This window comes from Ferrovibrio sp., assembly GCF_964218355.1.
Classification (GTDB): Bacteria; Pseudomonadota; Alphaproteobacteria; order Ferrovibrionales; family Ferrovibrionaceae; genus Ferrovibrio.
In genome coordinates, this window is the sequence record NZ_CAXPMC010000029.1 from 54,676 (window position 1) to 163,767 (window position 109,092).

Below are 109,092 nucleotides of genomic sequence, written 5' to 3' on the forward strand. Positions count from 1 at the left end.
CAGGGTCGCCGCGGCCAGGCAGGGGACGACGCAAAACGATGATCGACATAAAGAATCTGGTCAAGCAATTCGGCCCGTTCACAGCCGTCGACAATATCAGTTTCACGGTTGGCAAGGGCGAGGTGCTTGGCTTTCTCGGACCCAACGGAGCCGGCAAGTCCACCACCATGAAGATGGTCTGCGGCTTTCTTGCACCCACTGCGGGCAGCATCGCCGTCTGCGGCCATGATGTGGATGCCGAACCGCTGGCGGCCAAGCGCTGCATCGGCTACCTGCCCGAAGGCGCCCCGGCCTATGCCGACATGACCGGGCGCGGCTTTCTCGATTTCATTGCCGATGTGCGCGGCCTGTCGGGCCGCGACCGGCAGTGGCGGCTCGACAAGGTGGTCGACCAGGTCAACATCAAGGATGTGCTGGACCAGCCGATCGACACCCTGTCCAAGGGCTACAAGCGCCGCGTCGGTCTCGCCCAGGCGATCCTGCATGATCCGCCGGTGCTGGTGCTGGACGAGCCGACCGACGGCCTCGACCCGAACCAGAAGCACGAGGTGCGCGGCCTGATCCAGACCATGGCCCGCGACAAGGCCATCATCATCTCGACCCATATCCTGGAAGAGGTGGAGGCGGTGTGCAGCCGCGCCATCGTGATCGCGCGCGGCCGCATCGTTGCCGAGGGCCGGCCCGACAGCGGGCCGTCCGGCAGCGGCAGCTGGCGTATCGGCGACATCATCGCCGAGCCCGGCCGGCTGGATGCCGCCTTCCGCCAGGTCACCCAAGCCGCCGCGCCCGCCCGCGCCGCCTGATCGGAGTTGCCGTCATGTCTTCGCTGTTTTCGGTCACCCGCCGCGAGCTTTCCGGCTATTTCGCCACGCCGGTCGCCTATGTCTTCATCGTCGTCTTCCTGTTCACGGCCGGCATCTTCACCTTCTATCTCGGCCAGTTCTTCGAACGCGGCCAGGCCGACCTGAAGGCCTTTTTCCTGTTCCATCCCTGGCTCTACCTGTTCTTCCTGCCGGCCATCGCCATGCGGCTGTGGGCGGAGGAACGCAAGTCGGGTACCATCGAGCTGCTGCTGACCCTGCCGATTCCGCTCTGGGCCGCCGTGCTCGGCAAATTCCTCGCCGCCTGGATCTTCGCCGGCATCGCGCTGGCGCTGACCTTCCCGATGTGGCTGACGGTCAACTGGCTGGGCAGCCCCGATAACGGCGTGATCGCGGCCGGCTATATCGGCAGTTTCCTGATGGCCGGCGCCTATCTGGCGGTCGGCTCCTGCCTCAGTGCCACCACCAAGAACCAGGTGATCGCCTTCGTGATCAGCGTGCTGGTCTGTTTCGTCTTCACCGTGGCCGGGGCGCCGATGGTGCTCAGCTTCTTCCAGGGCTGGGCACCGGGGCTGATCGTCGACACCATCGCGTCGTTCAGCTTCCTCAGCCATTTCAACGCCATCACCGAAGGCGTGATCGACCTGCGCGACATCGTCTTCTTCCTCTCCCTGATGGCCGTGGCGCTCTATGCCACCGCCGTCATCGTCGATTTCCGGAAAGCGGGCTGAGCCAGAACCATGAAACCCGGCAGCAAAGCGCTCCTCACCGGCACCGGCCTGATCGCGGCCTTCGCCATCTTCTTCGCCGTCAACATCATCGCCAACCAGGGCCTGCGCTCGGCCCGCGTCGACCTGACCGAGGCGCGGCTCTACACGCTGTCCGACGGCACCCGCAACGTGCTGAAGGCGATCCCCGATCCGATCACGCTGCGCTTCTTCTTCTCCGACAAGCTGGCCGGGGCCGCGCCGCAGGTGAAGCAGTATGGCATGCGGGTGCGCGAACTGCTGGAACGCTATGCGGCCCTGTCGGGCGGCAAGGTCCGCCTCGAAGTGATCGACCCCGAGCCGTTCACGGAATCGGAAGACCGTGCCGTGCAGGCCGGACTGCAGGCGGCGTCGCTGCCCGGCGGCGGCCAGCTCTATTTCGGCCTGGTTGGCAGCAACACGCTGGACCAGCAGCAGACGATTCCCTTCTTCCAGGCCGACAAGGAACAGTTCCTCGAATACGACCTGACCAAGCTGGTCTACGGCCTCAGCAGCCCGAAGAAGCCGACCGTCGGCATCCTCGGCAGCCTGCCGCTGGAATACGGTCCCGGCGGCATGATGGCGGCGATGCGCGGCCAGGCCCAGCCCTACCTGATCCTCGACCAGATCAGGCAGTTCTTCGAGGTGAAGATGCTGGATGCCGGCAAGCCCGAGGAGATCAGCGACAAGCTGTCCGTGCTGGTGCTGGCGCATCCGAAGGACCTGAGCGCGCAGACCAGATATGCCATCGACCAGTATGTGCTGAAGGGCGGCCACCTGATCGTGTTCAGCGATCCCTATTCGGAAACGATGGCGGCGGCGCCCAATCCGATGACCGGCCAGCCGATGCCGCCGGGCATGGACCAGTCCTCGCTGCTGCCCGAGCTGTTCCGGGCCTGGGGCGTCGAGGTGGTGCCCGACAAGTTCGTTGCCGACCTCGCGCTGGCCCAGCGGGTGCAGACCGGCCGCCCCGGCGCCGTCGCGGTGGTCGATTACGTGCCGTGGCTGAATGTCCCGGAAGGACATATGAGCCATGACGACGTGGTCACCGCCGCGCTGACCAACATCAACGGTGCGTCCTTCGGCGCGATCCGGCAGATCGAGGGGGCCACCACCACCCTGGCCCCGCTGCTGACCTCGTCGGACCAGGCGATGCTGATGGATACCGCCGACATCAAGGGCGAGCCGGATCCGCAGGCCCTGGCCGGCAAGTTCAAGCCCGATGGCAAGACCTATGTGCTGGCCGCCCGCATCAGCGGTCCGGCGAAGACGGCCTTCCCGGACGGCCCGCCGCCGGCCGATGCGAAGCAGGACGGGAAGGCGGACGACGGGAAGACGGACGCCGCCGCCGTACCGGCAGCGCCGCAGGTGAAGGACAGCGCCAAGCCGATCAACGTGCTGCTGGTTGCCGATGCCGACATGCTCGACGACCGCTTCTGGGCCCGCGCCCAGCAGATGTTCGGGCAGAGCGTCTATGTGCCGATTGCCGCCAATGCCGACTTCCTCGTCAATGCCATCGACAACATGTCGGGCTCCGGCGACCTGATCAGCCTGCGCAGCCGCGGCCGTTCGCAGCGGCCCTTCGAGGCGATCGAGGCGATGCGCCGCCAGGCCGACCAGCAGTTCCTGGCCCGCCAGACCCAGCTGCAGAAGCAGATGGAGGATACCCAGAAGAAGCTGGCCGACCTGCAGTCGAAGACCCAGGAACAGTCGAATGCGCTGCTGACCGCAGAGCAGCAGGCCGCCATCGACAGCTTCCGCGACCAGCTGCTGCAGACCCGGCGCGAGCTGCGCAATGTGCAGCACGAGCTGAACCGCGGGATCGAGCAGCTGCAGCTGGTGATCAAGTTCATCAATATCGGCCTGATGCCGCTGCTGGCGGCGCTTGTTGCCGTCGGCCTGGGCATCTTCTGGCGCCGCCGGCGGATGCGCCGGGCGCTGGAAGGCTGACGGCCGCCGGAAAAGGGAGAGCGACATGCTGCGCAACAAGAGCTGGGCCATCCTGCTGGGCACCGCCATCGTTCTGGGCGCCGCCGGCTGGTGGGTGGCGGCCTCGCGCGACCAGGCCGCGCAGGCCGATTTCACGCCGAAGCCGCTGTTTCCGGGCCTGCTGGCGAAAGTCAACGACGTCGATTCGCTGGAAATCTCCACGCCGAAGGCACTGTTCCGCATCGAGCAGACGGATGGCCGCTGGGTGATGCCGAGCCGCGGCAATTATCCGGTGCAGCCCGATCTGGTGCGCAAGAACGTGCTGGGCATTGCCGGGCTGGAAACCGTCGAGCCGCGCACCGACAAGCCCGAGCATTACGATCTGCTGCAGGTCAGCGATCCCGAGAAATACCAGCCGGCGAACGATGCCGCGAAATCCGATCCCGGTCCGGTGCTGGTGCGCCTGGTCGACAGGGATGCGAAGCCGATCGCCGCGGTGATCGTCGGCAAGGTGAAATCCTATGCCGCAGGCGGCAAGCCCGGCCAGTATCACGTGCGCAAGCCCGACGAGGCCCGTGCCTGGCTGGCCAGCGGCCTGCTGGATGCGAAGGCCGAGCCGGTCGACTGGCTGGTCAGGGACCTGATCAAGATCGACCGCAACCGGGTGGCCGAAGCCGTGGTGCGCCATCCGGATGGCAGCGAGCTGAAGCTGGTGCGCGCCGCAAAGGCCGACAAGGATGCCGGCTCTGCCGATTTCACGCCCGCCGGCATGCCGGCGGGGATGAAGATCGCCTCGCAGTATGACGCCAATTCCGTGCCGAACGTGCTGGCCTGGATGACCTTCGAGGATGTCGAGAAGGCCGCCGGCCGGGATTTCTCCAAGGCCACCGTCACCGAGCTGACCACGCTGGACGGCCTGCGCGCCACCATCCGCAGCATTCCCGCCGGGGATGGCAAGAAGGGCTGGGTGACCATCGCCGTGGCCTACGAGGCGGCGCTGGTGCGGCCCGATGAATCCAACCAGGACCTGCTGAAGCCGGACGAGGCCGAGAAGCAGGCGCAGGAGGCGGCCGCCCGCCTGGATGGCTGGGCCTACCTGGTTTCGGAATCCACCCTGCGCGACCTGACCCGGCAGATGCAGGACCTGGTCGAGCCGGAAAAGAAGGACGAGAAGAAGGACGCCAAGAAGGCGGGCTGACCGCCGGGATGTGACGCCATGACCGACCAGACCATGCATTTCCAGGCCGAGGTGGCGCGGCTGCTGCATATCGTCACCCATGCGCTCTACAGCCAGAAGGAAATTTTCCTTCGCGAGCTGATTTCCAACGCCTCCGATGCCTGCGACAAGCTGCGCTTCGCCGCCCAGACCGACGAAAGCCTGTGGGCAGGCGAAACCGACCTGAAGGTGACGCTGACGCCCGACAAGGCCGCCGGCACCCTGACGGTGGCCGATAACGGCATCGGCATGAGCCGTGACGAGCTGGTTGCCAATCTCGGCACCATCGCCCGTTCCGGCACCGGCGAATTCGTGGCCGGACTGACCGGCGACGCGGCAAAGGACATGGCGCTGATCGGCCAGTTCGGTGTCGGCTTCTATTCGGCCTTCATGGTGGCGGCGAAGGTCGAGGTGATCTCGCGCAAGGCCGGCGAGCCCCAGGCCTGGCGCTGGGTATCCGATGGTTCCGGCCAGTTCAGCATCGGCGCAGCCGACCGGCCGGATGGCGGGGAATGGGGCCGCGGCACCACCATCGTCCTGCATCTGCGGGACAGCGAGCGCGAATTCCTCGAATCCCAGCGCCTGCGCCATATCGTGCGCACCTATTCCGACCATATCGCCCTGCCGGTGCTGCTGCAGGAAGACGGCAGGACCGACAGCCTGAATGCCGCAAGCGCGCTGTGGGCGCGGCCGAAAGCCGAAATCACCGAACAGCAGTACCGGGATTTCTACCATCACGCCGCCCATGCCTTCGACGAGCCCTGGCTGACCCTGCATGCCCGCGTCGAGGGCAAGCTGGACTACACCCTGCTGCTGTTCGTGCCGGGCATGCGGCCGCATGACCTGTTCGATCCGGCCCGCAAGGCGCAGCTCAAGCTGTATGTCCGCCGCGTCTTCATCACCGACCGCTGCGACGATCTGGTGCCGGCCTGGCTGCGGTTCCTGCGCGGCGTCGTCGATTCCGCCGACCTGCCGCTGAATGTCAGCCGCGAGATGCTGCAGAACAATCCGGTGCTGGCGCGCATCCGGCAGGCGATCACCCGGCGGGTGCTGGGCGAACTGGAAAAGAAGGCGGCCGGCGAGGCTGATGCCTATGCCGCCTTCTGGGAAAATTTCGGCGCCGTGCTCAAGGAGGGCCTGTACGAGGATGCCGAGCATCGCGCGACGCTGCTGAAACTGGCCCGCTTCCGCTCATCCTCCCGCGAGGGCTGGGTATCGCTGGCCGACTACGTCGCGGCGATGAAGCAGGGGCAGGACGCCATCTACGTGATCAACGGCGAACAGGCCGAGCAGCTGAAGCGCAGCCCGCAGCTGGAAGGCTTCCGCGCCAGGGGCGTGGAGGTTCTGCTGCTGACCGATCCGGTCGATGACTTCTGGCTGTCGGTGGTGACCGAATGCGAGGGCAGGCCGATCCGTTCGGCCACCCGTGCCGGCGCCGATCTCGATGCCATCAAGGGCGATGCAGCGGAGCCGCAGCCGGAGGAGAAGGCGGAAGGCGCGGCGCTCGGCACCCTGGTCGCCCTGCTGAAGCAGGTGCTGGGCGAGGCCGTGAAGGATGTGCGCGAATCGAAGCGCCTGACCGACAGTGCCGTCTGCCTTGTTGCCGGCGAAGGCGACATGGACATGCATCTCGAACGCCTGCTGCGGATGCACCAGAAGCTGGATGCCGCCAGCCCGCGTATCCTCGAGATCAACCCGTCGCATCCGCTGATCCGCCGGCTGGCCGACCGCGCCACCCAGGCCGGCGCCGCCGATGCCCTGGCCGATGCGGCGCAGCTGCTGCTCGACCAGGCGCGGATCGTCGAGGGCGAGCAGCCGGCGGACCCGCAGGCCTTCGCCCAGCGGCTGGCGCGGCTGATGGAAAAGGGCGTCTGAGCGGAAGCCGCCCGGTTACATGCCGACGCGGCTGAGCGGCACACCGGTCACGCCATAGCCGGCTTCGGCCGGGATGCGCAGGTGCGGCTCGCCGGGAGCATCGCGGTCCAGCACCGGCATCACGTCGATGATGGGCTCGCGGGCCGCATTGGCCAGCGCTTCGGCGACGCTGCCGGCGCGGGCCAGCTTCACCAGCTGCATGCGGGTGGCAAACACGATGGTGCGCCGCTGCGCTTCCCAGTCATCTAGCGCCGCCTGGGCCCCGACCCATTCGGATTCGACCGCTTCGCCGCCGTCATGGGCGCCGATCTGGCCTTCCGGCGCGGCGGCGACAAAGAACCAGGTATCGAAACGCTTGGGCATCGCCTCCGGGGTGATCCAGTGCGCGAAGGGCACCAGCGTGTCGAGGGCATAATCGAGGCCCTCGGCTTCCGCCATGTCGCGCAGGGTCTTTTCGCCGCGGTTCAGCGGGTCGCGCCATGGCGCCAGCGCGGCGGCCCGCGCGGCCGGCAGCAGGCTGCCCTCGCCCTTGGCGCGGGCCAGCAGCAGGCCGGATTCCTCGAAGGCCTCGCGGATCGCGGCGAAGCCGAAGGCGGTCAGTGCCGGATCGAAGCGGCCGGGCCGGGCATGGCGGCCCATCAGGACCGGATCGCTGTCGCCCTCGGCCAGCTTGCCGCCGGGAAACACCATGGCACCGGAGGCGAAGTCGATGGCGTGATGGCGCTTGACCATGAACACCTCCGGCCCCCCGGCGCCCTCGCGCAGCATCAGCACGGTACTGGACGGCAGCAGCCTGCCGGTTCGGCTCTCGGTCATCGCGGTTTCCCCCGGAATGGTCTGTTATCGTTGGGTCAGGCGGCCGCCCGGCGCAGCAGGGCGCGGTTGCTGGTCTGCCGGGCGCGGGCAAAGCCGTGCCGGAGCAGCCAGGCGATGTCGCCGGTGCGGTCTTCCGCAAGCTGGACCTCGATGGCGGCATGGCCGGCGCCGCGGGCATGCTGGGCGGCGAAATCCAGCAGCCAGCCGCCAAGGCCACGGCCGCGCATCTCGCCGGCCACCGCCAGGCGGTGTACCAGCATGGACTGGTGCAGCGGCAGCAGCACGATGAAGCCGTCGATGGCGATCCGCCATTCGGCGACGAACAGGGCCTGCTCGTCCTGCAATGCGGCAAGATCCAGATTGTCACCCGGCCAGGCCTCGGCGGCAATGTCGCGCAGCCGCGGCAGGTCGTTGCGGTCGGCGGGGCGGATGCGATGCTCAATGCGGTGGGCGGTGCGCAGGCTGGTCATGCTGACAGCTTCCGGCGCTGTCGCCGGCCTGTCAACCGCAGGGCATGCTGCGCTGCCGAAAGATTACAGGCCGCGGCCATTCCGCAGGTCGACGGCGCCGATGATCGGGCCTTTCAGCGACTGCAGCATCACGACAGCTCCCTGCCGGCTCCAGTCGATATCGCCGAGATCGGGCAGCGCATAGGTTTCCGCCTGTCCCTTCCAGCGGCCGAAATCGTTCCAGCTGCGGGCCACGTTCAGATAGGTCATGGTGCGGCCGGCATTCTCGCCGCGGGCGATGGGCACCTGGTGTTCGCGGTCATACAGGCACAGCAGCAGCTTGGCCTCGCCCTGCCAGCCGGCCACCGCCGGCACGCCGATCTGCCAGCCGGTCTTGCCGGGTTTTGCCTGCAGCACGACGCGTTTTTCCCGCTCGGCATCCTTCACCGCCTGCAGCACGGCGGCGCGGTTGGAGCCGACCGCCTGGAACTGACCGTCGATCACCGCCTGTGGCGTATAGACCTGGCGCGACCCCATGCTCTGGGCATAGCCCTGCTGGCGGCTGCTGTGGCCCTTCTTGCCGAACGTGTCGCGCCAGCCGAGATAGTCCCAGTAATCGACATGCAGCGACAGCGGCAGCACGCCGGGCAGTTTTTCCCAGTCCGCCATCATCGCATCGGCGGGCGGGCAGGAGTTGCAGCCCTGGCTGGTGAAGAGTTCCAGGATCACCATCTGCTGCTGCGCCCGCGCGGGCCCCCCGGCCAGCAGCAGGGCCAGGCCGGCTGCCAGCATGACGAGTCCGGTCCGGACGGTCCCTGTAGATTGCTGTGTCATGGTGTCAAAGCTAGGCAAGCCCATACCACACGGCCAGTCACGTTGCAGTGAAAGTCTGTGCGACGCGGTCGAGCAGCCCGGCCGGCAGCGGCATCAGCCGCGGCGCAAAGGTCCACAGCAGGGCGGCGGCAACCGTTTTGCCCGGAAACACCTGCTGCAGCAGGGCGCGATACAGCGCCATCTGCTCCAGATAGGCCGGGCTGACATCTTCCGCGTGCAATGGCGGCGGCCGGTTGGTCTTGAAATCCACCACCAGGACGGTATCGCCGTTCACGATCAGGCGATCCACCTGCCCGGTTACCAGCCGGTTGCCGACCCGTCCGGCCAGCGGTGCTTCGACCAGGGCGCCGGGCCGGAAGACCGGAGCGAAATCCGGTGCTGCCAGAATGGCCCCGGTTTCGGCCAGGATCGCCGCGCGTTCGGCTTCCGGCAGGTCGCGGCCAGCCTGGGCCAGGAAGCGTCGGGCGGCGGCCTCGCGCGCCGGTTCGTCCAGGTCGGGCAGGGTCTGCAGCAGCCGGTGGATCAGCCGCCCGCGGGCCAGGCCGGCCAGGCGCTCGGCGCGGACCGGGCTCAGCGGCGCCGGTTCGGCATGGGCCGGCCGCGACGGGGCCAGCGGGCGCGGCGGCGCCGTTTCCGCCGGGGGCGGGGTCTGTGCCCAGGCGGGCAGCGCGCCGGCGGCTTCCGCCGCGGCGGCATCATCCGCCGCTTCGGCCGGCGGCTGGTCGGCATGGCTCTCGAAACGCAGGCCGGTTTCACCCCAGGGCAGGGCGACCTCCTGCTGCGGCTCCAGGGCCGCGATGCCGCCAGCGACCAGGCTGTACCAGCTTTCCGCCGGCGGGCCCTTCTCGGCGGTTCTGTGATTGAGATAGCCGCAGACATAAAGCCGGTCGCGCGCCCGGGTCAGGGCCACGTAAAGCAGCCGGCGGTATTCGTCCATCCGTTCGCCGCGCCGCCGTTCGCGCAGGTCGCGGCTCAGCGGCGTGTCGTAGTCGCGGCGCAGCGGCCAGACCAGCAGTGGTGCGTCTGCCGCCGCATCCCACAGCAGGCCATCGGGGTCACGCTCCTGCGGCAGGTCGCAGCAATCGGGCAGGATCACCACCGGCGCCTCGAGGCCCTTGGCGCCGTGCACGGTCAGCACGCGCACTTCGTCGCGGCCCTGTTCGAGGTCGCGCTTGACCACGCCGGCGTGGCCGTCGAACCACAGCAGGAAGCCCTGCAGGCTGGCCGGTGCCGTGTGTTCGTAGGCCATGGTGGCGGCGAGGAATTCGTCGATCGGCTCGTTGGCCTGGCTGCCGAGGCGTGCCACCAGCCGGCGCCGCCCGCCGCCGGCGCCGAGCAGTTCGGCGTAGAAACCGAACGGCGTGACGAGATCGGCGTGGTTCATCAGCCCGCGCAGCTCGTCGAAAGCGGCCTGCCAGTGCGGCTGTTCGCCGGCGCGGGCGCGCAAACCGGGCCACAGTCGCCCTTCGCGCTGCCAGCACAGGGCGAACAGGTCGTCGTCGCTGAAATTGAACAACGGGCCTTTCAGCACGGTCGCCAGCGTCAGGTCGTCATCGGGCAGCAGGCAGACCTGGCCCAGCGCCAGCAGGTCGCGCACCGCGATCTGCTCGGCCAGCTGCATGCGGTCGGCGCCGGCAACCGGAACGCCTGCGGCTTTCAGCTCCTGCACCATCGCGTTAAAGAAAACGCTGCGCCGCTGCACCAGAATCATCACGTCACCCGGGCGCAGGCGGCGGCCAAGGCTTGGCAGCATCTCGGTGTACATCCAGCCGCGGATCTGCCGGGCGATCACCTCGGCCAGCCGCTTGCGTGGATCATACTGGCCGACATAGTCGAGCGGGGCTTCCCAGGGTTCGCTGTCACCCTTCGGGTCGGGCTTGAAAGGCGGCCAGATTTCGATGCGGCCGGCCGCATCGCGGCGGCGGGCGCGATGGATCAGCGTCGCGCCGGGCTCGACCACGCCGGGCCGGGCCGCCTCTTTGGCGAAGACCGCGTCAACCAGCTGCAGCACCGCCGGCGCCGAACGGAACGACATTTCCAGCGGCGTTGCCAGCAGGCTCTTATCCGCCGCGAGCGCGGCGCGGCGGAAGCGTTCGCGCATGTCGAGGAAGGCTTGCGGGCGGGCGCCCTGGAAACTGTAGATCGACTGCTTGACGTCGCCGACGGCAAAGACGGTACGCTCGACCTCGCGGGCGCCGAAGCCGGTGAAGAAATCCTCGGCCAGGGCGGCGATCACCGCCCACTGGTCCGGACTGGTATCCTGCGCCTCGTCGACCAGCACATGGTCGATGCCCTGGTCCAGCTTGTACATCACCCAGGGAACACGCGTCGGCTCGACCAGCAGGTCGCGCGCCCGCAGGATCAGGTCGTCATAGTCGAGCAGGGCAAGGTCGCGCTTCCGCGCCGCGTAATGCGCCAGCAGGCTTTCACCCAGCCGCAGCAGATGGCCGGTTGCCTCCAGCACCGTTGCGGCATTCAGCAGCGGCCGCAGCCTTTCCAGCCGCTCCTGTTCGGCGCGCAGGATGTCGCCGCAGCCGGGCATGATCGTCTCGGCGGTCTTGGTGGCGAGTTTGTCGCGTGGTTTATTGGGATCGCCGGCCGTGAAGAAACCGGCCAGCCAGCCTTCCTCGAAGCCTGCCGGCGGGCATCCGGCGGCCAGCCAGCCGGACAGGGCTCCGGCCAGCTTGCGGTCGTTGGTGCCGCCCTGCGCCAGCGCCGCGACGGCACGGCGCAGGTCGGCTAGGGGCATCGCCGCCACATGGCCGGTGATGAGGCTGTCTCGGCTCGCGCCCCCGGGCAGGCCGAAGGTCCGTGCCAGCGCCGCAGTGGCGCCGGCGGCATCACCATGGGCGTCCAGCACGGCCGCAAGATCGCGGCGACGGCCGAGCAAGCCTTTCAGCAGCAGGTTGAAGCGGCTGTCGTCAAGTCTGGCGGCGAAATAGCCGATTAGTGCGGCCAGTTCCGTGTCGCTGCGGCTTTCCTCGAGGATGCGCATCTGCGCTTCCCCGAGCAGGGCGGCGGTGGCGGGTTCGTCGGCAACCTCAAAATGCGGTGGCAGGCCCGCCTCGACCGGGAAGCGCTTCAGCAGCGCCTCGCAGAAGGCATGGACGGTCTGCAGCCGCAGGCCGCCGGGCGATTCCAGCGTGCGGGCGAACAGCCGGCGCGCCGTGGCGAGGTCGGCCGTCTCGATGTGGCGGCCGAGCAGGTCGAACAGCTCGGCCTTCAGTTTTTCGTCGGGCAGGATGGTCCAGGCGCCGATCCGTTCGGTCAGGCGGATCTTCATCTCGGCGGCTGCAGCCTTGGTGAAGGTCAGGCAGAGGATGCCGCCCGGCCGCGTGCCGCCGAGCAGGATGCGGATGACGCGATCGACCAGCACGCGGGTCTTGCCCGATCCGGCATTGGCCGCCACCCAGGCCGACAGGGCCGGATCGGCGGCACTGCGCTGGTTCATCTGGTGTGCCAGCAGCTCGCGGTCGGTTCCGGCGCCGTCGCTCATGAATCCTCACCGCCTTCGGCGCGTTCGGCGACGCGGGCGAGATGGTCATAGTCGCCGGGATACTGCACGAATTGCGGCCGCGGCCGCGACAGATAGGGGGTGGCCGGGTCGTCGAAGCGGGCAACCCAGCCTTCGAGGCGCTGCAGCGCCGCACGGGCCAGTTCGTCGGCCGGCGGGATCGCCGTGCGGTCACGGCGCTTCCCCTCGATGCGGCGCTCGCTGCCCGGTGTCTCGCCGCCGGCCAGCCGGACATAGACGAGTTCGGCGATCTCCCCCGGCGGCAGATGCTCGAAGCCGCCGCCCTGGGCAATGGCGGCTTCGAGTGCCAGCTGTGGCGCCAGGCCGCTGTCGACCTGCAGTGCGCTCGGCGGATTGCCGGTCTTGTAGTCGAGCACGGCCAGCGCACCGTCGCCGGTGCGACGGTCGATGCGGTCGGCGCGCGCCTTGAGTGCGAAGGGCCCGGCCGGGGCGGCGAGGTCGAGCCGGCCTTCCTCCTCCAGCAGGGCCGGCTCGAAGCCGGCCTGGCGGCGCGCGCGTTCGTAGCCCACGAACCAGCGCATGGCGCGTTCGAAGCGCGGCCACCACAGCACGGCGATCTGCGGCTGGTCGAGCCAGATGCCGAAAGCCGCCCGGCCGCGCGCCAGCAGCTCATTCAGCGCCGCCTCGTCATCCGGCAGTGTGTCACGATGGTTTTTGAGGAAAGCATCGAGCACGTCGTGGATGATGGTGCCGCGCAGGCGTGCATCGGGCGGCTGGCCAAGATCGTCGAGCCGGCGCAGCTTCAGTACGTGGCGGGCATAGACGGCATAGGGATCGCGCAGCCAGGTCTCGATGGCGGTCACGAACAGGCCGCGCGGCCGGGCCGCGACGGGTGGCCGCGGTGCCGGCGGCTCGCTGCGCAGGGCGGCTTCCGGCCGGTCGAGCTGTTCCGCCCAGGCAAGATAGCGCGGTGCCAGCGTTGCTTCCCAGCGCGCATCGCCCTTCAGCATCGCCTCCAGCCGCAGCAGCCAGCGGGCCGGCACCGTTGGCGCGCCATCCACCTTGGCGGCGCGGCTGAGGATGATGTCGGCACCGCAGGCGGCCTGCACGAAGTCATGGCTGGTCTGGCCGAGGCGGCGTTCCGGCGCGGCAAGGCCGAGTGTCGCGCGCATCGGCCGGCTGAGCCACGGATCTTCCTCGGCCTGCGGTGGCCAGGTGCCTTCATTGAGGCCGCCGAGGACGATGCGGTCGGCCTGCTGCAGCCGCGCTTCCAGCAGGCCCCAGATGAACAGGCGCGGATGGCTGCCATGGCGCGGCCGTACCACGCGACCCTCGAGCAGGGCATCGAACAGGCGTGGCCATTGTCCGGCCGGCAACGGGCCGAGCGTTTCGCCGGTCTGCAGGATGTCGGTGACGAGATCGTGCAGGGCCCCGCCGGCCTCGTGCTGCCACAGGGGCATTATCTCGTCACCGCCGGGCCCGGGTTCGGCCAGCGCCTCGGCCGCGGTAACCAGCAGGCGCAGCAGCTCGGGCAGCGGCAGGGTGTCGTCCGGGCGCAGGCGGGCGAAGGGCGCCACCGCGTGGCGCAGGGCGGCGAAGAGCGGCAGCAGGCGGTCGTGGCCGGCAAGGCGCCGGCCCAGCGCCTCGATGCCGGTTTCCGGCTGCGGGCCGCGCAGGATGGCGCGCTCGATGCGGCGGGTCCAGCGCAGCAGCTCGCGCCGCGGCCGGCCGAGGCGGCAGAAGGGATGTTTCAGCAGCGCCAGCAGCGGCACGGCAGCGAAATCCCCGGCTGCGGCGGCAACCAGCAGGCGCAGGAATATCGCCGGCGGGGCCTGCGCGAGCGGCCGGCCGGCGGAATCGTCGATGGCGATATCGTAGCGCGCCAGTTCCGCGGCGACGCGGCGGGCCAGCGTGCGGTCCGGGGTGATCAGCGCGGCAGTGCGGCCTGGCGTTTCGAGGGTCTCGCGCAGGGCCAGCGCGATGGCCAGCGCCTCGTCATGCAGCCCGGCGGCCTCAATGCGCTGCAGGCCGGCAAAGGCGGCATCGGCCGCAGCGGGCTGGTCGCGCCAGCGGTGGGTTTCGCCCGGCGGCAGCAGGGCAACGGACAGCAGCGCCGCGCGTGCCGCTGCCGGTGCGGGGTCCGGGCCGGCGGCAGGCCAGACCGCCACCTCCGAACGCAGCACACCCAGGCTGTCGGCCAGCCGGGCCAGCAGATGCTGCGGGTGGGTCGGCTCGCCCTTCGCGGCCTGCCAGGCGGCATCGTCCAGCTGCTGGTCGAGACCGGGCAGGATCACTATGCCCTGCGGCATCCGGGCGATCAGGCGCAGCAGCCGCGCGGTGGCCGGAATGCTGCCGGTCGAGCCGGCGGCGATCACCGGTCCGGCCGGCGGCTCCGCCTGCCAGTGTGCCGCCAGCCGGTCCATGGCGATGCGGCGGTGCTCGGCGGCATCCATGCGGCCGGCTTCCTGCTTCAGGCGCGGCCAGTGTTCGCGGATGATGCCGAGGAAATCCAGCGTCGCCTGCCAGTGACGGGCGAGATCGAGACTGCCGGCCAGGCTGGCGAGGCCGTCGAGGCTGATCTCCTCGGTGGCGGCGGTATCCAGCAGATGGCCGAGCTGGCGGGCCAGCCGCAGGGCACCGGCTGCATCGCCCCCGGCCAGCGGCGAGGCCTGGACAAGCCGGGCCAGCAGCAGGTCGCGTTCCAGCGGTGTGAATGGCAGGGCCTCGCCGGCTGCCGTCTCGTCCCCCGGTCCGCCGGCGTCGCGCAGGTCGAGTTCGTCCTCGTCGACATCGCCGAGCGGCCGGATCGCCGGCAGCAGCAGGGCACGGCCGCCGGTCTGGCGCAGGAAGGCTTCGGCGAGGGCGCGGCAGGCGCGCCGGGTCGGCAGCAGGATGGTGGCGCGGCTCAGCAGCAGCGGATCGCCGCCCCAGCGCTCCAGGCAGCCGGCCGCCAGCAGGTCGAGAAAAGGCCGGCCGGCCGGGATGGTGAAAACCTGGGGGGCGGCTGCCGGGTCAGCCATTGCCGCCATGCCCGGCGCTCAGGATTTTCTCGGCGATGGCGATGCCGTCATGGGTGCCGACATCCATCCAGTCGCCCTGGTGCGGCAGGCCGGACAGCCGGCCGGCGGCGATGGCGCGGTCATACAGCAGGTTCAGCGAGAAGGGGCCCTTCGGGGCACCGGCAAACAGCGACGGCTGCAGCAGCTGCACGCCGGTATAGACATAGGCGGCGGCCGGATTGCGGCCACGGCGGACGAGGCGGCCATCGGCACCGCGGTCGAAATCGCCGGGACCGGCATGGCCGGTGGCCTGGTCGCGCGGCTGCAGCAGCAGCAGCCCGTCCATCGTGGCCGGATCGAAAGCGGCTGCCAGCCGCCGCAGCGCGCTTTCGCCATGGTCGCGCCAGATCAGGTCGGCATTGACGGCGAAGAATGGCGCATCGCCCAGCAGGGGCAGGGCATGAGCGATGCCGCCGCCGGTTTCCAGCAGTTCGGCGCTTTCATCCGAGATCGTCACCGCGATGTCGCGACGCGAGGCGAGATGCTCGCGGATCTGTCCGCCCAGCCAGTGGATGTTGACCACGGCATGTCTCACACCGGCCTCGACCAGCCGGTCGAGGGCGTGGTCGAGCAGGCTGCGGCCGGCAATGGTGATCAGCGGCTTCGGCGTGTGTTCGGTCAGCGGCCGCAGCCGGGTGCCGAGGCCGGCGGCCAGCACCATCGCCGTCTGCGGCAGCGCGATCATGCGGCCAGGCCCGGCAGTGGCCGGCGGCGGAGGTCCGGCGGCGCCACGCGGTCGACCCAGTGGCGCAGGTCTGCCAGTGCCGGATGTGCGAGGTCACGCTCCAGCAGGCGCCACATGCGCGGCATGAAGGCCTGGTAATGCGGCTTGCCGTCGCGCTTCCACAGCCGGGTGAAGACACCGACGATGCGCAGGTTGCGCTGGGCGCCGAGGATGGCATAGGCGGTGCGGAAGGCTGCCGCCTCTTTGCCGCTGCCGGCGATGTAGCGCTGCAGCATCACCTCGGCCAGCGCCGGCGGCACGTCGCGGCGCGCATCTTCCAGCAGCGAGACGAGGTCATAGGCGGCATGGCCGGCCACGGCATCCTGGAAATCCAGCAGGCCGACCCGGGCGACGCCGTCGCGCTGCGGCAGCCAGAGCAGGTTCTCGGCGTGGAAATCGCGCAGCACCAGAACCGGCGGTGCCGCCAGCGCCTGCGGCAGCAGCGGCCGCCACAGGGCGCGGTATTCGGCCTGCAGCGTGGCCTCGGTGGCGCGGCCCGTGGCGGCGGGCAGGTACCAGTCGAGAAACAGTTCGGATTCCGCCACCAGCAGGTCGCCGTCATAGCTGCGCAGACCGGCCGGTGCCGGCCGCCGGTGCAGGTCGAGCAGAAAATCGATGGCGGCGGCATAAAGCGGGGTCTCGTCGGTGCCGCCGGCGATCAGCCGGGCATAGAGGTCGTCGCCGAGATCCTCCAGCAGCAGGAAGCCGTGTTCGGCATCCGCAGCGAAGATGCGCGGCGCGCTGTAGCCGCCGGCCGCCAGCTCGCCGGCAATCTGCAGGAAGGGGCGCACATCCTCCTGCGGCGGCGGTGCATCCATCAGCACGGCCGTCTGCGTGCCCTGCTGCAGCCGTTCGTATCTGCGGAAGGATGCATCACCGGCCAGCGGGCGGCGTATGGCGGCGGCCCAGCCGGCACGGTCGAGAAAGGTCCGGACAAGGGTGGCGCGGTCAGTCATGCGGGAGATCCAGTGCGGCAAGGCGGGCTGCCCAGGCGGTATCGCCGGCGAGCTCGGCCTGCCGTGCCGTGCCGGTGCCGGCCGCCGGTGCCAGCCGCAGGGTCAGTGCATCCGGCGGCGCGGCGGTGCCGAGGCGGTCCGGCCATTCGATCAGGCTGATGCCCTCGGCCAGAGCATCCTCAAGGCCGAGCTCGTCCAGTTCGCGCGGGTCCGCGACGCGGTAGAGGTCGAAATGCCACAGCATGCCGGCCGGAATGTCGTAGGTCAGCACCAGGTTGAAGGTCGGGCTGGGCACCTCAATGGCGGCGCCGGCAAGCTGGCGGATCAGGGCGCGGGCGAAACTGGTCTTGCCGGCGCCGAGCGGGCCGTCCAGCAGCAGGGCGTCGCCGGCGCGCAGATGCGGCGCCAGCGCCGCGGCCAGTGTGGCGGTGGCCGCCTCGTCGGACAGAGTAAGACGGCGAATCACGGGCATGGCCCGAGTCTACTGACGGGCCGGAATCGCCGCAACGGCAGCGGCCGGTCCCCGCCCCGCCGGCAGGCGGATCTCGACCGCCTGGCTTGCCTCGCCGCTGTCGAGGCGCAGTTCGCCGCCATGCAGGTCGAACAGACCGCGCGCGACCACCAGCGACAGGTCGGCATGGGTGCGGCGGCGGTCCGGGGCATCGGCGAGGTCGGCGAAGATGCTGGTCGGCCGCAGCGGTGCGAGGCCGCCGCTGTGGCTTTCGACGCGCAGGCAGATCCGGCCGCCGCCATCGGGGCCGGCGGCGAGGCGGACCAGGCCGCCCTGCGGGGTGCCGTCGATGGCGGTGCTGATCACGCTGTCCAGCGCCTGGCACAGGCGCTGCTCGTCGCCGGTCAGATGGCCGCTGTCGCGGTCGTCGGGCGGCAGGTCGAGCCGGATGCCGCGCTGCTCGGCGAGATCCTGCCACTGGGCCGCAGCGGCCTGCCACAGGGCTGCGGCGGACAGGTCGGCCGGTTCGAGCGCCATCTGGCCGACCTCGATGGTGGCGATGGCGATGATGTCGTCCAGCAGCCGCAGCATGTTGCGGGACGCCGCCATGATGTCGCCGCAGTATTCCTCCTGCCGCGCGTTGACCGGGCCGAGGATGCCCTGGGCCAGCACCTCGGTCATGCTGATCAGGGTGCCGAGCGGCGAGCGCAGCTCGTGGGTGATGTTGCTGATGAAGGCGGCGTTCATGCGGTCGGTGCGTTCCAGCGCCTCGTTGCGCTCGCGCAGGGCCCGTTCGATGCGGATGCTGTCGCTGACATCGAGATAGGTATAGAGCACGGCGCCGTCGGGCAGCGGCACCGAGGCATAGTCGATCACCGTGCCGTCGCCGCGTTCCAGCCGGCCACGGGTTGCCTTGCGGGCGGCGAAGCTGTCGACCAGGCGTTCGCGCAGCTGCGTCCAGTCCGGCCCGCGCTGCATCAGCGGTCGGGCGGCTTCCAGCACCTCGGTCAGATGCGGCTGGCGGTTCAGGATGTCGGGATCGATCTGCCAGAGCTGGGCGAAGGCGCGGTTATACAGCGACAGCCGGCCGTCCGATCCGTAGACGACGACGGCCTCGTACAGGTTGTCCAGGGTGGCGCGCTGTACCGCGATCATGGTGTTGGTGGCCCGTTCCAGGGTCAGCTGGCGCGTCACGTCGTCATAGGCGAACAGCAGGCCGCCGGACGGGTAGGCGCTGATCACCAGCCGCAGGGTCGAGCCGTCGGGCAGGTGCAGCAGCTCCTCCTGCCGCTCGATCACCGTGGTGAACAGGCCGAGCTGGCTGCGCTTGTAGGCCTGCCAGTCGATCTGCTCGGGCAGGCGGCGGTCGGCACGCAGCTGTTCGAGAATCTCGCCGAAGGTCGGACTGCTTTCCAGCCAGCTTTCGTCCAGCTGCCACAGCCGGGCATAGGCACGGTTGAACAGGATCAGCTTGCGGTCGGGGCCGAAGATCGCCGTGGCCGTCGAAATGGTGCGCAGCACTTCCATATGGGCTTCCATATGGCGGCGCAGCTGGCCGCGGGCATCGGCCTCGGTGGTGATGTCCTGGCCGAAGCCGAGTGTGCCGCCGCCGGCGGGCAGTTCGAAGATGCGGTAATTGCGGCGGTCGCCCTCGGCAACGAAGCGGCGTTCCTGCACCTGCAGACCGCCGGCCTGGCGGGCGGTTGCGGCAAGGTCGCGCGGCTGGTTCAGGTCGTGCGAGGAGGCAAGCTCCAGCCCGCGCGCCACGGCATCGGCGGCGGTGGTCTCGGTCATCCGGGCATAGCGGGTATTGACCCAGAGCAGGCGGCCATCCTCGCCACGCCGCCAGATCGGGAAGGGGGCGGCATCCAGCAGGGCCAGGGCCTCGGCTTCGGCCTGGCGCAGGGCGATGGCCTCGGCGCGCTGGCCGGCGGCATCTGCGGCCAGGGCCTCCAGCCGCGCGGCGAGGTCGGCGGCGCGCCGCTGCGCGTCTTCGCGCCCGGCCCGCAGCGCCTCGCGCTCGGCCTCGGCCGCCTGCAGCCGGGCCGCCAGCTGCCGCAGCCGGCGGCTCTGGGCAATGGCGATGCCGGCGGTCGCCGCGCCGGCCAGCATGGCAATGCCGGCCAGAATCCAGCCGCCGTCAGCCATGGCGGCCCGCCCCGTTATCCCTGTGCCCAGACATGGCGGCCACTATCGGCAGAGCGGCGCCGGAAAACAAGGTGCCGGAAACGCGAATGGCCGGGCGGGAAACCCGCCCGGCCATCGGCCGTCGCCATGGCTGGCAGCGGTCAGTAGCGGTAATGGTCCGGCTTGAACGGGCCGGCTTCGCCGATGCCGAGATACTTGGCCTGCTTGTCGCTCAGCTTGGTCAGCTTGGCGCCGACCTTGGCGAGATGCAGCGAGGCCACCTTCTCGTCGAGATGCTTGGGCAGGGTGTAGACCTGCTTCTGGTACTTGCCCGGGTTGGTCCACAGCTCGATCTGCGCCAGCACCTGGTTGGTGAACGAGGCGCTCATCACGAAGCTCGGATGGCCGGTGGCATTGCCGAGATTGACCAGGCGGCCTTCCGACAGCACGATGATGCGCTTCTTGTCGGGGAATTCGACCTCGTCGACCTGCGGCTTGACGTTGTGCCACTTGAGGTTCTTCAGCGCGCCGATCTGGATCTCGCTGTCGAAATGGCCGATGTTGCAGACGATGGCGCGATGCTTCATCGCCCGCATGTGGTCGATGGTGATCACGTCGACATTGCCGGTGGCGGTGACGAAGATGTCGCCCTGCGGCGCGGCATCTTCCATGGTCACCACCTCATAGCCTTCCATCGCCGCCTGCAGGGCGCAGATCGGGTCGATCTCGGTGACCATGACGCGGCAGCCGGCATTGCGGAGCGAAGCGGCTGAGCCCTTGCCGACATCGCCGTAGCCGGCGATCACGGCAACCTTGCCGGCCATCATCACGTCGGTGCCGCGGCGGATGCCGTCGACCAGGCTCTCGCGGCAGCCATACAGGTTGTCGAACTTCGACTTGGTGACGCTGTCATTGACGTTGATCGCCGGGAACAGCAGACGGCCTTCCTTGGCCATCTGGTAGAGGCGATGGACGCCGGTGGTGGTCTCCTCGGTCACGCCCTTGATGGCGGTGCCCATCTTGGTGTACCAGCCCGGCTGCTCCTTCACCCGCTTGGCGATCGCGGCGAAGAGGACTTCCTCCTCCTCGTTGGTCGGCTTGGCGACGACCGACAGATCCTTCTCGGCCTGCATGCCCAGATGCAGCAGCAGGGTGGCGTCGCCGCCATCGTCGAGGATCATGTTCGGGGTGCCGCCATCGGCCCATTCGAAGATCCGGTGGGTGTAGTCCCAGTATTCGACGAGGCTCTCGCCCTTGACGGCGAAGACCGGGATGCCGGCGGCGGCAATGGCGGCGGCGGCATGGTCCTGGGTCGAATAGATGTTGCACGAGGCCCAGCGGATATCGGCGCCCAGCGCCTTCAGGGTCTCGATCAGCACCGCGGTCTGGATCGTCATATGCAGCGAGCCGGCGATGCGGGCGCCCTTGAGCGGCTTCTGCTTGCCGAATTCCTCACGCAGGGCCATCAGGCCCGGCATCTCGGTCTCGGCCATGTCCAGTTCCTTGCGGCCCCAGTCGGCGAGACCGATATCCTTGATCTTGTAATCCGCGCTCATATCCGCTTGCTCCGGCGTTCGGTTCGAAACTGGCCGGGGTATAGCAAGGGCGGGCGGCCCTGTCCAGATATATATAAAGAAATCTTTATATAGGAATGTTTAATCCGGGGGCGGCCTACTCCCCCTCGCCGAACTTGGCCTCGACCAGCTCGGTCAGGGCGGCCATGGCGGCCTCGGCCCGGGGCCCGCTGACGGCAATCTCGATGCTCGACCCCTGGGTGCCGGCCAGCATCATCAGGCCCATGATCGATTCTCCGTTAACGGTCTGGCCGTCCTTGGAAACCTGGATCCGGGTGTCGGGGAAGCGGGCGACCACCTGCACGAACTTGGCCGCGGCACGGGCATGCAGGCCGCGCTGGTTCACGATGGTGACGCTGCGGACCAGCGCCGCGGCCGGATCGGCCGGTTTGCCGGGCGCCGCGTCCACTAGCGCGATTCCCCCGCCAGCAGCCGCGATGCGACATTGATGTATTTGCGGCCCGCTTCCTGGCCGGCCGCCACGGCGGCGGCCAGATCGAGCTTGTCGCGCACCGAGGCCAGCTTGATCAGCATCGGCAGGTTGACGCCGGCAATCACCTCGACCTTGCCGTCCTGCAGCATCGAGATGGCGAGGTTGGAGGGCGTGCCGCCGAACATGTCGGTCAGCACGATCACGCCCTTGCCGGCATCGACGGCGGCAACCGCATCGACGATGTCCTGGCGGCGTTCGTCCTTGTCGGTCGGCGCGATGCAGACGGCGCGGATATTCTTCTGCGGCCCGACCACATGCTCGGTGGCATGGATGAATTCCTCGGCCAGGCGGCCATGCGTGACGATGACAATGCCGATCATGGGGTGCAGCCGATCATGGAAGGATGCCGGTCATGGGGAACCCTTATTTCTTTGCCGCTTCGGCGAGTGCCAGATCGCGGTCGCGGTGGCGGATATCGACATGCCTGCCGGCTTTGTGCAAGGCCTGCGCGAGCTGTTCGGCGACAAACACCGAACGATGCTGGCCGCCGGTGCAGCCGACGGCGATGGTGAGATAGCGTTTGCCCTCTGCGGCATAGCGGGGCAGCAGCGACTGCAGCATCTCGGTCAGCCGCCGGAAAAACGCCGGATAGTCGGGATCGGCGGCGATATAGGCGGCGACGGCAGGGTCCTCGCCGGTGCGCGGGCGCAGCTGCTCATCGTAATGGGGATTGCGCAGGAAGCGGACATCGAACACCAGATCGGCCTCGCGCGGCAGGCCGTGCCGGTAGGAAAACGATACGATCATGATACCGAGGCCGGCCTGGTCGTCCAGCGCGAATTGCCCGGCCAGAGCCTGCCGCAATCCGGGCAGGGCTAGCGTGGTGGTGTCAATCACCAGGTCGGCCTCAGCCTTGAGTGGTGCCATCAGCCGGCGCTCGCTGGCGATGCCGTCGGCAACCGGCCGGTCGGCCGCCAGCGGATGGCGGCGGCGCGTCGCCGTGAAGCGTTTCAGCAGCACGTCGTCGTCGCAGTCGAAAAACACCAGCCGGACATCCAGGTCGCCGCGCTGCTTCAGTTCGCCGATCAGTGCGATCAGCCGGTCGGTCTGGAAGTCGCGGGTGCGGGTGTCGACGCCGACCGCGATGCCGGCACCGTGGCCGGACGGATTGTCGCGGGGCATGGTCAGACGGCCGAGCAGCGAGATCGGCAGGTTGTCGACCGCCTCGTAACCGGCATCCTCAAGCAGCTTCAGGGCCGTGCTCTTGCCGGCACCCGACAGGCCGCTGACGATGGCAAGACGGGTGCTGGCTGGGGCAGGCATCGCGACCGTCCGGTTATTGCGCGGCGCCGCGGCGTCGCAGGCCGCGCGCTTCGGCAGGCTCGAACAGGCGGCCGGCGGCGGCGCGCTCCAGCGCCAGCAAGGCCACGGCCGCGGCACTGGCGGTGAACGCATCGAGGCTGAGGCAGGGTAGTGCGATGCCGAGAAATGTCTCGAAGCGCGGTTCCGGCAGGCGCGGTACGCTGGTGCGCGGCACCAGGTCGATCACCAGCGCCAGCGGCGTCGGTGCCGCCGGCAGCAATTCGACCGGGCCGAGACCGCGGATTTCCAGCAGGCCGCGGATTGTTTCCGGTGCGCCGGCAATCAGGCGGGTATCGTCGCGGGAGAGACGCGTGCAGTCATCGGCGACAAGGCGGGCGCCGGCATCGATCATGCGGAAGGCAAGATCGGATTTCCCGGAGCCGGATGCGCCGCGCAACAGCACGGCCAGCCCGTTGCGGGCCACACAACTTGCATGAAGCGTCAGCATGGCCGGGCAGCCTGCCGCCGGGAAGACGGCACTGTCAATACATGTCCATGTGAAATTCGCCGGTGACAAGGCGTGTCGCCTGTGGCAGGCGGTGCACCTTGCCGGTTAAAGCGGCAGCCGCACCGTGAAGCGGGCGCCGCTATGGCCGTCGTCGCGGTTCTCGGCATGAATCTGGCCGCCCAGCGACTGCACGATCTGGCGGGCGATCGGCAGACCGAGGCCGGAATGCCGGCCGAAGGCCTCGCTGGCCGGGCGTTCGCTGTAGAAGCGGTCGAAGATCGATTCGAGGTTCTCCGGCGGAATCCCGGGGCCATCGTCGGTCACGGTGAAGACCACGTGGCGCGGTTCGCGCCGCACGGCCACCGTGATGGTGCCGTCGGGCGGGCTGAAGGAGATGGCGTTGTCGATCAGGTTGCGGGCGACCTGGCCCAGCCGGCTTTCGAAGGCCGGCGCGCGATAGGGGCCGGGTTCGATGCGCTTCATTTCGATGCGCGGCAGCGGCCGCATGGCGGCGCGCGCCGCATAGGTGTCGACCACGGCCTGCAGCATCTCGGCGATGTCGATCGGTTCCGCCTCGCTGCGCGCCAGTTCGGCATCGAGGCGGGAGGATTCCGAAATATCGGTGATCAGGCGGTTCATGCGGTTCACGTCATCCTGCATCACAACGAGCAGGCGTTCGCGCAGGTCGGGCTTGTTGGTGCGTGCAAAGGTCTCCATCGCGCTGCGCAGGGAGGTCAGGGGATTCTTGATCTCGTGGGCGACGTCGGCGGCGAAGCGTTCGATCGCGTCGATGCGCTGGGCCATGGCGCCGGTCATCGCCCGCAGCACGGCCGACAGGTCGCCGATCTCGTCGCGGCGGTCCGAGAAATCCGGGATATGCAGGTGGGCCACGCGGCCCTTGGCGGCGCGAATGCGCTCGGCGGCCTCGGCCAGGCGGTGGATCGGCCGCACGATGGCGCCGGCAAGATACAGCGAGGCCAGCACGGTGAAGCCGAGCACGGCGGCGAAGACCTTGAGGGCCGCCAGCCGTTCCTCGCGCACCCGGTTGTCGATCTCGGTGCTGTCCACCGTCAGCATCAGGGCGCCGACCACCTTGCGCAGGCCCTGGACCGGCACCGCCACCGACAGCATCAGCCGGCCGCCGGCCAGTTCGCGCAGCTGGCGGGCATCGTCGCCGGCGAGGGCGCGGCGCGCCTCGGAATATTCATTGGCATGGGCGAACGGATACTCGGTGTATTTCGGCAGGTCGAGCCGGGTCATGAACAGCGCATTGATGTGGTCGTACAGGCTGAGCAGCGCGCGTTCCCAGGCGGTGTCGATTTCCGGCGGCGGCAGCTGGCGGGTGATCACGCTGCGGCCGGCGGCGAGCAGCAGGCGGCTGTCGGCCACGAGGTCGCCTTCGGTGTCGAACAGGCGGGCGCGGGCGCTCGACTGCGCGGACAGGCGGCGCAGCAGCAGGCGGGCGGTTTCCGGTTCCAGCGCCGGCGTCAGCTCGTAGGGGCTGATGGCAGCTTCGCCGAGGGCACCGGCAATCAGGCCGGCCTCGTAGCGCAGGGCGGTCAGCCGGGTTTCGATCAGGCCGAGGCGGAACTGGTCGAGATACAGGAAGGCCAGCACCAGCGAGATCGGCGCCGCCAGGTTGATCAGCAGGATGCGGCGGGTCAGCGGCGACATCAGCCGCCGGCGCGGGCGCGTCTCCGTCACTGCCGTTTCCCCGCCGCCATCATCGCTGCCGCACCGTCAGGCCGGCTGCTCCTTGAAGCGGTAGCCGACGCCATACAATGTCTCGATGGCGTCGAAATCGTCGTCGACCGACTTGAACTTCTTGCGCAGCCGCTTGATGTGGCTGTCGATGGTGCGGTCGTCGACATAGACGTTGTCGTCGTAGGCGGCATCCATCAGCTGGTCGCGGTTCTTCACATGGCCCGGCCGCTGTGCCAGCGCCTCCAGCAGCAGGAATTCGGTCACCGTCAGGGTGACATCCTCGCCCTTCCAGGTGCAGCGGTGGCGGGCCGGGTCGAGCGACAGCGGGCCGCGCAGGATCATCTTGTCGGCCGCGGTTTCCTCGGCGCCGGGCCGGCTGGCCTCGGCGCGGCGCAGCACCGCCTTGATGCGCTCGATCAGCAGGCGCTGGCTGAACGGCTTGGTGATGTAGTCGTCGGCGCCCATCTTCAGGCCGAGCGCCTCGTCGATCTCGTCGTCCTTCGAGGTCAGGAAGATCACCGGCACCTGGCTGACGCGGCGCAGCCGGCTCAGCGTTTCCATGCCGTCCAGCCGCGGCATCTTGATGTCGAGGATCACCAGGTCCGGCATCTGCTGGGTCAGGTGGCGCAGGGCCTCGGCGCCGTCATTGTAGGTGCGGACCTTGTAGCCTTCGGCCTCCAGCGCGATGGAAACCGAGGTGAGGATATTCCGGTCGTCGTCGACCAGGGCGATGGTGGCGCTCACGGGAAGTCCTTGATCTGGCTGAACGGGGTCTGGGTGACAGGATCTGGCGAAAGGATGACGGGAATCGGCTGTGACGGGAATCACATAATATATATCAGGACAATGGCGGTTTATCAGGCTTTGCCGCTAGCGTGATAGCGATGAATTATGCCCCAATTGTGGCCGCCGGTCCGGCCGTGCATATCCACCTCGCCGCAACCCTCGCCGCGCTGGCGCTCGGCGCCGTCATGCTGCTGCGGCGCAAGGGCACGCAGTCGCACCGGCGGCTCGGCTGGCTGTGGGTGGCGCTGATGGCGGCGGCGGCGCTGAGCAGTTTCTGGATCACCGGACTGCGCGGAGACGGGTTCAGCCCGGTCCATATCCTCTCGGTGGTCACGCTGGTGGCCCTGCCCTGGGCCATCTATGCCATCCGCCATGGCAACGTGCAGCGTCACCGCCAGACCATGATCGCGCTGTTCGGCGGCGGCCTGCTGATCGCCGGACTTTTCACCCTGATGCCGGGCCGGCTGCTGGGTCAGCTGATCTTCGGCGGCTGATCCCGTCGCGCCGCGGTCATTCGCCCTGGCCGAGCAGCAGGCCGCGCTGGCGTGCCGCCTCGAACCAGGCCAGGAAGGCCGCCATGCCGAGGGCCAGGTAGAGGGCGTTGAGGGCAAAGCCGCGCCACATCAGGTCGCCGCGGATCACCCCGTCGATCAGCAGCGCGCGCATGCCCTCGAACACATAGGCCGGCGGCATCGCCCAGGCCACCATCTGCAGCCAGTCCGGCAGGATCGCCACCGGATAATAGACGGCGGCCACCGGCAGGATCAGGAACATGGTGCCCCAGGCGGCGCTCTCGGCACCCATGCCATAGCGCATGATCAGGCCGCAGACCGCGATCCCGATCGCCCAGCCGAACAGGATCAGGCTGGCGAAGAAGGCGGCCAGCGCCAGGCCCATGGAATAGACCGAGAAACCGAAGAACCACCAGGCCAGCAGGCTGACCGGCACCATGCCCAGCAGGGTGCGGATCGCCCCCATCAGCAGCACCGAGGCGGCGAATTCGCTGGGCCTCAGCGGGCTGACGAACAGGTTGCCGAGATTGCGCGCCCACATTTCCTCGAGGAAGGAAATGGCGACGCCGAGCTGCACGCGGAACAGCGTGTCCCACAGCATGATGCCGGCCAGCAGGATGCCGAAAGCCTGGGCCACGTAGCTGGTCTTGCCGGCAAGGAACTGGGTGAGGAAGCCCCACATGATCATCTGCACGGCCGGCCAGTAGATCAGCTCGAAGATGCGGAACCACGATCCCGACAGCAGATACCAGTGCCGCCGCAGCATGGCGCCGATGCGGCCCCAGCCGATACCCAGGATCTCGCCGCGGGCATTCGCCGGAATCATGCCACCGCCTCCGGCATTGCGGCGCGGCCCTGGCTGCGGGCGATGTCGAGGAAGACCTCCTCGAGATTGCGCCGGCCATAGCGGGCAATCAGCTCGGGGGCGGTGCCGCGGTCGACGATGCGGCCCTGCTTCATCATCAGCACCTGGTCGCACAGCCGCTCGACCTCGCCCATATTGTGCGAGGCCAGCAGGATGGTGGCGCCCTGTTCGCGGCGGTAGCGTTCCAGCAGGCTGCGCACCCAGTCGGCGGTATCGGGGTCGAGCGACGCCGTCGGCTCGTCCAGCAGCAGCAGGGCCGGGCGGTTGACCAGTGCCTTGGCCAGGGCCACCCGGGTCTTCTGGCCCGCCGACAGCGCCCCGGCCGGGCGGTCCAGCAGGCTGGCGAAATTCAGCTCGGCCGCCAGTTCGGCGATGCGCGCATCGGCCTGGGGCACGGCATAGAGCCGGGCGAAAACCCGCAGATTCTGCCGCACGGTCAGGCGGTGCGGCAGGTCGACATAGGGCGAGGAGAAATTCATCCGCGGCAGCACCCGGTGCCGGTCGCGCAGCATGTCGGCGCCCAGCACGGCGACGCTGCCGGCGCTCGGCTTCAGCAGGCCGAGCAGCATGGCGATGGTGGTGGTCTTGCCGGCGCCGTTGCCGCCCAGCAGCGCCGTGACGCTGCCGGCGGGCACGACGAAGTCGATGCCGGCCACGGCGGCCACCGCGCCATAGTTCTTGGCAAGGCCGCGGACGGCGATGGCGGCCTGGTCGGCGGCGCTGGCGGGAAGGTCCTGCATGGCCAGTGAATACAGCTAAGGGCTTTGCGCGACGAGAGAAATTTGTCCTGCCTTGATATGGACAGCCCCGGCGAATTTGTCTATAACCGCGCGCCGTTGCGGTTCTTTGGCGAACCGCTGCGCTTGTGGGCCCAGGTAGCTCAGTTGGTAGAGCAGAGGACTGAAAATCCTCGTGTCGGCGGTTCAAATCCGTCCCTGGGCACCATTCTTTCAATGACTTAGCCCTAAAAATCCGGTGGTTAATTTTGTAAAACAGGCAAATGTTTTACAACTAACCCTTTGTTTCTTTGGCAAGACCAAAGGAACAGGCTGCGCGAATCGCGTTGCCTACAGACGCCTCACTGATGCTGATCGACATTTGCGCGCCGATTTCGTTCACTTGCTCAAGAGCGACTTGAGCTCGCTTATCCGACGCCGTTCGTGCGGTTTGGCCGACTGGCGTAACAGCAATAGGGCGTGTTCAAGTCGGGAGGGATTGAATGGCGCGAGATCCATTTTTCTGGCTTGCATGGGCACTCTATTCGACTCCTTTTATCGCGGTTCTTGATCATCGCCACCCGCAACTCTGGGAGAGGATTGTTGCTCAAGCGGATCGATTTCAGGTGTTGCTGGCGGGATTGTTGGCCATCGCCGCTGCCACGATTGCTTATCGAGGAGCTAGAGCACAGGCGCAGTCAATATTGGAAGTGCAGGTAAGAACTCAGAAGGAGGAGCGGCGTGCGATTGCCGCTGCCCTCCATGCCGAGGTTAACGAAATTCGTCTCTATCTTGAATCGTCGCTTTTCGCGATGCGGAAGCACCCTGAAAGGATTGGGCGTAATCTAGAATACATCCCACCGACGACGGAGATTTTTGAGGCTCTAATCACAAGCATTGGGAAGCTTCCACCAAGAGACAGCCATATGGTCATTATGTCGCGGCGCATGGTGGTTATTGCGAACGTTCTAAGTCAGCACCTGGTCGAATTGGGCGAGCAAGGCGGTGGCGAAGTTGAGCGAACGAAGTTCGCAAATTTTTTGGATTTCCTCGAGTTCATCATCGAATATCTCAAGGTGACGGCCGACGGCTTGGCCGAGATTTCCGGCAATACTCGAAGGAGAGCTGCACAGGGTGACTAATGGATCAACGCGGTCGTGTTCTTGAATTGCAGCGAACGTTGAATCTTCATTGAAGCGAATATGAAATGGTCGTGGAGCAAGGTTTTACAAAATGAAACTAAGCTGCTGATTCTTGGTGCCGCAGAATGCGGCGGTTTTACACGCAACTCATTGAATAATAAGCAACAGAGTCGGACTGAAAATCCTCGTGTCGGCGGTTCAAATCCGTCCCTGGGCACCACTGCCCCATTCCGAAAGCCGCCCATCCCGAAAACCCGCCGGCCGTGCCCGGATGCCCGGCCGCGCCGCATTTCGGCGGCTTTTTGCGGCGCAGCCCAGAAATCGCCCAATTCCGGCAATAGTTTGTCGACTTTCCATCGATTCCGGGGTGGCGCCCGCTGCCCGGCAGCCTACAATCGGGACCCATGACCGACATGCTCTCCTTCTCCCGGCCGTGGCGGCGCCTGCCGCGGCTTGCCGCCCTTCTGTTCCTGCTGTGCGCCGCCCTCGCGGCCGGCCCGGTGCTGGCACAGGCCGCCGCGCCCGAACCGGCGCCTGCCGCCGCCGGGGTGCCGGACGGCCTGTCTGCCGGCGACCTGAAGGATCTGGCCGCCCGGCTTGAAGACGAAGCCGAGCGCAGGAAGCTGGTCGAGACCCTGCGGGGACTGGCGGCGGCGCGCGGCGGCGCCGATGACGGGGTCAGGGGTGGGGCTGACGGCGGGGCCGGGGCGGCGCCATCGGATGCGGAGGCCGATCCCGGCAGCGCCATCGTCGATTCGGTGATGGCGCAGATGCGCCGTGCCGGCAGTGCGCTGGCCGCGGCCAGCGCGTTGTTTTCCGATCTGCCGGCCCTGGCCGACTGGGCACAGCAGCAGGCCGCGGATCCGCGCCGCCGCGCCATCTGGGCCGATGTGCTGCTGAAGCTGGGCGCGTCGATCATCGCCGCCTTCGCCCTGCAGGCGGTGGCCTTCGCCGCCCTGCGCCGGCCGATGGCGGCGCTGGCCGGCCAGCCGGCGCAGTCGGTCTGGGTCAACCTGCTGCTGCTGGTGCTGCGGGTGATCGTGGCGCTGGTGCCGATCGCGGTCTTTGCCGGCGCCGCCTATGGCATTCTCGGCCTGCTGGCGCCGGGGCCGCTGACCCGCGACCTCGCCCGGTTCCTCGTGCAGGCCTTCGTTGCCGTGCGCGCGGTGCAGATCGCCGGCCATATCCTGCTGGCGCCGGATTCGGCATCCGGCCAGAATGCCGCCCTGCGGCTGCTGCGGGTCGGAGACGAGACCGCAGTCTATGTCAGCCTGTGGCTCGGCCGGCTGGCGGTGCTCGGCTTCTTCGGCCATGCGCTGGTGCTGATCGCCACCCGCGTCCGCATCCCGCCCGAAGGCGTCGATGCCGTCGCCAAGCTGCTGGCTTTCGCCTTTGCCGCCATGGTCGCCGTGCTGGTGCTGCAGAACCGCAGCGCCGTCGCCGCGCATCTGCGCGGGAATGGCCAGCCGGCAGGCGATGAGGATGCGCCAAGGCCGCAGGGCAATGCCATGCGGCTGCTGCGCCACCGGGCGGCCGATATCTGGCATGTGCTGGCCCTGCTCTATATCGGCGCCACCTATGCGATCTGGGCTTTCGAAATTGACGGCGGCTTCCGCCTGATCCTGCGCGGTACCCTGCTGACGGTGGCGATCCTCGTCGTCACCCGCCTGCTGCTCTACGCCGCCGACCGCGGCATCCACCGGCTGTTCGCGATCAGCGCCGAGACGCGGCTGCGCTTTCCCGGCCTCGAGGCCCGGGCGAACCGCTACCTGCCGGTGCTGCTGGGCGCGGTGCGGGTCCTGCTCTACGTGGTGGCGGCCTTTGCCGTGCTGCAGGCCTGGGGGCTGGACACGCTGGGCTGGCTCGGCAGCGCGGCCGGCCGCGGCGCGGTGGCGCGCCTGACCACCATCGCGCTGGTTCTGCTGGTCACCGTGGCGCTGTGGGAAGCCATCGCCACCGGCATCGAATACTACCTGACCCAGCCCGGCCCCGATGGCACCCCGACGCCGCGTTCGGGCCGGGTGCGCACCCTGCTGCCGCTGCTGCGCCGTACGGTCACGGTGATCCTGGGCCTGATCGCCGGGCTGATCATCCTGTCCGAACTCGGGATCAATATCGCGCCGCTGCTGGCCGGTGCCGGCGTCATCGGCCTGGCCGTCGGCTTCGGTGCGCAGACCCTGGTGAAAGACGTGATCACCGGGGCCTTCATCCTGATGGAGGATACCGTGTCGGTGGGCGATGTGGTCGATCTCGGCGGCAATGCCGGCGTGGTCGAGGACATCTCGATCCGCACCATCCGCCTGCGCGACCTGAACGGCACCGTGCATGTGATCCCGTTCAGCGAGGTGACCCGCGTGCAGAACATGACGCGCGGCTTCTCCTATGCACTGATCGATGCCGGCGTCGCCTATCGCGAGAATGTCGACGACGTGATCGCGGTGCTGCAGGAACTGGGCGAGGCGATGCGGCAGGAACCGGACTGGGCCGCCCGCATCCTCGAGCCGCTGGAGGTGCTGGGCCTCGACCAGCTGGCCGATTCCGCGGTGGTGATCCGTGTCCGCTTCAAGACCGTGGCCGGCGGGCAATGGGCGGTGCGCCGCGAATTCCAGCGCCGCATGAAGGCGCGGTTCGACGAACTGGGCATCGAGATTCCGTTCCCGCACCAGACCATCTATTTCGGCATCGACAAGCAGGGCAAGGCGCCGCCGGTTTTCGTGGCGCAGGATGGCCCGGCGGAGAAACCGGCGGCGGCCGCAGCCGCCCCGGCGCCGCGCAAGCTGCCGCCCAGCGACGTGCATGACAATGACGCGCCGGACGATGCCGACGGCGCCGATGCCTCCCGCGGCTGACCGGCTGCATTGCTGAAGGCCCCGGGCGGCGGGGTCAGCCCGCGTCGCGCAGGGCCTTCAGCCGGGCATGCAGGGCGTTGTCGCGGATCCGCGGCAGCAGGGCATCGAAGGCGGCGGCAAGATCATCCGGCATGGCGGTGGCGGGGGCTGCCGCAGGCGGCAATCCGTCGGCGATGGCGGCAAGGCCGGCCGCCAGCCTCTCCCGGCCTGTCTGCCCGGCCCGCGCCGCCATCGCCCTGACAGCGGCAGCGATTTCGGCCGGCGGCAGATAGCCGCGATAGCCGTCCGGGGCCTCGTCGAGGCTGCAGGCGGGCGAGGCGGGGTGTCGGGAGTCCATGCCGCCAGCGTATCACGGCTGCCGCTAAGCGGCAGCGGGGTCTGGGTTTCCCGGAATTCCGGGCCTTCGCCCATGCTGCCCCCGTGCTGCCCCTGTGCGGCGGCGGCCGGCGGCCTATCTTCCTGCAGGCCGGTGCCGCTGCGAAAACCGACCGATACCCCCTAACCGGCGGCATCCGACGTGCGGCCGGAATCGTGCCGGACGGCTCACCGGACCGTCCGGCATCCTGCCAGACCGGCGCCGCGCGTCACGCGTGTCCTCCCTTGTGTGCGGCCGGCCGTTCCGCCTGGCGTCTTCTGCGGAACGGCCGGCCGGCTTTTTTCACCAGTCGGCCGGCTTGCCCATCGCCCCCTGCGGCAGCGCGCTGCCGAAGGTCAGGCTGCGCGGCCGTTCGATCGCCGGCAGCCGCTGGCGCAGCCAGGTTTCGATCTCGCGGCGCAGGGCGGCGAGATCGGCGCCGAGATCGGCCGGCACCAGGAAGGCCTTCAGCCGCAGGGTCGCCCCGGCCTGGTAGGGCCGTACCGCCACGGCGGCAATCAGCGGATGGCCGCGCAGCACGGCGGCGATATGGTCCGGATGCACGTTGATGCCGCCGATCTGGATGGCGCCGTCGCGCCGGCCGAACACGGCGAAATGGCGATCATCGTTGCCGGCCGGTGCGATGCGGTCGGGCAGGGCGATGCAGAAGCCGCGTGCGGCATGCCGCAGCATCGTGTTGTCGTTTTCCAGCTGCCAGTAGGGAAACAGGGTGAAGGGCTGCGCGGGGTCGTCGCGCCAGCCGATGCCCATGGTCTCGCTGGAGCCGTAGAGTTCGACCAGCCGGGCGAAGCCTGCCATCCGCACCGCCCGCGCGGTTTCCGGCGGGCAGGGTGCGGTCGAAGTGATGCCACGCACCGCCGGGGCGACCGGCCAGCCGCCCTGAACGGCCGTCTGCGCCAGGGCCTTCCAGATCTGCGGAAACCCGATCACCAGGTCGCCGGGCTGCAGGGCCGCAAGAATCGCCGCCGGCCGCCGGTCGCGCAGGTCGGCCACTGGCACGCCCAGCCTGTGCGGCAGCAGCACCGCGAACATGAAGCCGTAGATGTGATGCGCCGGCACCAGGCTGACGATGCGGCGGGCCGGGCCCTGCAGGTCGGCCTGGAAATCCAGTTCCTCGGCCAGGCGGGCCCAGGGCTGGCGCACCGGTTTCGGCGCACCGCTGCTGCCCGAGGTCAGGAAGGCAAGGTCGCCGCCGTCCGCCCGCAGTTCCCCCTGCAGGGCTGCCAGCCAGTCCGGCGTCTGCCAGTTCGTCTGCTGCAGGACGGCGGCCGGGCCCGGGGCATCCTGCAGGCAGAAGAAGGCGGCAATGGCGGCGGCGCCGGCCGGTGTCGCATCGTGCCCTGCCAGGCTGGTCACCAGCCGGCGCAGGGACTCCGCATCCTGCCACCACGTCTCGCGCTGCCCGTGTGTCATCTCGGCCGGTCCCGGTTGGATACGCCCGGCAACCATAGCCAGCCGCCGTGCGGGCTGGCTGTCATTTTCGCGTGATCGTGGCCGCGCAGGCGGGCCCGCGCCACAATCAGCGCGGGTCGAGGCGCAGGGCGATTTCGCGGTCGGGGGCGAGGGTGATCCGCGCCTGCATGCCGACCGGGCGCGGATCGGCCAGCGCCAGGCGGTAGCGCTGCACGATCATCGCCAGCGCGATCATCATTTCGGTGAGGGCGAAGTGATTGCCGATGCAGGTATGCTTGCCGATGATGAAGGGCATGAAGGCATGCCGCGGCCAGTCGCTGCCGAGAAAGCGCTGCGGCCGGAAGTCCTCGGCATCGGTCCACAGGGCCGGATCGCGCTGCATGCCGAAGATCGACAGCAGCAGCAGGCTGCCGCGCGGAATGCGGCGGCCGTCATACATGTCCTCCTCGATGCATTCCCGCGAGATATGATAGACCGACGGATACAGGCGCATGGTCTCGTTCAGTACCGCCGCGGTCAGCGGCAGCCGTTTCAGGCTGTCAAGATCGGGCGCCGCGCCACGCAGCACCGCATGCAGTTCGTCATGCAGTTCCTCGGCGAGGGCCGGCCGTCCCGCCAGGGCATACAGCGTCCAAGCCAGCGCCGTCGCGGTGGTCTCGAAGCCGGCAATGAACAGCGTCTTGGTTTCGTCGCGCAGCGCGCCGTCGTCGAGCGAGATGCTGCCGTCGGGCTCCCGGGCCTGGCGCATGGTCTGCAGGATGTCGTGGCGCACCGGGCAATGCTGCCGTTCGGCGATATGGCGCGTCACGTAGCTGTCGAGGATGGCGCGGGTCATGTGCAGATGCCGGTTGCCGCGGGTCGGCAGCCACAGGGGTGGCGCCATCCACGAGGTGTTGCGCCGGCGCAGCAGATGCAGGCTGTCGCGCACGGCGGCCCCGAACCGCTCGGAATCGCCGCGGCCGACATCGGTCGACAGCAGGGCGCGGCCGATCACCGACAGCGACAGATGTTGGGTCTCGGCAATCGCCGGCACCGGCTCGCCGCGCTGCCGGTAGCCTTCCCAGCTGGCCAGCATCGCCTCGGTCGCCTCGCTGGTCGACGGGGCCAGCCGCTGCAGCGCGTCGGGGCGGAAGGCCGGCAGGATTTGGCGCCGCCGTTTCAGCCAGAAGGGTCCGTCCGTCGACAGCAGGCCGCGGCCATTGATCACCTGGCTGTTGCGGTACTGGAAGCTGCGTTCGTATTTTTCATGCTTGGTGACCAGCACCTGCCGGATATAGCTGGCATCGGTGACGGCGAGGAAGCGCTTGTGCAGGATGCGGAACCAGGCGATGCCGCCATGACCGGCGCCGACTTCTGCCGGCAGCAGATGCGCGCGCGCGGCAAACTGTGCGGCATGGCCGAACAGCCAGTGGCCGCGGGCCTGCGGGAAGTCACCGGCAACGGAGTCTGCGACGGTCATCGGGCGCTCTCTTCGTCTGCGGCGATCAGGCGCCGGGTTTCGGCAAGGAAGCTGTCGTCGAGGCCGGCCGCCGATTCCAGCAGGCCGTTCAGCGTGGCGGCAAACCGCGACAGCGGCAGGCCGTCGACGATGGCATGGTCGGCGCCGCCGGACAGGCAGAGAATCTTGCGGCCGTCGCGCTCGGTCAGGCCGCAGATGGCCATCGTATAGGTGAAGATGTTGGGCGGCAGCGCCTGGAAGCTCTGCGGCAGGCCCGGGCTCTGCAGGTTGGTCAGGCCGACGGTGCCGTGAAAGCGCTTCAGCAGATGCGGGTTGCGGCGGATGCGCCAGGCGATGATGTCGCGCAGGATCGCCGGCATGCGGGCGATGCGCCGGCGCAGCTTCACCAGGTCGTGCAGTGCGAGATCGACATTGGTGGCCTTGCGCAGTTCCCAGTTCAGGGCGGCCAGGGATTTCGTCTGCGCCGCGCGCAGGGTATAGCCCACCGCCATCTGCATGCCGTTGGGCATCCGGCGGTCGATGGCGGTCGAGACATCGATGTCGTCGAAGCGGATCAGCTGCCGGCCATGCCGGAAGGTGTGCATGATCGGGTGCTTCTGCAGGGCCCGGGTCAGGCAGTGGGCGACGAAGGCATGGAAGGAAACGGCGATGCGCAGGTCGCGGCGATACTGCGCGATCAGGTCCAGGGCGCGGGTGACATCGACCTCGCCGAAGCCGTAGACGGTATGCCGGCGATGCAGGTTCAGTGTGCCGATGACGGCATTGCGGACCACCGGCCAGGGCCGGGCCTGGAAACTTGCCTGCGGGCTCACTGTCATGCGCCACCGCGCCGGCGGCCTTTCCGGCCTGCCGGCGGCCCCCTGTCTGGTTTGGGCCTGTGCTGGTTTGAAGCCTGTCCGGTTTCGGCCCGTCCGGCCCGCCGCAAAACGACGTCCCCGGAGCTTCTAGCAATCCCAGCGGGCAAATACCAGATGATAAAACGGCCCGCCCGCGGATGCGGCGCCGCATGGCCCCGGCTTGCCGGGGGACTCGCCGCCCCGTAGATTGCCCGCTGATCAAGGCCGGACCCGATTCGCCGCCTCGCGCGGCGGCCGCGGCCGGCCCCAGACCCTGAAAAGCTTCCGATCATGCTCAATCCCCGGCTCGACCTGCTGTCCGATTACCCTTTTGCCCGCCTGCGCGCCCTGCTCGATCACGAGCCGACCCCGGCCGGCCTCAATGTCGTCAACCTGTCGATCGGTGAACCGCAGCATGCCATGCCGGCCTTTGTCGGCGAGCATCTCAGCCGCGACCTTGATGGCCTGAGCCGCTATCCGACGCCGAATGGCAGTCCGGATTACCGCGCCGCCTGTGCCGACTGGCTGACCCGCCGCTACACCCTGCCCGAAGGCCTGATCGAGCCGGACAAGCAGATCGTCGCGCTCAGCGGCACCCGCGAGGGCCTGTACATGATCTCGCAGGTGGTGGTGCCCGAGAAGAAAGGTCTGAAGGGCGAGCGGCCGCTGGTGCTGATGCCCAATCCCTTCTACCAGACCTATGTGGGCGCGGCAGTCACCGCCGGCGCCGACCCCTATTTCGTGGCGGCGACGCCGGAGAACGGCTTCCTGCCCGATTTCGCCGGTCTGCCGCGCGACGTGCTGGCACGCACGGCGCTGGTCTATCTGTGCTCGCCGGCCAATCCGCAGGGCACGGTGGCCGGCATCGACTACATGACGCGGCTGATCGAGCTGGCGCGCGAGCATGATTTCGTCATCGCCTTCGACGAATGCTATGCCGAAATCTACACCGATGCGCCGCCGCCGGGCGGGCTGGAAGCGGCCATGCATCTCAGTGGCGGCCGCGCCACGCCGGGCTGCCTGAAGAACGTCGTCGTCTTCCACTCGCTCTCCAAGCGCTCCAGCGTGCCGGGCCTGCGCTCGGGCTTCTGCTCGGGCGATCCGGAGATCACCCAGGCCTTCATCAAGCTGCGCAATTACGGCTGTGCCGGCGTCCCCATGCCGGTGGTGGCCGCGTCGGCGGCCCTGTGGCGCGAGGAAAGCCATGTCGAGGCGAACCGGGCGCTCTACCGCGAGAAATTCGACATCGCCCGGAACATCCTCGGCAACCGCTTCGGGTTTTTCCGGCCCGAGGGCGGCTTCTATCTCTGGCTGGATGTCGGCGATCCGGAGGCCGCGGCGCTGAAACTGTGGCGCGAGGCCGGCATCCGCAGCCTGCCGGGCAATTACCTGACCCGGCCGGAAAATGGCGGGGAACGGGCCGGAAAGACCTTCCTGCGGCTTGCCTTGGTGGCCGATCTGCCCACCACCCGGGATGCTCTTCAACGATTCAGTAACGTTCTCGGGGGTTAACTGACGAGGCTGGGGCGGATTCGCCCGTCCCGGCCCGGTTTTTGTGTCCAGTTCTTATGGTTAACGGGATTATGGCAAAGACGGCGAGGAAGAAGGGCATGGCTTCCAGGTCGAAGAAAAAGGCGCAGTTCTTCCCGGAAGGGTTCGACGATTTCCTGCGTCAGCGCGCGGCCGAGGGCGGCGGCATCCTGCTGCTGGGGCTGGGCTTCCTGCTGGCCCTGGCGCTGGCCACCTTCGATCCGGCCGACCCCAACTTCAACCATGCCACCCCGCTGAAACCGCAGAACTGGCTCGGCCTGCCCGGCGCCTATCTGTCGGACGTGCTGCTGCAGACTCTGGGCCTGGCGGCCTGGCTGCTGGTGCTGCTGCTGGCCAGTTGGGGCTTCCGTGTCGTCTCCCATCGCGGTCTGCCGCGCTGGTGGCTGAATGTGGCGCTGGTGCCGGTTGCCCTGCTGCTGTTCGCCAGCTTCGCCGCCGCCCTGCCGTTGCCCGGCAGCTGGAGCCTGCGCACCGGGCTCGGCGGCATCCTCGGCGATTTCTTCCTCTACCAGCAGATGCTGCCCGCCGCGGTCGGCATCGGCCTGCCGCTGTCGGCGGTGCTGCCCGGCGCGTTCTGCCTGATCCTGGCGCTGGTCGCCTTCTATTTCGCCTCCGGCCTGTCGGTGCATGAGGTGCGCCGCATGGGTGCCGGTCTCGGCTTCGGCGCCGCGGCGGCCACCGGACTGGCCGCCCAGGGGCTTTACCATGGCAGCCGTGCGGTCGCCCGTACCGGCGCCGAGGCGCCCGATGCCGCCGCCGGCTTCTTCGGTCGCATCCGCAGTTTCTTCACCCGCGACCGCGATGACGGGGACGGCCCGGTGCTGCATGACCGCGAGCCGTCGCTGCGCCGCAAGTCGGCCGCGGCAATGGATGATGACTATGTCGATCCCGCCGACCTCGCTGACGGGATCGGGGACGAGGATGAAGACGACGGCGACGCGGACATGCCGCGCCTGCCGGCCGCCATCAAGGCGGATGAAGGCCGCGTCGCCCGCCGCGTCGAGAAGCCGAAGGCCGGCGGCCGTGCCGCCCGCGAGGCCCAGACCTCGCTGCGGCTTGGCGATGGCGGCGATTTCGCGCTGCCGGAACTGTCGCTGCTGAAGCCGCCGCCGGCGGATTCCGCGCGCGAGAAGATCAACGAGGATGCGCTGGAGCAGAATGCCCGCATGCTCGAATCGGTGCTCAGCGAATTCGGCGTGCAGGGCGAGATCACCAAGGTCCGCCCGGGCCCGGTGGTTACGCTGTATGAGCTGGAACCCGCGCCCGGCACCAAGTCGAGCCGCGTGATCGGCCTGTCCGACGATATCGCCCGCTCGATGAGCGCGCTGTCGGCCCGCGTCGCCGTCATTCCCGGCCGCAACGCGATCGGCATCGAGCTGCCGAATGCCAGGCGCGAGACGGTTTTCTTACGCGAATTGCTGGCCTCTGCCGAATTCGAGGCGGCGGGCAACAAGCTCGGCCTGGCTTTGGGCAAGGATATCGGCGGCGGCGCCATCATCGCCGACCTCGCCCGCATGCCGCATCTGCTGGTCGCCGGCACCACCGGTTCGGGCAAGTCGGTCGCCATCAACACTATGATCCTGTCGCTGCTCTACCGGCTGACGCCGGACCAGTGCCGCTTCATCATGGTCGACCCGAAGATGCTGGAACTCTCCGTCTATGACGGCATCCCGCATCTGCTGGCCCCCGTGGTCACCGAGCCGGGCAAGGCTGTTGTCGCGCTGAAATGGACCGTGCGCGAGATGGAGGACCGCTATCGCAAGATGTCGGAACTCGGCGTGCGCAACATCGCCAGCTACAACGAGCGGCTCGCCCAGGCAAAAGCCAAGGGCGAGAAGCTCGGCCGCACCGTGCAGACCGGCTTCGACCCCGAAAGCGGCGAGCCGATGTACGAGGAGCGGCCGATCGATCTCAACCCGCTGCCGTTCATCGTCGTCATCGTCGACGAACTGGCCGACCTGATGCTGGTGGCCGGCAAGGATATCGAGGCCGCGATCCAGCGCCTCGCCCAGATGGCCCGTGCCGCCGGCATTCATCTGATCATGGCGACGCAGCGCCCGTCGGTCGACGTCATCACCGGAACGATCAAGGCGAATTTCCCGACCCGCATCTCCTTCCAGGTCACGTCCAAGATCGACAGCCGCACGATCCTCGGCGAGCAGGGTGCGGAACAGCTGCTCGGCATGGGCGACATGCTGTTCATGCCCGGTGCCGGCCGCATCAGCCGCGTGCATGGTCCCTTCGTTTCCGACGAAGAGGTCGAGCGCGTGGTGGCCGAACTGAAGGCGCAGGCCGAGCCGGTCTATGTCGAGGCGGTCACTGCCGATCCGGACGGCAAGTTCGGCATCCCCGGCATGGGCGGCGAAGGCGGCGGCGAGGAAGATACCCTGTACGACCAGGCCGTGGCGCTTGTCTGCCGCGAGCGCAAGGCCAGCACGTCCTTCATCCAGCGCCACCTGCAGATCGGCTACAACCGCGCCGCCCGCATCATGGAGCGCATGGAAAAGGAAGGCGTGGTCGGCGCCGCCAACCATGTCGGCAAGCGCGAGGTGCTCGCGCGGAATATCGACGCGGCGGAGTAACACCTTAACCCCAATTTCTTCCGGAACATATCAATGCCAATGAATCCCTCTTTCAGACTGGAGTGGTGGAGAGAGGGTTATGGCTTCGATATGGGATCTTCTGAGGTGTGTCATCCACCATCAAAAGAAAGTGGATATATTCGAGTTTACCATCTGACGAATGGGAAGGCGGCTCAGGCAATCATTCGTGACCGCCGTTTTAAGTTAAGCAAATTCTCTACCCTTAATGATCCCTTTGAATTGTTGGCGATTAGTATCGAGGAAAAGAATACTCGCGAATTGTCAAAGGGCCTTAAAAAAGATTTGGCGAGGAAAACGGTTTAATATGCTTCAGTGGTAATTGGATTAACCCGGTTCTGTGGAGTCATTACGCGGACGACCATAGGGGTGTGTGCCTTGGTTTTGATCTGCTGGAAAGCAAGGCGCTTCGGGTAAGCTATCAGGAGCGACGAATTCAAGATAGATTTTGGGGGATGGAGGACCTGAAGAATCCATCTCCAGAGCTATGGCGCTTATTGTTGAGTACAAAATTTCTTCATTGGCAGTATGAGCAGGAAATTAGGCTGGTGCTGCCGCTTTCTGAAACAGAATTGATTGATGGTGGGCATTACTATTCTTTTGATGCGGTACTTGTTCTGAAAGAAGTTATTTTGGGTGTTGATAGCGAATTTGATGTGGCGGGTATTGGGGCTGAGACTTCTGGCTTCTATGGCGCGGGGAATGTCAGTGTAATCAAGGCGCGGGTTGCTGATAAATATTTCAGTGTCGTACCAGACGAAAGCACGGTGCAGACGGTTAAGTAGAAGCAGTATCTAATAAGCCAGTTCCAGCGCCGCGTTGCGCGCATTCTTCAGCGCGCGTTTCGATGCCGCCGGGTCTTTCAGCGCCCGGGCCAGCAGCAGGCCGCCGACCAGCACCGACAGGATCGCGTCGGCACGGTCTTCCGCCTGGCGGCGGGTCGGCGCCGGCACCAGATCGGCCAGCAGTCCCCGCAGCAGCACGATGCCCTCACGGTAAGCCGCCTGCACGGCGCCGCCGGCGCGGCCGGCCTCCATGCCGATGGCGGCCATCACGCAGCCCCGGTCCGGCCGGTCGCGATGCGCTTCGGTCAGATAGGTATCGATCACGGCCTCCAGCCCCTTGCCCGGCGGTGCCTGCGCCGCAATGGCCTGCAGGCGGCCGCGCATCTCGGCAAAGCCGGATCCGATGGCGGCGGCGGCGAGATCCTCCCTGGAGGAAAAATGCCGGTAGAAGCCGCCATGGGTCAGGCCGGCGGCGGCCATCACGTCGGCCACCCCGGTTTCGGCGAGGCCGCGGCCGCGCAGCATGCGCCCGGCGGTCTGCACGATCTGGCGGCGGGTTTCCGCCTTGTCTTCTGCCGAACGCCGCATGACAGCCTTTCCGCGCTGCAAAATAGCGCTTGACGTTTAGATGATAACAATCATCTATACTGGCGGCAAGAGAAATCCCCCGGAGCCATGAGGAGAGCGCCGCCATGTCCGCCACCGTCCGGTCCGCCATTGCAGCCCCTGATCCCATTGTCATCGCCGCGGCGATCCGCACGCCGCTCGGCCGCTTCACCGGTGCGCTGGCGGGCATGCCGGCCAGCGATCTCGGTGCCGCCGCCATCCGCGCCGCGCTGGAGAAGGCCGGCGTCGCGGGCGCGGATGTCGACGAGGTGCTGATGGGCTGCGTGCTGCCGGCGGGGCAGGGCCAGGCACCGGCGCGCCAGGCGGCGCGCAAGGCCGGCCTGCCCGACCATGTCGGCGCGGTGACCGTCAACAAGGTCTGCGGCTCGGGCATGCGCGCCACCATGCTGGCCCATGACATGCTGCTGGCCGGCTCGGCACAGATCATGGTCGCCGGCGGCATGGAGAGCATGTCGGGCGCGCCCTTCCTGCTGCCGCAGATGCGTGCGGGCCGCAAGGCCGGCCATGGCCAGGTGCTGGACCACATGATGCTGGACGGCCTGGAGGATGCCTACGAGCGCGACCGCGCCATGGGCACCTTCGGCGAACAATGTGCCGAACATTACGGCTTCACCCGCGCCGAGCAGGATGCCTATGCCATCGAAACCCTGACCCGTGCGCAGAAGGCCGTCACCAATGGCTGGTTCGATGCCGAGATCGTGCCGGTCACGCCGGACGCGAAGACCGGCGAGGTCGCCCGCGACGAGAATCCGCTGAAGGTGAACCCGGAAAAGATCCCGACCCTGAAGGCTGCCTTCAAGGCCAACGGCACCGTGACGCCGGCTTCTTCCAGCGCCAATGCCGACGGCGCCGCCGCCCTGGTGCTGGCCCGTCGCTCGGAAGCCGAGCGCCGCGGCCTGCCGATCATCGCCACCATTCTCGGCCATGCCGTGCATGCGCAGGAGCCGCAATGGTTCACCACCGCGCCGATCCCGGCCATCCGCAAGCTGCTCGACAAGGTTGGCTGGACCACCGGCGATGTCGACCTGTTCGAGATCAACGAGGCCTTTGCGGTGGTGCCGATGGCGGCGATGCGCGACCTCAATATCGGCCATGACCGGATCAACCTGCATGGCGGCGCCTGCGCGCTGGGCCATCCCATCGGTGCCACCGGCGCGCGGATCATCGTCACCCTGCTGAATGCACTGGACCGCGCCGGCGCGAAGCGCGGCGTGGCGTCGCTGTGCATCGGCGGCGGCGAGGCCACCGCCATCGCCGTCGAACGGGCCGCATGAACGGCCCGCCGCCCGGCGTGGCGTCGCCCGGAAAGCCGGCCCTGGCCTATATGCCGCTGATCGTGCTGCTGACCGCGCTGGCCGCGCTGGGCATGCTGTCGACCAACATCTACCTGCCGGCCCTGCCGGTGATCGGCCAGGCGCTGCAGGCGGATGCCGGCCAGGTGCGGCTGACCCTGACGGTGTATCTTGCCGTCTTTGCCGTCTGCCAGCTGGTTGCCGGCCCGCTGTCGGACCGGCATGGCCGCCGGCCGGTGCTGCTGTTCGGCCTGCCGCTGTTCTTCGCCGCCACCCTGGTCTGTGCCATGTCCACCAGCATCGAGATGCTGATCCTCGGCCGTGCCCTGCAGGCGGTGGGTGCCTGTGCCGCCTCGGTGGTCGGCCGCGCCATGGCCCGCGACCTGTTCGACGGGCCGGCGCTCGGCCGGGCCCTGGGCCTGATCATGACGGGCGTGGCGGTGGCCCCCGGATTCGGCCCGCTGCTGGGCGGCCTGCTGCAGGAGGGCTTCGGGTGGCGCGCACCCTTCTATGCGGTTGCGGCTTTCGGCATCCTCACCCTTGCCATCGTGCTGCGCGCCCTCGGCGAGACGCGGCCGCCGGCGGCCGGCCCGGTCCGGCTTGCCGGCGCCTTCGCCAGCTATGGCAGCCTGCTCGGCAGTTCCGCCTTCCTGCTGCCGGCGCTGGCCACGTCCTGTGCGCTGGGTGCGCTGTTCGCCTTCTTCGCCGGGGCACCCGGTCTGTTCATTGCCGCCTATGGCCAGAGCCCGACCGAATTCGGCCTCACCTCCAGTGCCACGGTCTTTGCCGTCTTCGCCGGCGGTTTCTCGGCGCCGCGGCTGATGCGCCGCTTCGGCGCCATGGCGGCGGTGCGCTTCGGCTTCCTGGTGCTGGCCGGCGGCGGCGCGCTGCTGCTGGCGCTGACCGTTTCCGCGCCGGGCCTGTGGCCGGCCATCGGCGCCACCTTCGTCTTCCTGTACGGCATCGGCATCGTCAATCCGCTGACCGTGGCGGCGGCCCTGCAGCCTTTCCCGCAGCGTGCCGGTGCCGCCTCGGCGCTGATCGGTGCCCTGCAGATGGCCGGGGCCACGACCGGCGCCGCGCTCGTCAACCTGCTGCCGCTGCCCGGCCTGCAGCCGATGCCGGCGGCCATGCTGGCGACGGCCCTGCTCGGCCTGCTCTGCATGCTGGTGCGGCCGCGGGTGGCGCAGCTGGCCTGACGTCACCGCCCGGGGGTTCCCATCACCCCGCATCGGCCTTTATGGTCTCCTGCGTCAGCAGAGATCAGCGAGGAGATGCCCCATGGACGTGCGCGCCGCCGTTGCCTTCGAAGCCGGAAAGCCGCTGAGCATCGAGACCGTGCAGCTCGACGGCCCGCGCGCCGGCGAGGTGCTGGTCGAGATCAGGGCCACCGGCGTCTGCCATACCGATGCCTATACGCTGTCGGGCATGGACAGCGAGGGGAAATTCCCCTGCATCCTCGGCCATGAGGGCGCCGGCGTGGTGGTCGATACCGGCCCTGGCGTGACCAGCGTGAAGAAGGGCGACCACGTCATTCCGCTCTACACGCCGGAATGCCGCAACTGCGACTACTGCCTCAGCCGCAGGACGAATCTCTGCCAGGCGATCCGCGTCACCCAGGGTGCGGGCCAGATGCCCGATGGCACCAGCCGCTTCAAATGCCGCGGCGAAACCGTGTGGCATTACATGGGCACCTCGACGTTTGCCAACTACACCGTGCTGCCCGAGATCGCGGTCGCCAAGATCCGCGCGGACGCGCCCTTCGACAAGGTCTGCTATATCGGCTGCGGCGTCACCACGGGCCTGGGTGCCGTGATCTACACGGCCAAGGTCACGCCCGGCGCCAATGTCGTGGTCTTCGGCCTCGGCGGCATCGGGCTCAATGTGATCCAGGGCGCGCGCATGGTCGGCGCGGACCGCATCATCGGCGTCGACATCAACCCGGCACGGAAGCAGATGGCCGAGAAATTCGGCATGACCCATTTCGTCAACCCGAAGGACATGAAGGACGAGGAACTGGTGCCGCATCTGGTCGAACTGACCAAAGGCGGCGCCGATTACAGCTTCGAGTGCATCGGCAACGTCAAGACCATGCGGCAGGCGCTGGAATGCTGCCACAAGGGCTGGGGTGAAAGCATCATCATCGGCGTTGCCCCCTCGGGCGCGGAAATCTCGACGCGGCCGTTCCAGCTGGTCACCGGCCGGGTCTGGAAGGGCTCGGCCTTCGGCGGTGCGCGCGGCCGCAGCGACGTGCCGCAGATCGTCGACTGGTACATGGACGGCAGGATCAACATCGACGACCTGATCACCCATGTGATGCCGCTGGACAAGATCAACGATGCCTTCGATCTGATGCATGAAGGCAAGTCGATCCGCTCGGTCGTCACGTTCTGACCGGGGTGACCTGCTGATGGAACGCATCAAGAGCTGGGCCTGTTTCGGCGGCCGGCAGGAAGTGTGGCGGCATGCTTCGCCAAGCCTGGGCTGCGCCATGGAATTCGCGATCTATCTGCCCCCGGAATCGGTGGGGAATGGCGCCCGGCGCGCGCCGGTTCTGTACTATCTGTCCGGCCTGACCTGTACATGGGAAAACATGACCGCCAAGGCCGGCGCCCAGCGCTATGCCGCCGAGCATGGCCTGGTGCTGGTGGCGCCCGATACCAGTCCGCGCGGTCTCGGCCTGCCGGGCGAGGACGACGCCTACGATTTCGGCAGCGGCGCCGGTTTCTATGTCGATGCCACCGAGGCGCCGTGGTCGCGGCATTACCGCATGTACAGCTATGTCACCGCCGAACTGCCGGCCCTGGTCAACAGCCATTTTCCGGTCGATCCGGCGCGCAGCGGCATCACCGGCCATTCCATGGGCGGCCATGGCGCGCTGGTCTGCGCCTTCCGCAATCCGCAGCAATACCGCTCGGTCTCGGCCTTTGCGCCGATCGCGGCGCCGGGCCAGGTGCCCTGGGGCGAGAAGGCCCTGGCCGGCTATCTCGGGCCCGACCGTTCCACGTGGAACGCCTATGACGCGACACAGCTGGCGGCCACGACCGGCTGGCGCCGCCCGGTGCTGGTCGACCAGGGCGCGGCGGACGAGTTCCTGGAGACCCAGCTGCGGCCGCAGCTGCTGCAGAAGGCCTGCGCGGAGGCCGGCATTGCGCTGACCCTGCGGCTGCAGCCGGGTTATGACCACAGCTATTATTTCATCGCCAGCTTCATCGGCGCACATGTCGCCCATCACGCCGCGGCGCTGAAGGCCTGACGCGGCGCCGCCTGCCTGCCGCCGGCCTGTTTCACGTGAAACAGGGTCAGGCCGCCGCGTTGGTTTGCGCGCCGGCTTCTGCGCCGGCTTCCGCCCCGAAGCTGTCGGCCGGTGCATCGCTGCCGATGAAATGCAGCAGCGTGGCATGGACCTGCGGATCGCTGACCAGCCGGCGGTGGCCGAGCCCGTCGAGGATGCGCAGCCCGGCGCCCGGCCAGGCGGCGGCATTCTCGCGGCTGTGGGCCAGCGGCACGACGCGGTCGTCGCGGCTGTGCAGGATCAGGCCGGGCATCCCGAACCGGCGCAGCAGCGGCGGCAGGTACAGCGAATCCATGCTGCGGCCGACCCGGCGCTCGATGGCGCGGAACACCGCCTCGGTCTGGGCCTTGCCGAGGCCCAGCATCGTCATCATGGCGGCGGCGAACAGGCGCGGATGGTTGGGGGCGGCGAGGATGGCGATGCGCCGGGCCGCCAGTCCCAGTTCGGCGGCTGCCAGCAGGGTGGCGGTGCCGCCCAGCGAATGGGCGATCACCGCATGGAAGGGCACGGCCCCGCCGACCAGGCCGAGCCGCGCGGCCTCGCGGGTGGTGGCGGCGATGCCGGCGGCCAGCACCGGGATGCCGGTCTGACGGCCCGGCGAACGGCCATGGGCGGGCAGGTCCGGTGCCAGCACGCGGTAGCCGGCAGCGACCGCCCGGTCGATAAAGGGCGCCCAGCTCAGATGGTCGTCCTCCCAGCCATGCACCAGCAGGATCACCGGCCCGGCCGGATTCTCGTGGCGGCCATAGAGCCAGGCGGCCTGGGGACCGAGCGGCCCGTCGACCGCCAGGGGTGTTTCACGTGAAACACTTCGCGAACGCCCGGGGGCGGGCCGGCGCTGCGGGGTCAGGAACAGCCGGGCGGCATAGCCGGCCGTGAGGCCGGGGACCAGCCGGAATCCGGCACGGATCAGGCCGCGGATCAGCAATCCGCTGATAATAAGACGAACATTCGTGCTGTTTTTACGACGAGACGGGGTCGAGTTCGGGATGGTTGGATCGGGCATCGGGGAGGGCTCCGTTGGGCCGGCGGATCTGCCGGTCAGGCGGAGAATAATAGAACGGTCGTGCTTTTCAAGTGGAATCCGCCACCGGCCGGGCCGGTGGCGGCTGCCGGCCTCGCCCCAGTTTCACGCCCCGAGTTTTACCGCCGTGCCGTTGGCGGTGACCATCAGCATCTGGCGGTCGTTGCCGCCGATCGATTCATAATCGAGATCGACGCCGACCACGGCATCGGCGCCCAGCTCGGTCGCTTCCGCGACCATCGCCTCCAGCGCCAGCCTCTTCGCCTTGCGCAGCTCCTTCTCGTAGCTGCCCGAGCGGCCGCCGAGGATGTCGGTGATGCCGGCGAAGAAATCGCGGAAGATATTGGTGCCCATCACTGCCTCGCCGGCGACGATGCCGAGATAGGCGGTGATCTTCCGGCCCTCGATGCCGTCGGTGCTGGTGGTGATCATGCCGCTCTCCCATGCTGCGTTGCGATGTCACCCGAGCGTAGCCGGCCCGCCTTGATTTCGCCATCACCCGGGGCTACGCCTGTCGCCATGACCGCCGTTTCCCGAGACCGCCCGTCACCGCCCGGCGCCAGCCGCCGCCGTTTCCTGCTGGCCATGGCCGTCACCGCCGCCGCCGCCGGTCTGACCCTGCCGGTCGCCTACGCGGCCGCGCCGGCCGGGGCGAAGCTGACGGCCCAGGATCACAGCGACCTGCAGCGCATTGCCGAATATTTCAACCGCGTGCGGACCATGAAGGGCCGTTTCCTGCAGGTCGGTCCCGAGGGCAATGCGGCCGAGGGCGACATCTACATGCAGCGGCCCGGCCGCTTCCGTTTCGAGTTCGATCCGCCGGTGCCGATGCTGATCGTCTCCGACGGCGCCTATATCATCATGGAAGACCGCGAGCTGAAATCGGTCGAGCGCATCCCGCTGGGCGCCACGCCGCTCGACCTGCTGGTCCGCGACAAGGTGACCTTCGATGACAGCGTCGGCATTTCGAAGGTCGAGCGCGGCGCCGCCATCCTGCGGGTCACGCTGTTTGCGCCGGATCGCCCGAAGGAGGGGTCGCTGACCCTGGTCTTCGGCGACAAGCCGCTGGAATTCGCCGGCTGGACCGTGACCGACGCCCAGGGCAAGGTGACCGCCATCACCCTGAACCGGATCGACTTCAATCCCGACCTGTCGCACCGCCTGTTCACCTATGGCGACGGCAAGACCGGGGCCGAGCGGGTCCTGCAGCACCGGCGCTGACGCCGGCCGGCCGTTTACCATATTTTCAGCCCAATCCACACAGGATGCCGGGATTACCAAAACGTAACCCGTCCGGTCATGAACTTTTGTCGAAATGCCGCCTAAATCCCTGCCGGCAAAGGTTGCAGGCCTTCCGGAGGCTGCTATAACCTCGCCCCGAAACGCCGATCCATGTCTGCAGCCGGGGCCCCATCGCTTGTCCAAGCGGGCCGGCCCCACCATCCGTAGGTCAGCATGAACATCCATGAATATCAGGCGAAAAGCCTGCTTGCGAAATATGGCGTCGCGGTCCCCCGCGGCGGCGTGGCCTTCTCTCCTGACGAGGCCGTCACCGTGGCCCGCCAGCTCGGCGGTCCGGTCTGGGTGGTCAAGGCCCAGATCCATGCCGGCGGCCGCGGCAAGGCCGGCGGCGTCAAGGTGGTCAAGTCGCTCGACGATGTTTCCACCAATGCCCGCAACATGCTGGGCATGACCCTGATCACCCACCAGACCGGCCCCGAGGGCAAGACGGTCAAGCGCCTCTATGTCGAGGAAGGCTGCGACATCAAGCGCGAGCTGTATCTCTCGCTGCTGGTCGACCGCGCCACCTCGCGCATCACCGTGATGGCCTCCACCGAGGGCGGCATGGAGATCGAGGAAGTCGCCGCCAAGCATCCGGAGAAGATACTCAAGGTCGCCATCGACCCGGCCACCGGCATGCAGCCGCACCATGCGCGCACCATCGCCTTCGGCCTCGGCCTCGAGGGCAAGCAGGTGCAGTCGGCGACCAGGTTCATGCTGGCCATGTACGACGCCTTCACCGGGCTGGATGCCAGCATCGTCGAGATCAACCCGCTGGTGGTCACCGGCGCCGGCGAGATGATCGCGCTGGACGCCAAGATGAACTTCGACGACAACGCGCTGTTCCGCCACAAGGACGTGGCCGACATGCGCGATCCGGACGAGGAAGACCCCTCCGAGCTGGAAGCCGCCAAATACGAGCTGAATTACGTCAAGCTGGACGGCGAGATCGGCTGCATGGTCAACGGCGCCGGCCTGGCCATGGCCACCATGGACATCATCAAGCTGTACGGCTCCGAGCCGGCCAACTTCCTCGATGTCGGCGGCGGTGCCACCAAGGAGCGCGTCACCGCCGCGTTCAAGATCATCCTCAAGGATCCCAACGTGAAGGGCATCCTGGTCAACATCTTCGGCGGCATCATGCGCTGCGACATCATCGCCGAGGGCGTGATCGCGGCCGCCCGCGAGGTGAAGCTGGCGGTGCCTCTGGTCGTCCGCCTCGAGGGCACTAATGTTGATCTGGGCAAGAAGATCATGGCCGAGAGCGGCCTGCCGATCGTCTCCGCCGACAATCTCGCCGATGCCGCCGAGAAGGTGGTCAAGGCCGTGAAGGGAGCCAAGTAAGATGGCTGTTCTGGTCAACAAGGATACCAAGGTCATCTGCCAGGGCATCACCGGCAGCCAGGGCACCTTCCACAGCGAGCAGGCGATCGCCTACGGCACCAAGATGGTCGGCGGCGTCACCCCGGGCAAGGGCGGCACCACCCATATCGGCCTGCCGGTGTTCAACACCGTCGCCGATGCCGTCGCCAGGACCGGCGCCAATGCCTCGGTGATCTACGTCCCGCCGCCGTTCGCGGCCGACTCGATCATGGAGGCCATCGAGGCCGAGATCCCGCTGGTGGTCTGCATCACCGAGGGCATCCCGGTGATCGACATGGTCAAGGTCAAGCGGGCGCTGTCGGGCTCGAAGACCCGCCTGATCGGTCCGAACTGCCCCGGCGTGATCACCCCGGGCGAATGCAAGATCGGCATCATGCCGGGCCACATCCATCGCCGCGGCAAGGTCGGCATCGTGTCGCGGTCGGGCACCCTGACCTACGAGGCGGTGGCGCAGACCACGGCGGCCGGCCTCGGCCAGACCACCTGCATCGGCATCGGCGGCGATCCGGTCAACGGCACCAATTTCATCGATGCGCTGGACCTGTTCCTCGGCGATCCGGAAACCGAGAGCATCATCATGATCGGCGAGATCGGCGGTTCGGCCGAGGAAGACGCCGCCGAGTTCCTGAAGAAGTCCAAGGTGAAGAAGCCGACCGTCGGCTTCATCGCCGGCCGTACCGCCCCTCCGGGCCGCCGCATGGGTCATGCTGGCGCCATCATTTCGGGCGGCAAGGGCGACGCCAATACCAAGCTCGATGCCATGCGATCGGCCGGCATCCGAGTTTCCGAGAGTCCCGCGGCTCTCGGCACCACCCTGGTCGATCTGTTGAACGGGAAGTAACCGAAAGCAGAAAGAGGGCGGCGCCGGCCAACAAGCGGCGCCACGACATAGATGACGGCGCAGCTTGAACGCACGCAGTTCCTCTACGGTGGCAACAGCACCTTCGTCGAGGAGCTGTATGCCAAGTACGTTGCCAATCCAGACAGCGTAGACGCTTCCTGGCGCCAGTTCTTCGAGGCGCTGGGCGACGATTTCAGCCAGCCCCGGCAGGCGCTGAGCCGCCCCAGCTGGGCGCCGGCCTCGGCCCTGGTGCCGATGGACGAGGAGGGCCTGCTCGGGCCGTCCGGCAAGGCCGCCAAGGCGGCCGACCGGGCCGCCAAGGGCGGCGCCTCCGCCGCCGATGCCCGCGCCGCGGCGCTGGACACCATCCGCGCCGCCATGCTGATCCGCAATTACCGCATCCGCGGCCATCTGATGGCCAACCTGGATCCGCTGGGCATCCAGGCGCCGGGCGAGCATCCCGAGCTGGAGCCGGCCTCCTACGGCTTTGCCGAAGCCGACATGGACCGGCCGATCTTCATCGACAACATGCTGGGCCTCGAGACCGCGACCCTGCGCGAGATCCTGCAGATCCTGCGCCGCACCTACTGCTCGACCATCGGCGTCGAGTTCATGCACATCTATCATCCGGAGCAGAAGGCCTGGATCCAGGAGCGCATCGAGGGCCGCGACAAGGAAGTCTCCTTCACCAACGAAGGCAAGAAGGCGATCCTGAACAAGCTGGTGGAAGGCGAGATTTTCGAGCGCTTCTGCCACATGAAGTTCACCGGCACCAAGCGCTTCGGCCTTGAGGGCGGCGAAGCCCTGATCCCGGCGATGGAAGCCATCATCAAGCGCGGCGGCCAGCTCGGCCTGAAGGATATCGAGCTGGGCATGCCGCATCGCGGCCGCCTCAACCTGCTGGCCAACGTGATGGCCAAGCCGTACCGGGCGATCTTCTCCGAATTCAAGGGCATGGCCTATCACCCGGATGACTTCCAGGGTTCGGGCGACGTGAAATACCATCTCGGCGTCTCGTCGGACCGCGAGTTCGACGGCAACAAGGTGCATCTGTCGCTGGCGGCCAACCCGTCGCATCTGGAGATCGTCAATCCGGTCTGCCTCGGCAAGTCGCGGGCCAAGCAGACCCAGTTCGGCGATGCCGAGCGCGGCCAGGTGATGACCGTGCTGCTGCATGGCGATGCCGCTTTTGCCGGTCAGGGCGTGGTGGCGGAATGCTTCGCGCTGTCCGAGCTGCGCGGCTATCGCACCGGCGGCACCATCCACATCATCGTCAACAACCAGATCGGTTTCACGACCAATCCGTCCTACTCGCGCTCCTCGCCGTATCCTTCCGATCCGGCCAAGGTGGTGCAGGCGCCGATCTTCCACGTGAATGGCGACGATCCGGAGGCGGTGACCCATGTGGCGAAGATCGCCACCGAGTTCCGCCAGAAGTTCAAGAAGGACGTGGTCATCGACCTGTTCTGCTATCGCCGGCACGGCCATAACGAGACCGACGATCCGTCCTTCACCCAGCCGATCATGTACCGCACGATCGCGACGCATCCGACCACCCGGCAGATCTATGCCAAGCGCCTGGTCGACGAGAAGGTGCTGAGCGAGGACGAGGCGGAGGGCATGGTCACCGAATTCCAGAACCGCCTCGAAGGCGAGCTGGAGGCGTCCAAGTCGTTCAAGCCGAACAAGGCCGACTGGCTGGAGGGCAAGTGGAGCGGCCTCGAGATCGCCTCGGGCGACGACCGCCGCGGCACCACTGCGGTGGAGATCGAGACCCTGAAGAAGGTCGGTACCGCGATCACCACGGTCCCCGAGGGCTTCAACATCCACAAGACCTTGGCGCGCAATGTCGGCAACCGCCGCAGCATGATCGAGGCCGGTGAGGGCATCGACTGGGCGACCGCCGAGGCGCTGGCCTTCGGCACGCTGCAGCTGGAAGGCATCGGCGTGCGCCTGTCGGGCCAGGATTGCGGTCGCGGCACCTTCAGCCAGCGGCATTCGGTCTGGCATGACCAGCAGACCGAGGAACGCTATGTTCCGCTGAACCACATCGACGAGAAGGCGGCTCATTACGAGGTGATCGACAGCCTGCTGTCGGAAGCCGCGGTGCTGGGCTACGAATACGGCTACAGCCTGGCCGAGCCGAACACGCTGGTGATGTGGGAAGGCCAGTTCGGCGATTTCGCCAACGGCGCCCAGGTGGTGTTCGACCAGTTCATCTCGTCGGGCGAGGCCAAGTGGATGCGCATGTCGGGTCTGACCGTGCTGCTGCCGCATGGTTACGAGGGCCAGGGCCCCGAGCACAGCTCGGCCCGCCTCGAACGCTATCTGCAGCTCTGCGCCGAAGACAACATGCAGGTGGCGAACTGCACCACGCCGGCCAACTACTTCCACATCCTGCGCCGGCAGATGCACCGCAAGTTCCGCAAGCCGCTGATCCTGATGACGCCGAAATCGCTGCTGCGTCACAAGCTGGCGGTTTCCAAGCTGGTCGAGATGGGCCCCGGCTCGTCCTTCCACCGCGTGCTGTGGGACGATGCCCAGCCGGCCGACGACGCCAAGATCAAGCGCGTCATCCTGTGCAGCGGCAAGGTCTATTACGACCTGTTCGAGGAGCGCAACAAGCGCGAGATGAAGGATACCGTCATCCTGCGTCTCGAGCAGCTGTATCCGTTCCCGCACAAGGCGCTGATGGCCGAGCTGAACCGCTACAAGAATGCCAAGACGGTGGTCTGGTGCCAGGAAGAGCCGCGCAACATGGGTGCCTGGAGCTTCGTCGAGCCCTTCATCGAGCAGGTGCTGGGTGAATCGGCCCTGAAGCCGGCGCGTCCGGTCTATGCCGGCCGCGTCGAGGCGGCCTCGCCGGCTACCGGCCTGATGAGCAAGCATAACCAGCAGCAGGCGAAGCTGGTCGACGATGCGCTGACGGCATAAGGCCGTGGAAGGATTTCCCGGCGGCGTGCGCCGCCGGGCGTTGCCTGGGCGGCGCTGAGCCGCCGGGACGTTACCCGGGCGGTGCTGCCGCCGGGGAAGCGAGGGGCAGTCTAAGAGGATAAGGACGTAAGATCATGGCAGTTGAAATTCGTGTGCCGCAGCTGGCGGAATCGATCTCCGAGGCGACCGTCGGCAGCTGGGCCGTGAAGGCCGGCGACACGGTGGCCCGCGACCAGCTGCTGGTCGAGCTGGAGACCGACAAGGTGACCGTCGAGGTCAACGCGCCGGAAGCCGGCACGCTCAGCGAGATTCTCGCCGCCGAAGGCGCCACCGTGCAGGTCGGCGACCTGCTCGGCACTCTGGCTGCCGGCGCCGGTGCCCCGGCCGCCAAGCCCGCCGCGAAGGCTGCGGCGCCTGCCGCCGCCCCGGCGCCCGCGCCGAAGGCCCCGGCTGCGGCGCCTGCCGCCGGCCAGGCCCTGCCGGCCGCCGCCAAGCTTGCGGCCGAGAAGGGCGTCGATGTCTCCGGCATCGCCGGTTCGGGCCGGGATGGCCGCGTCACCAAGGGCGATGTGCTCGATCTGCTCGCCAGCGGCGGCCCCGCCCCGGCGGCAAAGCCGGCCGCGCCGGCCGGCCCGCGCGCCCAGGGCGACCGCGAGGAACGCCAGCGCATGTCCAAGCTGCGCCAGGTGATCGCCCGCCGCCTCAAGGAAGCCCAGAACACCGCCGCCCTGCTGACCACCTTCAACGAGGTGGACATGTCGGCACTGATGGCCGCGCGCAAGCAGTATGTCGACCAGTTCGAGAAGAAGCACGGCGTGCGCCTCGGCTTCATGTCCTTCTTCGTGAAGGCCTGCGTGCAGGCCCTGCGCGAATTCCCGGCGGTGAATGCCGAGATCGAGGGCGATGAGATCGTCTTCAAGAACTATTTCAACATCGGCTGCGCCGTCTCCACGCCGACCGGCCTGGTCGTGCCGGTGATCCGCGATGCCGACCAGCTGTCCTTCGCCGGCATCGAGAAGACCATCTCCGATCTCGGCAAGCGTGCCCGCGACGGCAAGCTCGGCATCGACGAGCTGCAGGGCGGCAGCTTCAGCATCACCAATGGCGGCGTGTTCGGCTCGCTGATGTCGACGCCGATCATCAACCCGCCGCAATCGGCCATCCTCGGCATGCACAAGATCCAGGAACGCCCGATGGCCATCAATGGCCAGGTGGTGATCCGGCCGATGATGTATATCGCGCTGACCTACGATCACCGCATCGTCGACGGCCGCGAGGCGGTCAGCTTCCTGGTGCGCGTGAAGGAATGCATCGAGGATCCGCAGCGCCTGCTGTTCGAGATGTAAGGCCGGAAGGCGGCGGCGATGATCGTCCGGGTCTGGAGTTCGGGATACGTCCCCGCCCGGCTGGACGATCTGGCCGCCTTCTGCACGCAGCGCCTGCAGCCGTTCTTCCGCGATCACGACGGCTGCCTGGCCTGTTTCTTCGTCCATGACGACCATGAATGGCGCACCATCACCTGCTGGCGCGACCAGGCGGCGGTGGATGGCGTGAAGCATTCGGCGGTCTACACCGCCCTGCTCGGCGAGCTGCTCGGCAGCGGCATCCTGCAGGGCAGCCAGTCGGTGCTGAAAATGACCTCGGCCGGCGGCGGTATCTTCGCGCCGCTGTTCCCGGTGGTATTGTGACGGTTACGGTTTTCCGGAGGTAAGGATTATGAGCGAACAGGCTTTCGACGTCATCATCATCGGCGCCGGTCCCGGCGGCTATACCATGGCGATCCGCTGTGCCCAGCTGGGCATGACCGTGGCCTGCATCGAGAAGGATCCGGGCCTCGGCGGCACCTGCACCAATGTCGGCTGCATCCCGTCCAAGGCGCTGCTGCATTCGTCCGAGCTGTATCACGAGGCGGCGCACGGCTTCACCCAGCACGGCATCAAGGTCGGCAAGCTCGACATCGACCTGCCGGCGATGATGGCGCAGAAGCAGAGCGTGGTGACCTCGTCGAACAAGGGCATCGAATTCCTGTTCAAGAAGAACAAGGTCACCTGGCTGAAGGGCACCGGCAAGCTGCTGGGCGGCGGCAAGGTGGAAGTGGCCGGTGAGGGCAAGGGCACCTATTCGGCCAAGCATATCGTGATCGCCACCGGTTCCGAGGTCACCCCGCTGAAGGGCATCGAGATCGACGAGAAGCAGGTGGTCTCCTCGACCGGCGCGCTGAAGCTCGACAAGGTGCCGAAGACCATGGTGGTGATCGGCGGCGGCGTGATCGGCCTAGAACTCGGCTCGGTCTGGATGCGGCTCGGTGCCGAGGTCACGGTGGTGGAATTCCTCGACCGCATCCTGCCGACCAATGACGGCGAGGTCTCCAAGCAGATGCAGCGCATCCTCGCCAAGCAGGGGATGAAGTTCAGGCTGGGCACCAAGGTCACCGCGGCCAAGACCGCCAAGGGTGGCGTGACGCTGACCATGGAGCCGGCTGCCGGTGGCGCGGCCGAGGACGTCAAGGCGGATATCGTGCTGGTATCGATCGGCCGCCGGCCCTATACCGCCGGCCTCGGTCTCGAAGCGGCGGGCGTGCAGCTCGACGAGCGCGGCCGCGTCAAGACCGACGGCCATTTCCAGACCACGGCCAAGGGCGTCTATGCCATCGGCGATGCCATCCAGGGCGCCATGCTGGCGCACAAGGCCGAGGAAGAGGGCGTGGTGCTGGCCGAGATGCTGGCCGGCCAGAAGCCCCATATCAACTACGACGCCATTCCGGGCGTGGTCTACACCTGGCCGGAAGTGGCCAGCGTCGGCAAGACCGAAGAGGAGCTGAAGGCGGCGGGCATCGCCTACAAGGCGGGCAAGTTCCCCTTCACCGCCAATGCCCGCGCCCGCGCCATGACCATGACCGACGGCTTCGTGAAGATCCTCGAAGATGAAAAGACCAGGAAGGTGGTCGGTGCCCATATCATCGGCGCCGATGCCGGCCACCTGATCCAGGAGCTGGTGATGGCGATCGAGTTCGGCGCCTCGGCCGAGGACATCTACCGCACGGTCCATGCCCATCCGGCGCTGACCGAGGCGGTGAAGGAAGCGGCGCTCGGCGTCGATGGCCATACCATCAACATCTGATCGCGGCTGCGGCTGCGGCAGAAGGGCGGCCTTGCGGCCGCCCTTTTCTTTCGCGGCGCGGCGATGATCCCGCGCCCCGAGGCGAAAGCGGTCGCAGCGCTCTGGGTGCTGGGCGCCGCCATGGCCTTCGCCCTGCTCTATGCCTCCGGCAAGCTGACCGGCGGCCTGGTGCCGGCGATCCAGATCGTCTTCATCCGTTACCTGAGCGGCTTCGTCACCGTCGGCGGCCTCGCCATGGCCCGGCGCCAGCCGCTGCGGCAGCTGCTGGCCGGCGGGCGGCGGCATCTGCATCTGCTGCGGGCGCTCTGCGGCGTCGGCGGCGGCGCCTGCTCGATCTGGGGTGCGACCCATATGCCGCTGGCCGATGCCGCGGCGCTGGCGCTGCTGCAGGGGGTGTTCACCATGGGGCTGGCGGTGCTGCTGCTGCGCGAGCGGATCGTGCTGGCCCAGGGACTGGCTGCGCTGCTCTGTGTGCTCGGCGCGCTGGTGATCGTGCGCGGCAATGCGGATGCGGCAACGGCCGCCGTCGACGCGGCCCTGCCGGTCAGCGGCTGGGCGCCGCTCGCCATGCTGGTCGGTGCTTTCCTCACCGCCTGCGAGGTGATCCTGATCAAGGTGCTCTCAAGGCGTGAAAGCATGCTGTCGATGCTGCTGCATGTGAACGGCCTGGCCGCGCTGCTGCTGGGGGCCGCGATGCTGGTGCTGTGGCAGCCGGTCGAACCGCTGACACTGGCCGCGCTGTGCCTGATCGGGCCGATGGCGATTTTCGGCCAGATGTGCAACGTGCGCGCCTACCGGCTGGCGGATGCGGCCTGGCTGGCGCCCTTCACCTACAGTTCGGTGGCGTTTTCCGCCCTGATCGGCTGGGTCATGTTCGGCACCGTGCCCGGGCTGGCGGCCTGGACCGGCACGGCGCTGATCGTCGGCGGCGGGCTGCTGCTGATCCGGCGCTAGGAGGCTAGCGTGCCGGCGGCGGCCGCAGCATGAAGAAGCGGTCGTCATTCTGCCAGTAGGTTGCGAAGCCGTGCCGGCGATACAGGTTCTGGGCCGGATTGTTCTGCAGCACCGCCAGGCTGACCGGCCGGTCCATGTCATTCCATTCCGCGCAGAGCCGGCCGAGCAGGTGGCTGCCCAGTCCGCGGCCGCGAAAGCCCGCGGCAAGGAAGAACTGCTGCAGCAGGATGGTGCTCTCGTGGCCGGTGATGGTCAGGAAGCCGGCAGCCTCGCCCGCGCACAGCACGATGGCACTGTGCACGGGATCGTAGATGCGGGCGAAGCGGCGCTGCTGGTCGGCATCCTCCCAGCAGCGCCAGGCCGAGAGATGGGGGCGCAGACCGTCGGCATAGACGGACCAGGCGAACCCGAAATCCGCCGGCACCGCCGGCCGCAGCAAGACGGCTGCATCGAGCTGCAGCTGCCCACCGGCCATCAGTAATGCAGCTCCGCGATGCTGACATGGCCCTCGGCGGCCGGCCAGGTCTGCACGGCGATCTGCTCGGCATTGAACTGCGTGGTCACCGCCCGTGCCGGCCCGGGCGGCAGGCGCAGGGTGGCGGTCGACACGGTCGGCACGCCGGCCGGGATGCCCGGTGCCCTCTGGCCGTCCATCAGCACGGTATCGCGGTCGCCGTCGAAATAGCCGCGCGGCCGGTCGAGGATCACCACGCTGCCGGCCTTGCGGTCTTCATCCGACAGCTTGCCGGCGCGCAGGTGGATGATTGCCGAGGAGCGCGGGAAGGGCGAGCGGTAGATATGGGTGACCGGGGCGCCGGGCGTGGTGACCACGAACTCATAGGCCGCCTTTGTGCTGCCGGTGAAGGGGCCCCAGTAGCCGTCGGTGCCGGTCTCCCGGCGATGCACCATACGGCGCCGGGCGCCGGAACTGGGATCGGTCTCCCAGACCTCGACCACCGCCCCGGCCACCGGCAGGTTGGTCGGCACGCCGCCGGGCATGTCGTTGACCTTGCCGTTCAGCACCAGCGAGGCTTCGGTGACGATGCCGGCCTGGGCCGGCATGGCGCCGGTGATGAACTGCCAGATCGCGGCGAAGGCCTCTGGGGCGAAAGCCACCTCGCGGTGGTCCAGCCCGGGCAGGATCACATTGCGGGCGCCCTTCAGCGCCGGGCCGTCATAGCCGACCCCGGTCGGCGTGCCGGGCATGCCGAGATAGCGGCCATCCGGCTGGGCATATTTGTCGGCGCTGTCGCTCAGCGTGGTCATCCAGGCGGGGCCGGGCGTGATCTCGGCCGGTTCGTTCATGCTTTTGAGGAAGGCCGAGGCACCGTTGAACTCGCTGCCGACCAGGAACTTGTCGGAGGCGATCACGCCGTGATTGGGCGTGCCGCAGAGCACGGCATGGCTGACCTTGCCGGCGCCGCCGCCGAGGCGGATATAGCTGCGGATCGCGTTGCCGCCGCGTGACGAGCCGACCAGCGCCACTTTCGCCGCGCCGGTGCGGCGCATCACCTCGTCGACGATCTCCGCCAGCTGTTCGCGCTGTTCGGTGGTCGACGAGCGCAGGCGCTGCGGGGCGGCATCGGCGCTGCGCGCCAGCGGATAGGGGAAGTCGACGGCGAACAGGTGGTTGCGGTGGAAGCCGTTGGTTTCCCAGCGCCAGAAGGTGGTGTGCCAGAGGGCGGCGGTATCGCCGTTGCCATGCACGAACACCACCGGCGGCACCTGGCTCAGGTCCTGCGGGGTGGCGCAGCCGGCCAGCGGGCCGACGGCCAGCGCGCCGAGACCGGCCGAGGCGGAACCGAGCAGGAAGGAACGGCGATTGGGTCGCAGCATGGAAGGATCCTTGTTTTTCTGTCCGGCGCGGCTGGGCCGTCCGGCTGGCGGTTTCGGCGAGAAGGGTGGATACTGCCGGCAAAGGATAACACTTCCCCGCCCGCCGCCCACCCCCGAATCACTGCATGTCCTCCCGCCAACTGATCCTGCTGCTGTCGGCCCTCGAGGTGCTGGCGATCCTGCCGATTGCCAGCTTTCCGGCGCTGCTGCCCGATTTCATCGCCGCCTGGGACCTGACCAACACCGAGGCCGGCTGGATCGCCGGCGTTTATTATCTCGGCTACATGCTGCTGGTCACGCCGGCGGTGACGCTCACCGACCGCTATGATGCGCGGCTGGTTTTCGTGATCGGCTGCACCGTCACCGGCCTCAGCACGCTGGCCTTCGCGGCCTTCGCGGACGGCTTCTGGTCCGGTTTCCTGCTGCGCGCCATCGGCGGTGCCGGGCAGGCGGCCGTCTACATGCCCGGCCTGCGTGCGCTGACCGACCGGCTGAAAGGCGGCGAGCAGAGCCGTGCGGTCACCTTCTATACCGCCAGCTATTCCATCGCCATCTCGCTCAGCTTCACCGTCACCGGCCTGCTGGCGGAAAGCTGGGGCTGGCGGTTCAGCTTCGCGGCGATCGGTGCCGCCTGCCTGGTGTCCGCGATCGGCGCCTGGCTGCTGCTGGCACCGCAGCCGCCGCAGCATGCGGCCGGCCGGCCGCTCTTCGCGCTGCGGCCGGTGCTGCGCAACCGCGACGCCATGGGCTACATCATCGGCTATGCGGCGCATGGCTTCGAACTGACCGCGATGCGCGCCTGGCTGACCGCGTTTCTCGTCTTCGTGCTGGCGCGGGACGCGGCTGCGGCCGCCGCTCTGCCCAGCCCGACCGTGCTGGCCGCCATCATCACCCTGATCGGCCTGCCGGCCAGCCTGCTCGGCAACGAACTGGCGCTGAAGATCGGCCGCCGCCGGGCGCTGATGCTGATCATGGGGATTTCCGGCCTGATGGGCCTGGCGATGGGCTTCACCGCGGCCCTGCCGCTGTGGCTGGTGCTGGCCTATTGCGCGATCTACTACGTGTTCATCGGTGGCGATTCCGGCGCGCTGACCGCCGGCATGCTGGCGGCGGCCGAGCCGGAGCATCGCGGTTCGACCATGGCGCTGCATTCCGCTTTCGGCTTCGGCATCTCGGTGCTGGGGCCGCTCTGCGTCGGCCTCGCCCTCGATGGCGTCGAGCATGCCGCCAGCGGACAGGGGGTCGTCACCTGGGGGCTCGGCCTCGCCGTGATGGGACTGGGTGCATTGCTCGGTCCGGTGGCGCTGCTGTGGGCCGGCCGCGGCGCCCGGCGGGGCTGAGCGGCGGACCTTTGCCGGCCATCGGCCGCATTGGTCCGCGCTGGCGGGATTGACCGCCGGCAGGCGATATACTCAAATCACCGGACCGCAACGGAGAGCCACGCCGCATGTGCCGCTGGTGCGATACCGATGACAGCCAGAGTGCCCTGTCGCCCGAACAGCGGGCGGCACAGCGGCATGTGCTGCGGCTGCTGACCCTGGTCGAGCATCCGGATGCCCTGCCGGCGCAGGATGCCCTGCGCATCGGGCAGGAGATTCTGGCTCTGCTCGACGAGATCGACGATGCCTGCGACGAATTCCTGCTGGCTCGGCCGGGCCTGCCGCGGCTGCGCGGCGGCCGGCTGGCGGCGCTGCCCGTGCTGAACTGAGACAGACACACGCCATCTTCCGACGAAAGGACCGCCCCATGAACGTGCAGAGCAACAAGATGTCCGGCAAGGCGGCGGTGTTCGGCCAGATCGAGGCGCTGCTGCCCGAACTGGAGGCGATCTATCTCGACCTGCACCGCAATCCGGAGCTGTCGATGCAGGAGGTGCGCACGGCGGGCATCGCCGCCGACTGGCTGGAGAAATACGGCTACGAGGTGCACCGCAATATCGGCAAGACCGGCGTGGTCGGCCTGCTGAAGAACGGCGAGGGCCCCTGCATCCTGCTGCGCGCCGATATGGACGGCCTGCCGGTGAAGGAGAAGACCGGACTGGATTATGCCAGCCAGGCCACCGGCACCGACCGTTTCGGCCAGGCGGTGTCGATCATGCATGCCTGTGCCCATGACATGCATGTCACCTGGCTGATGGCGGCGGCGCGGCTGCTGGCGGAATCGCGCAAGCAGTGGCGCGGTACGGTGATGGCAGTGTTCCAGCCGGCGGAAGAGATCGGCGCCGGTGCCGCCGCCATGCTCGGTGACGGCATGGTGAAGAAATTCCCGAAACCCGATGTCTGCCTGGGCCAGCACCTGATCCCGCTGCCGGCCGGCCAGATCGGCTACCGCCCCGGCGTTGCCATGTCGGCCGCCGACAGCTGGGAAGTGAAGATGGTCGGCCGCGGCGCCCATGGCTCGATGCCGCAGAACAGCGTCGACCCGGTGGTGATGGCATCCGCCACGGTGATGCGCCTGCAGACCGTGGTCTCGCGCGAGGTGGCGATGGCCGACAATGCGGTGGTCACCGTCGGCACGCTGCAGTCGGGATTCAACGAGAACGTGATCCCCGACGAGGCCCTGCTGCGGCTGAACATCCGCACCTTCAAGGATACCGTGCGCAGCCGCGTGCTGGCGTCGGTCAAGCGCATCATCGAGGCCGAGGCGACCGCGTCAGGCGCGCCGAAGATGCCGGAGATCCGCGAGATCAGCAAATTCCCGCTGACCGTCAACGACGAGGCGGCGATGGCGAAGACCATGGCGGCGATGGGCAGCTATTTCGGCGAGGCGCGCCTGACCGAGATGGAGCCGCTGTCGGGCAGCGAGGATTTCGGCCTGTTCGGTACGGCCTGGAACGTGCCGTCGGTCTTCTGGTGGGTCGGCGGTACCGATCCGGAGAAATTCGCCGCCGGGATGGCCGGCGGCGAGCCGATCCCGGTCAACCATTCGCCCTTCTTCGCGCCGGTGCTGCACCCGACCCTGAAGACCGGTGTGGAAACGATCCTGGCTGCTGCCTATGCCTGGCTCGACTGAGCAGCCGGCTCAGCGCCGGCCGGCGATCAGGGCATCCAGCGAAATGGCACCGGCGCCGCGGGTGAGGATCAGGGCCAGCGCGCCGGCCCAGAACAGGTGCTCGGGCCAGTTGCCGGGATAGACGAAAACCTGGATCACCGCGGTCATGCCCAGCAATGCGGCCGCGGCGAAACGGCTGCCCAGGCCCAGCACCAGCAGCACCGGCATGGTCAGCTCGGCGGCGGTGGCGAGCCAGGCGGCCAGTTCCGGCGGCAGCAGCGGCACCTGGTATTCGAGTTCGAACAGCATCACCGTGCTGCTGCCCAGTTCCGGCGGCAGCAGCGGCCAGCTGCCGGATTCGGTGGTCACCACCTTGGTCAGGCCGGATTTCCAGAACACCATGGCGACGCCGATCCGCAGCATCAGCTGAATTACGGCCATCGGAAACAATTCCAGCGTGCCGGTCAGTCCGGCCCACGCCGTTGCAATGCTGCCCTGCCTGCTCATGGAAATCCTCCCGGTCGGTATTTTCGGATCGATATTGTCAGGGGGCGTCCGGCTGCACGAAGATGCCGCCATCCAGCATCCAGGTGAAGCTGTCGGCGAAATCGAAGCCGGTTTCGGCCTCGGTCGCGCGCATCGCGGCATCGCCGAGCGGATCGCCGGCCACCAGATGGGCGAGGAACTGGTCCTCGCCGGTGGTCAGCTGCCGCCAGCAGACCTCGGTATCCTGCCGCCAGATCAGCAGCCGTTCGCCGCCATCGGCCAGCACGATATGGTCGACCGGTTCGGCATCCGGCTGGTGCACCTGCCAGATCTTGGTGATCGGAAACGGCGTCGACAGCCGCTGGGCGGCGGGATGCAGCCGGAATGCGGCCTGGCCGACGGTGTCCGGGTCGGCGAGGTCTTCTGGGCGCAGCAGCACGGCATCCTCGGCATGCCAGGCGACATTCAGCGCCCATTCGAAAGCCGCGACATCGGGCAGGTAATTATGGCCGCCGAGATCGGGCAGGGCGGCCAGGAAGGTCGGGAAGCCGCCGCCATACTGCGCCAGCACCGGGCTGCGCGGCGGCTCGAAGATCAGGAAGGCGCGCGCCGTCTGGGCGAAAAAGGCCTCGCCGACCAGCGCGCGGGTCACCGGGAAGGTGGCGGCCAGCGTTTCCAGCAGGCTGACGCGGAAATGGTTGGCATAGACCTGCACGCGTCCCTCGGCCGGGATCGCATCGCCGATCACCCGCTCGGCGATGGTGTACAGCGAGCCGGTCAGTGCTGCGGCGAATTCGCGCTGGCGGTCAAGCAGCGCGTTCATTGGTCTTATCCGGGGTCTTGTCCGGGCTGCCGTCCGGGCCCGGCGGCGCATCATGCCCGGCCAGTGCGGCGGCGCGGCGGCGGTCGGCCTGGGCGGCCTCGGCCACCAGATGATCGAGCGGCGGGACGTTGCTGTCCCATTCCAGCAGGGTGACGGCAGCGGGAAAGCGGCGCACCGCCACCGCATAGAGCTGCCAGACCGGCTCGGCGACCAGGCCGCCATGGTCGTCGATCAGGATCAGCCGGCCATCGGCGTCGTTCTCGGCATGGCCGGCAAGATGGATCTCGCGCACCAGCCCGGCCGGCAGGCTGTCGAGATAGGCGGCGGCCACGGCCGGCGCCGCCTCCAGCCCGACATGGTTGACGCTGGAGACATAGACATTGTTGACATCGCAGAGGATGCCGCAGCCGGTGTGCGCGGCCAGCCGGGCGAGGAAATCGGCCTCGGCGATCTGGCTTTCGCGGAACCGCAGATAGGTGGCGGGGTTCTCGATCAGGATCGGCCGCTGCAGGCGGTCCTGCACGATCTCGACGTTGCGGCAGACCTGCGCGAGGCTGTCGGCGGTGTAGGGCAGCGGCAGCAGGTCGTTGTAGTAACGGCCGTCGACCCCGGTCCAGGCCAGATGCTCGGAAACCAGGGCCGGCTGCAGCCAGCCGGTCAGCCGGGCCAGCCTGTCGAGATGCGCCGGGTCGGGCGGCTCGCTGCCGCCCAGCCCGAGGCCGACACCATGCACCGAGACCGGCCACAGGGCGGCGGCCTGTTCGAGGCAGCGCCGCGCCGCGCCGCCGCCCATGTAGTTCTCGGCATGGATTTCCAGCCAGCCGACCGGCGGCCGGGTTTCCAGCAGGCTGCGGTGATGCGGCGCACGCAGACCGATCCCCGCACGATCCGGTGCGGGCTGTCCCGCCGGCTCGCGGGCGCGGATCGGAATCTGGTCGGTCATGCCTGCGCCGCCATCCGCCGTTCAGCCCTTCTTCGGCTCGAGGCTGCCGCCGACCAGCTTCACGCAGGTGCCGGCCGGCACGGCGATCCAGGCATCGGCCTGGGCATCCTTCTTCGAGGTGCCGGCGCAGGACGAGGTCGCAGTCTGGCAGTCATTCTTGCCGGCCTTGACCACGCCGTAGCATTTCTCGGTCTTGGCCTGGGCCTTGGCGCTGTCGGGCAGGCTGCCGAGCGCTAGGGCGGCGGCGACGGCGGAGGCGGCGAGATAAGCGGTGTTGCGGTTCATACAGAAAGCTCCTGATGGCTGTGACGTCATGGTAGGCCCGGTGCCGCAAGACAGCAGCAGGGCCTGCTGCATGGCTAGCATGTCCATCCGGGCTGCAGTGTAACACTCAGGTGTATGAAAGCGAGGCAGAGATAACGCGACCGTGAAGCTCAACCGGCGGTTTCACGTACGGCGGCCGGTCTGCCGATCCGCCCCAGACCGGGCAATTTCAGGGCCGGCTGCAGGATATCGAGGCCAATGGTCAGGCCCAGCAGGTTCAGTTCCAGGCCCTCGCGGGCCGCGGCGGTCACGCCGGCGAGACCGAACAGCGAGACCTGCCAGCCGGTGCCGCTGGGGGCCGGGGCCAGCAGGCGGTCGCGGCCGATCCAGTCCTTGCCGATGGCGGTTGGCGGCAGCTGCAGGCCCAGCTCCGGCAGTTCGCGGGCGATGTGCGCCGTGAAGCTGTTGGAATTGGGCCCTGGCCAGATCGTGTAACCGCCGCGCTCGGGATAGGTTTCGGCCAGCGCGGCGATCTGCGGGATCAGCGCGGCGGCCTGCGGCCCGCGCAGGTCGCGCAGCAGTTCGGGCGGATTGCCGGCCCAGTGGCCATCCGGGGTGCGTCGGCTGATGCGCAGGACCGGGCTGCTCCAGCGCACCACCTCGTAGCGCGTGTAGTGATCGGCGCCGGCCGCCTTCGTGACAATCCAGGTATGGACCGCAAATGCGCCGCGCCAGCCCCACAGCCGGGCGGCATAGACCTGCACCACCGCCGCGGGCTCGGCATCCGGCGCAGGGGCGAGGCCGGTGCTGTCCCAGCGGGTTGCCGACCAGTGCTTCTGTTCCTGGGTGGCAACCGAGACGCCGCTGGCCAGCAGCGGCAGCAGCACCAGCGCCGCCAGCAAGAGTGCCGAAAACCGGAAAACCCGTTGCCTGCCTGTCATGGTCTCACCCCGGAAAGCCGCAAGGCTCGCGGATAATTGAGGCAAAGGTTGGGCGCGGCGCCGCGCGTCAGGCCCGTGCCCGCGGATGGGCGCTGTCGTAAACCCTGAGCAGGGCCTCGGCATCCACCTCGGTATAGCGCTGGGTGGTGGCCAGCGAGGCATGGCCGAGCAGTTCCTGGATGGTGCGCAGGTCGCCGCCGGTGGCCAGCAGATGGGTGGCGAAGCTGTGCCGCAGCGCATGGGGTGTCGCCGTCTCGGGCAGGCCGAGCGCCCGGCGGGCGCTGCGCATCGCCTTCTGCACGATGGCGGGATCGAGCCGCTTGCCGCGGGCGCCGTAGAACAGCGGCGTGCCGGCGGCAATCGGCCAGGGGCAGAGCTTCACATAGGTGGCAATCGCCTCGCGGACCACGGGCAGGACCGGTACGATGCGCTGCTTTCTGCCCTTGCCGGTGACGGTGAGGCTGTCGCCTTTCGGTATCTGGTCGCCATCCAGGCCGAGCGCCTCGCCCAGGCGCAGGCCGGCGCCCCACAGCAGCGTGAGGATGGCGGCATCGCGCGCCTGCAGCCATGGTGCGGCATCGGCCTCGTCCACCGTCTCGATCATCTGCCGGGCGGCGGGGATGCTCAGCGGCTTGGGCACGGAATGCGGCCGCTTCGGCGTACGGATCAGGCCGGCGGCAGCATTGTCGACCAGCCCGTCGCGCTGCAGGCGGCGGAAAAAGCTGCGCACGGCGCTGAGATTGCGCGCCAGCGAGGTGGCGGCGAGGCCGTCATTGCGGCGGTTGCTGAGATACGCACGGAAATCGCTCTGTCGCAGGCCGCGCAGGTCGTCCAGCGTGGCGGCGTCGCCCAGGTGGCTGTTCAGGAAGGCGAGGAAACCAGCCAGATCCTGCCCGTAGGCGCGCAGCGTATGCGCGGCGAAGCGCTTCTCCTTGGCCAGCCAGAGATACCAGGCCTCGGCCGCCGCCTTCACATCGCCAGCGGCGAGGAAAAAGGGCAGGCGATCCTGCCCCTCGTCCTTTTTCAGGGCAGTGTTCCTCAGGGCTGCGGCAGGTCGAGCCATGCGCGCACCGAACGGCCGAGCACGCCGGCCAGGAACTGCAGCAGCTCGGTGCCCTGGCTGGGCTGGAACTTGTCGGCCTCGCGCGAGCCCAGCGCCAGCATCGCCTGCGGCGCGGTGGGGCCGAAATCGAGCCGGGCCAGCGCATCCGACCGCACCAGGCCGGAGGCGGGGCCATACAGCCATTCGGCGGCCTCGACATGGTCGCGGGCCAGCGCCGGCATGGCGCCGAGCAGGCTGTCGATGGCGCCGGCCGGCAGGATGACGACACCGCCGGTGGCGATCTCCTTCATGCGCTCGGGATCGCCCTCGACGCAGAGGCTGATCACGTCGACTTCCAGCAGGTCGGTCCAGTCCTGGGTCGCCATGTGGATCATGTGCTCGAAGCTGCCGGCTTCCAGCAGCATGAGAACGGCGGCATGCACCCGCTGGGTGGCCGAGAGATTCTGCCGGCTGGCATCCAGCAGCTCGTTGCCGACATTGGAGGCGCGCGCCAGTTCGCCCTGCAGGCGCTGCACCATGAAGCGCTGCAGGTCGACCACGTTGTCGCCGCTGCGTGGCTGCGCCGGCGGCAGCAGGGCCTCGCAGAGTTCCGGGTGGCGCACCAGAAGGTCGGGATGCTGCATCAGCCACGCCACCACATCCGCCTCGTCCAGCGCGGGGACGGTGGCGGGATCGGGACGGGCGGGTGCATTGCGGTCTGCCATGGCTCAGGTGCCCCCGAGGATCGACTGGCCGGTCTTCTTCCAGTCGGCCAGGAAGGCATCCAGCCCCTTGTCGGTCAGCGGATGCTTCACCAGCGCCTTCAGCACGGCGGGCGGCACGGTGCAGACATCGGCGCCGAGCTTGCCGGCTTCCACCACATGCATCGGGTGGCGGATGCTGGCAACCAGCACCTCGGTCTGGAAATCCGAGTAATTGTTGTAGATCTGCACGATGTCGGCGATCAGGCCCATGCCGTCCTGGCCGATATCGTCCAGCCGGCCGACGAAGGGCGAGACGAAGGCGGCGCCGGCCTTGGCGGCGAGGATCGCCTGGGCGGGCGAGAAGCACAGCGTGACATTGACCATGATGCCGTCGTCGCTGAGCGCCTTGCAGGTCTTCAGCCCGTCCATGGTCAGCGGGACCTTCACGGCGACATTGGTGGCGATGCCGGCCAGCTTGCGGCCTTCGGCGAGCATGCCGGCATGATCGGTGGCGGTGACCTCGGCGGAGACCGGGCCCTTCACGATGCGGCAGATCTCCTTCACCGTGGTGACGAAATCCTTGCCGGTTTTGGCGACCAGCGAGGGATTGGTGGTCACGCCATCCAGCAGGCCGGTCTCGGCCAGCTCGGTGATCTCGGCAATGTCGGCGGTATCGACGAAAAATTTCATAGGGTTAAGCTCCGTGGGCGCAGACAGGCCTGCCCGAATCGGTCGCGATGCTATATGCACTTGGTTAACATTATCCGATCCCCCGAGCCCCTGCCACCAAGACGGACCCCTTGACTGCCGCCTCCGACGATACCGGCCTGATCCGCGTGCTGCTGCCGCTGCCGCTGGCCGAACCGTTCAGCTACCGGCCCGGCGGCGCCGCACCGGCACCCGGCGACATCGTCGAGGTGCCGTTCGGCAGCCGCGTGCTGCTGGGTGCCGTCTGGGACGGCGCGGCCGATCCGCTGCCGCCGGGCAAGACGGCGAAATCGGTGCTGCGCCGCTGCGACGCGCCGCCGCTGCCGGCGGCGCTGCGGCGGCTGGTCGACTGGGTGGCGGCCTATACGCTCAATCCCACCGGCGCCGTGCTGAAGATGTGCCTGCCCGAGCCGCGCGCCCTGGTTGAGCCGCCGCCGCAGCGCCAGGTGCTGTCGCCCGGGGCCGCCGTCGAGATGCGCGCCAGCCCGCAGCGCGACCGCGTGCTGCAGGTGGCGCGCGAGCAGCCGGGCCTGAGCGCTGCCGAACTGGCCGCGGCCGCGGCGGTCTCGCCCGCCGTGGTGCGCAAGCTGGTCGAACTCGGCGCCCTGCATGCCGACAGCGTGCCGGCCTTCCGCGCGCCGCCGCCGCCCGACTGGCAGCAGCCGGGCCGGGCGCTGAATGCGACGCAGGCCGAGGCGGCAGCCGGGCTGCGCGCCGCCGTCGCCGCCCGCGATTTCTCGGTCACCCTGCTGGAGGGTGTCACCGGCGCCGGCAAGACCGAGGTCTATTACGAGGCGGTGGCCGAGGCGCTGAAGCTGGGCCGGCAGGTGCTGGTGCTGCTACCCGAGATCGCGCTGACCCAGCAGTCGCTCGACCGTTTCGAACAGCGCTTCGGTGCCCCGGCCTGGGCCTGGCATTCCGAGATGGCCGAGGGCCGCCGCGCCGCGACGCTGCGCGCCATCAGCCGCGGCGAGGCGCGGGTGGTGATCGGCGCCCGCTCGGCCCTGTTCCTGCCCTATGCCGATCTTGGCCTCGTCATCGTCGACGAGGAGCACGACGCCTCCTACAAGCAGGAGGAGGGCGTGATCTACAATGCCCGCGACATGGCGGTGGTGCGCGGCAAGCTGGAGGGTATCGCCGTGGTGCTGGCCTCGGCGACGCCGTCGCTGGAAAGCCTGCACAACGTGGCCCGCCGGCGCTATGCCCATGCGGTGCTGCCGCAGCGCCATGGCGAGGCGCGGCTGCCGGACGTGGCCGTGATCGACATGCGGAAGGAAAAACTGCCGGCGCAGCGTTTCCTGTCGGCGGCGCTGGTGGCCGAGCTGGAACGCAACCTGGCGGCCGGCGAGCAGGCGATGCTGTTCCTGAACCGCCGCGGATATGCGCCGCTGACCCTGTGCGGTGCCTGCGGCCATCGCCTCGAATGCCCGAACTGCTCGGCCTGGCTGGTCGAGCATCGCCGCCATGGCCGCCTGCAATGCCATCATTGCGGCCACCAGCAGCGCCTGCCCGAGGCCTGCCCGGCCTGCGGCGCCGAAGACCATTTCAAGGCCTGCGGCCCCGGCGTCGAGCGGCTGGCCGAAGAAGCCGCCGCCCTGTTCCCCGAGGCCCGGCTGGCCGTGATGGCGTCGGATACGGCGAATACGCCGCAGCAGATCGCCGCGATGCTGGAGCGCATGGAGACCGGTGGGATCGACATCCTGGTCGGCACCCAGATCGTGGCCAAGGGCCATCACTTTCCGCTGCTGACCCTGGTCGGCGTGATCGACGCCGATCTGGGTCTGGCCGGCGGCGATCCGCGCGCCGCCGAGCGCACCCACCAGCTGCTGACCCAGGTGGCCGGCCGCGCCGGCCGTGCCGAACATCCCGGCCGCGTGCTGCTGCAGAGCTTCCTGCCCGAACATCCGGTGATCGCCGCGCTCAGCCGCCATGATGGCGCCGGCTTCATCGCCGCCGAGATGGCCGAGCGCCAGCGCGCGCAGATGCCGCCCTTCGGCCGGCTGGCGGCGATCATCGTCAGCGGCGCCGACCAGGCGGCGGTGCAGGCCGCCGCCCGGCTGCTGGCGCGCACCGCGCCGCCGGGCGATGGCCGGACCCTGCAGGTGCTGGGGCCGGCGCCGGCGCCGCTGCATTACCTGCGCGGCCGCTTCCGCGAACGCCTGCTGCTGAAGGCGGCGCGGGATGTCGATGTTCCCGCCGTGCTGCGCGAATGGATTTCCAGAACAAAACTACCGTCAGGTGTAAAACGCGCCATCGACATCGATCCCTATAGCTTTCTTTAGGCAGACTGGCTTTAACGGCGTACAAACGATGCCGGGAAGCCCGGCAGGGATGCCGGATCTGGGTCGGAGGGGAAGATGACGACGCGTTTTGCCGCCAGAATCGCGGCGGTTGCTGTACTGGCCATGCTGCTGCCGCTGGCAGCCTGCGAAGAGAAGAAGACCGCGCCCGACCAGCGCCATACCGGCCTCAGCAGCTTCCAGAACTTCATCCGCAATACCGGCAGCCTGAAAAGCCTGAACACCTATCTGAAAAAGCGGCCGGAAATCCTCTCCGAGGAAAGCCTCGGCGTGATCTATGACGGCGCCCGCACCGAGGGCGAGGTGATGCGCTTCAAGGACAAGCAGCTGGCCAAGGAAATGCTGCCGGCCCTGCAGGCAGTGCGCCGCCGGCTCGGCGAGACCGAGAACTGCGCCCTGCGCGGCTATTTCATCGCCTGCGGCGAGGACAAGTTCGTCGACGTCTTCCGCAAGTGGGAGTGACGCCGCGGTTCTGACCGCGTGGCTACATCCACCAGCCGCGGGTAATGGCGATGATCGCCACCAGGCTCAGCGGCGCCAGCGCCAGCGCCGTCCAGAAGATCACCGCCGGCGTCCACAGGATCGCCAGCAAAGCCAGCACCATCAGCACGTTCAGGGCCAGCAGCGAGGCGGCGGCTGCCGGCGTCTCGCGCTCGAAGCGGGCGAAGCGCCGTGGCCCTGCCGGTGGGATGGCCGGGGGCGGGGCGATGTCGTCGGCGGTGAAATCGGTCATGGCAGGCTGTCCGGCGCGGTCGGGGGCGTTCAGGGTCTGCCTGGACAGATAGCGGGCCGGCCCCGCCCGGTCAGCCGGCGGATTGCCGCAGGGCAGATTGCCGCAGGGTGGCACTGGCGGATGGCGCTGGCGGAGCGGCGCCTAGATTTCGGCGAAAATCTCCAGCAGGTTGCCGTCCGGATCGCGGAAAAACAGGGTGCGGTGCCCGAAGGGCTGGTCGGTGGGCGGCGCGACCAGCGGAATGCCCTGCCGCGTCAGGGCCTCGGCACAGCGGTCGACATCCGGAATTCCGACCCGGAAAGCCAGCTGCAGCGCCGCACTGCCGGCCGGCACCGGCCGGTCGTCGCGGGTCAGGCCGGGAACCGCCAGTGCCAGGGTGTTGCCCCCCACCCGGTATTCGAGCCAGCGCGGCGACAGTTCGCGCAGCAATGCGAAGCCGAGAACATCCTCGTAGAAGCGTCGCATCGCCGCCAGGTCGCGCACGAAGATCACCGTGTAGTCGATGGCGCGGATGGCGCGGAAGGGCGATGCCGCGTCCGACGGCATCTCAGTAGCCCCGGCTGTAATCCACCAGCCGCAGGATCGGCTGGCCGGCCTGCAGCCGGCGGATATTGTCGACGATCTGCGGCGCCACCTGGGCCGGGATGCTGTCGGCGGCATTATGCGGCGTCACCGTCACCTTCGGATGGGTCCAGAAGGGATGGCCCTCGCGCAGCGGTTCCTCGTTGAACACATCCAGCGTGGCACCCGACAGCCAGTCGCTGTCCAGCGCATGCAGCAGGTCGTCATCCACCACATGGCCGCCGCGGGCCGCATTGATCACATAGGCACCGCGCGGCAGCAGCGACAGGGTGCGCCGGCAGATGATGCCGCGGGTGGCCGGTGTCAGCGGCAGCAGGCAGACCAGCACGTTGCAGATGCGCAGGAAACCGTCGAGATGTTCGTCGCCATGGAAGCTGGTGACGCCGTCGACGGCTTTCAGGCCGCGGCTCCAGCCGGCGACCTGGAAGCCGAAATCGACCAGCTTCTTCGCCGCGTGGCAGCCCAGCGTGCCCATGCCCATGATGCCGACCACCCGTTCGGACGCCGCCACCGGCGGCAGCCACTGCCATCTGCCGCTGCGCTGGTTCTGCTGCATGGCGGCGACCTGGCGGTGGAAATGCAGCACATGCAGCAGCACGTATTCGGTCATGCCGATGGTCAGGTTGCCATCGACCACCCGGGCCAGCGGCACGTGGCGCGGGATATTGGGATCGGCGAGGATGCCATCGACGCCGGCGCCGAAACTCTGCATCAGCTTCAGGTTCGGCAGCGAGGGCAGCAGGCCGGCCGGCGGTTTCCAGACCAGGGCCACGTCGATATCGGCCGGATCGCCCATGTCGGGCCACAGCCGGATGTCGAGATCGGGCGCCAGTGCGCGGATCGCCGCGCCCCAGTCGGCAACCGGGTGGGTGGGGGAATAGATCAGCAGGGCCATGGCGGAACCGGAATCGGATGAACTCAGCTGCGCACGGCGGCAGCATGGGCCACCGACAGGTCGAAGGCCGCCGCGATCAGGGCCCGGGTATAATCGGTCTGCGGCGCGGTGAACAGCCGTTCGGCCGGTGCTTCCTCGACCACGCGGCCATCCTTCATCACCATCACCCGGTCGGCCAGCGCCCGCACCACGCGCAGGTCGTGGCTGATGAACAGATAGGCGAGGCCGTGTTTCTTCTGCAGGTCGCGCAGCAGGTCGACGATCTGTGCCTGCACGCTCATGTCCAGCGCCGAAGTCGGCTCGTCCAGCACCACGAAGCGTGGCTGCAGCACCATGGCGCGCGCGATGGCGATGCGCTGGCGCTGGCCGCCGGAGAATTCGTGGGGATAGCGGTCCATGCTGGCTGGATCGATCCCCACTTCCTGCAGTGTCGCCGCCACCAGGGCGCGGCGGCCGGCCTCGTCGCCGCCGATGCCGTGCAGCTTCAGGCCCTCGGCGACGATCTGGAAGACCGACATGCGCGGGCTGAGCGAATCATACGGGTCCTGGAACACGATCTGCATCTGCCGCCGCAGCGGCCGCATCTCGCCCCAGCTGCGGCCCTGCAGGTCGGCACCGTCGAAGCGGATATGGCCTTCGCTCTGCTGCAGGCGCAGCAGAGCGTAACCCAGTGTCGACTTGCCGGAGCCGCTCTCGCCGACCACGCCCAGCGTCTCCCCGGCGCGGATGCTGAGCGAAATGCCGTCGACCGCCTTCACATGGCCGATGGTGCGGCGGAACAGGCCGCGGGTGATCGGGAACCACACCTTCACGTCGCCGGCCTGCATCACCACCGGAGCATCGGCTGCGGCGGCGGCCGGCCGCCCTTTCGGTTCGGCCGCCAGCAGCTTGCGGGTATAGGCATGCTGCGGGGCGGTGAAGACGGTTTCGGTCGCGCCGGCCTCGACGATGCCGCCTTCCGTCATCACGCAGACCCGGTCGGCCACCTTGCGCACGATGTTGAGGTCGTGGGTGATCAGCAGCAGCGCCATCCCCAGCTGCTGCTGCAGGTCGCGCAGCAGCTTCAGGATCTGTGCCTGGATGGTCACGTCCAGCGCCGTGGTCGGTTCGTCGGCGATCAGGATGTCGGGCTCGTTGGCCAGGGCCATGGCGATCATCACGCGCTGGCGCTGGCCGCCCGACAGCTGGTGCGGATAGGCGTCCAGCCGCTTTTCGGCATCCTGCAGGCCGACGAGGTGCAGCAGTTCCAAAGTGCGGGCCCGTGCCGCGGCGCCGTCGAGCTTCTTATGCAGCAGCAGCACCTCGTTGACCTGCCGCTCGATGGTATGCAGCGGGTTCAGCGAGGTCATCGGCTCCTGGAACACCATGGCGATGCGGTTGCCGCGCAGGCGCGACAGCACCGCATCGGGCGCGCCGACCATCTCCTCGCCGCGGAAGCGGATCGAGCCCGAAGGATGGCTGGCCGCCGGATAGGGCAGCAGCTGCAGCACCGACAGCGCCGTGACCGACTTGCCCGAGCCGCTTTCGCCGACCAGCGCCAGGGTCTCGCCGCGGGCGAGGTCGAAGCTGACATGCTTCACGGCATCGACGGCACCGGGGCCGGCGCCGAAGCGCACGCAAAGGTCGCTGACCTGCAGGATGGCTTCGCCGCGAATGATCGTGCTGGGCGTCATGGCGGTTACCGGAAGGTCTTGCGCGGATCGAAGGCGTCGCGCACCGCCTCGCCGACGAAGATCAGCAGGCTCAGCATGATCGCCAGCACGGCAAAGGCGGTGATGCCGAGCCACGGCGCCTGGATGTTGGTCTTGCCCTGGCTGAGCAGTTCGCCCAGCGATGGCGAGCCGGGCGGCAGGCCGAAGCCGAGGAAGTCGAGCGAGGTCAGCGTGGTGATCGAGCCGGTCAGGATGAACGGCATCAGGGTCAGGCTGGCCACCATGGCGTTGGGCAGCAGGTGGCGGGCCATGATCGCCGCATCGGAGACGCCGAGCGCGCGGGCGGCGCGCACATAGCCGAAATTGCGGGCCCGCAGGAATTCCGCGCGCACCACGCCGACCAGCGACATCCACGAGAACAGCAGCATGATGCCGAGCAGCCACCAGAAATTCGGCTGCACGATCGAGGCGAGGATGATCAGCAGGTAGAGCACCGGTAGGCCGGACCAGATCTCGATGAACCGCTGGAACAGCAGGTCGGTCAGGCCGCCGAAATAGCCCTGCACGGCGCCGGCCGCCACCCCGATCACCGAGCTGACCGCGGTGAGGATCAGGCCGAACAGCACCGAGATGCGGAAGCCGTAGATCAGCCGCGCCAGCACGTCGCGGCCCTGGTCGTCGGTGCCCAGCCAGTTCTCGGCCGAGGGCGGCGCCGGTGCCGGGCGGCCGAGATCGTAGTTGATGGTGCGGTAGCTGTAGCGGATCGGCGGCCACAGCATCCAGCCGTCCTTTTCGGCGATCAGCTCCTGCACGAAGGGGTCGCGGTATTTCGCCTCGGTTTCGAAATCGCCGCCGAAGGTGGTCTCGGGATAGGCCCTGAAGACCGGGAAATAATACTGCCCGTCATAGCGCAGCAGCAGGGGCGCGTCGTTGGCGACCAGTTCGGCGAACAGGCTGACCACGAACAGCAGGGCGAAGATCCACAGCGACCAGTAGCCGCGGCGGTTGCGGCGGAAATTCTGCCAGCGGCGGGTATTCAGCGGGCTCATCTGCATCGTCAGGCCTTCCGGCTCTCGAAATCGATGCGCGGATCGACCGCCACATAGGTCAGGTCGGAAATCAGCCCGACGATCAGGCCGAGCAGGGTGAAGATGAACAGGGCGCCGAACATGATCGGATAGTCGCGTTTCAGCGCCGCCTCGAAACCGAGCAGCCCGAGGCCGTCCAGCGAGAAGATCACCTCGATCAGCAGCGACGAGGTGAACAGGATGCTGATGAAGGCGCCGGGAAAGCCGGCGATCACGATCAGCATGGCGTTGCGGAAGACATGGCCGTACAGCACCCGGCGCTCGCTGAGGCCCTTGGCCCGGGCGGTCAGCACATACAGCTTGTTGATCTCGTCGAGGAAGGAATTCTTGGTCAGCATGGTCAGGCCGGCGAAACCGCCGATCACCATGGCGGTCACCGGCAGCACCATGTGCCACAGATAGTCGGCGATCTTTTCCGGCCAGGGCAGGGCGCCCCAGTTGTCGGACACCAGGCCGCGCAGCGGAAACCACTGCACGAAGCTGCCGCCGGCGAACAGAACCACCAGCAGCACGGCGAACAGGAAGGCCGGGATGGCATAGCCGACCGCCAGCACGGCCGAGGTCCAGACATCGAAGCGGCTGCCGTCGCGCACCGCCTTGGCGATGCCCAGCGGAATCGAGATCGCATAGACCAGCAAGGTGGTCCACAGGCCGAGCGAGATCGACACCGGCAGTTTCTCGACGATCAGCTCCACCACCGGCCGGCCCTTGAAATAGCTGTCGCCGAAATCGAAGCGCACGTAATTGCCCAGCATCAGCAGGAAGCGTTCATGGGCCGGGCGGTCGAAGCCGAACTGTTTCTCCAGCTTGCGGATGAAATCCGGATCGAGGCCCTGGGCACCGCGGTATTTGCTGGTCACGCTGCCGGCTGCGGCCGCGGCGGCCCCGGCTGCCGGGCCGGCCTCGCCGCCGGTATTGCCGGAGACCCGCGCGGTCACATCGGCGGCGGTGCCGGTCACCTGGGCGATCACCTGTTCGACCGGCCCGCCCGGGGCGAACTGGATGACGGCGAAATTGATCACCATGATGCCGAGCAGGGTGGGGATGATCAGCAGCAGGCGGCGGGCGATATAGGCAAGCATGGCTCAGTCTCTCATCTTTGCCGCGGCAGATTCAACGCCTTGTCCTGCGCCGGATCGAGCCACCAGGTCTCCAGCAGGCCGACGGCATAGTCGGGCTTGGTGGCGGGGCGCCGGAAGCGGTCCCACCAGGCCAGCTTCACCGTGCCGCTGTACCAGTTCGGCACCACATACCAGCCCCACATCAGCACGCGGTCGAGTGCCCGGGTCGCCGCCCGCAGCTCCTCGCGGCTTTTCGCCGTCACGATATGCTCGACCAGGTCGTCGACCGCCGGGTCGCGGATGCCGGAAAGATTGTAGCTGCCCACGGTGGCGGCGCTGGCCGAGGACCAGAAGTTGCGCTGCTCGACCCCGGGGGTCAGCGGCTGGGCGAAGCGGCGGCCGACCACGTCGAAATCGAAACTGCGCATGCGGTTCTCGAAGGCGGTGATGTCGACGATGCGGATGGTGGGGCGGATGCCGATCAGTTCGAGATTGCGCATGAAGGGCAGCACGATGCGCTGGAAACCGGGCTCGTAGAGCAGGAATTCCAGCTCGAAGGGCCGGCCTTCCGCATCTGCCAGCCGGCCATCCTTCACCTGCCAGCCGGCTTCGCGCAGCAGCGCCTGGGCCCGCATCAGGTTGGCGCGGTTGCGGCCGGAGCCATCGGCCACCGGCGGCCGGTATTCGGTGGTGAACACCTCCGGCGGAATCCGGCCGCGCCAGGGTTCCAGCAGAGCCAGCTCGGCCGGCGAGGGCAGGCCCTCGGCGGCGAGGTCGGAATTCTCGAACATCGAGCGGGTGCGCTTGTACAGCCCGTAGAACAGCGTCTTGTTCATCCACTCGAAATCATAGGCAAGGTTGATCGCCTGCCGCACCCGCGGATCGGCCAGCTGCGGCCTGCGGCTGTTGAGGAACCAGGCCTGCACGCCCGACGGCGTGCCGTCCTTCAGCACCTCGCGTTTGATCTTTCCCGCATCGAAGGCCGGCTTGCCCCTGTAGCCGGTGGCCCAGACGCGGGCGGTGATCTCCTCGCGGTAATCGTATTCGCCGGCGAAGAAAGCCTCCACCGCGATATCGCGGTCGCGGTAGTAATCCTCGCGGATCCAGTCGAAATTATACTGACCGCGATGGGCCGGCAGGTCGCGGCCCCACCAGTCCGGCTTGCGTTCAAAGACGATGCTGCGGCCGGCATCGACCCGGGCGATGCGGTAGGGTCCGGAACTGGGCGGCGGCGCGATCACCGGGCTGGCGAAATCGCGGCCGGCAAACCAGGCTTTCTGCATGATCGGCAGGCCGGCGACGATCAGCGACAGGTCGCGCCGGCTTTCGGTTTCGGCAAAGCGGAAGACGACGCGCTGCGCACCCTCGGCCTCGGCCGAGACGACGTCGCGCAGGATCAGCTGGTAGAGCGGATGGCCGTCCTTCTTTACGGCATCCAGCGTGAAGACGACATCCGCGGCCGTGATCGGGCTGCCGTCGTCCCAGCGCGCGCGGGGATCGATGTTGAAGGCGACCCAGCCATGGTCGTCGGGCAGTTCGGCGCTGGCGGCGATCGAGCCGTAGACGGCATCCGGCTCGTCCAGCGCCCGGCTCATCAGGCTTTCATAGGCCAGCGACAGATCCTGCGCCATCACGCCTTTCAGGATCAGCGGATTGAGGTTGTCGAAACTGTCGAGCTGCCAGGCGCGCAGCTCGCCGCCCTTCGGTGCGGCGGGATTGACATAGTCGAAATGCCGGAAGTCCGGCGGGTATTTCAGGTCGCCGAAGGCCGACAGGCCATGGCGCCGCGCGGGGGCATCGGCCGCGCCGGCCGGTGCCGCCGGCAGGCCGGCCAGCAGCAGGGCGGCCAGCAGCAGCGCTATGCCCCGCCGCCGCCTCACGCCGGCCGGTCCGCCATCTTGCCGGCAGGCGGGTTGTCGATGCGGAAGCGCAGATGCGCCTTCACCGCCGGCCATTCGCCCGGCAGGATGCTGTAGACGCAGGTATCGCGCAGGGTGCCGTTGCCGGCCACCTGGTGGTTGCGCAGGATGCCGTCCAGCCTGGCCCCCAGCCGTTCGATCGCCTGGCGGCTCTGGCGGTTGAAGAAATGGGTGCGGAATTCGACGGCGATGCAGCCGAGCCGCTCGAAGGCATGCTCCAGCAGCAGCAGCTTGGCCCGGCTGTTGAGCGACGAGCGCTGCACGGATTTGCGGTACCAGGTCGAACCGATCTCGACGCGGCGGTTGGCGGCATCGATATTCATGTATGTGGTCATGCCGACTGCCCGGCCGCTGGCGGCATCGATCACCGCAAACGGCAGCATGCTGCCCTGCTGCTGCAGGCCCAGCCGCCGCGTGATCTCGGCGGCCATCTTCTCCGGCGCCGGGATCGCCGTGTACCACAGTTTCCACAAGTCGCCGTCCTGCACGGCGGCGACCAGGTCGGCGGCATGGGCGGGCGTCAGCGGCACCAGGGCAACATGGTCGTCCTGCAGGGTGACGGGATCTGGCCAGGGCATCGGAACTCTCTCGTGTCGGGATCTGTTACCTGCGGGCGGCGTCGATCTTCGCGGCTTTTGCCGGATCGACCCACCATGCCATGAAATCGACGCCGTTCTTCGGGGTTTTTTCCGGCATGCCGAACTTGTCCCACCAGGCGATGCGGTCGGCATTCAGGCCGAAGGTCGGCGAGATATACCAGCCCCAGGTCAGCACGCGGTCGAGCGCCCGCACCGCCGGAATCAGGTCGGCGCGGCTCGGCGCGGCGACGATGGCCTCGATCAGGGCATCCACCGCCGGATCGCGGATGCCGGCCAGGTTGCGACTGGCCGGGTTGTCGGCGGCGGCGCTGGAAAAGAAATAGCGCTGCTCGTTGCCCGGCGAATTCGACTGGGCCCAGCCGGAATAGACCACGTCGTAGTTGAAGTCCTGCAGGCGGCGCACATACTGCGCGCTGTCCACCGCGCGCATGGTCAGGGTGATGCCCAGCCGCTGCAGGCTCTGCACCCAGGGGCCGGACATGCGTTCGTAGCTGGCATCCTGCAGCATCAGTTCCATCTGGAACGGCTCGCCCTTCGCATTCACCAGCCGGCCGTCCTTCACCTCCCAGCCGGCTTCCTTCAGCAGGCGGGCCGCCTCGCGCAGGTTGCGGCGGTCGGCGCCGGAGCCGTCGGATTTCGGCGGCTGCCAGGCCGGGCCGAACACTGCCGGCCGCAGCCTGTCGCGCAGGGGCTCCAGCAGCTTCAGTTCGGCCGGCGAGGGGGTGCCGGCGGCGGCGAATTCGGAATTGTCGAAATAGCTGCTCGGCCGGTAATAGGCGTCGTAGGCGAGATTCTTGTTCACCCATTCGAAATCCCAGGCCAGCGTCAGCGCCTGGCGCACCCGCACGTCCTGGAATTGCGGCCGGCGGGTATTGTAGATGAAGCCGCTGATGCCGCCGGGGCGCTCGTGCCGGATCATCTCCTTCTTCACCAGGCCCTGCTGGATGGCCGGAAAATTGTAGAAGATGGCCCATTCGCGGCCGCTGTTCTCGCTGCGGAAATCATACTGGCCGGACTTGAAGGCCTCGCGCATCACCGTCTGGTCGCGGTAGACGTCGTAGCGGATGCTGCCGAAATTGTAGCGGCCCTTGTTGACCGGCAGGTCGCGGCCCCACCAGTCGTCGCGCCGCACATAGGTGATGTGGCGGTTCGCCTCGAAGCTGCCGATCCGATAGGCGCCGGAGCCGGCCCAGGGTTCCAGCGTCACCTTGTCGACGCCGCGCTTTTCCCACAGGGATTTCTGCAGCACCGGCAGCTGGCCGATGATCTGCGGCAGCTCGCGGTTCTTCGGTCCCGAAAAGCTGAATTTCACCTTGCGCGGGCCCTGCATCTCGGCCTTCGCCACGTTGGCATAATAGAGCTGGTAATGCGGCGCGCCGTGCTCCTTCAGCTGCGCGAAGCTCCAGACCACATCCTCGGCGGTGATCGGCTGGCCATCGGCCCATTTCGCCTGCGGCCGCAGGGTGAAGGCAACCCAGCCGAGATCTTCGGGCACCTCGACGCTTTCGGCGATCAGGCCGTATTCGCTGAGGTCGTCATCCGGCGTCTGGGTCATCAGGGTTTCGTAGACCAGGCCGATCCCCGGCGCGGTGTCGCCCTGGGCGATGAAGGGATTCAGGCTGTCGAAACCGCCGGGGGTGGCCAGCCGCAATTCGCCGCCTTTCGGGGCATTGACGTTGACATAGTCGAGCTGGGTGAAGCCGGGGCCGTATTTCGGCGCGTCGCCCAGCGACAGCGCATGGCTGGTTGTCGTCTGCGCGGCGGCCGCCCCGGACAGCAGCAGAAGGGCGGCAAGGCTGGCGGCGGCAAAACGCATGGCAGGCTCCTGTAGCGGCGGGGCCGCGCGGTCAGGCCCCGGCAAGAATCTCGATGGCGGCGCGGTGCAGGGCCGGATTGGCCGCCGCCACCACGCGGGCACGGCCGCTGGTGTCGAGCGGCCTGCCCTCCCAGTCGGAGATAATGCCGCCGGCGCCGGAAACCACCGGCACCAGGGCGGCATAGTCATAGGGCTGCATGCGGCCGTCCAGCGCGATTTCGGCGAAGCCCGAGGCGACCATGGCATAGGCGATGCAGTCGCCGCTCATCCGGTTGATGCGGCAGCTTTTGCGCAGGCGGGTGAAGGCGGCCTGCTCGCTGTCGGTGAAGGCATCCACATAGGTGGTCATGACGGCGGCGCCGGCCAGGTCGGTCACCGCCGAGGTCCGCGCCGGGCGGCCGTTATGCTGGGTCGGCCGGCCCTCGGCGCCGATCCAGCGGTCGCGGGTGACCGGCTGGTCGATGATGCCCAGCACCGGGTGGAATTCGTAGGTCAGGGCCACCAGGGTGCCGAAGATCGGCAGGCCGGTCACAAAACTCTTGGTGCCGTCGATGGGATCGAGAATCCACTGCCAGGGGGCGTCGGGCCGGGCATGGCCGTATTCCTCGCCGAAGATGCCGTGATCGGGGAATTCCGCCTCGATCGCCTTGCGCATCACCGCCTCGGCGGCGCGGTCGGCCACCGTCACCGGCGAGGCGTCGGCCTTGCTCTCGACATCCAGCGGCTGGCGGAAATACGGGCGGATCGCCTCGCCGGCCAGGTCGGCCAGGTGATTGGCGAAGGCGACGATGTCGTCGGCGGATTGCAAAAAGGCCGGGATGTCGCGCATGTCGACCTTCCCGGCCTCTGCCGTGAACGCTGGAACCGCTTACTGCGGGAACGGGACCGGGCTGTCGGCCAGCGACTGCAGATAGGCGAGCAGGTCGCCGCGCTGCTTGGCGCTGCTGATGCCGGCGAACGACATCTTGGTGCCCGGCGCATAGGCCTTCGGGCTCTTGATGAAGTGATAGAGGTTGTCGTAGGTCCAGTCGCCCTCGGTCTTCTTCAGGGCGTCGGAATAGGCGAAGCCGTCCATATGGCCCTTCTTGGCGCCGACGATGCCGTAGAGATTCGGGCCGACCTTGGCGGCACCGCCCTTTTCGACGGTGTGGCAGGCGACGCATTTGGCGAAAATCTTCTGGCCGGCGGCGGCATCGGCCGAGGCCAGCACGGCGGCGACCGGCGGGTCCTCTTCCTTCTTGGCGGCACCGGCGGCCGGCGCGGCGCCGGCTTCCTCGGCCACTTCGATCTTGTAGGCCGGCTCGGCCAGCGGCTTCGGGTGGATCAGGATGTTGCCGAACTGGTTCACGCCGACGATGATCAGCAGGCAGAACAGCACGGCGCCTGCAATCTTGTTCAGCTCGAAACTATCCATCTCTCGTCACTCCAGACGTCCGCCGGGGCTTCTTAGCGAAGGGCGGGGTAGCGAAACCGGGAAAAACAGGCCGGAACGGCCCGAAAAATCGCGCTGCACATTAGCGGCTTCCCCGGACCATCCGCAACCCGTATATATCGGCGGCACAAGGACTTCCCCCGGCCCCGGCTGCGGCGAAGTGCCGCACCTCGCGGGGGCCGGCCGGCTGCCCGCAACCGCCTGTCCCGCCGCCCTTTTCAAGCGAATCCGCCGATGTCCGCCGTCCTGCCGCAGAATCCCGTTGTCCTGATCCCGTCGCGCCTGGCCTCGACCCGGCTGCCCGACAAGCCGCTGGCCGACATCCACGGCCTGCCGATGATCGTCCATTGCCTGAAGCGGGCGCAGGAAGCCGGCTTCGCCCGGGTGGCGGTGGCCTGCGGCGATGCCGCCATCGCCGATGCGATCCGTGCCGCCGGCGGCGAGGCGGTGATGACCGATCCGGACCATCCCTCGGGTTCCGACCGCATCTTCGAGGCCCTGCAGAAGCTGGACCCGGACGGGCGGCATGACGCGGTGGTGAATTTCCAGGGCGACCTGCCGGCCATCGACCCGGCGGTGATCGCCGCGGCGCTGACGCCGCTGGCCGATCCTGGCATCGACATCGCCACGCTGGCGACGCCGATCGTGGACGCGCACGAGATCGACGACCCCAATGTGGTGAAGGCCGTGCTCAGCCTTGCGCCCGGCGCGACGCGGGGCCGCGCGCTGTATTTCAGCCGCCGCCCGGTGCCGTCGGGCACCGGGCCGCTGTGGCACCATATCGGCATCTACGCCTACCGCCGCGCGGCGCTGGAGCGTTTCGTCAGCCTGAAGCCCTCGCCGCTGGAACAGCGCGAGAAGCTGGAGCAGCTGCGCGCGCTGGAAAACGGCATGGCGATTGCGGCGGCCGTCGTTGACACCCTTCCGCTCGGTGTCGATACTCCCGCCGACCTCGACCGCATCCGCAGGGTGATGGCCGGTTCCCGTTCATCTTCCTGATTGCAGATAGCCGTATGTCGCCAGCCGCCACCATCGCCACCGACGCCACCGATCCCGCCCAGGTGGTCGCCTTCCAGGGTGCGCCGGGCGCCTATTCGCACCTGGCCTGCCGCGAGGCGCTGCCCGATTTCGCGCCGCTGCCCTGTGCCACGTTCGAGGATGCCTTTGCCGCCGTGCGCGAGGGACGGGCGGCCTGCGGCCTGATCCCGATCGAGAATTCGACGGCCGGCCGCGTCGCCGACATCCATCATCTGCTGCCCGAGGGCGGGCTGTACATCACCGCCGAGCATTTCCTGCGGGTGCGCCACCAGCTGCTGGCACCGAAGGCCGCCACGGTGAAAAGCGTGAAGCGGGTCTTCAGCCATGTGCAGGCACTGTCGCAGTGCCGGCGCATCATCAAGGACATGGGCATCGAGCCCGTCGTCTCCAGCGATACCGCCGGGTCGGCCCGGGAAGTCGCCGAGCGCAACAGCCCGGAAGAGGCGGCGATCGCATCGTCGATTGCCGGCGAACTCTACGGCCTGCAGGTGCTGCGCGCCGATATCGAGGACAACCACACCAACACCACGCGCTTCATCCGGCTGGAACGCCAGCGTCGCGATCCCGATCCGCAGACCGGCAACAGCCTGACCGCGATCATGTTCCGGGTGCGCAGCGTGCCGGCGGCGCTGTACAAGGCGCTGGGCGGCTTCGCCACCAACGGCGTCAACGTGGTCAAGCTGGAAAGCTACCTGTCGGACGGCTTCCGGGTCGCGGAATTCTACGCCGAGATCGAGGGCCATCCGGCCCACAGGAATGTCGATCTGGCGCTGCAGGAACTGGAATATTTCTCCCGCTCGCTGAAGGTGCTCGGCGTCTTCACCGCGCATCCCTTCCGTTCGGAAGCCTGAACCGCACAAATCTTCCAGATTTTCCGGCCGCCGCCTGCTCTGCTGGCGGCCATGGACATCGCGCAGGCTTCGGCCTTCTTCCTGTTTTCGCTGGTTGCCGCCGTCACCCCGGGGCCGAGCAACGTGCTGCTGGCCGCGACCGGCGCGCAGGCCGGATTCTGGCGCGGCCTGCCCTGCCTGTTCGGCGTCTCGGCCGGCATGGGCTCGATGATGTTTCTGGGCGCCTACGGCTTCGGCGCCGTGGTGACCGACCATCCGCAGGCCCTGCAGGCCGTGCGCTGGGCCGGCGCCGCCTTCCTGCTGTGGCTGGCCTGGAAGATCGCCAGTGCGCCGGTCGGCGGCGGCGATGCGCGCCCCGATGCCAGGCCGGCCGGTTTCCTCGGCGCCGCCGCGCTGCAATGGGTCAATCCGAAGGCCTGGCTGGTCAGCGCCGGCGCGGTCGCCACCTATCTGCCGGGCGGGGCGGAGGCCGCGCTGCTGGGTGCGATCGTCTTCGCGCTGGTCTTCGTCAGCGCCGCATTGCCCAGCGGGCTGGTCTGGCTGGCGTTTGGCGCGGCGGCGCAGCGGTTCCTGCGCGACCCGCGCCGCCAGCGCGGTTTCAATATCGCGATGGGGCTGGCGCTGGCCGCGTCCGTCGCGATGATCCTGCGCTAGCCGCGCCCGGCCTCAGCCGCGGGCCGCATTGAAGGCGTTGATCGCATCGCGCAGCGCGAAGGTCGCCTCCTTCATCTTCATCAGCTCGTCCATGCTGCGGCCCGAAGCCTGCAGCACCGTGCTGGGGCAGACCAGCGCCTGTTCGCGCAGGTCGCGGCCACGCTGGGTCAGGCGGATCTGCACCTGGCGCTCGTCGTCCGGATTGCGCTGGCGCGTGACATAACCGGTGGCTTCCAGCCGTTTCAGCAGGGGGGTCAGCGTGCTCGATTCTAGGAACAGCCGCTCGCCCAGCTCGCCCACGGTCTGCGCGTCGGTCTCCCACAGCGCCATCATCACCAGATACTGCGGATAGGTCAGGTTCATCGCGTCCAGCACCGGCTTGTACAGCCGGTTGAAGGCGAGGCCGGCCGAATAGATCGAGAAGCAGAGCTGGTTATCCAGCGCCAGCAGGGAGGCGGACTGGGGCGCGGACTGGGGCGCGGCGGCGGGGGCTTCGGGCATGGCGGGCTCCTGAATGTGGCAGCCGGGGAGGTATTCCGTACGAATATTATATCGTGTGATAAAATATAGTATGCGATATTTGCATGGCCGCCATGCGGAAATAACACTTATCACAATAATAATTATCGCGATAAATAAATCCTGTCCGGACGACGGATCTGGGCTGCCCCGGTCACACCGGTAAGGCCGGCCCAGCACCCCCCCGCAGAGGAGTTAATGCCATGTCGAACCTGAACCGCTACCTCGCCGCCGCCGCCCTGGCCAGCGGCCTGATCGCCGGCACCACGCAAGCGCAGCCGGCCCATCTGGATACCGTCAACCGCGGCTTCATCGAAGCGGTCACCCAGGCCGGCGGCGCGCCGATCTACACGCTGTCGCCCGAAGCCGCCCGCAAGGTGCTGTCCGGCGCCCAGGCTGGCCCCGTGGCCAAGCTCAATGCCGATATCCGCGATACCAGTTTCCCGGTCGGGCCGTTCGGCTCGGTGAATGTGCGCATCGTGCGGCCCCAGGGCGTCAGCGCCCCGCTGCCGGTGGTGATGTATTTCCATGGCGGCGGCTGGATGCTCGGCGGCAAGGACACCCATGACCGCCTGGTGCGCGAGATCGCCGTCGGCGCCCATGCCGCCGTGGTCTTCGTCGATTACCGCAACGCGCCGGAATCGCAGTATCCGAACCCGAACGAGGAAGCCTATGCCGCCACGCAGTATGTGGTCGCCAATGCACGGGCGCTGAATGTCGATGCCGCGCGGCTTGCCGTGGCGGGCGACAGTGCCGGCGGCAACATGGCCGCTGCCGTGACGCTGATGGCCAAGGACCGCAACGGCCCGAAGATCGGCCACCAGGTGCTGTTCTACCCGGTCACCGACGACATCTCGCGCAACGGCTCCTACACCGCCTTCGGCAACGGCCCCTGGCTGACCAGCAGGGCGATGGAGTTCTTCTTCAACGCCTATCTGCCCGCCACTGCGCGCAACGATGTGCTGGCCTTTCCGCTGAAGGCGTCGGTCGAGCAGCTGAAGGGTCTGCCCTCCGCCACCGTCATCGTGGCCGAGAACGACCTGCTGCGCGACGAGGGCGAGGCCTATGCGCGCAAGCTGGACCAGGCCGGCGTCAGCGTGACGGCGACGCGCTACAACGGTGTCATCCATGATTTCGTCATGTTGAACGGTGTGTCGGAAAGCCCGGCCACCCGTGCGGCGATCGCACAGGCCAACGCGGCGCTGCGCCAGGCCTTCAACCAGTAAGCCAGCCCAGTAAGCCGGCCCAGTAAGCCGGCCCAGTAAGCCGGCTCTGGCCGGTCCGAAGACAGACAAAGACGACGCTGACCAAGCCGGGCCGCTCACGCGGCCCGGCTTTAATTGTCTCCGGAGTGGCGCCGGCGTTTCTCGCCCGAACCAATCCGGTTGATACGCGACCGTGATGCCACTCGCGGTATTTTTTGTACGGCTTTCGCGGCATACTGTCCGCATGAGGAGACTCTCCCGACGCGCGCTGATGCAGGCCGGCCTGGCTGCCGGTATGGCACCGCTGCTGCCGGCCGGCCGCGCGGCACGGGGCGCGCCGGCCGCGCTGCCGGCCGAGGTGGATGTTGCCATCGTCGGCGCCGGCATGGCCGGCCTGGCCGCCGCGCAGCTGCTGGCCGAGCGCAACCGCTCGGTTGCCGTGCTGGAGGCGCGCGACCGTATCGGCGGCCGCATCTGGACCGACAGCAGCCAGCTCGGCGTGCCCGTCGATCTCGGCGCCGCCGCGCTGCATTCGGCCGATATCAATCCGCTGGTTGCCGAGCTGCGTCGCCGCGAGGTGCGGCTGCAGCCCGACGACGGCGATTTCTGGCTGTTCGACCGCGATGCCCAGGGCCGCGGCCGCGATGCCGAGCTGCTCGACTACGACTCGCTCGGTGCCGCCTATGACCGCATCGACGATGCGCTGGCCGATGCGAAGGTGCTGCGTGCCGATGTGCCGCTGGCCAGCCGGGTGAAGCTCGACAACGGCAATGCCACGCCCGGCGTCGCCACGGCCGCCGGCCTGGCCGGGCGCTGGAGCGACCTGGCCCGCGCGCTGGCCGGCCCGCTGCACCAGGGCGTCGAATTCGCCCAGGTGGCGGCGCTGGACGCGCCCCGGCTGGCCGGCACCGGCAACGAGATATGGCTGCCCGGCGGCATGGGCGGCTGGCTGGCCGATTACGCGCGCCGGCTGCCGGTCTATCTGTCGCGCAAGGTGGTGCGCATCGAATGGTCGGGCAGCGGCGTGCTGCTGGCGACCGCGGAGGGGCAGCTGCGCGCCGAGGCCTGCATCGTCACCCTGCCGGCCGGCCTGCTGGCCGACGGCATCGTCTTCCAGCCCGGCCTGCCGGAGGTGCAGCGCGAGGCGCTCGGCCGGCTCGGCATGGGCCTGCTCGACCGCATCGCGCTGCTCTACGAGCCCGGCAGCTTCGAGGCGCCGGTGAATACCCAGGCGCTGGCGCGCATCACCGCCGGCCGCGATCCCGGCGCCATGGCTTTCCGCCTCAACGTGCAGGCGCAGCCGCTGGCGGTGGCCATGGTCGGCGGCGACTATGCCCGCCGGCTGGAAGCGGCCGGCGAGGCCGCGGCGATCGCCGCCGCGCGCGCGCAACTGAAGATGATGCTGGGCGACGACATCGACCGCCGCTTCGTGCGTGGCGCCGCTTCGGCCTGGGGCCGCGATCCGCTCAGCCGCGGCGCCGTCTGCGTCGCCCGGCCGGGCTTCACGGCGGCGCGCCGGCTGGCCGGGCGCGCCCTGGCCGGTCCGGCCGGCCGGGTGCGGGTGCTGTTCGCCGGCGAGGCTTTCGCGCCGGCCGACTGGACCGGCTCGGTCACCGGCGCCTGGCTGTCCGGCCGCCAGGCGGCGACCGAGGCGCTGCGGATGCTCGGCTAGGGTTTCGCATTCATCAAAACAAGGAGAGTCTCCCGTGAAGTTCCGTAATCTCGGCCACTCCGGCCTGCTGGTTTCCGAAGTCGGCCTCGGCTGCAACAATTTCGAGATGCGCCTCGATCTCGAGGCCAGCCGCAAGGTGATCCACAAGGCGCTCGATCTCGGCATCACCCTGTTCGACACCGCCGATGTCTACGGCAACCGCGGCGGCTCCGAGACCCAGATGGGCAAGATTTTCGGGGCGCGGCGCAAGGATATCGTGCTGGCCACCAAGTTCGGCATGCCGATGGACGACGAGAATGTGAAGGTCGGCGCGGCGCGGCGCTACATCATGCAGGCGGTGGAAGACAGCCTGCGCCGCCTGCAGACCGACTACATCGACCTCTACCAGCAGCACCGGCCCGATCCGCGCACGCCGATCGAGGAAACCCTGCGCGCGCTGGACGACCTGATCCGCCAGGGCAAGGTGCGCTATATCGGCAATTCGAATTTCGCCAGCTGGGAACTGGCCGATGCCGACTGGACGGCGCGGCAGATCGGCACCCACCGCTTCGTCTCGGCACAGGACGAACTCAGCCTGGTCTTCCGCAAGGCCGAGGCCGAGCAGCTGCCGGCCTGCGCGCGCTTCGGGCTCGGCTTCCTGCCCTTCTTCCCGCTGGCCAGCGGGCTGCTGACCGGCAAGCACAGGACGGGCGCGGCGGCGGAAGGCTCGCGCCTGGCCAATACCCAGCGCCTGGCCGACCGCTACATGACCCCGGCCAACATGGCCACGGTGGAACGGCTGCACGGCTGGTGCGACCAGCGCGGCATCGGCATGACCGACCTGGCCTTCGCCTGGCTGCTGGCCAAGCCGCAGGTCTCCAGCGTGATCGCCGGCGCGACGAAACCCGAGCAGCTGGAGCAGAACGTGAAGGCGGGCGAGACGCAGCTGTCGGCGGACGATCTCGCCGAAGTCACGAAGCTGCTGGAGGGGTGAGGCGGCGGCCGCTCACCGTTCCAGCATCAGGACATCCCAGGTCACCGCCGCGCGGTCCTGCATGTCTTCACGGCTGTTATGGTGCAGCAGCCGGAGTCCGGCGGCGGCGGCCTGGTCGATCACCTCCGTCGCCGGCACCTCGAACATGCGCCGTCCCGGCGGCACCGGGCCGTGGCGCAGGGTCATCGCCAGCCGGCCGCCGGCGGCAACCAGCGGCGCGACGGCTGCCATGGCGCGGCGGCGCTCGTCACCGTCCAGATGCATCCACACGGCGGTCAGCAGCACGAGGTCGTAGGTTTCGCCGCGCGCGCTGAGCGCCGGCAGATCCGGCAGGGCATCGTCCAGCCAGAGGATCGGCAGGCCGGCCTGCAGCCTCTGGCCATGGGCGCGCAGTTCGGCTGTCGGTTCCGCAGCGGTGACCTGGTGCCCGCGGCGGGCCAGCGCGGCGGCATCGCGGCCGGTGCCGGCGCCGATATCGAGCACGCGCAGCGGCCGGTCCGGGATCAGGTGCAGGATGTCGCGATGCACATCCTCGAAGCGAAGATTTTCATAGCGGACGGCCAGTGTATCGGCCTCGGCGGCATAGCCGGCGGTACTGCTGCGGGTCATGGGCCTACGCGATGATGTCGGGAATCAGCAGATTCTCGATCTTGGTGATCTGGTCCTTCAGCGCCAGCTTGCGCTTTTTCATGCGCTGGATCTGGATCAGGTTCAGATGCGGCTGTTCGGCCAGCGCGGCAATGGCATCGTCGAGATCGCGATGCTCGGCGCGCAGGTCGGCCAGCTTGCGCTGCAGTTCCTCGGTGTCGATCGGGCCGGGATAATTCATCTGGGACAGGACCCTGGAGGGCGGTGACGGAACGGGCTTCCCCCGGCCGGGGCAAGCCCGTTACCATAGCATGGATGCGCGAGCCCGGCCCACAGGCAAAAGACGGCAACACCCTGCCCGAGGATGGCGGTTTCTGGCGGTTTTCGGTGGCCCTTTACGGCCGTCCGGGGGCGGCGGAAGCCTGCCTGGCGCTGCAGGACCGGCATGGTGCCGACGTCACCCTGCTGCTGGCCGGATTCTGGCGGGCGCATAAGGGCTTTGCCGGCTGGGCGGCGGGCGAGCTGGCCCGGGCCGCGGCGGCCCTCGCCCCGGTGACGGCGGTGCAGCAGCCCCTGCGGGCGGCGCGGCGGGCGCTGAAGGCGCTGGCCGCCGACGAGCCGGCCGCGGTGCCGCTGTATGACGGGCTGAAGGAACTGGAGCTGCGGCTGGAGCAGATCGCCCAGGTCTGGGCACTGGCCGGCAACCGCGTCTCGGCGGCGCCGCGCCGTGCGGAGGCCCCGTCGCCGGAGCAGGAGGCCGCGGCGGCGGCGCGGCATCTGGGGGCCTATATCACCCATCTCGCGCTCGATGCGGAGGCCGAGCAGGATGCCCTGCAGCTGGGCGCCGCCCTGCTGGACGCGGCTTACGCGGAATAGCGCAGAGCCTTTCCTCGCCGTGTCCGCGCGGGCGGGAGCGACGGAAACGAAAGGGCCGGTCTCAGCTTTCGCTGCGCGACGGCTTGCCGCCGGCCCAGCGTTTCACCAGCCCGACATCGAGGCCGAAGAGATCGAGCACGCGGCCGACCGTGTGGTTGATCATGTCGTCCAGGCTCTGCGGCTGCGCATAGAAGCCCGGCATCGGCGGCGCCACGATGGCGCCCATCTCGGTGACGGCAGCCATGTTGCGGATATGGCCGAGATGCAAGGGCGTCTCGCGCGGCACCAGCACCAGCCGGCGGCGTTCCTTCAGCGTCACGTCGGCGGCCCGGCTGAGCAGGTTGCCGGTCACCCCCGTGGCGATCTCGGCCAGGGTTTTCATCGAGCAGGGCATCACCGCCATGCCCAGCGTGTGGAACGACCCCGAGGCGATCGCGGCGCCGACATCGCCGATGGCATAGACCCTGTCGGCCATCGCCTTCACCGCGGCGATGCTGTGTTCGGTTTCGTAGGCGATGGTCATCTCGGCGGCACGGGTCAGCACCAGATGCGTCTCGACGCCGCTGCCTTTCAGTGATTCCAGAAGGCGCAGCCCGTAGATCACCCCGGATGCGCCGGTGATGCCGACCACCAGCCGGCGATAGGCCGGGGCCCGGATGATCGCCTTGGGCGCGGGCGCGGCCAGTTTCGCTGCGGTGCGGCGCCGGGTTGTGGATGGCGCGGCCTTATCCACAGGTTTGGCAGCGAGTCGCGCCGGAGACTTGGCCGGAGTCTTTCCCGGTTTCTTCTGGCTGCGGACGGTTTTGACGGCGGCTTTGCTCGGGCGGCGCATGATCGTTTCCGTTCGGGTCGGGCAATTTTGACGCAGGGGGCTGACAAAGCGCAAGGGCAGTGCTTAACTCTACAGGTGCGCGTGGCGGTACGGCCGCGCCGCATTCTCAGGCGCCGCCGTGCCGCAGGACGCGCTCCGAACCGCAAGGAGGAGGACGCGATGAATATATCGGCGCATCTCGAAACGCTCATCGAAAAACATCACAGCCTGCAAGAGGCGATCGATGACGAGATCCACCGCCCCATGCCCGACTCGGTTCGCCTCAGCCAGCTCAAGCGCGAGAAGCTGAAGCTGAAGGAGGAAATCACCCGCTACGAACAGTGATGCCGTAGCTGCAGCCGCGACAGGCGGGGCGCCGCGGCCTAGCCGAGCGCCTTCGCCTTCTCGCGCAACTCGAATTTCTGGATTTTGCCCGTCGAGGTCTTCGGCAGGTCGCCGAACACCACCGTCTTCGGACATTTGAACTTCGCCAGCCGCTCGCGGCAGAAGGCGATGATCGCGTCGCTGCCGGCCTGGTCCGCCGTGATGGCCGCGCCCGGCTTCAGGGTCACGAAGGCGCAGGGCGTTTCGCCCCAATGGGCATCGGGCCGCGCCACCACGGCGGCCTCCAGGATGTCCGGGTGCATGTACAGCACGCCCTCGACCTCCAGGGTCGAGATATTCTCGCCGCCCGAGATGATGATGTCCTTCGAGCGGTCCTTGATCTGCATGTAGCCGCCCGGATGCAGCACCGCGAGGTCGCCGGAATGGAACCAGCCGCCGGCGAAGGCCTCTCCCGTCGCCTTCGGGTTCTTCAGGTAGCCCTTCATCACCACGTTGCCGCGGAACATGATCTCGCCCATGGTCTCGCCATCGGCCGGCACCGGCTGCATGGTCTGCGGGTCCAGCACGGTGACGTCTTCCTCGACATGGTAGCGCACGCCCTGGCGTGCCTTCATCGCCGCCTTCTCGGGCAGCGGCAGGGCATCCCATTCGTCGTGCCAGTCGCAGACCACGGCAGGGCCGTAGACCTCGGTCAGGCCGTAGACATGGGTGACGTCGAAACCCATATCCTCCATCGCCGCCAGCACGGCGGCCGGCGGCGCGGCGCCGGCGGTCATGCATTTTACGCCCGGCTTCAGCTTCGCCTTCACGGCATCGGGTGCGTTGATCAGCATGTTCAGCACCGTCGGCGCACCGCAGAAATGCGTCACCCCGGCATTGACGAAGCTGTCGAAGATCTGCGCCGGATCGACCCGGCGCAGGCAGACATGCACGCCGGCCAGCATGGTGATGGTCCACGGAAAACACCAGCCGTCGCAATGGAACATCGGCAGGGTCCACAGATAGACCGGATGCTTGGGCAGGTTCCAGGTGACGGCATTGCCCATGGCATTCAGATAGGCGCCGCGATGATGGGTGACCACGCCCTTGGGATTGCCGGTGGTGCCCGAGGTATAGCCCAGCGCGATCGCATCCCATTCGTCCAGCGGGCCCTGCCACGGATACTCGAAATCGCCCAGCTTGAGGAAATCCTCGTATTCGATGGCGCCGATGCGCTCGCCGGTGGTCACCGCCGCATCGTCGATGTCGATCACATAGGGTTTGACCCTGGCCAGCGCCAGCGCCTGTTCGGCCAGCGGGGCAAATTCGCGGTCGACGAACAGCACCTTCGCCTCGCCATGGTCGAGGATGAAGGCGACGGCGGCGGCATCCAGCCGGGTGTTAATGGCGTTCAGCACCGCGCCGGTGGCCGGCACGCCGAAATGCGCCTCCAGATGGGCCGGGGTGTTGGCGGCGATGATGGCGACCGTGTCGCCGCGGCGGATGCCGCGCCGGGCCAGCGCCGAGGCCAGCCGGCGGCAGCGCACATAGAGGGTGGCGTAGTCGTAGCGCCAGTCGCCATGGATCACCGCCAGCCGGTGCGGGAACACCTCGGCGGTGCGGCGCAGGAAGCTCAGCGGCGACAGCGGCTCGTAATTGGCCGGATTCCTGTCGAGATCGCGGTCGTAGATCGTGGTCATGTCCGGCTGCCTCCCTGACGCGCTTTCCCCTGATGCGCTTTCCCCTGACGCGGCGTCACGCTAGCCCGGATTCCACGCCGACGGCAACGGCCGGCCCGGATTGTGCGGCCCGGTCAGGTGAATTTCAGTCCCGCCCCGTCGGCCAGCAGCTTCAGGCCGCACAGGAAGATGACCACGTTGACGGTCTGGTAGAAAAAGCGGTCGCTCAGCTTGCGGTGCAGCCACATGCCGAGATAGACCCCGGCGATGGCGACCGGGATCAGCATCAGCGAGGTGCCGAGATTGTCCGGCGTGAACTGGCCCAGCCACCAGTAGGGGATCAGCTTCACGTAGTTGATCACCGCGAAGAAGATCACCGTGGTGCCCATGAAGATGGTCTTGTCCAGCCGCAGGGGCACCATGTAGACCATCAGCGGCGGATTGCCGGCATGGGCGATGAAGCTGGTGAAGCCCGAACAGGCGCTCCAGAACAGCCCCTTGGGCAGGCTGTGCGGCGCCGGCGCGTCGCTGATGCGGCCGAACCAGCGCTGCAGCGGGAACAGCACGGCCACCGCACCGACGATCAGCAGGATCGCTTGGTTGTCGACCCAGCGCGCGGTCAGGGTGCCGATGCCCACGCCCAGCAGGCCGCCGGCCAGGATGGTCGGCAGGCAGCGCCGGTCCCACAGGCCGCGATAGCCCCACAGCCCGGCCAGGTCCATGGCGCACAGCACCGGCAGCATCACCGCCGCCGCCTGCAGGGGCGGCAGCATCAGGCTGATCAGCGGCAGGGCGATCAGCGCCGAACCGGGGCCGAATCCGCCCTTGCTGAGCCCGACCACCAGCACGGCGGGCAGGGCCACGGCGTAGAACCATGGGTCTGTGATCATCGCGAGATCAAACGGCATCGGGGGCGGGGTTCGGTTGACGGTGCGGCGGGACGATGTTTATCCTCTATATCAAGTTCACTGCACAACACCAATTACCAGAACGAAGCCATGCAACACGGCGTCTCTGCGGCAGTCGCCGCGATGGAGCAGGCGGTTCGCCGCCTCGATGCTGCGCTGGCGAAGCGGGGCGCGGCTTTCCGCAGCCTGTCCGAGCAGCACGGGATGATGGCCGTCGAGCTGAAAACCCTGCGCGACGCCCTCGAGGCGGCGCGGGCCGAGGCGGCGTCCCTGCGTGAACGGGCCGACCTGGTGGATGCCCTGCGCGCGGAACTGGCGCAGATGCAGCAGGATGCCGAGGGCCCGGGGCAAGCGGCTTCCGGCCACGATGCCGAGGTCGCCGAGCTGACCGGCGGGCTGCATGCCCTGCGCGACCAGCTGACCGCGCTGGGCGAGGGCGCACCCGGCATGGCGCCCGCCGTGACGCCTGCCGTGACGGTGGCCGATCCGGGCCTGCAGGCAGCGCTGGCCGCCCGTGAAGCCGAGATCGTGGCGCTGAAGGCCGAACTGGCGGCAGCGCAGGCGGCGCAGGCGGAGATGCAGGCCTTCCAGGCCGGTCTGGCGGCGCGGCTGGAGGCGACGATGGCGCGGCTGCGGCAGGCGCTGGATGCGGAGACGGCCGCGGCCGGCCAGGTCCGGGCCCGATAGGGAAGGAGCGCGCGATGGGGCAGGTCAATCTCACGGTCAACAACCGGCTCTATTCGATCGGCTGCGACGACGGCGAGGAGGAGCAGGTCCGCCGGCTCGCCAAGGTGCTGGACGGCCGCGTGCGCGAACTGGCGGCGCTGGTCGGCCAGGTCGGCGAGGCGCGGCTGATGCTGATGACGGCGCTGACCCTGGCCGACGATCTCGAAACCGCCCAGGCCGAGCTGGCGACCCTGAAAGGCGAGATCAGCGGCCTGCGCGAGGAGCAGAAAACCGCGGAAGGCGGCGCCGATGCGCTGGTCGGACTGGCGCAGAAGCTGGAAGACATTGCCGCGAAGCTGGAGAGCACCTAGATTAAGCCCCGGACGGTGTGCTGCCCGGTGCGTGCGGTTTACGTAACCCTGGGGCCAATGCTCATCTCTGAGGGAGCTGTCCCTGCCGGAACCGTGGTTCCGATCATACGGCGCCCACCTGGTACGCCAGGCCACAGAGGTTAGTTCATACCCACGGCCATGGCGGGCCCGTCCGCTTTCCCTTTCCCGCCAATCTTTCCTGCCCGTCCTTCCCGCCAGCCCCGGACCGATCCCGGCATGACCGATCCCGATGCCCGCAAGGCCGTGCTGCGCGGCAGACTGAAGCAGCGCCGCGCCGAAGCCGCCGCCGCCAACGGCGCCGCCATCGCCGCGCTGGCGGCCGAGCGGTTCCTGGCCGCTGTGCCGGTGGCGGCCGGGCAGGCGGTCGGCGCCTACTGGCCGATGGTGGACGAACTCGATCCGCGCCCGCTGCTGGCGGCGCTGCGGCAGCGCGGGGCGGCGATCCTGCTGCCCACCGTGGCGGCGGCGAAGGCGCGGCCGCTGGTCTTCCGGCCATGGACTGCCGAAACCGCGCCGCCGGCCGGGGCTTACGGCATCCCGGCGCCGCCGGATGCCCTGCCGGCGATGCGGCCCGACATCCTGCTGGTGCCGCTGGTCGGCTTCGATGCGGCCGGGCACCGGCTCGGCATGGGCGGCGGCTATTACGATGCGACGCTGCGGGCCCTGCGCGCCGACGGGCTGCCGCTGCGGGCGGTGGGCTATGCCTTCGCGGTGCAGCAGGTGGCGGAGTTGCCCCACGGCGCGATGGATGAGACACTGGACCTGGTGGTGACCGAACGCGGCGCCATCGACTGTCGTCCGAAGGCTTGAGCGAGGCTGTTGCGGTGAAACTTCTGTATTGCGGCGATGTGGTGGGGCGGTCGGGCCGCGAGGCGGTGACGGCGCGGATCCCGGAACTGCGCCAGTCGCTCGGCCTCGATTTCGTGCTGGTCAACGGCGAGAATGCCGCCGCCGGCTTCGGCATCACCGCCAGGATCTGCGAGGAATTCTACGGCGCCGGCGTCGATGCGGTCGTGCTCGGCAACCATGCCTGGGACCAGCGCGAGACGCTCGGCTACATCAACGGCGATCCGCGGCTGCTGCGGCCGCTGAACTATCCGAAGGGCACGCCGGGCAGGGGTGCTGCCGTCTTCACGCTGCCGGGCGGCCGCAAGGTGCTGGTGCTGCAGGTGATGGGCCGGGTGTTCATGGACCCGCTGGACGATCCCTTCGCCGCCGTCGAGGCCGAGCTGCAGAAATACCGGCTGGGGCCGGGCGGCGCCGATGCCGTCATTGTCGACATCCATGGCGAGGCCACCTCCGAGAAGATGGCGATGGGCCATTTCTGCGACGGCCGTGCCTCGCTGGTCTGCGGCACCCACAGCCATGTGCCGACGGCGGATGCGCAGATCCTGCCCGGCGGCACCGCCTACCAGACCGATGCCGGCATGTGCGGCGACTACAATTCGGTGATCGGCATGGACAAGGCCGAGCCGCTGAACCGCTTCACCCGCAAGGTGCCGGGCGGCCGTTTCGAGCCGGCCAATGGCGAGGCGACGCTCTGCGCCGTCTATGTCGAGACCGACGACCGCACCGGACTGGCGGTGAAGATCGCGCCGCTGCGGCTGGGTGGCCGGCTGCTGCAGGCGGCGCTGTAGACGGCGCCGCATGACTGCCGCAGGCGCGGCCCTGTCCCGTCTGCTGCGCGAGGTGCGCGGCTGCACCCGTTGCGCCGCCGACCTGCCGCTCGGTCCGCGCCCGGTGGTGCGGATGGCGCCGGCGGCGCGGCTGCTGATCATCGGCCAGGCGCCGGGCACGAAGGTGCATGACAGCGGCATCCCGTGGAACGACCGCAGCGGCGACGTGCTGCGCGGCTGGCTGGAGCTGGACCGCGCCGCCTTCTACGACGAGAACCGCATCGCCATCATGCCGATGGGTTTCTGCTATCCCGGCCGCGATGCCCGTGGCGGCGATGCGCCGCCAAGGCCCGAATGCGCGCCGCTGTGGCACGACCGGCTGCTGGCGCGGCTGCCGCGGATCCGGCTGACCCTGCTGGTCGGGCAGTATGCCCAGGCGCGCTATCTGGGTGCGCGGCGGCGGGCGACGCTGACCGAGACGGTGCGGGCCTGGCGCGACTGTCCCGACGACATCCTGCCGCTGCCGCATCCGAGTTGGCGCAACACCGCCTGGCAGAAAAAACAGCCGTGGTTCGCCGCCGAGCTGCTGCCCGAACTGCGCCGCCGGGTCAGGGAATGCCTGGCGTAGACCGGGCCGGCCTTGTGTCGCGCGGCACGAAGTCGATCACGCAGAACAGCATGTTCACCGTCTCACCGTCCTCCGACAGCGGCAGCATGATGTCGACCACCTTCATGAAATCCTTGTGCGGGCCGACATAGGGCACCGAATTGACCCGCGGCACGCGATGCTCGGCCACCCATTGCAGGCCGGTCCACAATTCGCCCGGCGGCCGCTGGTGCGGCAGCTCCGACATCCGCCGGCCGGTATAGCGCGCCGACATGTTGGCATCGGCCAGGGTGCCGAGCAGGCGGTAGCGGAAGTCGATCGGCCAGGCGGCGCCGGGGCTGCCATCGCGCAGCACGTCCATCAGCACCACATGGGGCAGCAGCGGCACGATGGCGGCCGGGTCGAGATCGCGCCGGGCCGGCATCGGCCGGTTGCCGCGGATGCGGTCCCAGTAGTCCTGGGCCTGCTGCAGGAGGGGGGTTTTCTGGATCGGGGGCGGCATACCTCGTTATGGTAGCGGCTCCGCACCATCCCTGTCGCCGGTTATCCGGCCGCCGGAATTGGTTCAGCCGAGCTGGGTGAAGGGGTGGATGCCGTCGTCGAGGCGCAGGGCCGGGGTCAGGTCGACGCAGACCAGCAGGTGGTCGACGGCGGCGCCATCCTCGGAAAGCGGCAGCACGATATGGAAGACGCTGCTGAAATCCCGGCTCTTGCCGACATAGGGCAGCACCCCCTTGACCGGGGCGCGGGCATCGAAGGCGGCCGACAGATGGTCCCAGACCTTGCTCGGCGGCCGCTGGTGCGGCAGCTCGGCCAGCCGCCGGCCGGTATTGTCGGCATTGCTGACCGCCTGCACCCGCGCGCCGATCTCGACATAGCGGAAATCCAGCGGGGCGGTCTCGATGGCGAACAGGATGGTGAAGGGTTTCAGGCTGCCGGGCAGGGCGGCCAGCAGGTCGGCGCGGGCGGGCAGGTCGCGGTCGCCGCAGGCGGACAGCCACAGGGCATGGGCCTGGCGGATCATGCCGGATTGCGGATAGCCCGGCATCACCGGAACCGGTGTGACGTCCCTGGGCAGCCGGATTTCCGGCATCGCCACCAGCTGCAGGATATCGGGCATGGCGGAATCGGCCTTTATGTTGGGCAGATTGTATGACAGTGCAGTTACTCCCGCAATGGTTATGCCGGCGCCGGACCTAAAGGCTTCCCGCCGCTTGCTTTTGTGCCGCCGCGGCAGTAAGCGGGCGCCGCGCCGGCTGCCGGTTGCAGCCGAAATATGGTAAACACACCCGATTCGCCCGTTTCCCGGGCCGGCGCGGTCCGTGCCGGCCCCGCATTCCAAGGTTCAGGTCATGGCAGGCCATTCCCAGTTCAAGAACATCATGCACCGCAAGGGCGCGCAGGACGCCAAGCGGGCCAAGGTCTTCACCAAGCTGATCCGCGAGCTGACCACCGCCGCGCGGATGGGCCAGCCGGACCCGAACACCAACCCGCGCCTGCGCGCCGCGATCCAGGCCGCCCGGGCCGCCAACATGCCGAAGGATACCGTCGACCGCGCCATCAAGCGCGGCGCCGGGGCCGAGGGCGCCGACAATTACGAGGAGGTGCGCTACGAGGGCTACGGCCCCGGTGGCGTTGCCGTGATCGTCGAGGCGCTGACCGACAACCGCAACCGCACCGCCGGCGAGGTGCGCGCCGCCTTCTCGAAGAATGGCGGCACGCTGGGCGAGACCAATTCGGTCGCCTTCATGTTCGACCGCGTCGGCGAGATCGTCTTCCCGGCCGCCGCCGCCAGCGCCGAGGCGATGTTCGAGGCGGCGCTGGAAGCCGGCGCCGACGACTGCCAGTCGGACGACACCCATGTCGTGACCTGCAGCCAGGACGATTTCGCCCAGGTGCGCGAGGCGCTGGAAAAGCAGTTCGGCGACCCGGAATCGGCCAAGCTGGTCTGGCGGCCGAAGACCACCGCGCCGATCGAGGGCGAACGCGCCGAGACGCTGTTCAAGATGATCGAGGTGCTGGAGGATTCCGACGACGTCCAGCAGGTCTACGCCAATTTCGAGATTTCGGAGGACGAGCTGAGCAAGCTCGCGAGCTGACAGGAACGCATGCGCATCATCGGCCTCGACCCGGGTCTGCGCGCCACTGGCTGGGGGCTGATCCTTGCCGAGGGCAGCCGGTTGAGCCATGTGGCGCATGGCACCATCCGCAGCAACCCGGACGAGGACCTGGCCTACCGTCTGCGCGCCCTGCATGACGCGCTGGCGCAGATCCTCGCCGAATGGCAGCCGCAGGCGGCCGCCGTGGAAGAGACCTTCGTGAACAAGAATCCGGCCTCGACCTTGAAGCTCGGCCAGGCGCGCGGCGTGGTGCTGCTGGCGCCGGCCCAGGCGGGGCTGCCCGTTGCCGAATACGCGCCCACCGTGATCAAGAAGGCGGTGGTCGGCACCGGCGCTGCCGGCAAGGACCAGGTGCATGCCATGGTGAAGCGGCTGCTGCCCGGTGTCGCCGTGCAGGGCAGCGATGCCGCCGACGCGCTGGCGCTGGCGATCTGCCATGCCCATCACGCCGCCAGCCGGCGCGTGCTGCTGGCCGCCGGCGGGCGGGATGTCGCGGCGGCCCGGAATGCCAGACTGGCAGGTGCGCGGTGATCGCGCGGCTGTCGGGTCTGCTCGATTCCGTGTCGGATGCGGCCTGCATCGTCGATGTCGGCGGCGTCGGCTATCTGGTCTACTGCTCGGGCCGCACCCTGCGCGGCCTGCCGCGGCCGGGCGAGGCCGTGCGCCTGCATGTCGAGACCCATGTGCGCGAGGACCATATCCATCTCTACGGCTTCCTCTCGGCCGCCGAGCGGGAATGGTTCAACCTGCTGCAGACCGTGCAGGGCGTCGGCGCCCGCGTCGCGCTCGGCATCCTGTCCTCGCTGGCCCCCGACGAACTGTTCCGCGCCATCGCCTCCGCCGACAGGGCGACGCTGAACCGCTGCGACGGCGTCGGGCCCAAGCTGGCCGCGCGCCTGGTCACCGAACTGAAGGACAAGGTCGGCGGCATCGCGCTCGGGCCGGTGGCGACGGCGGCGGGTACTGCGGCGGCGGGCGAGGCTGCCGCCGAGGCCGGCGGCGCCGTGGCCGATGCGCTGTCGGCGCTGGTCAATCTCGGCTACCGCCGCGCCGATGCCTTCGGCGCCGTGACCACCGCCGCCCGCGCGCTGGGTGACAAGGCCGATGTTCCGGCGCTGATCCGCGCCGGGCTGAAGGAACTGGCCCAGTGAGCCGGCAGCCTGCGAGCGAGCCGTCGCGGCTGGTTTCCGGCGCCCGCGCCGAGGGCGACGAGTTCGAGCGCCACCTGCGGCCGCAGCAGCTGGGCGATTTCATCGGCCAGGCCCGCGCCCGCGAGAATCTGCAGGTCTTCATCCAGGCGGCGCGCAGCCGCGGCGAGGCGCTGGACCATGTGCTGCTGCATGGCCCGCCGGGCCTGGGGAAAACCACGCTGGCGCAGATCGTCTCGCGCGAACTGGGCGTCAATTTCAGGGCCACGTCGGGGCCGGTGATCGCCAAGGCCGGCGACCTGGCCGCGCTGCTGACCAATCTCGAAGCCCGCGACGTGCTGTTCATCGACGAGATCCACCGGCTCAGCCCGGCCGTGGAAGAGATTCTCTATCCGGCCATGGAGGATTTCCAGCTCGACCTGATCATCGGCGAGGGTCCCTCGGCGCGCAGCGTGCGCATCGACCTGCCGCCCTTCACCCTGGTCGGCGCCACCACGCGGTCGGGGCTGCTGACCACGCCCTTACGCGAACGCTTCGGGATTCCGCTGCGGCTGAATTTCTACGAGACGGAAGAGCTGGAACTGATCGTGCGCCGCGGCGCCCGCATCCTGTCGCTGGAGCTGGATGCCTCGGGCGCCCGCGAGATCGCCCGGCGCGCCCGCGGCACGCCGCGCGTCGCCGGCCGCCTGCTGCGCCGGGTGCGCGATTTCGCCGCCGTCTCCGGCGTGAAGGTGGTGGATGCCGGTGCCGCCGATGCCGCCCTGCAGCGCATGGAAGTGGATGCCCGCGGCCTGGATGCCATGGACCGGCGCTATCTCGGTGTCATCGCCCGCGATTTCCAGGGCGGCCCGGTCGGCGTCGAGACCATCGCCGCCGCGCTCAGCGAACCCCGCGACGCGCTGGAAGACATCATCGAGCCCTACCTGATCCAGCAGGGTTTCCTGCAGCGCACCCCGCGCGGCCGGCTGCTGACCGCCCAGGCCTTCGCCCATATCGGCCTGAGCCCTCCCGCCGGTCTCGGGGCGAACCAGCTCGACTTTCTGGGCGACGACGATGTCTGACCGGGTGCCGGCCGTGCACCGCTATCCGCTGCGGGTGCAGTGGGAGGATACCGATGCCGCCGGCATCGTCTATTACGCCAATTACCTGCGCTTCATCGAACGCGGCCGTTCCGACCTGCTGCTGGCCCACGGCATCAGCCAGCGCGACCTGATGGACGGCGCGGGCGGCGCAGGCGACCGTTCGGCGGCCTTCGCGGTGCGCGCCTGCGCGATCGAATACCTGAAGCCGGCCCGCCTGCATGACGAGCTGATTGTGACAACAGCGCTGGACGAGCTGCGCGGGGCCAGCCTGAGGTTGCAGCAGGCGGTCTGGCGGGGCGAAGAACGGCTGGCCGAGGCGGCGGTGCGGCTGGCCTGTATCGATTCGGCCGGGCGTCCCAGGCGGGTTCCGGCACCGGTGGCGGCCATATTCGCCACACTTTCACCAAATTTATCCCGTTGATCTGCTGGTTCTAACAGAAGGATTCGAGGCGAATGGACAGGACCGTCAGTGCCGTGCAGCTCGGGGGCTCTTCAGCCGCCGCCGACCTGTCCCTGTGGGCACTCTTTCTCCAGGCCGACTGGATCGTGAAGGCCGTGATGCTGATGCTGATCCTGGCCTCGTTCTGGTCCTGGGCGATCATCTTCGACAAGATCATGAAGATCCGCAAGGTGATCGCCGATACCGACAAGTTCGAGAGCGACTTCTGGTCGGGCGGTTCGCTGGATGCGCTGTATGACCGCCTCTCGGTCGCCGGCCCGCAGCATCCGATGGCGGTGATCTTCCTGGCCGCGATGCGCGAATGGCGCCGTTCCACCGAGCGCGGCCTGGTGCGCGGCAAGCAGGGGCTGGGCTCGCTGCAGGTGCGCATCGGCCAGGTGATGCGGGTGTCGATCGACCGCGAGATGGACCGCATCGAACGCTATCTCGGCTTCCTCGCCTCGGTCGGCTCGGTCTCGCCCTTCGTCGGCCTGTTCGGCACCGTCTGGGGCATCATGAATTCCTTCCATGCCATCGCCACCAGCAAGAACACCTCGCTGGCGGTGGTGGCCCCGGGCATCGCCGAGGCCCTGTTCGCCACGGCGCTGGGCCTGCTGGCCGCGATCCCGGCGGTGATGGCCTACAACAAGTTTTCCAGCGATCTCGGCCGGCTGAATATCCGGCTGGAGGGCTTTGCCGGCGAGTTCCAGGCGCTGATGTCGCGCCAGCTCGACGAAGAAGGGGCGGAATAGGCCATGGCGATGCAGCTCGGAGGCGGCGGTACCCGCGGCGGCCGCATGCGGCGCCGGCCGATGGCCGACATCAACGTCACCCCGATGGTCGACGTGATGCTGGTGCTGCTGATCGTCTTCATGGTCGCCGCGCCGCTGCTGACCGTGGGCGTGCAGGTCGACCTGCCGAAGACCGAGGCGGCGGCGATCCAGGGCCAGGACGAGCCGCTGGCGGTGACCATCGATTCCAAGGGCGTCATTTACCTTCAGGAAACGTCTGTCGAGCTAGACCAGCTGGTGCCGCGCCTGCAGGCGATTGCCCAGGGCGCCGCCGACCGCCGCATCTTCGTGCGCGGCGACCAGGCGATCAATTACGGCAAGGTGCTGGAGGTGATGGGTCTGATCAACGCCGGCGGCTTCACCAAGGTGGCGCTGGTCGGCAATCCGCCGGCGGTGGCCGGCAAGGGCAAGTAGGGCACGGCAACGGCGCCAGAGGACCGGAACGGCGGACGCAAGGTGCAGCGCACTTCCTACATATTCTCAGCCAGCCTGCATGCCGGCCTCCTGGCCGTCGCCATGTTCGGGCTGCCGTATTTCGCCTTCGACAAGCCGCCGGAACCGGCGGTGATCCTGGCCGAATTCGCCCCCATCGCCGACCAGACCAACGTGCCGAAGCCGCAGCCGAAGGTGACCGAGACCAAGGCGCCGCCGAAGGAGGAGCCGGCCCCGGAAGCCAAGCCGGAGCCGAAACCCGAGCCGCCGAAGCCGCAGCCGGCCGCCGCCGTGCCGCCGCCGCCCCCGCCGCCGCCGCAGCCCGAGCCGCCGAAGAAGGTGGCCGAGGCCCCGAAGCCGGCGCCGATGCCGGAACCCGAGCCGACGACCAAGCCGGTGCCGAAGCCCGAGAAGGTGCAGGAAACGCCGGAGCCGCCGAAGAAGACCGTCGAGGCGCCGAAGCCGACGCCCAAGCCGGCGCCGCCCAAGCCGACCCAGCGCACGGAAGAGAAATCGAAGCAGCCGAATTTCGCCGACGTCGCCGCGCTGGTGAACAAGATGCAGAAGGCGCCGCCGGCCGAGCCGCAGACGGCGCCGCAGACCGCCTCGCGCGCCGCGCCGGCCGCCGCGCCGCGCGCCGAGGGGCCGTCGAATCCGAACCTGCCGATTTCGATGAGCGAGAAGGATTTCATCCGCAAGCAGGTCGAGGACAAGTGGCAGTTCGATCTCGGCGCCAAGAATGCCGAGAACCTGATCGTGCGCATCCGCTTCAGCCTCAACCCCGACGGTTCGCTGCGGATGCAGCCCGAGATCGTCGACCAGGCGCGGATGTACCTGCCCGGCAACGAAAGCTACCGCTCGGCCGCCGAATCGGCCCGCCGCGCGGTGCTGAAGGCGGTGCCGTTCCGGCTGCCGCCGGGTGACCCGGCCAAGTGGAGCCAGGAGATCATCCTGAATTTCGATCCCCGCCAGATGCTGGGGGGATGATGACGCTGACCAGAACGGAGACGAGGATGAAGCGGTCCCAGAAGACGCCGGCCCTTGCGGCGGCGCTGATTGCCGCGGCGGCGGTCCTGCTGGCCGGCGCGATGGCGGTGCAGCCGGCCCGCGCGGCGGTCGAGATCGACATCACGCGCGGCAATTTCAAGCCGGTGCCGATCGCCATCTCCGATTTCGATGCCGACGATCCGCGCGCCAGCAAGATCGGCCAGGATGTCGCCCGCGTCATCCGCGCCGATCTCGAACGCTCCGGCCTGTTCGCACCGGTCGATCCGCGCGCCCATATCCAGACCCCGGCGGCGATGCGGCCGGTGCCGCGTTTCGGCGACTGGCGCGTGCTGAATGTCGATGCGCTGGTCTCGGGCCGCATCGACCTGCAGCCCGATGGCCGCCTGCGCAGCGAATTCCGCCTGTGGGATGTCGCCGCCGAGCAGCAGATGATCGGCCTCGCGCAGACCACGGTGCCCGACAACTGGCGGCGCCTCGCGCACAAGATCGCCGATGCCATCTACAAGCGCGTCACCGGCGAGACCGGCTATTTCGACACCCGCGTCGTCTATGTCGCCGAGAGCGGTCCGGCCGACCGCCGCGTCAAGCGGCTGGCGATCATGGACCAGGATGGCGAGAATCACCGCTTCCTCACCGATGGCCGCTTCCTGGTGCTGACGCCGCGTTTCAGCCCGGGCAATCCCGAGATCACCTATCTCAGCTATTACAACAACCGGCCGCGCGTCTATCTGTTCAACATCGATACCGGACAGCAGGAGCTGGTCGGTGATTTCCCCGGCATGACCTTCGCGCCGCGCTTCTCGCCCGACGGCAACCGCGTGATCATGTCGCTGGCGGTGGATGGCAATTCCGATGTCTACATGATGGACCTGCGCACCCGCGGCAAGACGCGGCTGACCAGCGATCCGGCCATCGACACCTCGCCGTCCTTCTCGCCCGATGGCCGGCGCATCACCTTCAATTCGGATCGCGGCGGCACCAAGCAGATCTACACGATGAATGCCGATGGCTCCGACCAGCGCCGCATCAGCTTCAGCCAGGGCCGCTACGCGACTCCGGTGTGGTCGCCGCGCGGCGACCTGATCGCCTTCACCAAGGAACACCAGGGCCAGTTCTCGATCGGCGTGATGCGCCCCGATGGCTCGGGCGAGCGCATCCTGTCCTCGTCGCCGCTGGTGCAGGAGGCCCCGACCTGGGCCCCCAATGGCCGCGTGCTGATGTTCTATCGCGAGACGCCGCCCGATGCGCGCGGCCGCGGCCAGCGGGTCCGCCTGATTTCGATCGACCTTACCGGGTATAACGAGCGGGAAATTCCCACCCCGATTGATGCCTCGGACCCGGCCTGGTCGCCGCTGCTCGAATGACAGGGCCGGATTCCCGGCGCCGGCCCAAAGAGATATCCACAGTTCCCGCCTGTTGCAGAAATGCCGCAGACGGGCGGTAAGTCCTTATGTTTACTTGGCGGCCTATTGATTCAGAAAAAACCGCTGGATATAGTCAATTTCGACGCAATGGCTCGAACCAATGGTTCCGGCACCGTCCGCCGCGGTCCCTGGTTATTCAGATGCACTCCGACCGAACGGCTGACCTGCCAGGACATAGTCCGGTTTGTGTCGGCGCATGGCCCGGGGGCAGACAGATAGGACTCCCGGCCAGTCGCCAGTTTAGGTTGTTCAGGTACTGCACTCACTCGAAACCCTTGGAGGGATAAAAAAAATGCGCCTCAACTCCTTCGGCTCCAAGTTCCTGGCGGTGGCCGCCGTGAGCTTGTTCCTCGCCGCTTGTGAAAAGGCCCCTGAGACCGGCGCTGCCACCGGCGGCACCGGCGGCTCGTCCTCGACTGCGACCGGGACCACCACTGCCGGTATCCAGTCCGGTTCGGTCCAGGATTTCCAGGTCAATGTCGGCGACCGCGTCTTCTTCGATTTCGACAAGTTTGACGTGAAGCCGGCCGGCAAGGCGACCCTCGACAAGCAGGCCGCCTGGCTCAAGAAGTATCCGAACTGGAAGGTTGTCATCGAGGGTCACTGCGACGAACGCGGCACCCGCGAGTACAACCTGGCGCTCGGCGAGCGCCGCGCCAATGCCGTGAAGACCTACCTGGCCAACCAGGGCATCCCGGCGAACCGCGTGACCACCATCTCCTACGGCAAGGAGCGTCCGGTGGCGCTGGGTTCGAACGAGGCCGCCTGGGCCCAGAATCGTCGCGGCGTGACGGTCCTGTCGAACTAAGGCCTTCTCCGGCCGGTGGCATTGCCGCCGGCCGGAATCGCTTTGCGGAACACCCGCCCGCTTCCGGCTCCGGCCGGCGGCTGGCGGGTGTTTCCGTTTGCGGCCGGCCCCGGGCCTGGCGGTTTCCCGGGCCGCGCCGTTGCGGGACGCCATGCTTTTGACGTAAACCCCAGATAGATCAATATGCTGGAACCGAATCTCTCGGCCCTGCCAAAAGACCCCGGGGTATCGCCATGCCCGTAGCGTTTCTCAGCCGTCCGCTTCCCTGCCGTCCGTTTGCCAGGCGCCTCGCGCCGGCCGCCCTGCTGGCCGCCGCCATCGCCGCCGCCCTGCCGGTGCTGGCACCGCCGGCCCGGGCGCAGAGCAGCCAGGCCCTGATCGACCGCATCAACCGGCTGGAAGCCGACCTGCAGGGCCTGCAGCGCCAGGTCTATCGCGGCAGCCCGCCGCCGCCCGGCAGCAGCAGCGGCGGCGCCAGCCTGACCGACACCGATGGCAGCGGCCAGAGCGCCGCCAACCGGCTGAACAGCCGCATCGACGATCTGGAAGGCCAGATCCGCGCGCTGACCGGCCGCTTCGAGGAGGTCGAGTTCAAGGCCAGCCAGGCCATGCGCCGGATGGACAAGCTGGTCGAGGATGTCGATTTCCGCCTCGGCCAGATCGAACGCGGCCAGCAGCCCGGTGCCCAGCAGCCGGGGGCCCAGCCGCAGACGGCCGCCGCCGGCACCGCGGCGCCGCCGGCCGCCGCGGCCGGCTCCACCTCGGCCACTCCGGGCGTCGCCCCGTCGAGGGAAGGCGTGCTCGGCAGCCTGCCTGCCGATGCTTCCGGCCGGCCGCTGGCCGGACCGGCAGCCGGCAGCCAGACCGCCGCGCGGCCGGCCGCGCCGCCGGCCGCCGGCCAGCCGGCGCCCTCCGCCCGCGCCAAGCTGCCGCCGGGCAGCCCGCAGGAGCAGTATAACTACGCCTACAAGCTGCTGGTGCAGAGCGACTATGTCGATGCCGAAGCCGCCTTCCGCGAATTCCTCGGCGCGCATCCGAAGGACGCGCTGGCCGGCAACGCGCAATACTGGCTGGGCGAGACCTATTACGTGCGCCAGCAATACGAGCAGGCGGCGTCGGCCTTCCTCGCCGGCTACCAGGGGTATCCGAAGGGCGCGAAAGCCTCCGACAGCCTGCTCAAGCTGGGCATGGCGCTGGCGGCGATGAAGAAGAATCCGGAAGCCTGCGCCGCGCTCGGCCAGCTGGCGAAGGAATTCCCGCAGGCGCCGCCCCATGTGAAGGATGCGGCCCAGCGCGAACGCGCTAAGATCGCCTGCAGGTAAATCCGCCCGGCGGCCGCCGGGCACCAGCTGGCGAGGGGGGCGACAGATGGTGGTGACGGCAAAGGAATTCACCGCGGCGATGGCCGCGCTGCTGCCCGACGGCCGCAAGCCGGCGCGGATCGCGGTGGCGGTGTCGGGCGGGGCCGACAGCATGGCGCTGGCCCTGCTGGCGCAGGCCTGGGCGGCGCGGCAGCGCGTCGGCCTGACCGCCTTCGTCGTCGATCACCGGCTGCGTCCCGAATCCGCGCGCGAGGCGAAAACCGTCGCCGGCTGGCTGAAGGCCGCCGGCATCGCCTGCCGCATCCTCGTCTGGCGGCATGACGGCCGCCCGTCCGGCAGCCTGCAGGCGGCGGCGCGCGAGGCCCGCTATGCCCTGCTGGCGGCGGCCTGCGCCAAAGCCGGCATCGGCCATCTGCTGGCCGCCCATCACCGCGACGACCAGGCCGAGACGCTGATCCTGCGCGCCATGCGCGGTTCCGGCGTCGACGGGCTGGCGGCGATGCGGCCGGCGCGGCCGCTGGCGGACGGCCTGCTGCTGCTGCGGCCGCTGCTCGGCATCCCGAAGGCGCGGCTGGTGGCGACGCTGCAAAAGCGCCGCCAGGCCTGGATCGAGGATCCCGGCAATGCCGATCCCGCCCATGCCCGCGTGCGCGTGCGCCGGGCGCTGGCCGATCTCGCCGGCGG

General features: G+C 68.4%; 108 protein-coding genes, 1 tRNA gene and 1 pseudogene (1 of these 110 only partly in view). 56 read left to right on the forward strand and 54 right to left on the reverse strand.

Annotated features, from left to right (window positions below; all coding sequences use genetic code 11):
• Positions 1-38: 38 nt before the first annotated feature.
• The 5 genes from ACEQZY_RS20070 to htpG are packed head-to-tail and all read left to right on the forward strand — an operon-like array spanning position 39 to position 6,587.
• Entirely contained in the window at positions 39-803 is a 765-nt protein-coding gene (locus ACEQZY_RS20070) for an ABC transporter ATP-binding protein (RefSeq protein ID WP_370156695.1), read from the forward strand.
• Positions 804-817: 14 nt separating this feature from the next.
• A complete protein-coding gene (locus tag ACEQZY_RS20075) occupies positions 818-1,552 on the forward strand; it encodes an ABC transporter permease (protein ID WP_341704609.1) in 735 nt (244 codons plus the stop codon).
• Between the two features lie 9 nt (positions 1,553-1,561).
• Positions 1,562-3,517, forward strand: coding sequence for a Gldg family protein (locus ACEQZY_RS20080; protein WP_370156697.1), 1,956 nt, complete (start codon positions 1,562-1,564; stop codon positions 3,515-3,517).
• Between the two features lie 25 nt (positions 3,518-3,542).
• Positions 3,543-4,694: a DUF4340 domain-containing protein gene (locus ACEQZY_RS20085; RefSeq protein WP_370156699.1), complete on the forward strand. Its 1,152-nt coding sequence runs from the start codon at positions 3,543-3,545 to the stop codon at positions 4,692-4,694.
• Between the two features lie 18 nt (positions 4,695-4,712).
• Positions 4,713-6,587, forward strand: a complete 1,875-nt coding sequence (gene htpG / locus ACEQZY_RS20090) for a molecular chaperone HtpG (protein WP_370156701.1) — start codon at positions 4,713-4,715, stop codon at positions 6,585-6,587.
• Between the two features lie 15 nt (positions 6,588-6,602).
• On the opposite strand, the gene ACEQZY_RS20095 is transcribed toward htpG, so the two are convergent.
• From ACEQZY_RS20095 to ACEQZY_RS20170, 16 genes are all read right to left on the reverse strand, one after another.
• Positions 6,603-7,403: an NUDIX hydrolase gene (locus tag ACEQZY_RS20095; RefSeq protein ID WP_370156703.1), complete on the reverse strand. Its 801-nt coding sequence runs from the start codon at positions 7,401-7,403 to the stop codon at positions 6,603-6,605.
• Positions 7,404-7,438: 35 nt separating this feature from the next.
• A complete protein-coding gene (locus ACEQZY_RS20100) occupies positions 7,439-7,873 on the reverse strand; it encodes a GNAT family N-acetyltransferase (protein ID WP_341705734.1) in 435 nt (144 codons plus the stop codon).
• A gap of 63 nt (positions 7,874-7,936) precedes the next feature.
• On the reverse strand, positions 7,937-8,644 hold the full coding sequence (locus tag ACEQZY_RS20105; RefSeq protein WP_341705733.1) for a DUF1223 domain-containing protein: 708 nt from the start codon (positions 8,642-8,644) through the stop codon (positions 7,937-7,939).
• Positions 8,645-8,723: 79 nt separating this feature from the next.
• Complete coding sequence (gene addA / locus ACEQZY_RS20110; RefSeq protein ID WP_370156705.1) at positions 8,724-12,182, reverse strand: double-strand break repair helicase AddA; 3,459 nt, start codon at positions 12,180-12,182, stop codon at positions 8,724-8,726.
• Complete coding sequence (gene addB, locus ACEQZY_RS20115; protein WP_370156707.1) at positions 12,179-15,181, reverse strand: double-strand break repair protein AddB; 3,003 nt, start codon at positions 15,179-15,181, stop codon at positions 12,179-12,181. The genes addA and addB overlap by 4 nt, the downstream gene beginning before the upstream one ends.
• Positions 15,174-15,905, reverse strand: coding sequence for a nucleotidyltransferase family protein (locus ACEQZY_RS20120; RefSeq protein WP_370156709.1), 732 nt, complete (start codon positions 15,903-15,905; stop codon positions 15,174-15,176). The genes addB and ACEQZY_RS20120 overlap by 8 nt, the downstream gene beginning before the upstream one ends.
• Complete coding sequence (locus ACEQZY_RS20125; RefSeq protein WP_341705354.1) at positions 15,902-16,900, reverse strand: phosphotransferase; 999 nt, start codon at positions 16,898-16,900, stop codon at positions 15,902-15,904. Before ACEQZY_RS20125 ends, ACEQZY_RS20120 begins: the two co-directional genes overlap by 4 nt.
• Positions 16,893-17,372 carry a tRNA (adenosine(37)-N6)-threonylcarbamoyltransferase complex ATPase subunit type 1 TsaE gene (tsaE, locus tag ACEQZY_RS20130; RefSeq protein ID WP_370156711.1) on the reverse strand — a complete coding sequence of 160 codons (480 nt, stop codon included), beginning with the start codon at positions 17,370-17,372 and terminating at the stop codon, positions 16,893-16,895. Before tsaE ends, ACEQZY_RS20125 begins: the two co-directional genes overlap by 8 nt.
• A 9-nt stretch (positions 17,373-17,381) precedes the next feature.
• Positions 17,382-19,499, reverse strand: coding sequence for a PAS-domain containing protein (locus tag ACEQZY_RS20135; protein ID WP_370156713.1), 2,118 nt, complete (start codon positions 19,497-19,499; stop codon positions 17,382-17,384).
• Positions 19,500-19,639: 140 nt separating this feature from the next.
• A complete protein-coding gene (ahcY, locus tag ACEQZY_RS20140) occupies positions 19,640-21,034 on the reverse strand; it encodes an adenosylhomocysteinase (RefSeq protein WP_370156715.1) in 1,395 nt (464 codons plus the stop codon).
• Positions 21,035-21,149: 115 nt separating this feature from the next.
• Complete coding sequence (locus ACEQZY_RS20145) at positions 21,150-21,461, reverse strand: HPr family phosphocarrier protein (protein WP_341704817.1); 312 nt, start codon at positions 21,459-21,461, stop codon at positions 21,150-21,152.
• Positions 21,461-21,865, reverse strand: coding sequence for a PTS sugar transporter subunit IIA (locus tag ACEQZY_RS20150; protein ID WP_341704818.1), 405 nt, complete (start codon positions 21,863-21,865; stop codon positions 21,461-21,463). Before ACEQZY_RS20150 ends, ACEQZY_RS20145 begins: the two co-directional genes overlap by 1 nt.
• Before the next feature lie 43 nt (positions 21,866-21,908).
• The gene (gene rapZ, locus ACEQZY_RS20155) at positions 21,909-22,808 is read right to left on the reverse strand and encodes an RNase adapter RapZ (protein WP_370156717.1); all 900 of its coding nucleotides are present in this window, start codon (positions 22,806-22,808) and stop codon (positions 21,909-21,911) included.
• Positions 22,809-22,821: 13 nt separating this feature from the next.
• The gene (locus ACEQZY_RS20160; protein WP_341704820.1) at positions 22,822-23,295 is read right to left on the reverse strand and encodes an HPr kinase/phosphatase C-terminal domain-containing protein; all 474 of its coding nucleotides are present in this window, start codon (positions 23,293-23,295) and stop codon (positions 22,822-22,824) included.
• Between the two features lie 105 nt (positions 23,296-23,400).
• The gene (locus ACEQZY_RS20165) at positions 23,401-24,999 is read right to left on the reverse strand and encodes a stimulus-sensing domain-containing protein (protein WP_341704821.1); all 1,599 of its coding nucleotides are present in this window, start codon (positions 24,997-24,999) and stop codon (positions 23,401-23,403) included.
• 36 nt (positions 25,000-25,035) lie between these two features.
• Positions 25,036-25,743 carry a response regulator transcription factor gene (locus ACEQZY_RS20170; protein WP_341704822.1) on the reverse strand — a complete coding sequence of 236 codons (708 nt, stop codon included), beginning with the start codon at positions 25,741-25,743 and terminating at the stop codon, positions 25,036-25,038.
• A 140-nt stretch (positions 25,744-25,883) separates the two neighbouring features.
• Here ACEQZY_RS20170 and ACEQZY_RS20175 point away from each other — a divergent pair, with 140 nt between their 5' ends.
• Positions 25,884-26,279, forward strand: coding sequence for a DUF2306 domain-containing protein (locus ACEQZY_RS20175; RefSeq protein WP_370156720.1), 396 nt, complete (start codon positions 25,884-25,886; stop codon positions 26,277-26,279).
• 16 nt (positions 26,280-26,295) lie between these two features.
• Here the strand turns inward: ACEQZY_RS20175 and ACEQZY_RS20180 are convergent, their stop codons facing one another.
• Together ACEQZY_RS20180 and ACEQZY_RS20185 are read right to left on the reverse strand one after the other, a co-directional pair.
• Entirely contained in the window at positions 26,296-27,123 is an 828-nt protein-coding gene (locus ACEQZY_RS20180; protein WP_370156722.1) for an ABC transporter permease, read from the reverse strand.
• The gene (locus tag ACEQZY_RS20185) at positions 27,120-27,902 is read right to left on the reverse strand and encodes an ABC transporter ATP-binding protein (protein ID WP_341704825.1); all 783 of its coding nucleotides are present in this window, start codon (positions 27,900-27,902) and stop codon (positions 27,120-27,122) included. Before ACEQZY_RS20185 ends, ACEQZY_RS20180 begins: the two co-directional genes overlap by 4 nt.
• Positions 27,903-28,031: 129 nt before the next feature.
• Between ACEQZY_RS20185 and ACEQZY_RS20190 the strand changes: the two genes are divergently transcribed.
• From ACEQZY_RS20190 to ACEQZY_RS20200, 3 genes are all read left to right on the forward strand, one after another.
• Positions 28,032-28,107: transfer RNA gene (locus ACEQZY_RS20190), tRNA-Phe, on the forward strand.
• A gap of 274 nt (positions 28,108-28,381) precedes the next feature.
• On the forward strand, positions 28,382-29,020 hold the full coding sequence (locus tag ACEQZY_RS20195; RefSeq protein WP_370156724.1) for a hypothetical protein: 639 nt from the start codon (positions 28,382-28,384) through the stop codon (positions 29,018-29,020).
• A 404-nt stretch (positions 29,021-29,424) separates the two neighbouring features.
• Positions 29,425-31,869: a mechanosensitive ion channel family protein gene (locus ACEQZY_RS20200; protein WP_370156726.1), complete on the forward strand. Its 2,445-nt coding sequence runs from the start codon at positions 29,425-29,427 to the stop codon at positions 31,867-31,869.
• Between the two features lie 34 nt (positions 31,870-31,903).
• Here ACEQZY_RS20200 and ACEQZY_RS20205 read toward each other — a convergent pair whose 3' ends face one another.
• From ACEQZY_RS20205 to ACEQZY_RS20220, 4 genes are all read right to left on the reverse strand, one after another.
• Positions 31,904-32,206, reverse strand: a complete 303-nt coding sequence (locus ACEQZY_RS20205) for a hypothetical protein (protein ID WP_370156728.1) — start codon at positions 32,204-32,206, stop codon at positions 31,904-31,906.
• A gap of 321 nt (positions 32,207-32,527) precedes the next feature.
• A complete protein-coding gene (locus ACEQZY_RS20210; RefSeq protein WP_370156730.1) occupies positions 32,528-33,658 on the reverse strand; it encodes an AMP-binding protein in 1,131 nt (376 codons plus the stop codon).
• 106 nt (positions 33,659-33,764) lie between these two features.
• Positions 33,765-35,117: a cytochrome P450 gene (locus ACEQZY_RS20215; RefSeq protein WP_341704575.1), complete on the reverse strand. Its 1,353-nt coding sequence runs from the start codon at positions 35,115-35,117 to the stop codon at positions 33,765-33,767.
• The gene (locus tag ACEQZY_RS20220; protein WP_341704574.1) at positions 35,114-35,935 is read right to left on the reverse strand and encodes a 2-oxo acid dehydrogenase subunit E2; all 822 of its coding nucleotides are present in this window, start codon (positions 35,933-35,935) and stop codon (positions 35,114-35,116) included. The genes ACEQZY_RS20215 and ACEQZY_RS20220 overlap by 4 nt, the downstream gene beginning before the upstream one ends.
• A gap of 309 nt (positions 35,936-36,244) precedes the next feature.
• On the opposite strand from ACEQZY_RS20220, the gene ACEQZY_RS20225 reads away from it, so the two are divergent.
• From ACEQZY_RS20225 to ACEQZY_RS20245, 5 genes and pseudogenes are all read left to right on the forward strand, one after another.
• Positions 36,245-37,465, forward strand: a complete 1,221-nt coding sequence (locus ACEQZY_RS20225; protein ID WP_370156733.1) for an aminotransferase class I/II-fold pyridoxal phosphate-dependent enzyme — start codon at positions 36,245-36,247, stop codon at positions 37,463-37,465.
• Positions 37,466-37,563: 98 nt separating this feature from the next.
• Positions 37,564-40,086: a DNA translocase FtsK 4TM domain-containing protein gene (locus tag ACEQZY_RS20230; protein ID WP_370156735.1), complete on the forward strand. Its 2,523-nt coding sequence runs from the start codon at positions 37,564-37,566 to the stop codon at positions 40,084-40,086.
• A 33-nt stretch (positions 40,087-40,119) separates the two neighbouring features.
• Positions 40,120-40,410, forward strand: a complete 291-nt coding sequence (locus tag ACEQZY_RS20235) for a hypothetical protein (protein ID WP_370156737.1) — start codon at positions 40,120-40,122, stop codon at positions 40,408-40,410.
• A gap of 32 nt (positions 40,411-40,442) precedes the next feature.
• Positions 40,443-40,508 (forward strand): annotated as a pseudogene (locus ACEQZY_RS20240) (DUF2971 domain-containing protein); the annotation flags it as partial.
• Positions 40,509-40,559: 51 nt separating this feature from the next.
• Positions 40,560-40,889, forward strand: coding sequence for a hypothetical protein (locus ACEQZY_RS20245; protein WP_370156738.1), 330 nt, complete (start codon positions 40,560-40,562; stop codon positions 40,887-40,889).
• 9 nt (positions 40,890-40,898) lie between these two features.
• Here the strand turns inward: ACEQZY_RS20245 and ACEQZY_RS20250 are convergent, their stop codons facing one another.
• Positions 40,899-41,477 carry a TetR/AcrR family transcriptional regulator gene (locus ACEQZY_RS20250; RefSeq protein WP_370156740.1) on the reverse strand — a complete coding sequence of 193 codons (579 nt, stop codon included), beginning with the start codon at positions 41,475-41,477 and terminating at the stop codon, positions 40,899-40,901.
• A 104-nt stretch (positions 41,478-41,581) separates the two neighbouring features.
• Between ACEQZY_RS20250 and ACEQZY_RS20255 the strand changes: the two genes are divergently transcribed.
• From ACEQZY_RS20255 to fghA, 4 genes are all read left to right on the forward strand, one after another.
• Positions 41,582-42,790: an acetyl-CoA C-acyltransferase gene (locus ACEQZY_RS20255; RefSeq protein WP_370156742.1), complete on the forward strand. Its 1,209-nt coding sequence runs from the start codon at positions 41,582-41,584 to the stop codon at positions 42,788-42,790.
• Positions 42,787-44,007, forward strand: coding sequence for a multidrug effflux MFS transporter (locus ACEQZY_RS20260; protein ID WP_370156744.1), 1,221 nt, complete (start codon positions 42,787-42,789; stop codon positions 44,005-44,007). The genes ACEQZY_RS20255 and ACEQZY_RS20260 overlap by 4 nt, the downstream gene beginning before the upstream one ends.
• 82 nt (positions 44,008-44,089) lie before the next feature.
• A complete protein-coding gene (locus ACEQZY_RS20265; RefSeq protein ID WP_341705391.1) occupies positions 44,090-45,202 on the forward strand; it encodes an S-(hydroxymethyl)glutathione dehydrogenase/class III alcohol dehydrogenase in 1,113 nt (370 codons plus the stop codon).
• A 16-nt stretch (positions 45,203-45,218) separates the two neighbouring features.
• Positions 45,219-46,064 carry an S-formylglutathione hydrolase gene (gene fghA, locus ACEQZY_RS20270; protein WP_370156746.1) on the forward strand — a complete coding sequence of 282 codons (846 nt, stop codon included), beginning with the start codon at positions 45,219-45,221 and terminating at the stop codon, positions 46,062-46,064.
• 46 nt (positions 46,065-46,110) lie between these two features.
• Here fghA and ACEQZY_RS20275 read toward each other — a convergent pair whose 3' ends face one another.
• Both ACEQZY_RS20275 and ACEQZY_RS20280 read right to left on the reverse strand, forming a co-directional pair.
• Positions 46,111-47,109: an alpha/beta fold hydrolase gene (locus tag ACEQZY_RS20275; protein WP_370156748.1), complete on the reverse strand. Its 999-nt coding sequence runs from the start codon at positions 47,107-47,109 to the stop codon at positions 46,111-46,113.
• Between the two features lie 123 nt (positions 47,110-47,232).
• Positions 47,233-47,559, reverse strand: coding sequence for a YbjQ family protein (locus ACEQZY_RS20280; RefSeq protein ID WP_341705462.1), 327 nt, complete (start codon positions 47,557-47,559; stop codon positions 47,233-47,235).
• An 87-nt stretch (positions 47,560-47,646) separates the two neighbouring features.
• On the opposite strand from ACEQZY_RS20280, the gene ACEQZY_RS20285 reads away from it, so the two are divergent.
• From ACEQZY_RS20285 to ACEQZY_RS20320, 8 genes are all read left to right on the forward strand, one after another.
• Entirely contained in the window at positions 47,647-48,348 is a 702-nt protein-coding gene (locus tag ACEQZY_RS20285; protein WP_370156750.1) for an outer membrane lipoprotein carrier protein LolA, read from the forward strand.
• 234 nt (positions 48,349-48,582) lie between these two features.
• A complete protein-coding gene (sucC, locus tag ACEQZY_RS20290) occupies positions 48,583-49,752 on the forward strand; it encodes an ADP-forming succinate--CoA ligase subunit beta (RefSeq protein WP_341705460.1) in 1,170 nt (389 codons plus the stop codon).
• Between the two features lies 1 nt (position 49,753).
• Positions 49,754-50,632, forward strand: coding sequence for a succinate--CoA ligase subunit alpha (gene sucD / locus ACEQZY_RS20295; protein ID WP_341705459.1), 879 nt, complete (start codon positions 49,754-49,756; stop codon positions 50,630-50,632).
• A 51-nt stretch (positions 50,633-50,683) separates the two neighbouring features.
• Positions 50,684-53,566 carry a 2-oxoglutarate dehydrogenase E1 component gene (locus ACEQZY_RS20300; RefSeq protein WP_370156753.1) on the forward strand — a complete coding sequence of 961 codons (2,883 nt, stop codon included), beginning with the start codon at positions 50,684-50,686 and terminating at the stop codon, positions 53,564-53,566.
• Positions 53,567-53,700: 134 nt separating this feature from the next.
• Entirely contained in the window at positions 53,701-54,912 is a 1,212-nt protein-coding gene (gene odhB / locus ACEQZY_RS20305) for a 2-oxoglutarate dehydrogenase complex dihydrolipoyllysine-residue succinyltransferase (RefSeq protein WP_370156755.1), read from the forward strand.
• 18 nt (positions 54,913-54,930) lie between these two features.
• A complete protein-coding gene (locus tag ACEQZY_RS20310; RefSeq protein ID WP_370156757.1) occupies positions 54,931-55,254 on the forward strand; it encodes a hypothetical protein in 324 nt (107 codons plus the stop codon).
• Between the two features lie 28 nt (positions 55,255-55,282).
• Positions 55,283-56,686, forward strand: a complete 1,404-nt coding sequence (lpdA, locus tag ACEQZY_RS20315) for a dihydrolipoyl dehydrogenase (RefSeq protein ID WP_341704311.1) — start codon at positions 55,283-55,285, stop codon at positions 56,684-56,686.
• A 63-nt stretch (positions 56,687-56,749) separates the two neighbouring features.
• Positions 56,750-57,640 carry a DMT family transporter gene (locus ACEQZY_RS20320; RefSeq protein WP_370156759.1) on the forward strand — a complete coding sequence of 297 codons (891 nt, stop codon included), beginning with the start codon at positions 56,750-56,752 and terminating at the stop codon, positions 57,638-57,640.
• 4 nt (positions 57,641-57,644) lie between these two features.
• Here the strand turns inward: ACEQZY_RS20320 and ACEQZY_RS20325 are convergent, their stop codons facing one another.
• A complete protein-coding gene (locus ACEQZY_RS20325; protein WP_370156761.1) occupies positions 57,645-58,115 on the reverse strand; it encodes an N-acetyltransferase family protein in 471 nt (156 codons plus the stop codon).
• Positions 58,115-59,476, reverse strand: coding sequence for an alpha/beta fold hydrolase (locus ACEQZY_RS20330; protein ID WP_370156763.1), 1,362 nt, complete (start codon positions 59,474-59,476; stop codon positions 58,115-58,117). The genes ACEQZY_RS20325 and ACEQZY_RS20330 overlap by 1 nt, the downstream gene beginning before the upstream one ends.
• 125 nt (positions 59,477-59,601) lie before the next feature.
• Between ACEQZY_RS20330 and ACEQZY_RS20335 the strand changes: the two genes are divergently transcribed.
• The 3 genes from ACEQZY_RS20335 to ACEQZY_RS20345 all read left to right on the forward strand — a co-directional run bounded on the left by ACEQZY_RS20335 (position 59,602) and on the right by ACEQZY_RS20345 (position 62,488).
• Positions 59,602-60,816, forward strand: a complete 1,215-nt coding sequence (locus ACEQZY_RS20335) for an MFS transporter (protein ID WP_370156765.1) — start codon at positions 59,602-59,604, stop codon at positions 60,814-60,816.
• Between the two features lie 107 nt (positions 60,817-60,923).
• A complete protein-coding gene (locus tag ACEQZY_RS20340; RefSeq protein ID WP_341704316.1) occupies positions 60,924-61,184 on the forward strand; it encodes a hypothetical protein in 261 nt (86 codons plus the stop codon).
• A 38-nt stretch (positions 61,185-61,222) separates the two neighbouring features.
• Positions 61,223-62,488 carry an amidohydrolase gene (locus ACEQZY_RS20345; protein ID WP_370156767.1) on the forward strand — a complete coding sequence of 422 codons (1,266 nt, stop codon included), beginning with the start codon at positions 61,223-61,225 and terminating at the stop codon, positions 62,486-62,488.
• Positions 62,489-62,497: 9 nt separating this feature from the next.
• Here the strand turns inward: ACEQZY_RS20345 and ACEQZY_RS20350 are convergent, their stop codons facing one another.
• The 8 genes from ACEQZY_RS20350 to fsa all read right to left on the reverse strand — a co-directional run bounded on the left by ACEQZY_RS20350 (position 62,498) and on the right by fsa (position 68,360).
• On the reverse strand, positions 62,498-62,974 hold the full coding sequence (locus tag ACEQZY_RS20350) for a DoxX family protein (protein WP_370156769.1): 477 nt from the start codon (positions 62,972-62,974) through the stop codon (positions 62,498-62,500).
• 37 nt (positions 62,975-63,011) lie between these two features.
• Positions 63,012-63,776 carry a DUF2063 domain-containing protein gene (locus ACEQZY_RS20355; RefSeq protein WP_370156771.1) on the reverse strand — a complete coding sequence of 255 codons (765 nt, stop codon included), beginning with the start codon at positions 63,774-63,776 and terminating at the stop codon, positions 63,012-63,014.
• Entirely contained in the window at positions 63,760-64,719 is a 960-nt protein-coding gene (locus ACEQZY_RS20360) for a DUF692 domain-containing protein (protein ID WP_370156773.1), read from the reverse strand. The genes ACEQZY_RS20355 and ACEQZY_RS20360 overlap by 17 nt, the downstream gene beginning before the upstream one ends.
• Positions 64,720-64,740: 21 nt before the next feature.
• On the reverse strand, positions 64,741-65,004 hold the full coding sequence (locus ACEQZY_RS20365; RefSeq protein WP_341704321.1) for a DUF2282 domain-containing protein: 264 nt from the start codon (positions 65,002-65,004) through the stop codon (positions 64,741-64,743).
• A gap of 149 nt (positions 65,005-65,153) precedes the next feature.
• Positions 65,154-65,924, reverse strand: coding sequence for a DUF3750 domain-containing protein (locus ACEQZY_RS20370; protein ID WP_370156776.1), 771 nt, complete (start codon positions 65,922-65,924; stop codon positions 65,154-65,156).
• A gap of 67 nt (positions 65,925-65,991) precedes the next feature.
• Positions 65,992-66,987, reverse strand: a complete 996-nt coding sequence (locus tag ACEQZY_RS20375; RefSeq protein WP_370156778.1) for a tyrosine recombinase XerC — start codon at positions 66,985-66,987, stop codon at positions 65,992-65,994.
• The gene (locus ACEQZY_RS20380; protein ID WP_341704324.1) at positions 66,963-67,691 is read right to left on the reverse strand and encodes a DUF484 family protein; all 729 of its coding nucleotides are present in this window, start codon (positions 67,689-67,691) and stop codon (positions 66,963-66,965) included. Before ACEQZY_RS20380 ends, ACEQZY_RS20375 begins: the two co-directional genes overlap by 25 nt.
• A gap of 3 nt (positions 67,692-67,694) precedes the next feature.
• A complete protein-coding gene (fsa, locus tag ACEQZY_RS20385) occupies positions 67,695-68,360 on the reverse strand; it encodes a fructose-6-phosphate aldolase (RefSeq protein WP_341704325.1) in 666 nt (221 codons plus the stop codon).
• A gap of 110 nt (positions 68,361-68,470) precedes the next feature.
• Here fsa and ACEQZY_RS20390 point away from each other — a divergent pair, with 110 nt between their 5' ends.
• Both ACEQZY_RS20390 and ACEQZY_RS20395 read left to right on the forward strand, forming a co-directional pair.
• Positions 68,471-70,660: a primosomal protein N' gene (locus ACEQZY_RS20390; RefSeq protein WP_370156781.1), complete on the forward strand. Its 2,190-nt coding sequence runs from the start codon at positions 68,471-68,473 to the stop codon at positions 70,658-70,660.
• Between the two features lie 75 nt (positions 70,661-70,735).
• Positions 70,736-71,140, forward strand: coding sequence for a hypothetical protein (locus tag ACEQZY_RS20395; RefSeq protein WP_341704946.1), 405 nt, complete (start codon positions 70,736-70,738; stop codon positions 71,138-71,140).
• Between the two features lie 22 nt (positions 71,141-71,162).
• Here the strand turns inward: ACEQZY_RS20395 and ACEQZY_RS20400 are convergent, their stop codons facing one another.
• From ACEQZY_RS20400 to ACEQZY_RS20450, 11 genes are all read right to left on the reverse strand, one after another.
• Positions 71,163-71,411, reverse strand: coding sequence for a hypothetical protein (locus ACEQZY_RS20400; RefSeq protein WP_370156783.1), 249 nt, complete (start codon positions 71,409-71,411; stop codon positions 71,163-71,165).
• Between the two features lie 141 nt (positions 71,412-71,552).
• Positions 71,553-71,957, reverse strand: a complete 405-nt coding sequence (locus ACEQZY_RS20405; protein WP_341704944.1) for a VOC family protein — start codon at positions 71,955-71,957, stop codon at positions 71,553-71,555.
• A 1-nt stretch (position 71,958) separates the two neighbouring features.
• Complete coding sequence (locus tag ACEQZY_RS20410; protein ID WP_341704943.1) at positions 71,959-72,888, reverse strand: glyoxylate/hydroxypyruvate reductase A; 930 nt, start codon at positions 72,886-72,888, stop codon at positions 71,959-71,961.
• Positions 72,889-72,911: 23 nt separating this feature from the next.
• On the reverse strand, positions 72,912-74,561 hold the full coding sequence (locus ACEQZY_RS20415) for an ABC transporter ATP-binding protein (protein WP_370156785.1): 1,650 nt from the start codon (positions 74,559-74,561) through the stop codon (positions 72,912-72,914).
• A gap of 5 nt (positions 74,562-74,566) precedes the next feature.
• Positions 74,567-75,595, reverse strand: a complete 1,029-nt coding sequence (locus tag ACEQZY_RS20420; protein WP_341704941.1) for an ABC transporter permease — start codon at positions 75,593-75,595, stop codon at positions 74,567-74,569.
• A 2-nt stretch (positions 75,596-75,597) separates the two neighbouring features.
• Positions 75,598-76,710 (reverse strand): microcin C ABC transporter permease YejB, encoded by a 1,113-nt coding sequence (locus ACEQZY_RS20425; RefSeq protein WP_341704940.1) that lies wholly within the window; start codon positions 76,708-76,710, stop codon positions 75,598-75,600.
• A gap of 11 nt (positions 76,711-76,721) precedes the next feature.
• Positions 76,722-78,569, reverse strand: a complete 1,848-nt coding sequence (locus ACEQZY_RS20430) for an extracellular solute-binding protein (protein WP_370156788.1) — start codon at positions 78,567-78,569, stop codon at positions 76,722-76,724.
• Positions 78,566-79,186 (reverse strand): GNAT family protein, encoded by a 621-nt coding sequence (locus ACEQZY_RS20435; protein ID WP_341704894.1) that lies wholly within the window; start codon positions 79,184-79,186, stop codon positions 78,566-78,568. Before ACEQZY_RS20435 ends, ACEQZY_RS20430 begins: the two co-directional genes overlap by 4 nt.
• Before the next feature lie 25 nt (positions 79,187-79,211).
• Positions 79,212-81,023, reverse strand: a complete 1,812-nt coding sequence (locus tag ACEQZY_RS20440; RefSeq protein ID WP_370156790.1) for an extracellular solute-binding protein — start codon at positions 81,021-81,023, stop codon at positions 79,212-79,214.
• Positions 81,024-81,054: 31 nt separating this feature from the next.
• Positions 81,055-81,852, reverse strand: a complete 798-nt coding sequence (hisN, locus tag ACEQZY_RS20445; protein WP_341704890.1) for a histidinol-phosphatase — start codon at positions 81,850-81,852, stop codon at positions 81,055-81,057.
• A gap of 39 nt (positions 81,853-81,891) precedes the next feature.
• The gene (locus ACEQZY_RS20450; protein ID WP_341704889.1) at positions 81,892-82,437 is read right to left on the reverse strand and encodes a cytochrome c family protein; all 546 of its coding nucleotides are present in this window, start codon (positions 82,435-82,437) and stop codon (positions 81,892-81,894) included.
• A 252-nt stretch (positions 82,438-82,689) separates the two neighbouring features.
• Here ACEQZY_RS20450 and ACEQZY_RS20455 point away from each other — a divergent pair, with 252 nt between their 5' ends.
• From ACEQZY_RS20455 to ACEQZY_RS20465, 3 genes are read left to right on the forward strand one after another with little or no spacing between them, the layout of a single operon-like run.
• Positions 82,690-83,454, forward strand: a complete 765-nt coding sequence (locus tag ACEQZY_RS20455; protein WP_370156793.1) for a 3-deoxy-manno-octulosonate cytidylyltransferase — start codon at positions 82,690-82,692, stop codon at positions 83,452-83,454.
• 14 nt (positions 83,455-83,468) lie between these two features.
• Positions 83,469-84,344: a prephenate dehydratase gene (locus ACEQZY_RS20460; protein WP_341704886.1), complete on the forward strand. Its 876-nt coding sequence runs from the start codon at positions 83,469-83,471 to the stop codon at positions 84,342-84,344.
• A 51-nt stretch (positions 84,345-84,395) separates the two neighbouring features.
• A complete protein-coding gene (locus ACEQZY_RS20465) occupies positions 84,396-84,998 on the forward strand; it encodes a LysE family translocator (RefSeq protein WP_341704885.1) in 603 nt (200 codons plus the stop codon).
• 12 nt (positions 84,999-85,010) lie between these two features.
• Here ACEQZY_RS20465 and ACEQZY_RS20470 read toward each other — a convergent pair whose 3' ends face one another.
• Positions 85,011-85,499, reverse strand: a complete 489-nt coding sequence (locus ACEQZY_RS20470) for a MarR family transcriptional regulator (RefSeq protein ID WP_341704884.1) — start codon at positions 85,497-85,499, stop codon at positions 85,011-85,013.
• 221 nt (positions 85,500-85,720) lie between these two features.
• Here ACEQZY_RS20470 and ACEQZY_RS20475 point away from each other — a divergent pair, with 221 nt between their 5' ends.
• From ACEQZY_RS20475 to ACEQZY_RS20485, 3 genes are all read left to right on the forward strand, one after another.
• A complete protein-coding gene (locus tag ACEQZY_RS20475) occupies positions 85,721-86,743 on the forward strand; it encodes an alpha/beta hydrolase (protein ID WP_370156796.1) in 1,023 nt (340 codons plus the stop codon).
• Between the two features lie 223 nt (positions 86,744-86,966).
• On the forward strand, positions 86,967-88,394 hold the full coding sequence (locus ACEQZY_RS20480) for a flavin monoamine oxidase family protein (RefSeq protein ID WP_370156798.1): 1,428 nt from the start codon (positions 86,967-86,969) through the stop codon (positions 88,392-88,394).
• A 34-nt stretch (positions 88,395-88,428) separates the two neighbouring features.
• Positions 88,429-89,367 carry an aldo/keto reductase gene (locus tag ACEQZY_RS20485; protein ID WP_370156800.1) on the forward strand — a complete coding sequence of 313 codons (939 nt, stop codon included), beginning with the start codon at positions 88,429-88,431 and terminating at the stop codon, positions 89,365-89,367.
• Between the two features lie 12 nt (positions 89,368-89,379).
• Here the strand turns inward: ACEQZY_RS20485 and ACEQZY_RS20490 are convergent, their stop codons facing one another.
• Complete coding sequence (locus ACEQZY_RS20490; RefSeq protein ID WP_370156802.1) at positions 89,380-89,976, reverse strand: class I SAM-dependent methyltransferase; 597 nt, start codon at positions 89,974-89,976, stop codon at positions 89,380-89,382.
• Between the two features lie 4 nt (positions 89,977-89,980).
• A complete protein-coding gene (locus tag ACEQZY_RS20495) occupies positions 89,981-90,196 on the reverse strand; it encodes a YdcH family protein (RefSeq protein ID WP_370156804.1) in 216 nt (71 codons plus the stop codon).
• A gap of 74 nt (positions 90,197-90,270) precedes the next feature.
• On the opposite strand from ACEQZY_RS20495, the gene ACEQZY_RS20500 reads away from it, so the two are divergent.
• The gene (locus tag ACEQZY_RS20500; protein ID WP_370156806.1) at positions 90,271-90,831 is read left to right on the forward strand and encodes a TIGR02444 family protein; all 561 of its coding nucleotides are present in this window, start codon (positions 90,271-90,273) and stop codon (positions 90,829-90,831) included.
• A 61-nt stretch (positions 90,832-90,892) separates the two neighbouring features.
• Here ACEQZY_RS20500 and ACEQZY_RS20505 read toward each other — a convergent pair whose 3' ends face one another.
• Complete coding sequence (locus tag ACEQZY_RS20505) at positions 90,893-91,663, reverse strand: UbiX family flavin prenyltransferase (RefSeq protein ID WP_370156808.1); 771 nt, start codon at positions 91,661-91,663, stop codon at positions 90,893-90,895.
• Positions 91,664-91,822: 159 nt separating this feature from the next.
• On the opposite strand from ACEQZY_RS20505, the gene ACEQZY_RS20510 reads away from it, so the two are divergent.
• Positions 91,823-91,987, forward strand: a complete 165-nt coding sequence (locus ACEQZY_RS20510) for a YdcH family protein (RefSeq protein WP_341705429.1) — start codon at positions 91,823-91,825, stop codon at positions 91,985-91,987.
• 38 nt (positions 91,988-92,025) lie between these two features.
• Here ACEQZY_RS20510 and ACEQZY_RS20515 read toward each other — a convergent pair whose 3' ends face one another.
• Together ACEQZY_RS20515 and ACEQZY_RS20520 are read right to left on the reverse strand one after the other, a co-directional pair.
• Positions 92,026-93,666 carry an acyl-CoA synthetase gene (locus ACEQZY_RS20515; RefSeq protein WP_370156810.1) on the reverse strand — a complete coding sequence of 547 codons (1,641 nt, stop codon included), beginning with the start codon at positions 93,664-93,666 and terminating at the stop codon, positions 92,026-92,028.
• A gap of 113 nt (positions 93,667-93,779) precedes the next feature.
• On the reverse strand, positions 93,780-94,535 hold the full coding sequence (locus tag ACEQZY_RS20520) for a sulfite exporter TauE/SafE family protein (RefSeq protein WP_341705427.1): 756 nt from the start codon (positions 94,533-94,535) through the stop codon (positions 93,780-93,782).
• A gap of 108 nt (positions 94,536-94,643) precedes the next feature.
• Between ACEQZY_RS20520 and ACEQZY_RS20525 the strand changes: the two genes are divergently transcribed.
• The 5 genes from ACEQZY_RS20525 (at position 94,644) to ACEQZY_RS20545 (ending at position 97,855) form a co-directional block, all read left to right on the forward strand.
• Entirely contained in the window at positions 94,644-95,240 is a 597-nt protein-coding gene (locus ACEQZY_RS20525; protein ID WP_370156812.1) for a hypothetical protein, read from the forward strand.
• 14 nt (positions 95,241-95,254) lie between these two features.
• Positions 95,255-95,590, forward strand: a complete 336-nt coding sequence (locus tag ACEQZY_RS20530; RefSeq protein WP_370156814.1) for a cell division protein ZapA — start codon at positions 95,255-95,257, stop codon at positions 95,588-95,590.
• 237 nt (positions 95,591-95,827) lie between these two features.
• A complete protein-coding gene (locus ACEQZY_RS20535; RefSeq protein WP_370156816.1) occupies positions 95,828-96,421 on the forward strand; it encodes a 5-formyltetrahydrofolate cyclo-ligase in 594 nt (197 codons plus the stop codon).
• A gap of 14 nt (positions 96,422-96,435) precedes the next feature.
• Entirely contained in the window at positions 96,436-97,248 is an 813-nt protein-coding gene (locus ACEQZY_RS20540) for a YmdB family metallophosphoesterase (RefSeq protein WP_370156818.1), read from the forward strand.
• Between the two features lie 10 nt (positions 97,249-97,258).
• Positions 97,259-97,855: a uracil-DNA glycosylase family protein gene (locus ACEQZY_RS20545; RefSeq protein WP_370156819.1), complete on the forward strand. Its 597-nt coding sequence runs from the start codon at positions 97,259-97,261 to the stop codon at positions 97,853-97,855.
• On the opposite strand, the gene ACEQZY_RS20550 is transcribed toward ACEQZY_RS20545, so the two are convergent.
• Together ACEQZY_RS20550 and ACEQZY_RS20555 are read right to left on the reverse strand one after the other, a co-directional pair.
• On the reverse strand, positions 97,836-98,336 hold the full coding sequence (locus tag ACEQZY_RS20550) for a PAS domain-containing protein (protein ID WP_341705695.1): 501 nt from the start codon (positions 98,334-98,336) through the stop codon (positions 97,836-97,838). The genes ACEQZY_RS20545 and ACEQZY_RS20550 overlap by 20 nt on opposite strands.
• A gap of 63 nt (positions 98,337-98,399) precedes the next feature.
• Positions 98,400-98,954, reverse strand: a complete 555-nt coding sequence (locus ACEQZY_RS20555; RefSeq protein ID WP_341705694.1) for a hypothetical protein — start codon at positions 98,952-98,954, stop codon at positions 98,400-98,402.
• 232 nt (positions 98,955-99,186) lie between these two features.
• Here ACEQZY_RS20555 and ACEQZY_RS20560 point away from each other — a divergent pair, with 232 nt between their 5' ends.
• The 12 genes from ACEQZY_RS20560 to tilS all read left to right on the forward strand — a co-directional run.
• A complete protein-coding gene (locus ACEQZY_RS20560) occupies positions 99,187-99,933 on the forward strand; it encodes a YebC/PmpR family DNA-binding transcriptional regulator (protein WP_341705693.1) in 747 nt (248 codons plus the stop codon).
• A 9-nt stretch (positions 99,934-99,942) separates the two neighbouring features.
• Positions 99,943-100,485: a crossover junction endodeoxyribonuclease RuvC gene (gene ruvC / locus ACEQZY_RS20565; protein WP_370156820.1), complete on the forward strand. Its 543-nt coding sequence runs from the start codon at positions 99,943-99,945 to the stop codon at positions 100,483-100,485.
• On the forward strand, positions 100,482-101,105 hold the full coding sequence (gene ruvA / locus ACEQZY_RS20570; RefSeq protein WP_370156821.1) for a Holliday junction branch migration protein RuvA: 624 nt from the start codon (positions 100,482-100,484) through the stop codon (positions 101,103-101,105). Before ruvC ends, ruvA begins: the two co-directional genes overlap by 4 nt.
• Positions 101,102-102,163 carry a Holliday junction branch migration DNA helicase RuvB gene (gene ruvB / locus ACEQZY_RS20575; protein ID WP_370156822.1) on the forward strand — a complete coding sequence of 354 codons (1,062 nt, stop codon included), beginning with the start codon at positions 101,102-101,104 and terminating at the stop codon, positions 102,161-102,163. The genes ruvA and ruvB overlap by 4 nt, the downstream gene beginning before the upstream one ends.
• Positions 102,156-102,605: a YbgC/FadM family acyl-CoA thioesterase gene (locus ACEQZY_RS20580; RefSeq protein ID WP_370156823.1), complete on the forward strand. Its 450-nt coding sequence runs from the start codon at positions 102,156-102,158 to the stop codon at positions 102,603-102,605. The genes ruvB and ACEQZY_RS20580 overlap by 8 nt, the downstream gene beginning before the upstream one ends.
• Before the next feature lie 32 nt (positions 102,606-102,637).
• Complete coding sequence (tolQ, locus tag ACEQZY_RS20585) at positions 102,638-103,375, forward strand: protein TolQ (RefSeq protein ID WP_370156824.1); 738 nt, start codon at positions 102,638-102,640, stop codon at positions 103,373-103,375.
• A 3-nt stretch (positions 103,376-103,378) separates the two neighbouring features.
• The gene (gene tolR / locus ACEQZY_RS20590) at positions 103,379-103,828 is read left to right on the forward strand and encodes a protein TolR (RefSeq protein WP_341705758.1); all 450 of its coding nucleotides are present in this window, start codon (positions 103,379-103,381) and stop codon (positions 103,826-103,828) included.
• 42 nt (positions 103,829-103,870) lie between these two features.
• Positions 103,871-104,833 carry a hypothetical protein gene (locus ACEQZY_RS20595; RefSeq protein ID WP_370156825.1) on the forward strand — a complete coding sequence of 321 codons (963 nt, stop codon included), beginning with the start codon at positions 103,871-103,873 and terminating at the stop codon, positions 104,831-104,833.
• A gap of 26 nt (positions 104,834-104,859) precedes the next feature.
• The gene (tolB, locus tag ACEQZY_RS20600; protein ID WP_341705637.1) at positions 104,860-106,218 is read left to right on the forward strand and encodes a Tol-Pal system beta propeller repeat protein TolB; all 1,359 of its coding nucleotides are present in this window, start codon (positions 104,860-104,862) and stop codon (positions 106,216-106,218) included.
• Positions 106,219-106,570: 352 nt separating this feature from the next.
• Positions 106,571-107,086, forward strand: coding sequence for a peptidoglycan-associated lipoprotein Pal (gene pal / locus ACEQZY_RS20605; protein WP_341705636.1), 516 nt, complete (start codon positions 106,571-106,573; stop codon positions 107,084-107,086).
• 233 nt (positions 107,087-107,319) lie between these two features.
• Positions 107,320-108,408: a tol-pal system protein YbgF gene (gene ybgF / locus ACEQZY_RS20610; RefSeq protein WP_370156826.1), complete on the forward strand. Its 1,089-nt coding sequence runs from the start codon at positions 107,320-107,322 to the stop codon at positions 108,406-108,408.
• A gap of 46 nt (positions 108,409-108,454) precedes the next feature.
• Positions 108,455-109,092, forward strand: partial view of a tRNA lysidine(34) synthetase TilS gene (gene tilS, locus ACEQZY_RS20615; protein WP_370156827.1) — the start only. Its footprint extends 682 nt past the window's final position; 638 of the gene's 1,320 nt are visible here — the first part of the coding sequence; its start codon is at positions 108,455-108,457; the stop codon falls past the right edge of the window.

What these genes read in the sequence shown, in the direction of transcription:
- ACEQZY_RS20070 (WP_370156695.1), top strand. Translation starts at nt 39, where the DNA reads ATGATCGACATAAAGAATCTGGTCAAGCAATTCGGCCCGTTCACAGCC.
- ACEQZY_RS20075 (WP_341704609.1), top strand. Translation starts at nt 818, where the DNA reads ATGTCTTCGCTGTTTTCGGTCACCCGCCGCGAGCTTTCCGGCTATTTC.
- ACEQZY_RS20080 (WP_370156697.1), top strand. Translation starts at nt 1,562, where the DNA reads ATGAAACCCGGCAGCAAAGCGCTCCTCACCGGCACCGGCCTGATCGCG.
- ACEQZY_RS20085 (WP_370156699.1), top strand. Translation starts at nt 3,543, where the DNA reads ATGCTGCGCAACAAGAGCTGGGCCATCCTGCTGGGCACCGCCATCGTT.
- htpG (WP_370156701.1), top strand. Translation starts at nt 4,713, where the DNA reads ATGACCGACCAGACCATGCATTTCCAGGCCGAGGTGGCGCGGCTGCTG.
- ACEQZY_RS20095 (WP_370156703.1), bottom strand. Translation starts at nt 7,403, where the DNA reads ATGACCGAGAGCCGAACCGGCAGGCTGCTGCCGTCCAGTACCGTGCTG.
- ACEQZY_RS20100 (WP_341705734.1), bottom strand. Translation starts at nt 7,873, where the DNA reads ATGACCAGCCTGCGCACCGCCCACCGCATTGAGCATCGCATCCGCCCC.
- ACEQZY_RS20105 (WP_341705733.1), bottom strand. Translation starts at nt 8,644, where the DNA reads ATGCTGGCAGCCGGCCTGGCCCTGCTGCTGGCCGGGGGGCCCGCGCGG.
- addA (WP_370156705.1), bottom strand. Translation starts at nt 12,182, where the DNA reads ATGAGCGACGGCGCCGGAACCGACCGCGAGCTGCTGGCACACCAGATG.
- addB (WP_370156707.1), bottom strand. Translation starts at nt 15,181, where the DNA reads ATGGCTGACCCGGCAGCCGCCCCCCAGGTTTTCACCATCCCGGCCGGC.
- ACEQZY_RS20120 (WP_370156709.1), bottom strand. Translation starts at nt 15,905, where the DNA reads ATGATCGCGCTGCCGCAGACGGCGATGGTGCTGGCCGCCGGCCTCGGC.
- ACEQZY_RS20125 (WP_341705354.1), bottom strand. Translation starts at nt 16,900, where the DNA reads ATGACTGACCGCGCCACCCTTGTCCGGACCTTTCTCGACCGTGCCGGC.
- tsaE (WP_370156711.1), bottom strand. Translation starts at nt 17,372, where the DNA reads ATGCCCGTGATTCGCCGTCTTACTCTGTCCGACGAGGCGGCCACCGCC.
- ACEQZY_RS20135 (WP_370156713.1), bottom strand. Translation starts at nt 19,499, where the DNA reads ATGGCTGACGGCGGCTGGATTCTGGCCGGCATTGCCATGCTGGCCGGC.
- ahcY (WP_370156715.1), bottom strand. Translation starts at nt 21,034, where the DNA reads ATGAGCGCGGATTACAAGATCAAGGATATCGGTCTCGCCGACTGGGGC.
- ACEQZY_RS20150 (WP_341704818.1), bottom strand. Translation starts at nt 21,865, where the DNA reads ATGATCGGCATTGTCATCGTCACGCATGGCCGCCTGGCCGAGGAATTC.
- rapZ (WP_370156717.1), bottom strand. Translation starts at nt 22,808, where the DNA reads ATGCCTGCCCCAGCCAGCACCCGTCTTGCCATCGTCAGCGGCCTGTCG.
- ACEQZY_RS20160 (WP_341704820.1), bottom strand. Translation starts at nt 23,295, where the DNA reads ATGCTGACGCTTCATGCAAGTTGTGTGGCCCGCAACGGGCTGGCCGTG.
- ACEQZY_RS20175 (WP_370156720.1), top strand. Translation starts at nt 25,884, where the DNA reads ATGAATTATGCCCCAATTGTGGCCGCCGGTCCGGCCGTGCATATCCAC.
- ACEQZY_RS20180 (WP_370156722.1), bottom strand. Translation starts at nt 27,123, where the DNA reads ATGATTCCGGCGAATGCCCGCGGCGAGATCCTGGGTATCGGCTGGGGC.
- ACEQZY_RS20185 (WP_341704825.1), bottom strand. Translation starts at nt 27,902, where the DNA reads ATGCAGGACCTTCCCGCCAGCGCCGCCGACCAGGCCGCCATCGCCGTC.
- ACEQZY_RS20195 (WP_370156724.1), top strand. Translation starts at nt 28,382, where the DNA reads ATGGCGCGAGATCCATTTTTCTGGCTTGCATGGGCACTCTATTCGACT.
- ACEQZY_RS20200 (WP_370156726.1), top strand. Translation starts at nt 29,425, where the DNA reads ATGACCGACATGCTCTCCTTCTCCCGGCCGTGGCGGCGCCTGCCGCGG.
- ACEQZY_RS20205 (WP_370156728.1), bottom strand. Translation starts at nt 32,206, where the DNA reads ATGGACTCCCGACACCCCGCCTCGCCCGCCTGCAGCCTCGACGAGGCC.
- ACEQZY_RS20210 (WP_370156730.1), bottom strand. Translation starts at nt 33,658, where the DNA reads ATGACACACGGGCAGCGCGAGACGTGGTGGCAGGATGCGGAGTCCCTG.
- ACEQZY_RS20215 (WP_341704575.1), bottom strand. Translation starts at nt 35,117, where the DNA reads ATGACCGTCGCAGACTCCGTTGCCGGTGACTTCCCGCAGGCCCGCGGC.
- ACEQZY_RS20220 (WP_341704574.1), bottom strand. Translation starts at nt 35,935, where the DNA reads ATGACAGTGAGCCCGCAGGCAAGTTTCCAGGCCCGGCCCTGGCCGGTG.
- ACEQZY_RS20225 (WP_370156733.1), top strand. Translation starts at nt 36,245, where the DNA reads ATGCTCAATCCCCGGCTCGACCTGCTGTCCGATTACCCTTTTGCCCGC.
- ACEQZY_RS20230 (WP_370156735.1), top strand. Translation starts at nt 37,564, where the DNA reads ATGGCTTCCAGGTCGAAGAAAAAGGCGCAGTTCTTCCCGGAAGGGTTC.
- ACEQZY_RS20235 (WP_370156737.1), top strand. Translation starts at nt 40,120, where the DNA reads ATGCCAATGAATCCCTCTTTCAGACTGGAGTGGTGGAGAGAGGGTTAT.
- ACEQZY_RS20245 (WP_370156738.1), top strand. Translation starts at nt 40,560, where the DNA reads ATGGAGGACCTGAAGAATCCATCTCCAGAGCTATGGCGCTTATTGTTG.
- ACEQZY_RS20250 (WP_370156740.1), bottom strand. Translation starts at nt 41,477, where the DNA reads ATGCGGCGTTCGGCAGAAGACAAGGCGGAAACCCGCCGCCAGATCGTG.
- ACEQZY_RS20255 (WP_370156742.1), top strand. Translation starts at nt 41,582, where the DNA reads ATGTCCGCCACCGTCCGGTCCGCCATTGCAGCCCCTGATCCCATTGTC.
- ACEQZY_RS20260 (WP_370156744.1), top strand. Translation starts at nt 42,787, where the DNA reads ATGAACGGCCCGCCGCCCGGCGTGGCGTCGCCCGGAAAGCCGGCCCTG.
- ACEQZY_RS20265 (WP_341705391.1), top strand. Translation starts at nt 44,090, where the DNA reads ATGGACGTGCGCGCCGCCGTTGCCTTCGAAGCCGGAAAGCCGCTGAGC.
- fghA (WP_370156746.1), top strand. Translation starts at nt 45,219, where the DNA reads ATGGAACGCATCAAGAGCTGGGCCTGTTTCGGCGGCCGGCAGGAAGTG.
- ACEQZY_RS20275 (WP_370156748.1), bottom strand. Translation starts at nt 47,109, where the DNA reads ATGCCCGATCCAACCATCCCGAACTCGACCCCGTCTCGTCGTAAAAAC.
- ACEQZY_RS20280 (WP_341705462.1), bottom strand. Translation starts at nt 47,559, where the DNA reads ATGATCACCACCAGCACCGACGGCATCGAGGGCCGGAAGATCACCGCC.
- ACEQZY_RS20285 (WP_370156750.1), top strand. Translation starts at nt 47,647, where the DNA reads ATGACCGCCGTTTCCCGAGACCGCCCGTCACCGCCCGGCGCCAGCCGC.
- sucC (WP_341705460.1), top strand. Translation starts at nt 48,583, where the DNA reads ATGAACATCCATGAATATCAGGCGAAAAGCCTGCTTGCGAAATATGGC.
- sucD (WP_341705459.1), top strand. Translation starts at nt 49,754, where the DNA reads ATGGCTGTTCTGGTCAACAAGGATACCAAGGTCATCTGCCAGGGCATC.
- ACEQZY_RS20300 (WP_370156753.1), top strand. Translation starts at nt 50,684, where the DNA reads ATGACGGCGCAGCTTGAACGCACGCAGTTCCTCTACGGTGGCAACAGC.
- odhB (WP_370156755.1), top strand. Translation starts at nt 53,701, where the DNA reads ATGGCAGTTGAAATTCGTGTGCCGCAGCTGGCGGAATCGATCTCCGAG.
- ACEQZY_RS20310 (WP_370156757.1), top strand. Translation starts at nt 54,931, where the DNA reads ATGATCGTCCGGGTCTGGAGTTCGGGATACGTCCCCGCCCGGCTGGAC.
- lpdA (WP_341704311.1), top strand. Translation starts at nt 55,283, where the DNA reads ATGAGCGAACAGGCTTTCGACGTCATCATCATCGGCGCCGGTCCCGGC.
- ACEQZY_RS20320 (WP_370156759.1), top strand. Translation starts at nt 56,750, where the DNA reads ATGATCCCGCGCCCCGAGGCGAAAGCGGTCGCAGCGCTCTGGGTGCTG.
- ACEQZY_RS20325 (WP_370156761.1), bottom strand. Translation starts at nt 58,115, where the DNA reads ATGGCCGGTGGGCAGCTGCAGCTCGATGCAGCCGTCTTGCTGCGGCCG.
- ACEQZY_RS20330 (WP_370156763.1), bottom strand. Translation starts at nt 59,476, where the DNA reads ATGCTGCGACCCAATCGCCGTTCCTTCCTGCTCGGTTCCGCCTCGGCC.
- ACEQZY_RS20335 (WP_370156765.1), top strand. Translation starts at nt 59,602, where the DNA reads ATGTCCTCCCGCCAACTGATCCTGCTGCTGTCGGCCCTCGAGGTGCTG.
- ACEQZY_RS20340 (WP_341704316.1), top strand. Translation starts at nt 60,924, where the DNA reads ATGTGCCGCTGGTGCGATACCGATGACAGCCAGAGTGCCCTGTCGCCC.
- ACEQZY_RS20345 (WP_370156767.1), top strand. Translation starts at nt 61,223, where the DNA reads ATGAACGTGCAGAGCAACAAGATGTCCGGCAAGGCGGCGGTGTTCGGC.
- ACEQZY_RS20350 (WP_370156769.1), bottom strand. Translation starts at nt 62,974, where the DNA reads ATGAGCAGGCAGGGCAGCATTGCAACGGCGTGGGCCGGACTGACCGGC.
- ACEQZY_RS20355 (WP_370156771.1), bottom strand. Translation starts at nt 63,776, where the DNA reads ATGAACGCGCTGCTTGACCGCCAGCGCGAATTCGCCGCAGCACTGACC.
- ACEQZY_RS20360 (WP_370156773.1), bottom strand. Translation starts at nt 64,719, where the DNA reads ATGACCGACCAGATTCCGATCCGCGCCCGCGAGCCGGCGGGACAGCCC.
- ACEQZY_RS20365 (WP_341704321.1), bottom strand. Translation starts at nt 65,004, where the DNA reads ATGAACCGCAACACCGCTTATCTCGCCGCCTCCGCCGTCGCCGCCGCC.
- ACEQZY_RS20370 (WP_370156776.1), bottom strand. Translation starts at nt 65,924, where the DNA reads ATGACAGGCAGGCAACGGGTTTTCCGGTTTTCGGCACTCTTGCTGGCG.
- ACEQZY_RS20375 (WP_370156778.1), bottom strand. Translation starts at nt 66,987, where the DNA reads ATGGCTCGACCTGCCGCAGCCCTGAGGAACACTGCCCTGAAAAAGGAC.
- ACEQZY_RS20380 (WP_341704324.1), bottom strand. Translation starts at nt 67,691, where the DNA reads ATGGCAGACCGCAATGCACCCGCCCGTCCCGATCCCGCCACCGTCCCC.
- fsa (WP_341704325.1), bottom strand. Translation starts at nt 68,360, where the DNA reads ATGAAATTTTTCGTCGATACCGCCGACATTGCCGAGATCACCGAGCTG.
- ACEQZY_RS20395 (WP_341704946.1), top strand. Translation starts at nt 70,736, where the DNA reads ATGACGACGCGTTTTGCCGCCAGAATCGCGGCGGTTGCTGTACTGGCC.
- ACEQZY_RS20400 (WP_370156783.1), bottom strand. Translation starts at nt 71,411, where the DNA reads ATGACCGATTTCACCGCCGACGACATCGCCCCGCCCCCGGCCATCCCA.
- ACEQZY_RS20405 (WP_341704944.1), bottom strand. Translation starts at nt 71,957, where the DNA reads ATGCCGTCGGACGCGGCATCGCCCTTCCGCGCCATCCGCGCCATCGAC.
- ACEQZY_RS20410 (WP_341704943.1), bottom strand. Translation starts at nt 72,888, where the DNA reads ATGGCCCTGCTGATCTATTCCCCCACCCACCCGGTTGCCGACTGGGGC.
- ACEQZY_RS20415 (WP_370156785.1), bottom strand. Translation starts at nt 74,561, where the DNA reads ATGACGCCCAGCACGATCATTCGCGGCGAAGCCATCCTGCAGGTCAGC.
- ACEQZY_RS20420 (WP_341704941.1), bottom strand. Translation starts at nt 75,595, where the DNA reads ATGCAGATGAGCCCGCTGAATACCCGCCGCTGGCAGAATTTCCGCCGC.
- ACEQZY_RS20425 (WP_341704940.1), bottom strand. Translation starts at nt 76,710, where the DNA reads ATGCTTGCCTATATCGCCCGCCGCCTGCTGCTGATCATCCCCACCCTG.
- ACEQZY_RS20435 (WP_341704894.1), bottom strand. Translation starts at nt 79,186, where the DNA reads ATGCCCTGGCCAGATCCCGTCACCCTGCAGGACGACCATGTTGCCCTG.
- ACEQZY_RS20440 (WP_370156790.1), bottom strand. Translation starts at nt 81,023, where the DNA reads ATGCGTTTTGCCGCCGCCAGCCTTGCCGCCCTTCTGCTGCTGTCCGGG.
- hisN (WP_341704890.1), bottom strand. Translation starts at nt 81,852, where the DNA reads ATGCGCGACATCCCGGCCTTTTTGCAATCCGCCGACGACATCGTCGCC.
- ACEQZY_RS20450 (WP_341704889.1), bottom strand. Translation starts at nt 82,437, where the DNA reads ATGGATAGTTTCGAGCTGAACAAGATTGCAGGCGCCGTGCTGTTCTGC.
- ACEQZY_RS20455 (WP_370156793.1), top strand. Translation starts at nt 82,690, where the DNA reads ATGTCCGCCGTCCTGCCGCAGAATCCCGTTGTCCTGATCCCGTCGCGC.
- ACEQZY_RS20460 (WP_341704886.1), top strand. Translation starts at nt 83,469, where the DNA reads ATGTCGCCAGCCGCCACCATCGCCACCGACGCCACCGATCCCGCCCAG.
- ACEQZY_RS20465 (WP_341704885.1), top strand. Translation starts at nt 84,396, where the DNA reads ATGGACATCGCGCAGGCTTCGGCCTTCTTCCTGTTTTCGCTGGTTGCC.
- ACEQZY_RS20470 (WP_341704884.1), bottom strand. Translation starts at nt 85,499, where the DNA reads ATGCCCGAAGCCCCCGCCGCCGCGCCCCAGTCCGCGCCCCAGTCCGCC.
- ACEQZY_RS20475 (WP_370156796.1), top strand. Translation starts at nt 85,721, where the DNA reads ATGTCGAACCTGAACCGCTACCTCGCCGCCGCCGCCCTGGCCAGCGGC.
- ACEQZY_RS20480 (WP_370156798.1), top strand. Translation starts at nt 86,967, where the DNA reads ATGAGGAGACTCTCCCGACGCGCGCTGATGCAGGCCGGCCTGGCTGCC.
- ACEQZY_RS20490 (WP_370156802.1), bottom strand. Translation starts at nt 89,976, where the DNA reads ATGACCCGCAGCAGTACCGCCGGCTATGCCGCCGAGGCCGATACACTG.
- ACEQZY_RS20495 (WP_370156804.1), bottom strand. Translation starts at nt 90,196, where the DNA reads ATGAATTATCCCGGCCCGATCGACACCGAGGAACTGCAGCGCAAGCTG.
- ACEQZY_RS20500 (WP_370156806.1), top strand. Translation starts at nt 90,271, where the DNA reads ATGCGCGAGCCCGGCCCACAGGCAAAAGACGGCAACACCCTGCCCGAG.
- ACEQZY_RS20505 (WP_370156808.1), bottom strand. Translation starts at nt 91,663, where the DNA reads ATGCGCCGCCCGAGCAAAGCCGCCGTCAAAACCGTCCGCAGCCAGAAG.
- ACEQZY_RS20510 (WP_341705429.1), top strand. Translation starts at nt 91,823, where the DNA reads ATGAATATATCGGCGCATCTCGAAACGCTCATCGAAAAACATCACAGC.
- ACEQZY_RS20515 (WP_370156810.1), bottom strand. Translation starts at nt 93,666, where the DNA reads ATGACCACGATCTACGACCGCGATCTCGACAGGAATCCGGCCAATTAC.
- ACEQZY_RS20520 (WP_341705427.1), bottom strand. Translation starts at nt 94,535, where the DNA reads ATGATCACAGACCCATGGTTCTACGCCGTGGCCCTGCCCGCCGTGCTG.
- ACEQZY_RS20525 (WP_370156812.1), top strand. Translation starts at nt 94,644, where the DNA reads ATGCAACACGGCGTCTCTGCGGCAGTCGCCGCGATGGAGCAGGCGGTT.
- ACEQZY_RS20530 (WP_370156814.1), top strand. Translation starts at nt 95,255, where the DNA reads ATGGGGCAGGTCAATCTCACGGTCAACAACCGGCTCTATTCGATCGGC.
- ACEQZY_RS20535 (WP_370156816.1), top strand. Translation starts at nt 95,828, where the DNA reads ATGACCGATCCCGATGCCCGCAAGGCCGTGCTGCGCGGCAGACTGAAG.
- ACEQZY_RS20545 (WP_370156819.1), top strand. Translation starts at nt 97,259, where the DNA reads ATGACTGCCGCAGGCGCGGCCCTGTCCCGTCTGCTGCGCGAGGTGCGC.
- ACEQZY_RS20550 (WP_341705695.1), bottom strand. Translation starts at nt 98,336, where the DNA reads ATGCCGCCCCCGATCCAGAAAACCCCCCTCCTGCAGCAGGCCCAGGAC.
- ACEQZY_RS20555 (WP_341705694.1), bottom strand. Translation starts at nt 98,954, where the DNA reads ATGCCCGATATCCTGCAGCTGGTGGCGATGCCGGAAATCCGGCTGCCC.
- ACEQZY_RS20560 (WP_341705693.1), top strand. Translation starts at nt 99,187, where the DNA reads ATGGCAGGCCATTCCCAGTTCAAGAACATCATGCACCGCAAGGGCGCG.
- ruvC (WP_370156820.1), top strand. Translation starts at nt 99,943, where the DNA reads ATGCGCATCATCGGCCTCGACCCGGGTCTGCGCGCCACTGGCTGGGGG.
- ACEQZY_RS20580 (WP_370156823.1), top strand. Translation starts at nt 102,156, where the DNA reads ATGTCTGACCGGGTGCCGGCCGTGCACCGCTATCCGCTGCGGGTGCAG.
- tolQ (WP_370156824.1), top strand. Translation starts at nt 102,638, where the DNA reads ATGGACAGGACCGTCAGTGCCGTGCAGCTCGGGGGCTCTTCAGCCGCC.
- tolR (WP_341705758.1), top strand. Translation starts at nt 103,379, where the DNA reads ATGGCGATGCAGCTCGGAGGCGGCGGTACCCGCGGCGGCCGCATGCGG.
- tolB (WP_341705637.1), top strand. Translation starts at nt 104,860, where the DNA reads ATGAAGCGGTCCCAGAAGACGCCGGCCCTTGCGGCGGCGCTGATTGCC.
- pal (WP_341705636.1), top strand. Translation starts at nt 106,571, where the DNA reads ATGCGCCTCAACTCCTTCGGCTCCAAGTTCCTGGCGGTGGCCGCCGTG.
- ybgF (WP_370156826.1), top strand. Translation starts at nt 107,320, where the DNA reads ATGCCCGTAGCGTTTCTCAGCCGTCCGCTTCCCTGCCGTCCGTTTGCC.